120 protein-coding genes, 1 other RNA gene and 2 other annotated features (1 of these 123 running past the window's edge) are annotated in these 115,343 nt (G+C 36.0%); of the genes, 110 read left to right on the top strand and 11 right to left on the bottom strand.

Going from position 1 to position 115,343, the window contains the following annotated elements; translation table 11 throughout:
* From recJ to F8153_RS11770, 13 genes are all read left to right on the top strand, one after another.
* On the top strand, positions 1-2 hold a 2-nt sliver of the coding sequence (recJ, locus tag F8153_RS11830) for a single-stranded-DNA-specific exonuclease RecJ (RefSeq protein WP_151866566.1). 2,518 nt of this gene lie to the left of the window's left edge; a 2-nt sliver of its 2,520-nt coding sequence is all that appears in the window; its start codon lies beyond the left edge, outside the window; the stop codon is cut by the window's left edge — 2 of its three bases fall inside, at positions 1-2.
* Between the two features lie 2 nt (positions 3-4).
* Positions 5-526: an adenine phosphoribosyltransferase gene (locus tag F8153_RS11825; RefSeq protein WP_151866565.1), complete on the top strand. Its 522-nt coding sequence runs from the start codon at positions 5-7 to the stop codon at positions 524-526.
* Between the two features lie 150 nt (positions 527-676).
* Positions 677-2,842: a RelA/SpoT family protein gene (locus F8153_RS11820; RefSeq protein ID WP_207707731.1), complete on the top strand. Its 2,166-nt coding sequence runs from the start codon at positions 677-679 to the stop codon at positions 2,840-2,842.
* Positions 2,843-2,853: 11 nt separating this feature from the next.
* Positions 2,854-3,303 carry a D-aminoacyl-tRNA deacylase gene (gene dtd, locus F8153_RS11815; RefSeq protein WP_151866563.1) on the top strand — a complete coding sequence of 150 codons (450 nt, stop codon included), beginning with the start codon at positions 2,854-2,856 and terminating at the stop codon, positions 3,301-3,303.
* An 11-nt stretch (positions 3,304-3,314) separates the two neighbouring features.
* On the top strand, positions 3,315-3,935 hold the full coding sequence (locus tag F8153_RS11810; RefSeq protein WP_151866562.1) for an MBL fold metallo-hydrolase: 621 nt from the start codon (positions 3,315-3,317) through the stop codon (positions 3,933-3,935).
* 60 nt (positions 3,936-3,995) lie between these two features.
* Positions 3,996-4,178: a hypothetical protein gene (locus F8153_RS11805; protein WP_151866561.1), complete on the top strand. Its 183-nt coding sequence runs from the start codon at positions 3,996-3,998 to the stop codon at positions 4,176-4,178.
* Between the two features lie 13 nt (positions 4,179-4,191).
* On the top strand, positions 4,192-5,664 hold the full coding sequence (hemZ, locus tag F8153_RS11800) for a coproporphyrinogen dehydrogenase HemZ (RefSeq protein ID WP_151866560.1): 1,473 nt from the start codon (positions 4,192-4,194) through the stop codon (positions 5,662-5,664).
* Positions 5,665-5,761: 97 nt separating this feature from the next.
* Positions 5,762-5,967: a binding site (T-box leader), on the top strand.
* Positions 5,968-6,020: 53 nt separating this feature from the next.
* Positions 6,021-7,283 carry a histidine--tRNA ligase gene (gene hisS, locus F8153_RS11795; protein ID WP_151866559.1) on the top strand — a complete coding sequence of 421 codons (1,263 nt, stop codon included), beginning with the start codon at positions 6,021-6,023 and terminating at the stop codon, positions 7,281-7,283.
* A gap of 26 nt (positions 7,284-7,309) precedes the next feature.
* Complete coding sequence (aspS, locus tag F8153_RS11790; protein ID WP_151866558.1) at positions 7,310-9,079, top strand: aspartate--tRNA ligase; 1,770 nt, start codon at positions 7,310-7,312, stop codon at positions 9,077-9,079.
* 210 nt (positions 9,080-9,289) lie between these two features.
* Positions 9,290-9,598 (top strand): DUF2325 domain-containing protein, encoded by a 309-nt coding sequence (locus tag F8153_RS11785; protein WP_151866557.1) that lies wholly within the window; start codon positions 9,290-9,292, stop codon positions 9,596-9,598.
* Positions 9,599-9,636: 38 nt separating this feature from the next.
* Positions 9,637-9,815, top strand: a non-coding RNA gene (ssrS, locus tag F8153_RS11780) — 6S RNA.
* 244 nt (positions 9,816-10,059) lie between these two features.
* Positions 10,060-10,815 carry a tRNA threonylcarbamoyladenosine dehydratase gene (locus F8153_RS11775; protein ID WP_151866556.1) on the top strand — a complete coding sequence of 252 codons (756 nt, stop codon included), beginning with the start codon at positions 10,060-10,062 and terminating at the stop codon, positions 10,813-10,815.
* 35 nt (positions 10,816-10,850) lie between these two features.
* The gene (locus F8153_RS11770) at positions 10,851-11,285 is read left to right on the top strand and encodes a SoxR reducing system RseC family protein (protein ID WP_151866555.1); all 435 of its coding nucleotides are present in this window, start codon (positions 10,851-10,853) and stop codon (positions 11,283-11,285) included.
* A gap of 29 nt (positions 11,286-11,314) precedes the next feature.
* On the opposite strand, the gene F8153_RS11765 is transcribed toward F8153_RS11770, so the two are convergent.
* The 3 genes from F8153_RS11765 to F8153_RS11755 form a co-directional block, all read right to left on the bottom strand.
* Entirely contained in the window at positions 11,315-11,863 is a 549-nt protein-coding gene (locus tag F8153_RS11765; RefSeq protein ID WP_151866554.1) for a biotin transporter BioY, read from the bottom strand.
* Between the two features lie 131 nt (positions 11,864-11,994).
* A complete protein-coding gene (locus F8153_RS11760) occupies positions 11,995-12,438 on the bottom strand; it encodes a threonine/serine exporter family protein (protein WP_151866553.1) in 444 nt (147 codons plus the stop codon).
* Entirely contained in the window at positions 12,438-13,223 is a 786-nt protein-coding gene (locus F8153_RS11755; RefSeq protein WP_151866552.1) for a threonine/serine exporter family protein, read from the bottom strand. Before F8153_RS11755 ends, F8153_RS11760 begins: the two co-directional genes overlap by 1 nt.
* Before the next feature lie 189 nt (positions 13,224-13,412).
* On the opposite strand from F8153_RS11755, the gene F8153_RS11750 reads away from it, so the two are divergent.
* The 11 genes from F8153_RS11750 (at position 13,413) to F8153_RS11700 (ending at position 26,587) form a co-directional block, all read left to right on the top strand.
* Entirely contained in the window at positions 13,413-14,645 is a 1,233-nt protein-coding gene (locus F8153_RS11750; protein ID WP_151866551.1) for a serine hydroxymethyltransferase, read from the top strand.
* Between the two features lie 264 nt (positions 14,646-14,909).
* On the top strand, positions 14,910-16,316 hold the full coding sequence (locus F8153_RS11745; protein ID WP_151866550.1) for a sigma-54 interaction domain-containing protein: 1,407 nt from the start codon (positions 14,910-14,912) through the stop codon (positions 16,314-16,316).
* 326 nt (positions 16,317-16,642) lie between these two features.
* Positions 16,643-17,689, top strand: a complete 1,047-nt coding sequence (ord, locus tag F8153_RS11740; protein ID WP_151866549.1) for a 2,4-diaminopentanoate dehydrogenase — start codon at positions 16,643-16,645, stop codon at positions 17,687-17,689.
* 8 nt (positions 17,690-17,697) lie between these two features.
* Positions 17,698-18,006 (top strand): 2-amino-4-oxopentanoate thiolase subunit OrtA, encoded by a 309-nt coding sequence (ortA, locus tag F8153_RS11735; RefSeq protein WP_151866548.1) that lies wholly within the window; start codon positions 17,698-17,700, stop codon positions 18,004-18,006.
* A complete protein-coding gene (gene ortB, locus F8153_RS11730) occupies positions 17,999-19,405 on the top strand; it encodes a 2-amino-4-oxopentanoate thiolase subunit OrtB (protein WP_151866547.1) in 1,407 nt (468 codons plus the stop codon). The genes ortA and ortB overlap by 8 nt, the downstream gene beginning before the upstream one ends.
* A gap of 26 nt (positions 19,406-19,431) precedes the next feature.
* Complete coding sequence (locus F8153_RS11725) at positions 19,432-19,809, top strand: ornithine aminomutase subunit alpha (protein ID WP_151866546.1); 378 nt, start codon at positions 19,432-19,434, stop codon at positions 19,807-19,809.
* Positions 19,809-22,025: a D-ornithine 4,5-aminomutase subunit OraE gene (gene oraE / locus F8153_RS11720; RefSeq protein ID WP_151866545.1), complete on the top strand. Its 2,217-nt coding sequence runs from the start codon at positions 19,809-19,811 to the stop codon at positions 22,023-22,025. Before F8153_RS11725 ends, oraE begins: the two co-directional genes overlap by 1 nt.
* Complete coding sequence (locus F8153_RS11715) at positions 22,015-23,376, top strand: GlmL-related ornithine degradation protein (protein ID WP_151866544.1); 1,362 nt, start codon at positions 22,015-22,017, stop codon at positions 23,374-23,376. The genes oraE and F8153_RS11715 overlap by 11 nt, the downstream gene beginning before the upstream one ends.
* A gap of 5 nt (positions 23,377-23,381) precedes the next feature.
* Positions 23,382-24,452: an ornithine racemase Orr gene (gene orr, locus F8153_RS11710; protein WP_151866543.1), complete on the top strand. Its 1,071-nt coding sequence runs from the start codon at positions 23,382-23,384 to the stop codon at positions 24,450-24,452.
* A 237-nt stretch (positions 24,453-24,689) separates the two neighbouring features.
* Positions 24,690-25,406 (top strand): HAD family hydrolase, encoded by a 717-nt coding sequence (locus F8153_RS11705; protein ID WP_151866542.1) that lies wholly within the window; start codon positions 24,690-24,692, stop codon positions 25,404-25,406.
* A gap of 119 nt (positions 25,407-25,525) precedes the next feature.
* Entirely contained in the window at positions 25,526-26,587 is a 1,062-nt protein-coding gene (locus tag F8153_RS11700) for a hypothetical protein (protein WP_151866541.1), read from the top strand.
* A 96-nt stretch (positions 26,588-26,683) separates the two neighbouring features.
* On the opposite strand, the gene F8153_RS11695 is transcribed toward F8153_RS11700, so the two are convergent.
* Complete coding sequence (locus F8153_RS11695) at positions 26,684-27,184, bottom strand: hypothetical protein (protein ID WP_151866540.1); 501 nt, start codon at positions 27,182-27,184, stop codon at positions 26,684-26,686.
* Positions 27,159-28,208: a hypothetical protein gene (locus tag F8153_RS11690; protein ID WP_151866539.1), complete on the bottom strand. Its 1,050-nt coding sequence runs from the start codon at positions 28,206-28,208 to the stop codon at positions 27,159-27,161. The genes F8153_RS11695 and F8153_RS11690 overlap by 26 nt, the downstream gene beginning before the upstream one ends.
* Before the next feature lie 150 nt (positions 28,209-28,358).
* Between F8153_RS11690 and F8153_RS11685 the strand changes: the two genes are divergently transcribed.
* The 8 genes from F8153_RS11685 (at position 28,359) to F8153_RS11650 (ending at position 34,550) form a co-directional block, all read left to right on the top strand.
* The gene (locus tag F8153_RS11685) at positions 28,359-29,273 is read left to right on the top strand and encodes a hypothetical protein (RefSeq protein ID WP_192929786.1); all 915 of its coding nucleotides are present in this window, start codon (positions 28,359-28,361) and stop codon (positions 29,271-29,273) included.
* Positions 29,274-29,424: 151 nt separating this feature from the next.
* On the top strand, positions 29,425-30,459 hold the full coding sequence (gene ltaE, locus F8153_RS11680) for a low-specificity L-threonine aldolase (protein WP_151866538.1): 1,035 nt from the start codon (positions 29,425-29,427) through the stop codon (positions 30,457-30,459).
* A 381-nt stretch (positions 30,460-30,840) separates the two neighbouring features.
* The gene (locus F8153_RS11675) at positions 30,841-31,116 is read left to right on the top strand and encodes a hypothetical protein (protein WP_151866537.1); all 276 of its coding nucleotides are present in this window, start codon (positions 30,841-30,843) and stop codon (positions 31,114-31,116) included.
* A gap of 34 nt (positions 31,117-31,150) precedes the next feature.
* The gene (locus F8153_RS11670; RefSeq protein WP_151866536.1) at positions 31,151-31,450 is read left to right on the top strand and encodes a hypothetical protein; all 300 of its coding nucleotides are present in this window, start codon (positions 31,151-31,153) and stop codon (positions 31,448-31,450) included.
* Between the two features lie 54 nt (positions 31,451-31,504).
* Entirely contained in the window at positions 31,505-31,846 is a 342-nt protein-coding gene (locus tag F8153_RS11665; protein WP_151866535.1) for a hypothetical protein, read from the top strand.
* Between the two features lie 169 nt (positions 31,847-32,015).
* Entirely contained in the window at positions 32,016-32,693 is a 678-nt protein-coding gene (locus F8153_RS11660) for a hypothetical protein (RefSeq protein WP_151866534.1), read from the top strand.
* A 123-nt stretch (positions 32,694-32,816) separates the two neighbouring features.
* Positions 32,817-34,130, top strand: coding sequence for a replication-associated recombination protein A (locus tag F8153_RS11655; protein ID WP_151866533.1), 1,314 nt, complete (start codon positions 32,817-32,819; stop codon positions 34,128-34,130).
* Positions 34,131-34,259: 129 nt separating this feature from the next.
* Entirely contained in the window at positions 34,260-34,550 is a 291-nt protein-coding gene (locus F8153_RS11650) for a DUF3343 domain-containing protein (protein ID WP_151866532.1), read from the top strand.
* On the opposite strand, the gene F8153_RS11645 is transcribed toward F8153_RS11650, so the two are convergent.
* Entirely contained in the window at positions 34,551-36,107 is a 1,557-nt protein-coding gene (locus F8153_RS11645; RefSeq protein ID WP_151866531.1) for a hypothetical protein, read from the bottom strand.
* A gap of 234 nt (positions 36,108-36,341) precedes the next feature.
* Here F8153_RS11645 and F8153_RS11640 point away from each other — a divergent pair, with 234 nt between their 5' ends.
* Positions 36,342-36,923 (top strand): hypothetical protein, encoded by a 582-nt coding sequence (locus F8153_RS11640; RefSeq protein ID WP_151866530.1) that lies wholly within the window; start codon positions 36,342-36,344, stop codon positions 36,921-36,923.
* A gap of 77 nt (positions 36,924-37,000) precedes the next feature.
* Here F8153_RS11640 and F8153_RS11635 read toward each other — a convergent pair whose 3' ends face one another.
* Positions 37,001-37,837, bottom strand: coding sequence for a CAP domain-containing protein (locus F8153_RS11635; protein ID WP_243136965.1), 837 nt, complete (start codon positions 37,835-37,837; stop codon positions 37,001-37,003).
* A 225-nt stretch (positions 37,838-38,062) separates the two neighbouring features.
* Here F8153_RS11635 and rfbD point away from each other — a divergent pair, with 225 nt between their 5' ends.
* From rfbD to F8153_RS11560, 15 genes are all read left to right on the top strand, one after another.
* Positions 38,063-38,908 carry a dTDP-4-dehydrorhamnose reductase gene (gene rfbD, locus F8153_RS11630; protein WP_151866529.1) on the top strand — a complete coding sequence of 282 codons (846 nt, stop codon included), beginning with the start codon at positions 38,063-38,065 and terminating at the stop codon, positions 38,906-38,908.
* A gap of 160 nt (positions 38,909-39,068) precedes the next feature.
* Positions 39,069-39,887 (top strand): CAP domain-containing protein, encoded by an 819-nt coding sequence (locus F8153_RS16155; RefSeq protein ID WP_192929785.1) that lies wholly within the window; start codon positions 39,069-39,071, stop codon positions 39,885-39,887.
* A 165-nt stretch (positions 39,888-40,052) separates the two neighbouring features.
* On the top strand, positions 40,053-41,384 hold the full coding sequence (locus tag F8153_RS11615; RefSeq protein WP_151866526.1) for a hypothetical protein: 1,332 nt from the start codon (positions 40,053-40,055) through the stop codon (positions 41,382-41,384).
* Positions 41,385-41,611: 227 nt separating this feature from the next.
* Complete coding sequence (locus tag F8153_RS11610; RefSeq protein WP_151866525.1) at positions 41,612-42,061, top strand: RrF2 family transcriptional regulator; 450 nt, start codon at positions 41,612-41,614, stop codon at positions 42,059-42,061.
* A 44-nt stretch (positions 42,062-42,105) separates the two neighbouring features.
* Positions 42,106-43,284, top strand: coding sequence for a cysteine desulfurase NifS (gene nifS / locus F8153_RS11605; RefSeq protein ID WP_151866524.1), 1,179 nt, complete (start codon positions 42,106-42,108; stop codon positions 43,282-43,284).
* A 1-nt stretch (position 43,285) separates the two neighbouring features.
* On the top strand, positions 43,286-43,726 hold the full coding sequence (nifU, locus tag F8153_RS11600) for a Fe-S cluster assembly scaffold protein NifU (protein ID WP_151866523.1): 441 nt from the start codon (positions 43,286-43,288) through the stop codon (positions 43,724-43,726).
* 89 nt (positions 43,727-43,815) lie between these two features.
* Positions 43,816-44,358, top strand: a complete 543-nt coding sequence (locus F8153_RS11595) for a PRC-barrel domain-containing protein (protein WP_151866522.1) — start codon at positions 43,816-43,818, stop codon at positions 44,356-44,358.
* Positions 44,359-44,399: 41 nt separating this feature from the next.
* Positions 44,400-44,561: a hypothetical protein gene (locus F8153_RS16150; RefSeq protein ID WP_192929784.1), complete on the top strand. Its 162-nt coding sequence runs from the start codon at positions 44,400-44,402 to the stop codon at positions 44,559-44,561.
* 131 nt (positions 44,562-44,692) lie between these two features.
* Positions 44,693-45,943, top strand: coding sequence for an AI-2E family transporter (locus F8153_RS11590; protein WP_243136964.1), 1,251 nt, complete (start codon positions 44,693-44,695; stop codon positions 45,941-45,943).
* A 397-nt stretch (positions 45,944-46,340) separates the two neighbouring features.
* Positions 46,341-46,549 (top strand) — a binding site (T-box leader).
* Between the two features lie 51 nt (positions 46,550-46,600).
* Positions 46,601-49,240 carry an alanine--tRNA ligase gene (alaS, locus tag F8153_RS11585; RefSeq protein ID WP_151866520.1) on the top strand — a complete coding sequence of 880 codons (2,640 nt, stop codon included), beginning with the start codon at positions 46,601-46,603 and terminating at the stop codon, positions 49,238-49,240.
* A gap of 111 nt (positions 49,241-49,351) precedes the next feature.
* On the top strand, positions 49,352-49,606 hold the full coding sequence (locus F8153_RS11580; RefSeq protein ID WP_151866519.1) for an IreB family regulatory phosphoprotein: 255 nt from the start codon (positions 49,352-49,354) through the stop codon (positions 49,604-49,606).
* Between the two features lie 11 nt (positions 49,607-49,617).
* Positions 49,618-51,831 (top strand): hypothetical protein, encoded by a 2,214-nt coding sequence (locus F8153_RS11575; protein ID WP_151866518.1) that lies wholly within the window; start codon positions 49,618-49,620, stop codon positions 51,829-51,831.
* A 46-nt stretch (positions 51,832-51,877) separates the two neighbouring features.
* Positions 51,878-52,765, top strand: coding sequence for an aldo/keto reductase (locus F8153_RS11570; RefSeq protein ID WP_243136963.1), 888 nt, complete (start codon positions 51,878-51,880; stop codon positions 52,763-52,765).
* A 28-nt stretch (positions 52,766-52,793) separates the two neighbouring features.
* Positions 52,794-53,210 (top strand): Holliday junction resolvase RuvX, encoded by a 417-nt coding sequence (gene ruvX / locus F8153_RS11565; RefSeq protein WP_151866516.1) that lies wholly within the window; start codon positions 52,794-52,796, stop codon positions 53,208-53,210.
* Positions 53,211-53,292: 82 nt separating this feature from the next.
* On the top strand, positions 53,293-53,553 hold the full coding sequence (locus tag F8153_RS11560; protein ID WP_151866515.1) for a DUF1292 domain-containing protein: 261 nt from the start codon (positions 53,293-53,295) through the stop codon (positions 53,551-53,553).
* Positions 53,554-53,682: 129 nt separating this feature from the next.
* Here F8153_RS11560 and F8153_RS11555 read toward each other — a convergent pair whose 3' ends face one another.
* Positions 53,683-54,135 (bottom strand): hypothetical protein, encoded by a 453-nt coding sequence (locus tag F8153_RS11555; RefSeq protein WP_151866514.1) that lies wholly within the window; start codon positions 54,133-54,135, stop codon positions 53,683-53,685.
* 61 nt (positions 54,136-54,196) lie between these two features.
* Between F8153_RS11555 and sfsA the strand changes: the two genes are divergently transcribed.
* The 12 genes from sfsA to F8153_RS11495 all read left to right on the top strand — a co-directional run bounded on the left by sfsA (position 54,197) and on the right by F8153_RS11495 (position 66,057).
* On the top strand, positions 54,197-54,898 hold the full coding sequence (gene sfsA, locus F8153_RS11550) for a DNA/RNA nuclease SfsA (protein WP_151866513.1): 702 nt from the start codon (positions 54,197-54,199) through the stop codon (positions 54,896-54,898).
* Positions 54,899-55,058: 160 nt separating this feature from the next.
* Positions 55,059-55,496, top strand: coding sequence for a Fur family transcriptional regulator (locus tag F8153_RS11545; protein WP_151866512.1), 438 nt, complete (start codon positions 55,059-55,061; stop codon positions 55,494-55,496).
* Positions 55,497-55,772: 276 nt separating this feature from the next.
* On the top strand, positions 55,773-57,440 hold the full coding sequence (locus F8153_RS11540) for a ribonuclease J (protein ID WP_408608759.1): 1,668 nt from the start codon (positions 55,773-55,775) through the stop codon (positions 57,438-57,440).
* Positions 57,441-57,616: 176 nt separating this feature from the next.
* On the top strand, positions 57,617-57,919 hold the full coding sequence (locus F8153_RS11535; protein ID WP_151866510.1) for a LysO family transporter: 303 nt from the start codon (positions 57,617-57,619) through the stop codon (positions 57,917-57,919).
* Positions 57,909-58,511, top strand: coding sequence for a lysine exporter LysO family protein (locus F8153_RS11530; RefSeq protein ID WP_151866509.1), 603 nt, complete (start codon positions 57,909-57,911; stop codon positions 58,509-58,511). The genes F8153_RS11535 and F8153_RS11530 overlap by 11 nt, the downstream gene beginning before the upstream one ends.
* Before the next feature lie 157 nt (positions 58,512-58,668).
* Complete coding sequence (locus F8153_RS11525; RefSeq protein WP_151866508.1) at positions 58,669-59,013, top strand: YlbF family regulator; 345 nt, start codon at positions 58,669-58,671, stop codon at positions 59,011-59,013.
* 153 nt (positions 59,014-59,166) lie between these two features.
* Positions 59,167-59,829, top strand: coding sequence for an O-methyltransferase (locus tag F8153_RS11520; protein WP_151866507.1), 663 nt, complete (start codon positions 59,167-59,169; stop codon positions 59,827-59,829).
* Positions 59,830-59,885: 56 nt separating this feature from the next.
* Complete coding sequence (locus F8153_RS11515; RefSeq protein ID WP_151866506.1) at positions 59,886-61,115, top strand: peptidase U32 family protein; 1,230 nt, start codon at positions 59,886-59,888, stop codon at positions 61,113-61,115.
* Positions 61,116-61,142: 27 nt separating this feature from the next.
* Positions 61,143-61,778 carry a uridine kinase gene (udk, locus tag F8153_RS11510; RefSeq protein WP_192929783.1) on the top strand — a complete coding sequence of 212 codons (636 nt, stop codon included), beginning with the start codon at positions 61,143-61,145 and terminating at the stop codon, positions 61,776-61,778.
* A gap of 54 nt (positions 61,779-61,832) precedes the next feature.
* The gene (locus F8153_RS11505; protein ID WP_151866504.1) at positions 61,833-63,494 is read left to right on the top strand and encodes a peptidoglycan D,D-transpeptidase FtsI family protein; all 1,662 of its coding nucleotides are present in this window, start codon (positions 61,833-61,835) and stop codon (positions 63,492-63,494) included.
* Positions 63,495-63,773: 279 nt separating this feature from the next.
* The gene (locus F8153_RS11500) at positions 63,774-65,027 is read left to right on the top strand and encodes an MFS transporter (protein WP_151866503.1); all 1,254 of its coding nucleotides are present in this window, start codon (positions 63,774-63,776) and stop codon (positions 65,025-65,027) included.
* A gap of 10 nt (positions 65,028-65,037) precedes the next feature.
* On the top strand, positions 65,038-66,057 hold the full coding sequence (locus F8153_RS11495) for an ArsR/SmtB family transcription factor (protein WP_151866502.1): 1,020 nt from the start codon (positions 65,038-65,040) through the stop codon (positions 66,055-66,057).
* A 407-nt stretch (positions 66,058-66,464) separates the two neighbouring features.
* Here the strand turns inward: F8153_RS11495 and sigK are convergent, their stop codons facing one another.
* Entirely contained in the window at positions 66,465-67,178 is a 714-nt protein-coding gene (gene sigK, locus F8153_RS11490; RefSeq protein WP_151866501.1) for an RNA polymerase sporulation sigma factor SigK, read from the bottom strand.
* A 594-nt stretch (positions 67,179-67,772) separates the two neighbouring features.
* Between sigK and F8153_RS11485 the strand changes: the two genes are divergently transcribed.
* From F8153_RS11485 to F8153_RS11450, 8 genes are all read left to right on the top strand, one after another.
* Entirely contained in the window at positions 67,773-68,699 is a 927-nt protein-coding gene (locus F8153_RS11485; protein ID WP_151866500.1) for an ABC transporter permease, read from the top strand.
* A 3-nt stretch (positions 68,700-68,702) separates the two neighbouring features.
* Positions 68,703-69,908 carry an ABC transporter permease gene (locus F8153_RS11480; RefSeq protein ID WP_151866499.1) on the top strand — a complete coding sequence of 402 codons (1,206 nt, stop codon included), beginning with the start codon at positions 68,703-68,705 and terminating at the stop codon, positions 69,906-69,908.
* A gap of 8 nt (positions 69,909-69,916) precedes the next feature.
* Positions 69,917-70,945 carry an ABC transporter ATP-binding protein gene (locus F8153_RS11475; RefSeq protein WP_151866498.1) on the top strand — a complete coding sequence of 343 codons (1,029 nt, stop codon included), beginning with the start codon at positions 69,917-69,919 and terminating at the stop codon, positions 70,943-70,945.
* Positions 70,896-71,924, top strand: a complete 1,029-nt coding sequence (locus F8153_RS11470; protein ID WP_151866596.1) for an ABC transporter ATP-binding protein — start codon at positions 70,896-70,898, stop codon at positions 71,922-71,924. Before F8153_RS11475 ends, F8153_RS11470 begins: the two co-directional genes overlap by 50 nt.
* 94 nt (positions 71,925-72,018) lie before the next feature.
* Positions 72,019-73,710 (top strand): peptide ABC transporter substrate-binding protein, encoded by a 1,692-nt coding sequence (locus F8153_RS11465; RefSeq protein ID WP_151866497.1) that lies wholly within the window; start codon positions 72,019-72,021, stop codon positions 73,708-73,710.
* A 220-nt stretch (positions 73,711-73,930) separates the two neighbouring features.
* Complete coding sequence (locus F8153_RS11460; RefSeq protein WP_151866496.1) at positions 73,931-74,911, top strand: ribose-phosphate diphosphokinase; 981 nt, start codon at positions 73,931-73,933, stop codon at positions 74,909-74,911.
* Positions 74,912-75,053: 142 nt separating this feature from the next.
* Positions 75,054-75,581 carry a GNAT family N-acetyltransferase gene (locus F8153_RS11455; RefSeq protein WP_151866495.1) on the top strand — a complete coding sequence of 176 codons (528 nt, stop codon included), beginning with the start codon at positions 75,054-75,056 and terminating at the stop codon, positions 75,579-75,581.
* 19 nt (positions 75,582-75,600) lie between these two features.
* Complete coding sequence (locus F8153_RS11450; protein ID WP_151866494.1) at positions 75,601-75,948, top strand: hypothetical protein; 348 nt, start codon at positions 75,601-75,603, stop codon at positions 75,946-75,948.
* Positions 75,949-76,075: 127 nt separating this feature from the next.
* Here the strand turns inward: F8153_RS11450 and F8153_RS11445 are convergent, their stop codons facing one another.
* Positions 76,076-76,813: a DUF881 domain-containing protein gene (locus F8153_RS11445; RefSeq protein ID WP_151866493.1), complete on the bottom strand. Its 738-nt coding sequence runs from the start codon at positions 76,811-76,813 to the stop codon at positions 76,076-76,078.
* Between the two features lie 255 nt (positions 76,814-77,068).
* Here F8153_RS11445 and dcd point away from each other — a divergent pair, with 255 nt between their 5' ends.
* From dcd to F8153_RS16590, 7 genes are all read left to right on the top strand, one after another.
* Positions 77,069-77,590 carry a dCTP deaminase gene (gene dcd, locus F8153_RS11440; RefSeq protein WP_151866492.1) on the top strand — a complete coding sequence of 174 codons (522 nt, stop codon included), beginning with the start codon at positions 77,069-77,071 and terminating at the stop codon, positions 77,588-77,590.
* Positions 77,591-77,759: 169 nt separating this feature from the next.
* Positions 77,760-78,188, top strand: a complete 429-nt coding sequence (locus F8153_RS11435) for a hypothetical protein (RefSeq protein ID WP_151866491.1) — start codon at positions 77,760-77,762, stop codon at positions 78,186-78,188.
* Positions 78,189-78,242: 54 nt separating this feature from the next.
* On the top strand, positions 78,243-78,749 hold the full coding sequence (locus F8153_RS11430) for a YqeG family HAD IIIA-type phosphatase (RefSeq protein WP_151866490.1): 507 nt from the start codon (positions 78,243-78,245) through the stop codon (positions 78,747-78,749).
* A 284-nt stretch (positions 78,750-79,033) separates the two neighbouring features.
* On the top strand, positions 79,034-80,713 hold the full coding sequence (locus F8153_RS11425) for a GspE/PulE family protein (protein WP_207707729.1): 1,680 nt from the start codon (positions 79,034-79,036) through the stop codon (positions 80,711-80,713).
* 10 nt (positions 80,714-80,723) lie between these two features.
* A complete protein-coding gene (locus F8153_RS11420) occupies positions 80,724-81,779 on the top strand; it encodes a type IV pilus twitching motility protein PilT (RefSeq protein ID WP_151866489.1) in 1,056 nt (351 codons plus the stop codon).
* Positions 81,780-81,793: 14 nt separating this feature from the next.
* Positions 81,794-83,005, top strand: a complete 1,212-nt coding sequence (locus tag F8153_RS11415; protein ID WP_151866488.1) for a type II secretion system F family protein — start codon at positions 81,794-81,796, stop codon at positions 83,003-83,005.
* Positions 83,006-83,190: 185 nt separating this feature from the next.
* The gene (locus F8153_RS16590; protein ID WP_151866487.1) at positions 83,191-83,553 is read left to right on the top strand and encodes a type II secretion system protein; all 363 of its coding nucleotides are present in this window, start codon (positions 83,191-83,193) and stop codon (positions 83,551-83,553) included.
* Between the two features lie 201 nt (positions 83,554-83,754).
* Here F8153_RS16590 and F8153_RS11405 read toward each other — a convergent pair whose 3' ends face one another.
* On the bottom strand, positions 83,755-84,060 hold the full coding sequence (locus F8153_RS11405) for a DUF5658 family protein (RefSeq protein WP_151866486.1): 306 nt from the start codon (positions 84,058-84,060) through the stop codon (positions 83,755-83,757).
* A 128-nt stretch (positions 84,061-84,188) separates the two neighbouring features.
* Here F8153_RS11405 and F8153_RS11400 point away from each other — a divergent pair, with 128 nt between their 5' ends.
* From F8153_RS11400 to recN, 35 genes are all read left to right on the top strand, one after another.
* Positions 84,189-84,941: a prepilin peptidase gene (locus tag F8153_RS11400; RefSeq protein WP_151866485.1), complete on the top strand. Its 753-nt coding sequence runs from the start codon at positions 84,189-84,191 to the stop codon at positions 84,939-84,941.
* A gap of 37 nt (positions 84,942-84,978) precedes the next feature.
* Positions 84,979-85,422: a hypothetical protein gene (locus F8153_RS11395; protein ID WP_151866484.1), complete on the top strand. Its 444-nt coding sequence runs from the start codon at positions 84,979-84,981 to the stop codon at positions 85,420-85,422.
* Positions 85,423-85,457: 35 nt separating this feature from the next.
* Positions 85,458-87,047 carry a VWA domain-containing protein gene (locus F8153_RS16325; protein WP_207707730.1) on the top strand — a complete coding sequence of 530 codons (1,590 nt, stop codon included), beginning with the start codon at positions 85,458-85,460 and terminating at the stop codon, positions 87,045-87,047.
* A 26-nt stretch (positions 87,048-87,073) separates the two neighbouring features.
* The gene (locus F8153_RS11385) at positions 87,074-88,870 is read left to right on the top strand and encodes a hypothetical protein (RefSeq protein WP_151866483.1); all 1,797 of its coding nucleotides are present in this window, start codon (positions 87,074-87,076) and stop codon (positions 88,868-88,870) included.
* Positions 88,871-88,920: 50 nt separating this feature from the next.
* On the top strand, positions 88,921-89,997 hold the full coding sequence (gene pilM / locus F8153_RS11380) for a pilus assembly protein PilM (protein ID WP_151866482.1): 1,077 nt from the start codon (positions 88,921-88,923) through the stop codon (positions 89,995-89,997).
* Between the two features lie 11 nt (positions 89,998-90,008).
* Positions 90,009-90,569, top strand: coding sequence for a PilN domain-containing protein (locus tag F8153_RS11375; RefSeq protein ID WP_151866481.1), 561 nt, complete (start codon positions 90,009-90,011; stop codon positions 90,567-90,569).
* Positions 90,559-91,899 carry a LysM peptidoglycan-binding domain-containing protein gene (locus F8153_RS11370; RefSeq protein WP_151866480.1) on the top strand — a complete coding sequence of 447 codons (1,341 nt, stop codon included), beginning with the start codon at positions 90,559-90,561 and terminating at the stop codon, positions 91,897-91,899. Before F8153_RS11375 ends, F8153_RS11370 begins: the two co-directional genes overlap by 11 nt.
* 14 nt (positions 91,900-91,913) lie before the next feature.
* Positions 91,914-93,398, top strand: a complete 1,485-nt coding sequence (locus F8153_RS11365) for an S-layer homology domain-containing protein (protein ID WP_151866479.1) — start codon at positions 91,914-91,916, stop codon at positions 93,396-93,398.
* A gap of 50 nt (positions 93,399-93,448) precedes the next feature.
* A complete protein-coding gene (locus F8153_RS11360; RefSeq protein ID WP_151866478.1) occupies positions 93,449-94,483 on the top strand; it encodes a hypothetical protein in 1,035 nt (344 codons plus the stop codon).
* A 228-nt stretch (positions 94,484-94,711) separates the two neighbouring features.
* Entirely contained in the window at positions 94,712-95,062 is a 351-nt protein-coding gene (locus tag F8153_RS11355) for a cytochrome b5 domain-containing protein (protein ID WP_151866477.1), read from the top strand.
* Positions 95,056-95,388 carry a late competence development ComFB family protein gene (locus tag F8153_RS11350; protein WP_243136962.1) on the top strand — a complete coding sequence of 111 codons (333 nt, stop codon included), beginning with the start codon at positions 95,056-95,058 and terminating at the stop codon, positions 95,386-95,388. Before F8153_RS11355 ends, F8153_RS11350 begins: the two co-directional genes overlap by 7 nt.
* A gap of 107 nt (positions 95,389-95,495) precedes the next feature.
* Positions 95,496-95,969 (top strand): type II 3-dehydroquinate dehydratase, encoded by a 474-nt coding sequence (gene aroQ, locus F8153_RS11345; protein WP_151866475.1) that lies wholly within the window; start codon positions 95,496-95,498, stop codon positions 95,967-95,969.
* Positions 95,944-97,005: a M24 family metallopeptidase gene (locus F8153_RS11340; protein WP_151866474.1), complete on the top strand. Its 1,062-nt coding sequence runs from the start codon at positions 95,944-95,946 to the stop codon at positions 97,003-97,005. The genes aroQ and F8153_RS11340 overlap by 26 nt, the downstream gene beginning before the upstream one ends.
* Positions 97,006-97,145: 140 nt before the next feature.
* Positions 97,146-97,703, top strand: a complete 558-nt coding sequence (gene efp / locus F8153_RS11335; RefSeq protein ID WP_151866473.1) for an elongation factor P — start codon at positions 97,146-97,148, stop codon at positions 97,701-97,703.
* A gap of 88 nt (positions 97,704-97,791) precedes the next feature.
* Entirely contained in the window at positions 97,792-98,250 is a 459-nt protein-coding gene (locus F8153_RS11330; RefSeq protein ID WP_151866472.1) for a CD1247 N-terminal domain-containing protein, read from the top strand.
* Between the two features lie 202 nt (positions 98,251-98,452).
* Positions 98,453-99,484 carry a stage III sporulation protein AA gene (gene spoIIIAA / locus F8153_RS11325; protein WP_243136961.1) on the top strand — a complete coding sequence of 344 codons (1,032 nt, stop codon included), beginning with the start codon at positions 98,453-98,455 and terminating at the stop codon, positions 99,482-99,484.
* 1 nt (position 99,485) lies between these two features.
* On the top strand, positions 99,486-100,007 hold the full coding sequence (locus F8153_RS11320; RefSeq protein WP_151866471.1) for a sporulation protein: 522 nt from the start codon (positions 99,486-99,488) through the stop codon (positions 100,005-100,007).
* 13 nt (positions 100,008-100,020) lie between these two features.
* Positions 100,021-100,224, top strand: coding sequence for a stage III sporulation protein AC (gene spoIIIAC, locus F8153_RS11315; RefSeq protein WP_330577780.1), 204 nt, complete (start codon positions 100,021-100,023; stop codon positions 100,222-100,224).
* Between the two features lie 14 nt (positions 100,225-100,238).
* Positions 100,239-100,625 carry a stage III sporulation protein AD gene (gene spoIIIAD, locus F8153_RS11310; protein WP_151866470.1) on the top strand — a complete coding sequence of 129 codons (387 nt, stop codon included), beginning with the start codon at positions 100,239-100,241 and terminating at the stop codon, positions 100,623-100,625.
* Positions 100,626-100,637: 12 nt separating this feature from the next.
* Positions 100,638-101,810 carry a stage III sporulation protein AE gene (spoIIIAE, locus tag F8153_RS11305; protein ID WP_151866469.1) on the top strand — a complete coding sequence of 391 codons (1,173 nt, stop codon included), beginning with the start codon at positions 100,638-100,640 and terminating at the stop codon, positions 101,808-101,810.
* Positions 101,811-101,818: 8 nt separating this feature from the next.
* Positions 101,819-102,442, top strand: coding sequence for a stage III sporulation protein AF (gene spoIIIAF / locus F8153_RS11300; RefSeq protein WP_151866468.1), 624 nt, complete (start codon positions 101,819-101,821; stop codon positions 102,440-102,442).
* Positions 102,443-102,453: 11 nt separating this feature from the next.
* Complete coding sequence (spoIIIAG, locus tag F8153_RS11295; RefSeq protein WP_151866467.1) at positions 102,454-103,035, top strand: stage III sporulation protein AG; 582 nt, start codon at positions 102,454-102,456, stop codon at positions 103,033-103,035.
* A gap of 12 nt (positions 103,036-103,047) precedes the next feature.
* Positions 103,048-103,734, top strand: coding sequence for a SpoIIIAH-like family protein (locus tag F8153_RS11290; RefSeq protein WP_151866466.1), 687 nt, complete (start codon positions 103,048-103,050; stop codon positions 103,732-103,734).
* 68 nt (positions 103,735-103,802) lie between these two features.
* Complete coding sequence (locus tag F8153_RS11285; RefSeq protein WP_151866465.1) at positions 103,803-104,192, top strand: Asp23/Gls24 family envelope stress response protein; 390 nt, start codon at positions 103,803-103,805, stop codon at positions 104,190-104,192.
* 133 nt (positions 104,193-104,325) lie between these two features.
* Positions 104,326-104,742: a transcription antitermination factor NusB gene (gene nusB / locus F8153_RS11280; RefSeq protein ID WP_151866464.1), complete on the top strand. Its 417-nt coding sequence runs from the start codon at positions 104,326-104,328 to the stop codon at positions 104,740-104,742.
* Complete coding sequence (locus F8153_RS11275; RefSeq protein WP_151866463.1) at positions 104,735-105,700, top strand: tRNA (adenosine(37)-N6)-threonylcarbamoyltransferase complex transferase subunit TsaD; 966 nt, start codon at positions 104,735-104,737, stop codon at positions 105,698-105,700. Before nusB ends, F8153_RS11275 begins: the two co-directional genes overlap by 8 nt.
* Before the next feature lie 42 nt (positions 105,701-105,742).
* The gene (gene xseA / locus F8153_RS11270) at positions 105,743-106,960 is read left to right on the top strand and encodes an exodeoxyribonuclease VII large subunit (protein ID WP_151866462.1); all 1,218 of its coding nucleotides are present in this window, start codon (positions 105,743-105,745) and stop codon (positions 106,958-106,960) included.
* A 166-nt stretch (positions 106,961-107,126) separates the two neighbouring features.
* The gene (gene xseB / locus F8153_RS11265) at positions 107,127-107,354 is read left to right on the top strand and encodes an exodeoxyribonuclease VII small subunit (protein ID WP_151866461.1); all 228 of its coding nucleotides are present in this window, start codon (positions 107,127-107,129) and stop codon (positions 107,352-107,354) included.
* A 2-nt stretch (positions 107,355-107,356) separates the two neighbouring features.
* Complete coding sequence (locus tag F8153_RS11260) at positions 107,357-108,244, top strand: polyprenyl synthetase family protein (protein WP_151866460.1); 888 nt, start codon at positions 107,357-107,359, stop codon at positions 108,242-108,244.
* 14 nt (positions 108,245-108,258) lie between these two features.
* Positions 108,259-108,708, top strand: a complete 450-nt coding sequence (locus F8153_RS11255; RefSeq protein WP_151866459.1) for a divergent PAP2 family protein — start codon at positions 108,259-108,261, stop codon at positions 108,706-108,708.
* 714 nt (positions 108,709-109,422) lie between these two features.
* On the top strand, positions 109,423-110,058 hold the full coding sequence (locus F8153_RS11250; protein ID WP_243136960.1) for a CNNM metal transporter family protein: 636 nt from the start codon (positions 109,423-109,425) through the stop codon (positions 110,056-110,058).
* A gap of 17 nt (positions 110,059-110,075) precedes the next feature.
* A complete protein-coding gene (gene dxs / locus F8153_RS11245; RefSeq protein ID WP_151866458.1) occupies positions 110,076-111,977 on the top strand; it encodes a 1-deoxy-D-xylulose-5-phosphate synthase in 1,902 nt (633 codons plus the stop codon).
* A 13-nt stretch (positions 111,978-111,990) separates the two neighbouring features.
* Positions 111,991-112,794, top strand: coding sequence for a TlyA family RNA methyltransferase (locus F8153_RS11240; RefSeq protein ID WP_151866457.1), 804 nt, complete (start codon positions 111,991-111,993; stop codon positions 112,792-112,794).
* A 265-nt stretch (positions 112,795-113,059) separates the two neighbouring features.
* On the top strand, positions 113,060-113,509 hold the full coding sequence (locus F8153_RS11235; protein ID WP_151866456.1) for an arginine repressor: 450 nt from the start codon (positions 113,060-113,062) through the stop codon (positions 113,507-113,509).
* 12 nt (positions 113,510-113,521) lie between these two features.
* The gene (gene recN / locus F8153_RS11230) at positions 113,522-115,225 is read left to right on the top strand and encodes a DNA repair protein RecN (protein WP_151866455.1); all 1,704 of its coding nucleotides are present in this window, start codon (positions 113,522-113,524) and stop codon (positions 115,223-115,225) included.
* Positions 115,226-115,343 lie beyond the last annotated feature (118 nt).

Below are 115,343 nucleotides of genomic sequence, written 5' to 3'. Positions count from 1 at the left end.
AAGTATGGATTTAAAAAGTTTGATAAGAGAGATTCAAGATTTTCCAAAGGAAGGGATAAGCTTTAAGGATATTACCACTGTCCTTAACAATAAGGATGCCTTCAAATATGTAATAGACCAATTATCTGAGCAATTAAAGGACCTAAATGTCGATGTTATTGTTGGACCAGAGGCAAGGGGATTTTTAATGGGGGCTCCTGTTGCTTATAAACTGAACAAGGCCTTTGTTCCAGTTAGAAAGCCTGGAAAGCTACCTGCAGAAACTGCAAGATATGAGTACAAGCTAGAGTATGGAACTGATGCATTAGAAATACATAAGGATGCTATAAAGCCTGGTGATCGGGTTGCAATTTTAGATGATTTACTGGCTACAGGCGGTACTGTTTTAGCTGCTGCAAAGCTTATAGAAGAATTAGGTGGTCAGGTGATCTCTTTAAACTTCTTAATTGAATTAAGCTTCCTAAAGGGCCGTGAAACCTTAAAGGACTACCATGTTGAGACATTAGTACAATATGATGAAGAATAGTAGAAAATTGAAAATTGAGAGTTGAACAAGGAGAATAAGGGTAATAAGTAATAAGTGAGTATTAAGAATACATTCAACATTTAACATTTACATTTAAATTTCATTACCTTAACAGAGAGGGTGATTGCTGTGCTGGAAAAATTAATAGCTATGATAGAAGAATATAACCCTCAATGTGATGTGGAGTTAGTGATTCGGGCATACAATTTTGCTGAAAATGCTCATGAAGGTCAATATCGAAAATCAGGCGAAAGATACTTTATACACCCAGTTGAAGTGGCAAAAATTCTGATTGAGCTAAAAATGGACAGCAGCACTATTGCTGCTGCCCTTTTACATGATGTACTTGAGGACACAGACAGAAGCTATGGACTGATAAAGTCTGAATTTGGAGAAGAAATTGCTCAACTGGTGGAGGGAGTAACGAAGCTTACCAGATTGTCCTTTGAATCTAAGGAGGAACGCCAAGCTGAAAACCTTAGAAAAATGTTTATAGCAATGGCTAAGGATATTAGAGTAATTCTTATTAAGCTTGCGGATCGGCTTCATAATATGAGAACCCTAAGGTTTCAGACGGATGAAAAGAAGAAGGAAAAGGCTTCTGAGACCCTTGAAATTTATGCACCTATTGCCCATCGTCTAGGGATATCTAGAATTAAATGGGAGCTAGAGGATATATGCTTAAGATATCTTGACCCAGAAGGCTACTATGATTTAGTAGAAAAGGTAGCTATTAAACGTCAGGATCGAGAAAAATATATTAATGATGTTATAAACACCCTTAATGAGAAGTTAGAGGAGTTCGCCATTGATGGAGATATTTCAGGTAGGCCTAAGCATTTCTATAGTATCTATAGAAAAATGACTTATCAGGGAAAATCCTTTGATGAAATTTTTGATTTCCTTGCTGTAAGGGTTATTGTTGACAATATCAAGGATTGTTATGGGGTTTTGGGAATTGTACATACCCTATGGAAGCCCATACCTGGCAGATTTAAGGATTATATCGCTATGCCCAAGCCCAATCTATATCAATCATTACATACTACAGTTATTGGACCAAAGGGAGAACCTGTAGAAATTCAAATTAGAACCTATGAAATGCATCAAATTGCTGAATATGGTATTGCTGCCCACTGGAAATATAAAGAGGGGAGAAATAACCAGGATCATGACGGCCTTAGCCACAAGCTTAGTTGGTTAGGTCAAATGATGGAATTGGAGAAGGAAATGAAGGACCCTAGAGAATTCATGGAGTCCTTAAAAATAGATTTATTTACCAATGAGGTATTTGTTTTTACCCCAAAGGGGGAAGTAATCAATTTACCTGCTGGATCCACACCAATTGATTTCGCCTATAGGATACACTCTGATATTGGAAATAAGTGTGTAGGTGCTAAGGCTGATGGCAGAATTGTACCCTTAGATTTCAAACTCAAGAATGGCAACATTGTTGAAATTCTAACCTCTTCCAATAGTAATGGCCCCAGTAGGGATTGGCTTAAAATTGTAAAAAGCTCTCAGGCGAAAAATAAAATTAAGCAGTGGTTTAAGCGGGAGAGAAGAGAAGAGAATATTGAAAAAGGTATGGAGATTTTAGAAAGGGAGGTACGCAGACAGGGTTTTAATCAGCAAGAAGCCCTTCAATCAAAGCTCTTAATCCAAATTGCCAAACGCTTAGGCTTAAATACAGAAGAGGACTTATATGCAGCAATAGGCTACGGCGGGATAGCCTTAAGTCAAATTATCCCTAAAATTCGGGATGTTATAAAAAAGGAACAAATCAAAAAGGAACCTGTTAAGGATGTTATTGAAACAGAAAGACAGTATCAGCAAACTGCAGAAAGCAAGAAGAAGGCCTCGAGACAAAGTCAGGGTATAACAGTAAAGGGGATTGACAATATCATGGTGCGATTCTCTAAGTGTTGCAATCCTGTACCAGGAGATGACATTGTTGGCTATATAACCAGAGGAAGAGGTGTCTCTGTCCATCGAAGGGATTGTCTAAATCTTATTGATAACATCGAATCGGCTGATCGTCTAATTGAGGTGGAATGGGATACCACTAAGCCCATTGCCTTTAATGCTGAAATCCAGGTAAAGGCCAACGATAGAAAGGGTTTACTATCTGAATTTACTAGAATATTGGCAGATAACAAGTCGACGGTTTGTGCATTAAATGCAAGAACCAATAAAGAAAGAATGGCGGTAATAAACTTAACGGTAGAGGTTGATGACATTGATCAGCTGGACAAGCTCATGCAGAAATTTAAAAATGTTCAAGGTGTAATTGATGTTCATCGTGTAACCACATAGAGGAGGTTATTATGAGGGCAGTTGTTCAGAGAATAAAGGATGGAAGGGTTGTAGTAGAGGGTTCTACTACAGGAGAAATAAAAAATGGCCTTTTAATCTATTTAGGTGTAGCAGATAGAGATACCCTAGAGGATGTAAAATATATGGCTGATAAACTGACAAATCTGAGGATTTTTGAGGATGAAAATGAGAAAATGAATTTATCCCTAATAGATATTCAAGGTGAAATGCTGGTGGTTTCTCAGTTTACCCTATTGGGGGATTGTAGAAAGGGTAGAAGACCCAATTTTACAGAGGCTGCAAAGCCTGATATTGCTGATAACCTTTATATGGAGTTTATTAAATTGGTAAAGAGTATGGGAATACAGGTAGAAACCGGTGTTTTCCAAGCCCATATGATGGTTCATTCGATTAATGATGGACCTGTTACCATTATGGTAGATAGTAGAAAAACCTTTTAGGGAGGTGCAGAATGTTTTTAGAAAAATTATCGGTAGGTATATATGGAGTGAACTGTTATATCATCGCTGATGATGCTACTGGAAAGGCTACAGTCATCGATCCAGGTGGAGATTCAGATAAAATCCTGAAGGTATTAGAGGAAAATGAACTGGATCTCAGTTTCATAATTCTTACCCATGGACATGGAGATCATATTGGAGGTGTAAAGGGCCTGATGGATGAAACCAATGTCCCCCTTTATATTCACCGGGATGATTTATATATTATTCAAGATAAAGATAAGAACTATTCTTCTAGGATGGGAACTAACCCTGTAGAATTGGATGCTGAAAACTTCCTGATCGATGGTGATTTAATAAAATTAGGAAATTTGGACTTAAAAATTTTCCATACTCCTGGTCACACCCCGGGGGGGGTATGTATTTTAGTAGATCATTATCTATTCACTGGGGATACCCTCTTCGCAAACTCCATCGGACGTTCAGACTTAGAGGGAGGCAATCATAATCAACTAATCCAGTCCATAAAAGATAAACTGATGGTGCTAGATGATGAAATTACAGTACTTCCTGGACATGGGCCGGCTTCCCGAATTGGAATTGAAAAATTGACGAATCCATTCATTGGTTAAAAGAATACTCCTGGAAAAAGGGGGAAAAATAAGGTAAACCATTTTCCAGGAGGTTTTTTTATGAGAAGAAAATTAAGTGATATCCTTCAAGAAAAAAGAGGGAAGGAATTATTAGAACTAAACCTTCATGATTTTATAGAGATGAAGGAGGCAGGGTTAAGTGATGGAGAAATCGCTTCAGAGCTAGGGATTAGCAGAAGCTTAGTTCTTCACTTAGGAAATGAAATTACCAAAGATTATTGATGGGAGCTTTAGGATGATTAACGTTGTTTGTATAGGTCATGATTATAGCTATGAGCTTATAGAGCTGCTAAAGCTGTCTTATAGGCCAGATGAAATAATTCTTTTAGATTCATATGAAGGCTTAGTCAGGGGTGAGACTTTTCTTAAGACTATCATTAAAAGAGAAAAGGAGAAAATCTCTGTTAGTGCCACCCTTATGGCAGAGGGCTATAATCAAGCACTGAAGGAGAGCTTCTTTATTACAGAAGAAGATCCTCATACCATGAAAAAAGAATGCAAGCTATTATTAAAGAGATTGACTTATAAGCTATTCAGTAGCTTTACCAATAAGACTTTACCCTGGGGAATTCTTACTGGTATAAGACCCACTAAGATTGTCCATGACTTAATGGAAAAGGGCAATGATGAAAAGGCTATTACGGAAAAACTGTTGGGCCAGTATTTCCTTGAGATGGATAAGGCTAACCTCCTATTAGATGTGGCTAAAAGGGAGCATCCTATTATCTATCCAATCAGAGAGGATCTTATAAGCCTCTATATTAGCATTCCTTTTTGCCCCTCAAGATGTACCTATTGCTCCTTTCCATCAAACATCTTAGAGAAGTCTAAAGATCTACAGCAGCCCTATTTGGATGCTTTAATTTATGAGTTAGAACAGGTAGCAGCTATGGTAAATAACCATGGTAAAAGACTGCAAACCATTTACGTGGGAGGAGGTACTCCTTCAACTCTAACAGTAGTAAAAATTCAACAGCTTCTAAAGGCTATACAGAACTCCTTTAATCTATCTGAACTAAAGGAATTTACCTTTGAGGCTGGTAGGCCCGACACCATTAATGAAGAAAAGCTTATAGCCTTAAGGGATATGGGAATAACAAGAATTAGTATTAATCCCCAAACCATGAATGATGGCACCCTGCAGGCAGTGGGACGGAATCATACAGTTAAGGAGCTGGAGGAGGCTTATCATCTAGCAAAAAGGGTGGGCTTTGACAACATCAATATGGATTTAATCATTGGGCTTCCAGGAGAGAATCCAACAATGATTGAAAAAACCATGGAGAGGATTCAGAAACTAAATCCCGTAAGCTTAACTGTACATACCCTTGCCCTTAAAAGGGCTTCTAAGCTGAAGGAAGAAATCAATTCCCATGAAGTTAGTGAAGGGGAAGGCCAAAGGATGTTGGAAATTACCAAAAGCTACGCTGCTATGATGGAGTTAAAGCCCTATTACATGTATAGGCAAAAACACATGCTGGGGCATCTAGAGAACATAGGCTATTGTAAAGATGGTTATGAGGGTATTTACAATATACAGATCATGGAGGAGAAGCAAACCATTATAGCCCTAGGAGCAGGAGCTGTATCCAAAATGGTGTATCCTTCAGAGAATCGTTTAGAAAGAGTCCCAAATGTAAAAAATCTACAGGATTACATAGAAAGAGTAGGAGAAATGGTTGAGAGAAAGAAAGTTTATTTTCCATAGGTTTTAGCATGATATATTTGGTTATAATTTAAATAGATTCATTTTTAATATATAGTTGACACAACAATGGAAAAGAATTATAATATTACCAATTCAATAAAAAGCGTCGAAGAGGAGTAGTAAAGATATTACCCTTTAAGCGAGTCGAGGATGGTGGAAGCTCGACAGGCTAGAGTACCTTGAAGACACCTTGGAGCTTATCCTTTGAAAACAGTAGAGGGATACGTGAGGCTGCGTTAAGGCTTAAGTGGGAGCATATCCAATCAGGGTGGTACCGCGGGAAATTCAACTCTCGTCCCTTCTAGGGACGGGGGTTTTTTGTATTTAAAAATAAAATGAGGAATGGAGGCAGAGCTATGAAAATAAGAACATCAACTGCAAAGGGAACCTTTGACATTATCCCAGTAGATATGGAACTAAGGGAATGGATGAAAAATACCGTTATTAAGGTATACAAGCAAAGTGGTTTTCAACAGATCGAAACACCTTCCATTGAGAACTTAGAGTTATTAACCAAGAGCGAAGGTGGAGAAAACCTGAATCTCTTATTTAAAATTTTAAAGCGTGGAGAAAAATTAAATCTTCAGCAAGAGAATATAACAGAGGATGATTTGTGTGATTTAGGATTACGCTACGATTTGACCCTACCCTTAAGTAGATTTTATACCAATAACAGAGAGGCTTTACCCAACCCCTTTAAATCAATTCAAATTGGATGGGTATGGAGGGCAGAAAAGCCTCAAAAGGGAAGGTTTAGACAGTTTACTCAATGTGATATAGATATCATGGGAGAAGCCTCTGATATAGCGGAAATAGATCTAATAACAACCACGGCTAAAGCTTTACAAGCTTTATCCTTTAGAAGCTTTACCGTTAAAATCAATGATAGACGTCTTTTAAAGTTTTTGATTACCGCTATTGGCTTCGATGAAAATCAGGTGGAAACCATTTGTATAACCCTTGATAAGATGGATAAAATCGGTCAAAATGGGGTTGAAAAGGAGCTTATTGAAAAAGATTATGATGAGGCTAAATCTAAAGAGCTTCTCAAGGCATTAACTGAGCTAAAGACCTTAAATAAGGATTCCTTTATAAAGTACAATATAGATGAAGAGGTGTTAACATCCCTAAAAAGGGTTATGGATGTTGTAACCAGACAATCTAATGGAGAGTACAACATTGAGTTTGATGTAACCCTAATAAGGGGTATGGGCTATTACACAGGCCAGATTTTCGAAATTGTAAGCAATGAATTCGGTAGCTCCATAGCTGGTGGTGGACGCTACGATAAGATGATTGGCCGATTCCAAAAGGAGGATGTTCCAGCGGTGGGCTTTTCTATAGGCTTTGAAAGAATCTTTTCTATTTTAATGGAAAAGGGCTTTACCATCCCAGACCCTACCACAAAGGTAGCCCTACTTTTTAATTCTGATGAGGATATTAATCCAGTTTTTGATTGGGCTGATAGCCTAAGGAAAGAAGATAAAATTGTAAGTATCTATCCAAAGGCAAAAAAGTTTGGTAAGCAAATTAACAATCTTCAGAAGCAAGGCTTTAATTATTATGGCATTATGGATGGAGGGGAAGTCAGAGATTTGGTTTCCTTATTAGAAGAGTAATCAGTTTAGACGAAGGAGGTTTAACAATGAAAACAAAGCTAAAAAGAAGTCATATGTGTGGTGTTTTAAATAGCAGCAATATCGGTGAAGAGGTAACCCTTATGGGATGGGTACAAAAAAGAAGAGACCTTGGTGGTTTGATTTTTGCTGATATGAGGGATAGAACAGGGTTCGTACAGATTATATTTGATAAGGAGGTTTCGATGGAAGCCTTTAATCAGGCCAATGACATTGGAGCAGAATATGTAATTGCAGTTAAGGGGAAGGTTCATAAAAGACAATCGGTGAATCCCAATATACCAACTGGAGAAATTGAAGTTTTCGCAGAGATTTTAGATGTGTTAAATACATCTGACACACCTCCCATATATATTAAGGACGACGATGATGTTTCCGAGAATCTACGATTAAAATATCGATATCTTGACTTAAGAAAGTCCACAATGCAGAAGAACCTTATATTAAGACATAAAACAGCAGGTATCGTAAGAAACTTCCTATCAGAGGAGGGTTTCATAGAAGTAGAAACCCCGGTTTTAACAAAAACCACACCAGAGGGAGCAAGAGACTACTTAGTACCCAGCAGGGTTAACCCAGGAAAGTTCTACGCCTTACCCCAGTCACCTCAGTTATTTAAGCAGCTTTTGATGGTTTCAGGAATGGATCGATATTTTCAAATCGTAAAATGCTTCAGAGATGAAGATTTAAGGGCCGATAGACAACCAGAGTTCACTCAAATAGACTGCGAGATGTCCTTTGTGGATGCTGAAGATGTAATTGATATAAATCAACGTCTGGTTCATAAAGTATTTAAAGAGGTTATTAATGTTGAAATTCCCCTACCAATTCCCCGAACAACCTATAAGGAAGCTATGGAACGCTATGGCATTGATAAGCCAGATATACGCTTTGGCTTTGAGTTATTTGATGTTTCTGATTTAGTAAGTTCCTCATCCTTCAAGGTCTTCTCTGGTGCTGTGGAAGCTGGAGGCTCTGTACGGGGCATTAATGTTAAGGGATATGGGGATCAATTCAGCAGAAAAGATATTACAGCCCTAGAGGACTATACTAAAACCTATGGGGCCAAGGGTCTAGCTTGGATTAAGGTTACAGCGGAAGGGGTTATTTCCCCAATAGCAAAGTTTTTCTCTGAGGAGGAAATGCAGGGAATCTTAAAACGAGGCGATGCCGCAGAGGGTGACCTTCTGTTATTTGTAGCCGATAAAAACTCAGTGGTATATGACTCCCTTGGTCATCTGAGGGGAGAGGTAGCAAAGAGACTAAACCTAGTGAATAAGGATGAGTATAAAGCCTTATGGGTAACAGATTTTCCGTTATTTGAGTATGATGAGGAAGATGATAGATATGTAGCAAAGCATCATCCCTTCACCTCACCAATGGATGAAGATTTAGAACTTCTTGAGACAGAGCCAGAAAAGGTTCGGGCAAAGGCCTATGACCTTGTGATTAATGGCTATGAGGTGGGTGGAGGCAGTATTAGAATCTACTCCTCCGATGTGCAACAGAGGATGTTTAAAGCTTTAGGCTTTAGCGAAGAGGAAGCATGGGATAAATTTGGTTTCCTATTAGAAGCCTTTAAATATGGTACACCTCCCCATGGTGGAATTGCCTTTGGCTTAGATAGACTTATGATGCTTTTAACAAAAGAGGAGAATATTCGGCAGGTTATAGCCTTCCCCAAAACTCAAAATGCCAGCTGCCCTATGACAAATGCTCCATCAGTAGCAGATGAAAAGCAGCTAAAGGAATTAAGTATAGAAGTTAGTAAGAGTTAAAGATAGAATATTAAAAATTGATATATAAAAGGGATTTGCTGATGTATCTGCCTCTGAATAGGGGCAGTTTTTTTATTTAATAGGAGCGTTGGAACATAATAGATTTTTTATTTTATTGGACATTATTGACAAGAATATACGATTGATGTATAATAATGATAATCAATATCAATTACATACAAAGGAATTAGATAATAGGAGGTTAATAGGATGAAGGCATTATTAGTTGGAGCAGATAGATTAGGGAATATACCAACCACATTAGAAAACCATGGAATTAAAGAATACATACATTGGACAGGACGAAAAAAGGGTATGCGGAAACTAGACATGCCTGAGGATTTAGATTTAGTGATTGTTTTTTATGATTTTATTGAGCATAATATTACTGATATAATCAAAAGCAAGGCAAAGCAAAATCAAATACCCTGTATTTTCTCAAAAAGGGCCTGTAGTGATTTAACAATGAGGCTAAATAACTGTAAGGATTGTAACTTATGCAAATTTCCCAATAATTAAATTTGAAAAATAGGATATAATATGCTATTATAATAGTAACAATCCTGCTGTGTACGTAGACTCGATCACGTTTTGAGCCAACATCACTTATACGGGAATCTGGGTTTATTGATGGAAGAAAAGCCTCCTACAGAGAGGACTTCGGAACTCAGTAACAGGATACCCACCTGCTGAGGCAGGTTTCAAAACAATCGATAAACGGCATGGCGGGTCACTGAAATAAAAACCTCCCCTAGTTGGGAGGTTTTTATTATGGAAATTGGAAAAATTCCATATTTCAGGAAGGTTTTGATAAACTCTCTACAATGATTGAAATTTGTTATGCAAATTTCGCCATTAATTCAACATTCAACATTCAACATTCAACATTCAACATCTTGACATTCATGGCGGGTAAAGAGTTGACATAGGGGAATAATTAAGTTAGTATTATTTTTAGTGTAATGAAGAGGAGGATGCCTATGGCTCTACATGCTTTTTCAAGGAGTGAAATCCTCATTGGAACAGAGGGTTTAAATAAATTAAAGGATAGTAAAATTGCAATTTTTGGTATTGGTGGTGTGGGTACCTTTGTAGCCGAAGCCTTAGCCAGAACTGCTGTTGGGAAATTTATTCTAGTGGATGATGATGATATATGTCTTACCAATATTAACCGTCAGATACATGCAGCTAGAAGTACCATTGGTAAAGCTAAAGTGGAGGTAATGAAGGATAGAATTTTGGATATTAATCCGAAGGCAGAGGTTATAACCTATAAGGAGCTTTATAACAGTGAAAGTGCCGAAAGGTTATTAAGCAATGATTATGACTATGTTGTGGATGCAATAGATATGGTAACTGCTAAGCTAGACCTTGCTGAAAGGTGTAGTAAGAGGGGGATACCAATTATCAGTAGTATGGGGGCAGGAAACAAATTAGATCCTACCCGTTTTGAAGTAACAGACATTTACAAAACCTCTATATGCCCTCTAGCCAAGGTTATGAGGAAGGAACTTAGGAAAAGAGGGGTGGATAGGTTAAAGGTTGTATATTCACAGGAGGAACCTTTAACACCCTTGAAGATCGATAGCGATTGTAAAACAGATTGTATATGCCCTAACAAAGATCGAACCTGTACAGTAAGACATCAAATTCCAGGTAGTGTTGCCTTTGTACCATCTGCAGTAGGATTAATTATCGCTTCTGTTGTGGTTCGAGATTTATTGGGTATTAAATAGATAAAAAGGATTCATTTTTTAAAGGAGGGATATGGATGAAGCAATGTGGTGTTGTAACAGAGGTAAAGGGCCAGCATGCAAAGGTTGTTATGCAAAGACACTCCAGCTGTGGCAGCTGTAATGCCTGCAAGATGGGAGAAGAGGAAAATAAATTTGCAATAGAAGCTATAAATGGAATTAATGCTAAGATTGGAGATCGGGTATCTGTAGATATGGAAAGTCAGGATGTTTTATCAGCAGCCTTTATTGTTTATGTAATACCCCTTATTGCCCTATTGGTAGGAATTTTTGCCGGTAATAGGATTTTAGTATCAATGAACATAGGACCTCAAAAGGACATTTATGTAGCCATAATAGGCTTTGCAGTTATGGCGCTAACCTTCTTAGCAATCCGTACAAAAGAAGGTGCCTTTAAGGAAAGCAAAAAATTTCTTCCTGTGATAACAGAGATTGTAGAAACAAATGAATAGATGAAAAAACGTGCCGAAGGGCACGTTTTTTAATTGGTTAATATTTTTTTTAGCTGTTTATTCAGGGTAACCGCCAAGGTTGAAGCAATTGCCACCTTTACTATGTCACCAATAAGAAAATATAAGGCACCTGCTACAAAGGCACTCTTTAAATCCATGCCAGTTGAATAGCTTAACCAAGATACTCCCAAAACATAAACAACGATAATTCCACCAATGATATTAGCAGCTGTAATTCTAACCAGCTGATTTTTACTCCCCTTTAATAATCCGATTACCATTACTCCTATTAAAAAACCAATTAAGTATCCACCTGTAGGCCCCATTAAAACACTGATTCCCGATGCACCGCCAGCAAAAACGGGGATTCCTATAAAACCAATAATTAAAAATATTAGTACACTTAAAACAGCCTGACGTGTTTTTAAAAGGGAACCCGCCAGCATTATTCCAAGGGTTTGGCCAGTGATAGGAACTGTGGAAAAGGGTATTGGTAGGTAAACATAGCTTAGTATACAAATTAGTGCTGCAAAAACTGCTGAGTAGGTAATATCTCTAAGACTTAGGTTTTTAAACATTTGATGTCCTCCTTGAAATTTATCTCAATTGTATTATAAACATCAAGGTTATAAATGTCAACCAAAAAATATATAAAGGTTTACGCAATGTCCCTATATATATGAATCTTTAAAGTACCATTCCTTCTTTTTTAAATCCTCTTGGCCATGATCCTCTTTCTAAAGGAGTTAATGGATAATACCACCGTTAAGGCTCCGGATATGGCTATGGTAATCATTAGGGCTTCGCTGCCGAAACTTGAAGCCTTTAATAAATCCCCTTCAAGAATAGAGATCATTGTATAATAGAGCTTAAACCCAGGAACTAAGGGGATAATGCCGGGAATAATAAAAACAGTAATAGGCTTTTTATCAGTTATTGCATATACCTCTCCAATTAAGCCAATTAATAAGGAGGCTAAAAAGGTAGATACTACGACAGAGCCAGTCTTGGTATCACTTGCTATGAATAAAAGCCAACCAAAGGCTCCAGCCAAGGCTGATTTTAAAAGGGCTGATTTTGGGGTATTAAACAGAAAAGCAAAACCTATTGTAGCTATAAAAGCAAAGATAAAGTGCTTTAAGTATAATAACATTACAATCCTACCCCCTTTATAAACATCCATGCCCTTAGAATAAAACCTACTCCAAAGGCGATAGATACAGCAATTAATAGAGCTTCTGCCCCTCTGGCCAAACCTGAAACAAGATCCCCGGCTATAGAATCTCTAACGGCATTGGTCATTGCAACTCCAGGTACCATAACCATGATGGCTCCTGTAACAACCTTATCCACCTCTGTAAAGGGTAGTACAAGGCTTAGCAATATGGCTATCAGGGCCGACATGGCACCTCCAGCTATATTTGTTATAAACAGGTTAAACTCCATCTTTATTAGGAAGTGTACCGAAAGAGTGACAACAATACTGGTAACAAGGGCGGCAATAAACTCCATAGAATTTGCTCCAAAGAGGAGGGCAAAGAAACCACTTGCAACACCACCAAAAAGAGCCTGTAATTCCAGTGGGTAATGGGGTAAAAGGTCAATTTTTTTAAGCTGTGACATAGCTTCATCTATGGAAATTTCAGCTTCAACGAATCTTCTAGAAAAATCATTTACTTCACTTACCTTATTTAAATCAATGGCCCTTGACTTTATTCTTTTAACATAGGTTATAATGTTTTCGTTATTTTCAACCCCAGGATTTATGGAAGCAAATATTCCTGTTGGAGTTACAAAAACCTCTACCTCACTAACATTCCTTGATCTACAAAGCCTAAATATAGTATCTTCAACTCGATAGGTTTCAGCTCCATTCTTAAGCATGATTTCCCCAGCAAAGATAGCCATATTGAGAAGCTTTTTTTCATTAACCTCCATCTAACCGTCACCTCCAAAATAAATCCATTATAACAGATATTTTAACAATTTGTAAGATTTTTATAGAAATTTGGGTAATAACTATAATATGCTATGAATTATGATATACTTAAATTATGTTTAATGTTGTAAATTATATGTAGAATGACTATAATATTCTTGTGTGTAATTTAATAGGAGGGATAACCTATGAACTTTGATCCATTAAAAACAACAGATCCAGAAATTTTCGAAGTAATTCAAAAGGAAACCGCTAGACAAAGAAAAAACATTGAGCTGATTGCCTCAGAAAACTTTGTTTCTGTATCGGTTATGGAAGCAATGGGGAGTCAATTAACAAATAAATATGCTGAGGGCTACCCAGATAAGCGCTATTATGGTGGTTGTGAAGAGGTTGATGTAGCTGAGAATCTGGCAAGAGAGAGAATGAAGAAATTGTTCAACTGTGAACATGCCAATGTACAACCCCATTCAGGCTCAAATGCCAATTTAGGTGTGTATTTTACTGTTCTAGAGCCTGGTGATACAGTGTTGGGGATGAATCTTTCCCACGGAGGACATTTAACCCATGGAAGTCCTGTGAATATATCTGGTACATACTATAATTTTGTGGCCTATGGAGTTGACGAAAAAACCCAGCTATTAGATTATGAAGAGGTAAGGAAAATTGCTAAGGAAGCAAAGCCAAAGCTGATTGTTGCTGGTGCCAGTGCCTATCCTAGAACCATTGACTTTAAAAAGTTTAGAGAAATAGCAGACGAGGTAGGAGCATACTTAATGGTGGATATGGCCCACATAGCTGGTTTGGTTGCAGCAGGACTTCACCCTAATCCATGTGATTATGCAGATTTCGTAACCACCACTACCCATAAAACCCTAAGGGGGCCTAGGGGTGGAGCAATTCTTTGTAAAGAGAAGTATGCAAAGAAAATTGATAAGGCTATATTCCCAGGCATTCAGGGTGGACCCCTAATGCATGTTATAGCAGCAAAGGCGGTTTCATTTTTAGAGGCTTTAAAGCCTGAGTTTAAAGAGTATCAGCATCAGGTAATTAAAAATGCAAAACGTCTTGGAGATGAACTTACAAAGAGGGGCTTTAATATCGTGTCTGGAGGAACAGATACCCATTTACTATTAATTGATTTAAGAAATAAAGATATTACTGGTAAGGATGCAGAGCATCTTCTTGATGAGATTGGTATTACAGTTAACAAAAATACCATCCCCTTCGATCCTCAAAGTCCATTTGTTACAAGTGGAATCCGAATTGGTACACCCGCTGTAACCACTAGAGGAATGAAGGAAGAGGATATGGCTACTATAGCTGAGATTATTGCAATGATCATTGATAACCCTGAAAAGAAGACAGAAGCTGAAAAGTTGGTAGAGGGTTTATGTAGTCAGTTTAAGCTATATGAGTAAAGTCAGTGAAAAATTAAAAATGAAAAATTAAAAATGAAAAATGAAAAGTTAAAAGTATTGAAGCAAACTAAGGAGTGGGTTACCCACTTCTTTTTTGTCTATAATTAAAAGACTTTAAATGATATAATAAAAATGTTCATAAAGAGTTAATCATTTGGAGCTAGATGAATATTACACTAGATATAGAAGATATTTTCGAGATTTTTTAGACTTTTCACTTTTCACTTTACACTTTTAACTAAAGTTTTCTGGGGGGTTTTACATTTGATCTCAAAAAAAATCTTAATGGTTATACTGCAAAAAATTTTGCAGACCATAGACGAGGGAGTTCATGTAGTTGATAATGAGGGTAGAACCATCCTTTACAATGAAGCTATGGCAGAGCTTGAAGGGATGACTATAGAGGATGTAATGGATAAGAGCCTACTGGAGGTATTTACAAGTCTTAATGAGGAAACCAGTACCCTTTTAAATGTGCTGAAAACTCAAAGACCAATTTATAATCAAAGCCAGAGCTACTTAAACAACAGAGGGAGAAATATAACAACCATAAATACTACCATACCTCTATACTATATGGACGAGGTAATTGGAGCATTGGAAATTGCTAAGAATATTACCAAAATCCAAAGCTTATCGGAGGAAATATTACGTCTCCAACAACAGCTTATTCCAGAGGCTGATATTAAAAAGAAGGAAATCAAAAGATACACCTTTGAAGATTTAAAGGGTAGAAGTCCATCCTTTTTAGAAGCCCTGAAGATGGCAAGAAAGGCTGCATCCTCCTCATCAAGTGTTTTAATCTATGGTGAAACCGGTACAGGAAAAGAGCTCTTTGCCCAAAGTATTCATTATCATAGCAATAGAAGGGATAAGGCCTTTTTAGCTCAAAACTGTGCAGCCCTACCTGAAAGCCTATTAGAGGGAATTCTTTTTGGAACGACAAAGGGAAGCTTTACTGGAGCTATAGATAGACCAGGGATCTTTGAACAAGCCAATGGCGGAACAATATTATTAGATGAAATTAATTCAATGGGAATTCAGCTTCAGGCTAAGCTATTGAGGGTTTTGCAGGAGGGATATGTCAGAAGAATCGGTGGATTAAAGGATATCCCTATAGATGTTCGAATTATTGCAACAACCAATGAAGATCCTCATATTGCCATTGAAGAAGGATTATTAAGGAAGGATTTGTTTTATCGCTTAAATGTTATCAACATCGTCATACCACCCCTGCGGGACCGGCAGGAGGACATATTATTCTTAACGGAGTACTTCATCAATAAATTTAATAAATCCTTAAGGAAAGATGTTTGGCTTCTATCAGAAAGTATGCAAATGGTTTTTAAAGAGTATTGGTGGCCAGGAAATGTAAGGGAACTGAAAAACATCATTGAGGGAGCCATCAATATGATTCAAGATGAGCATATATTAAAAGAAGAACACTTCTCAGAAAGTTTTCTAGAGTTTATTATGGATGAAAGAAATAAGCATCATCAGTACATCACCCATATTAAGCTAGAGGGATGCTTAAAAACCACTCTGGAGAACATCGAAAAGCAAATGATTGAGGATAGCCTTAAAAGGTATAATGGGAACATTAGTAAGGCAGCAGAGGCCTTAGGATTAAAAAGACAAACCCTACAGCATAAGCTTAAAAAATTAAGTTAGTTATAATTGAAAACGCAAATATATTTGCATAAAAGCGCAAATATAATTGCGTTTTTATCATGATTTTTTCAATTTTAATATCGTGTATAAAACCTATCATGAATTTGGAAAAATAAACCGAATAGTTATCCGATTCTTTAGAATAGTAGGAAATAGGATAGCCCTCTTTTGTCAACAAAGATGTGCTTTTAGTTCTGCAAAACTAATAGAGAGTTGCATCTTTATACAATTCTAAATATTTTAAACAATAACAATAAAATTGGCAAGAGACTTGCAATAATATTAGTTTAAGCTTTTTAAAAATCTATAAAGATGGAGGTTTTACAATGGAAAATGTTAAGGTAGTTATATGGGGCTTTGGCGCCATGGGTAGCGGAATGGCTAAAATGCTTCTTAAGAAAAAGGGTGTTGAAATTGTAGGTGTTTGCGACAGGAATGAAGCTAGAATAGGAAAGAGTATGTATGAAGTATTAGGAATGGATCGAGAAAATAGACCTGAGGTTATTATAAACCCCAATATTGATGAGGTATTAACTGAGGGTTCCTGTGATGTATGCTTATGTGCAACTGATTCCTTTACGAAGGCTGCTTTCCCAAGATTAAAGCAAGCCCTAGAGAAGAAGGTAAATGTTATCTCTACAGCAGAAGAAATGGCTTATCCAAAGGCTCAAAATCCTGAATTAGCAGCAGAGCTAGATAGAATTGCTAAGGAAAATGGAGTATCTATTTTAGGAACAGGGATTAATCCAGGATTAATGATGGATTTATTGGTTGTTTGTTTAACAGGCTGTATGGTGGATGTTGAGCATATTGAAGCAAAAAGAGTGAATAGCCTTTCACCCTTTGGACCAGCAGTTATGGAGGAGCAAGGTGTTGGTATAACAGTAGAAGAGTTTGATAAGGGAGTTAGTGAGGGTACCTTAGCAGGACATGTAGGCTTCCATGAATCCGTAGGAATGATCGCCGATGCGATTGGTTGGAAGGTTGACAAGTTTGAGCAACAAATGAAGCCAATTGTTACAACGATAGATAGAAAATCACCCTATGGCTTTGCAGCAGCTGGAAATGTAGCAGGTGTGAATATGACTGGCCAAGGCTGGGTAGATGGTGAGGTTAAAATCGATATGATTCATCCACAGCAAATTGAGCCAGAGATGGAAGGAACAGAAACCGGTGACTACATCGTTATTCAGGGTACACCACCAATTAATATGGCAAACAGACCTGAAGTAGAGGGTGGTCTAGGTACAATTGCTATGTGTGTAAATATGATTCCTCATGTGATTAATGCAAACCCAGGCTTAAAGACTATGTTAGATTTACCAGTTCCAAGAGCCATTATGGGAGATATGAGAGAATTAATACAAAGGTAGGGATTATAATGATGGTAAAGAAGGGTACATGGGTTAGAATTCATGATATAGTTCTAACCTCCGCAGAAAGGTCGCCTAATATTCCAGAGGATACAAAGGAAGTTCCTTTAGAAATGTGGACGAAGGGATTTCTACAAGGAGATGCAGTGGTAGGGGATGTGGTGAAGGTAAGGACCATAACCGGTAGAGATGTAAAGGGCAAGCTTGTAGAAGCCAACCCCCATTATGATCACGATTATGGAAGATTTGTACCTGAAATATTGGAAATAGGCCTTCAGCTAAAGGAACTACTTTGGGGTGGTGACGATCATGAATAGGGATATGAGCTTTCAGGCAGTAATGTCTAGAAAAAGTGAAATTATGAAGAAGGCTGTAGGAATCGATTATAGTGTATTTGAGTATGGCAAAATAGCCTTCGATTACGAGAGAATGATGAGGGAAACTGGCTATACTTTGCAAGAAATGCAAACTATTCAAGGTGAGGCTGGGGTTGGAAATACCCCGTTACTAGAGCTTAAGAATCTTACAGCTCTAGCCAGAAAGCTGGCTCCTGAGAAAAAGGGTGCTAGGATTTTTATGAAGGATGAAGCATCTAATCCATCAGGAAGCTTTAAGGCAAGGAGAGCTGCTAATGCAGTATACCATGCAAAAAAGCTTGGTAATAAAGGTGTTATTGCAGCCACCAGTGGGAACTATGGAGCAGCAGTTGCCAGTCAGGCAGCCATCCACGGATTAAAGTGTATCATTGTCCAGGAATGCTACGACAGCACTGGTAAGGGTCAACCAGAAATCATAGAAAAGGCAAGAAAGTGTGAAGCCTATGGAGCAGAGGTGATCCAACTAACAGTAGGCCCAGAACTTTTCTATACCTTTCTAAAGCTATTAGAGGAAACTGGCTACTTTAATGCATCTCTATATACTCCCTTTGGTATAGCTGGGGTTGAAACCCTTGGATACGAATTGGCTATGCAGTTTAGGGAAAGGGAAGGCAAAGACCCTGATGTTGTGGTTTGCACCAATGCCGGTGGAGGGAATCTTACTGGTACTGCTAGAGGCTTAATCAAGGCAGGTGCCAATGACACCATCATAGTTGGAGCAAGTGTAAATTTAAAGGGTTTACATATGGCAAGCGATAAGGACTTCAATAAAAAATCCTTTACTACAGGCCATACAGGCTTTGGGATACCCTTCTCAACCTGGCCAGACCGTTCTGATGTACCAAGATCCGCAGCTAGGCCCTTAAGATATATGGATCGCTATGTATTGGTAAATCAAGGAGAAGTCTTCTACATGACGGAGGCCTTGGCGCAACTGGAAGGATTAGAACGAGGCCCTGCAGGGAATACGTCCTTGGCTGCAGCCTTTAGCATTGCCCAGGAAATGGAAAAGGATCAAATTATTGTAGTTCAGGAAACTGAATACACTGGGGCTGGAAAGCATATACAGCCACAATTGTCCTTTGCAAGGGAAAATGGAATTGAGATTCAGTTTGGTAATCCTCAAGAAGAAATTCAAGGGAAGAATATCATATTGCCAAAGGATCCTTCATTCATTAAAGCCATAGATTTAGAAATGGATAAAATAAGGAGATCCTATATTAAGAATTCTATAGAAACCAATGGTATTCAGAACATAAAGGATGAGGATATACAATTCATGGCGGTTGAAACCAAAACCACTGTGGAATTTGTTAAAAAGGTGATGGAAGAATTATAATAAGTTAATATATAGGGAGGAAGAGAATGAAAGGCTACATTAAAAGAGAAGATGATTTTAATCAAAGAAGACAGCATCTAGCAAACCTAACTGATGAGGAGTTAAAGCAAAGATTTTGGCAGCTGGCAGAAAAGGCAGTTGATCCATTGCTAGAGCTTGCAAGAACCCATACTACTCCAGCTGTAGAGCGTTCCATTCTTTTAAGAATGGGCTTCTCAAGCTTAGAAGCTAAGCCTCTGGTTCAAACTGCAATAGATAGAGGCTTAATAGGAAAGGGTGTTGGCCACCTTGTATATAGAATCTCTAAAGAGCTTAATATCCCATTGAGACAAGCCGGATTAGAAATGATTGATGGCAAGCATTGGGATACAATTGAAGGGATCTTTAAGGGAGGTAAAAAGTAATGAAAAAAGTTGATATTAATCAAAAGATGGATATCAATGATATATTGAGTGACCTTGAAAACTATAGACCTAAAAGAAGGGGTTGGACCTGGAGAAAGCCTGTAGAAAATTTAAAAATAGGGCCTCATCAATATTCAGATTGTTCAGAGCCTCTAAAAAACTCCATAGGTATTCCTGCAGCTGTTCAATACTTTGATAATTTAGACCCTCAACCAGTACAAACCATTACAACTGAGATTGCCTCAGGAAGGTTTGAGGATGACATCAGAAGGATGAGAATGGCTGCTTGGCATGGTTCTGATCATATTATGGTTATTAGAACTGCTGGACAATCCCACTATGACGGACTAATAGAAGGGTCACCTCAGGGTATAGGTGGTATTCCTGTAACCAGAAAACAGGTTAGAGCCCAAAGAAAAGCACTAGACTTTATTGAAGAAGAAGTAGGCAGACCAATTAACTACCATTCCTATGTATCCGGGGTTGCTGGTCCAGACATTGCCGTGATGTTTGCCGAGGAAGGGGTTAATGGTGCCCACCAAGATCCACAGTATAACGTTTTATACAGAAATATCAATATGATTCGATCCTTTGTAGATGCTGCGGAATCTAAAAAGGTAATGGCATGGGCAGATATTGCGCAAATAGATGGTGCCCATAACGCCAATGCTACTGCTAGAGATGCATGGAAGGTTATGCCAGAGTTAATTGTTCAACATGGTATTAATGCCATCTTCTCCCATAAGGTTGGCATGAAGAAAGAAAATATTTGTCTTTCTACAGTACCTCCATCAGCTGCACCGGTGCCAGCTACAAAGTATGACCTACCCTACGCGGTTGCTCTTAGAGGCTTTTTCGATGAGTATAGAATGAGGGCTCAACAAAATACTAAATACATCACCTCTTCTTCAAGGGAGGCTACAGTAACCCATGTATTAAACATGATGATCTCTAAGCTTACCAGCGCAGATATTCAATCAACCATTACTCCTGATGAGGGAAGAAATGTTCCTTGGCATATGTATAACATCGAAGCTTGTGATACTGCTAAGCAAACCTTAGTTGGTCTTGATGGACTATTGGATATGGTTGAGCTTAAGAGGGATGGTTTTTTACCACAACAGGTTAGAGAGCTTCAAGAAAGGGCAGTGCTCTACTTAGAAGAGCTTCTTGAGGTAGGGGGATATTTCCAAGCGGTTGAGATGGGCTTCTTTGTAGATTCAGGAATGTATCCAGAAAGAAACGGTGATGGTATTGGTAGAAAGATGGATAGTGGAATAGGTGCTGGCACTGTATTTGAAAGAGATGAAGATTATATGGCTCCTGTAACCGCCCACTTCGGATACAACAATGTTGCTCAGTATGATTCAGCTGCGGTCGATAATCCTTCCAGACTTATTGATGGCTGTACCTTTGAAAAGCCAGAAAAAATCATATTTATTGATGAATTAGATGAAAATGACAATGTGAATAATCGCTTAGAGGAAAAGGAAAAATATCGAAATACCAACCTAATTAAGCCAGAGGTAGAATGGCTTGCTGATGGAACGGTTCAGGTTGAGTTATTCCTTCCAACAACTAAAAGAACTGCTGAGTTTGCAGCAATTCAATTTGCAAAGAAAATGAACCTGAAGGATCCAGAGGTTATCCACTTAGAGGTTCTTCACCCATCAGAGGGAACCAGAGTACAGGTAAAGGGTAAGGTGGAGTTTGACCTTGATATCACCACCTTGGATATTCCAGAGGAACCAGAAGTACTAAGTGATGAAGAACTTTGGGAAGAGATGGAAAAAATACCAATGAAGGTTGTAGCAGCCACAGTAGGTCAAGATGAGCATTCCGTAGGTCTTAGAGAAGTAATTGATATTAAACATGGTGGGATTGAAAAATGGGGTATAGAGGTTGAGTACTTGGGAACCTCCTGCCCAATTGAAAAGCTGGTAGACGCAGCTATCGAGGTGAATGCTGATGGTATTTTAGCCTCTACAATCATTAGTCATGACGATATTCACTACAAAAACATGAAAAGAATCCATGAGTACTGTGTTGAAAAGGGTATCAGAGATAAAATGATCATAGCTTGTGGAGGTACTCAGGTTACTCCCGAAATAGCTGTTCAGCAGGGAGTAGATGCCGGTTTTGGAAGAGGTACGAAAGGAGTTCACGTTGCCACATTCTTTGTAAATAAAAGAAAGGAAATGAACAATGAAAATTAATGTACTGGTTGCAGAAATAGGCAGTACAACAACAGTAGTGAATGGATTTCAAGATATACACAGCTCCTGCCCTAAATTTTTAGGGCAGGGGCAAGCACCAACATCAGTAGCTGCTGGTGATGTTAATATCGGATTAAAGGCAGCCATTGATGATTTAGCAAAAAATCTAGGTGTTGAGGAACTTCAATATGATGAGATGCTGGCCACCAGCAGTGCAGCCGGCGGTTTAAAGATGACGGTCCATGGTTTGGTTTATGATATGACAGTAAGGGCAGCCAAGGAAGCGGCTTTAGGAGCTGGGGCAATCATTCATCAAGTAACAGCTGGTAGATTAAAGAGAACAGATTTAAAAAGAATACAAGAAATAAAGCCCAACATCATTTTAATTGCTGGTGGAGTAGACTATGGTGAAAGGGACACAGCAATCTATAATGCTGAGAAGATTGCTGAGCTTAATTTAAGGATCCCTGTGATTTATGCCGGCAATGTAGAGAATCAAGAGGAAATTAAAGAAATATTCCAAGACACAGAGGTAAAGCTCTATCTTGTTGAAAATGTATATCCTAAAATTGATCAATTAAATATTGAACCAACAAGAAGGGTTATACAGGATGTTTTTGAGGAGCATATTATCCATGCTCCAGGTATGACAAAAGTAAGAAATTTGGTGAATGGACCCATTATACCCACCCCAGGAGCAGTTATGGAGGCATCTAAGCTATTAAAGGAGAAGTTAGGAGATTTAATAACCTTTGATGTTGGTGGTGCAACAACTGACTTACATTCAGTGACGGAGGGTAGTGAAGAAATTAGCCGTATCCTCATCAGTCCAGAACCAATTGCCAAAAGAACCGTAGAGGGAGACCTTGGGGTCTATGTCAATATGCTAAATATCGTTGAAAGAATTGGAAAAGAAAAGCTCAAAGAAGAGCTATCAACAGATATTGAAGAGCTTATAGAAAACCATGAGCCCATACCTAAGACCCCTGTTCAAAAGAAATTTGTTGAGGTTTTAACTAGGGAAGCTGTGTTATCTGCCCTGGATCGACATGTTGGTAAAATAAGACATTTATACGGTCCTGGAGGAAAGACTACCATCGCTGAAGGTAAGGACCTTTCCAGCGTCAAATATATCGTTGGAACAGGAGGGGCATTAACGAGATTACCGAGGGGTGTGGAAATTTTGAAGGAAGCCACCTTAAAGAATCTTCAAAACAAATTAAATCCAACAGAGGATGCGGTGGTTTTAGTTGATCATGATTATATTATGGCATCTTTAGGAGTTCTATCCAAAAGATATCCTGAAGCAGCCTTGCTTCTTATGATGGAAAGCCTAAGGCTAAAGGAGTGAATCATATGAATCCTAGAATAGATATATATCTAGATAAGCTCAGGAGCAATACAAAGGTTCTAGTTGAAAAGTGCAATAAATACGACATAAGTGTTACTGCTGTCACCAAGGGTTTTTGCGGTTATCCAGAAATTGCCCATGAATTGGTGGAGGCTGGAGTTAAATATCTTGCAGATTCCCGTATCGAAAACCTTGAAAAGCTTCAGCATTTTCCTGTTGAAAAAATCCTTCTAAGATTACCCATGATCAGCATGGCAAAAGAGGTAATAAAGTATGCGGATATTAGCTTAAACTCTGAAATAGCAACCCTAAGGGCCTTAGACAGTGCAGCTGCCGAAGCAAATAAGCTTCACAAGGTTATCTTAATGAGGGATTTAGGAGATCTAAGGGAAGGGTTTTTTGATGAAAAAGACCTCATTGAGACTGTAAAAGAGGTAATTAACCTTCGAAACATTGAAATAGTTGGAATAGGAACAAATCTAACCTGTTATGGCGGAGTTATACCAACGGAAAAAAATCTTCAAATTCTTTTGGATACAGCCAAAATGGTGGAAAAATTAACTGGTAAACCTATAGAAATCATCAGTGGTGGAAACTCTAGTAGTATTTATCTTATTGAAGAAGGTAGAATCCCACCAGGAATCAACAATCTTAGACTTGGTGAATCCATCCTTTTAGGTGGAGAAACAACTTATGGTGGAAAAATAAAAGACTGCTTTATTGATACCTTCCAGTTGGTGGCGGAAATCATTGAAATTAAAGAAAAACCTTCAATACCCATTGGTGAAATAGGCCTAGATGCCTTCGGGAATGTTCCCTCCTTTGAGGATAAAGGGATGATGAAAAGGGCAATACTGGCAGTTGGTAAACAGGATTTAGCCACCCATCCAATCACCCCCACAGATGATAAGGTAGAGATTTTAGGCGGTAGTAGTGATCATCTGATAATGGATATTACCCATAGTGATGTTGATTATAAGGTGGGAGATGAAATGAAATTCCTACTTGGATATGGATCCATGCTAGCATTAATGACCAGTAGCTATGTAACAAAGAATTTTATTAAAGGAAATTAAGAATTAAGAATTAAGATTAAAAACAAAGACTTAGGAACTAAGAGGAATTACTAATCATTGAAGTATAGAATAGAAATTTGCAATCAAATTTCTACATCAATTCTACATTCTACATTCTAAATTCTACATTCTTAACGATCAAAAAAGACCCTATAAAAAGACTTGGTAGAATTAGTAACTATATAGGCAACTCCTGTGTTATTATATAATAGTATTAAATAGCAAAGGAGTGAAGAGATGATAAAGACCGTTTTGTTTGATTTAGATGGTACCCTATTGCCCTTAGATATGAATGAGTTTATAAAAAGATATTTTGGTGGATTGACAGTAAAGTTTAAGGATATGATAAAGGGTGAGGAGCTTTCTTCAATTGTATGGGCATCTACCAAATACATGGTAGAAAATAAAGAGGCTTCTAAAACCAATGAAGAGGCCTTCTTCGAAGACTTTTATAAGAGAGTTCATCATAAGCCAGAGGTTATGAATCCATTATTTGAGGAGTACTATATAAAGGATTTTTGTAAAGTTCAAGATGCAACTAGACAAGAGGAATTAATGGTAAAAGCAGTAAGACAATTAAAGGATAAGGGCTATAAGGTTGTAGTAGCTACAAATCCTATATTCCCTGAGATTGCAATCCATCAAAGAATTAAATGGGCTGGCTTTGAAATAGAAGATTTTGATTTTATAACCACCTTTGAAAAGATGCATTTCTGTAAACCTAATGTAGAGTTTTACCAAGAGGTTTTAGAAAATATCGGTGGTAAGCCTGAGGACTGTCTGATGGTTGGCAATGATGTGGAGGAGGATATGGTAGCAAAACAGCTTGGGTTAACAACCTTTTTAATAGAGGACTGTATCATCCATAGAGGAACATCCCTTGAGGGAATTGATTATAAGGGAGACTATAAGAAATTCTACGAATTTGTTGTGGGTTTACCAAGCTTGAAGTAAATAAAGCAAGCTAACAGCTCAGATTGACTCTCAAATAACACACCTAACATATATTATAAAAGAGAAATGTTGTATAAACCCCCATATTTGAAAATAAAATTCTATATGGGGGTGATTTTATGATAATTTCTATAGAGGTCTCTGACCATGAATTAAAAGAATTAGAAAAAAGAGCTAGAAACAAAGAAGTTACCTTGGATGAATATCTTCATATTAAGATATTTGAAGAGGATATGGCAAGGGAGGATATAAAAAGCTGGGTGATTAAGGAACTTAATGAAATAGTGAAAAAATTGAAAACAGACGAAATTCTTGAGGATAGAGAAGCCAGAAGAAAAAAACGTCTAATTATTTACTCCTATAGTAAATATACTTCTCCCTTATCCTCTAGGACTAAAGAGGCAATCATTAAATATCAAGAAAAAGGTTTTTTTCATGAAGACTTATTCTTTCTAATAGCTGATAAAAGAGAGATTGTGGGGTTCATTGGTATCAATAAGCAAGAGGAGGAATTGCCCTTTGGTAGATACCTTTATATTTATGCTTTAAAGCTCTTAAAAGACTATCATAACAGAGAAAATTTAGAGTATATCGGTGGTTTTATAGAAGCTGTAGCCAAGCAAGAAGAATATTATAGTATTGACATAACTCCTCAAAACTCTGATTTCAGTATGGAGGACCTTAGAAGTATGGGCTTTAGCAAACATACAACCTCTTGTTTTATAGAATTAAAGGAGAATCCCTTTCTAAAAAACTCGCAAAATATGGAGGATCTATTCCTGGAAAAGATTGTTATAGATGAGGAAAACTTATTAAAGCTTGGGAAAATCCCTATAGGAAGAAATCTTCCCTTTAAGCTGATGTTAAATGCTTGGTTTACATCAAAGGATTCTCAAGTATATAAAGCCAACATAACAATAAATGGAGAGATCATTGACGTACTATTCATTAAGGAGGAGAATAAAGAAGGAGCTATTAAATTGCTAGTATTGCTTGACCCTATTTATGCTTTCGATGATTTGATGGTTAAAGAGGTAATTCAGCAAATTCTAAATAAGCTAGTATCCCATAAAAAGAAAGTTCTTATAAAACTTCCCATCCCTTTGGAAACTCTTAAGTACTTTAAAGAGCAGGTTGCTGAGTTTGAGGTGGTCTATTGGTTTAGAAAACTGGTAACATAAATATTGAATGTTGAATGTTAAATCTTGAGTTCATGATGTTTCGATATATCGAAGGGGACTAATTTTAAAAAAAAGGGTGAAGCTTTGCTTCGCCCTTTAATTAATGATTAACAAAACAATTAAGATTAAATATAATGTTTGAACATGGCCGTGATACTGTTGAACTTCTTCAACTAGTCTTTTATTTTCTTCAGAAAGATGCTCTTTCTCTTGGGTTAATTGATCAATTTCTGATTTGATCTTATCTAAATAGGCAATATCACTTTGGAAGGCCTCATATTTTTGAAGTTGACTCTCTAAATTGTAAATCTGATTATTAGAGGATAAAAGTTCATGCTCCTTTGTCATTAATTGCTTATCAGTATGATTTAGCCTTTCTCTAAGTTCTTCTAGCTCACTCTTTAGATAATTAATCTCCATCTCCTTCTCCATATCTCTTACGCTGATTTGACTATTATCCACTTCGTCTTTTGCCTCAACCCCTTCCATCAGACCTTCGAGGGTCTCTTCTACACCTTCCTCCTGACGATGGAAATCCAGATCTTCTACCTCTTCAATCTTTGGAACAAAATTATGATTGTGTAGATACTTCATCATTATTATCACCTCCGAGACCTAAAAATTGAATTTGAGGATAGGTGCTTCCGTAGAGGACATCCCCAATAAACCCATTGGTAGGATTTAAAACTCTATATTTGTATCTTTTAAAGGGTTTCCCTTTACTTTCTGAAATCATAAAGGGGTTTGACCAGCTTTCTCCTAAATCCCTAGATGTGGAGGCTGCAAGGTTATTATATTGATACCAGATTACCTTCAAGGTATCATTATACAGCAATAAATAGGGGAAGGAGGCATTAAGTGGCTCTGATAATAGGGTAACCTTTGCCTTCGTATCCATCTCTGATCTTAAATCTTTTAGGCTGTATTTACAATGGGATATTTGCAAACGATCTTCTGTAAAATTACTCCATACCAATTGTAGATGATCCTCTCCATCAATTAGACCATCTAGATAAAGCTTTCTTATACCGGTGTTGGTCAGTTGAAGCATGAAAGTCATTTGATTATCTTCCAAAGAATAGGATTTGCAAAAAATCTCTTCAGAATCATTAACAAAATCTAGGTATAGTACATACACTATATTATTGTAATGGAAGATTTTAAAGGGATTAATGTATTTATTAAAGGTGGATTCCGTTACGATTTCTGCTTTTGTGACTTCCTCTTTAAGAACTAAATGAACCAACTGGCATTTCCTGTCACTTAACTGTTGATAAAAATAGATATCTATTAAAGAATCCCTTAGGTGAATTTTCGGATAGAAGAGGTTTATCCCTTTGACATTTTTTTGTAATACTACAGTTTTCTTAATTTGATTATTACTAATGTTATAATATTTTACTGAATGATCACTGCCGATTGTCACAACGTGTATATCATCATTAACGTCAATTTCTATATCGATGGCCATAACAGAAGAGGTGTTGAGGGTCTCTTGAGAGAGCCATTTCCTTTTTAATGAGTAAATGTAATTTAATCTTTGCTTATCATCGATAAAAAAATTGTAAATTTCCTCCTTAGTTGTTGTAACTAGATTTTCAATTCTCCCTATTAAAGGCAAGCTATCACATCCTATACATTTTTAGTAAAATATATGCATTTATCAAATAAAAATTACAGATAAGTAGCACCTATACAAAAGTATTTTCATATTTTACAGTAAGCGAGTAATTTATTTTTATTTTCATATTATGATAAAGGAGATGATACAATGTCAAAAAACCAACTTACCATTGAACAAATGTCAATTCAAGATACATGCTGTATTGCCCAAACCGGTTGCACCTTTGATGGTTGCTTAGATAAAGTTGTGGGAGAATGTATTTTTGTTGACAAGGTTTATGATTCAGTGACATTTAATTTACAGGGGCTTCAACCAGCGTCAAGGGTACCCTTTGGCTGCTTACCAGTGGCTAAATGTGGGCCCAAATCTAGGATTGTTAGAGTATTGGATATTAGAAGTAAAAAGTTCTTTAATCCCAATAACATTAATGATCCCAAAAACCTTACGATAACACCAAAGACTACATTATCAGGTGCTCAATTTGTAACAGATGAAAAGGGCTGCCCAGTGGTGGTTCCAGGGCCAGCAGGGCTATTGCAATACTTAATCTACACTGATACCAGTGAGTGCGATGAAATCGGTAGAGGAACTCCTATATTTGGTTCACAGGAAATCACCGTAAGAGGCGCTGTGCTTGTGGAAATCGATGTAGAATACCTAGACGCCAATGGAAACCCTCAGATAGCTACTTTAAGGGGTAAGGTTCCTATAAACCAGGTACTAACAAATTTCTTTGAGTTGTGTATGCCATCGGTATTTGATTCTTCATTCCTACCACAGTTTACAGAATTCTGTAATGCTTTGTTTATTACCCGCTTAGCTACACAAAGCATACAAAGAGACATACAATTTAACCCCGTAACAGGAGAAATATTTTTCAATCTAATTACAGCTCTATGCATTACTTGCGAGAAGAAAATTAAGGTTCCTGTTCAATTATGTGTATTAAGTACTGGTTTCTGTGAGCAAGAGCCTAGACAAAGACCTATATGTGGAGATGAGTTCCCACCATTATTCCCACCTCAGGTTAATGAACCATTTGTTTATATGAATCAAGAATAAATTTTAAGAATAGGCTGATGTGTATACATCAGCTATTTTTTTTTGAAAAAATATGCCTTACAATACAGATAAGAAAATCCTAAAAGGAAGTTGGAATCACCGAAAAAATCATCTATAATAAAACATATACTATGAGATGGAGGATGAAAGAATGAAGATCTTAGATTTTAGAAGCGATACCGTAACATTGCCTACTAAAGAAATGCTGGAAGCAATGACTCATGCAAAGCTAGGGGATGATGTATACGGAGATGATGAAACCATCAATAGATTAGAACTCCTAGCTGCAGAAAAGATCGGTAAGGAGGCAGCTTTATTTGTACCATCTGGGACTATGGGGAATTTAATTGCAGTTATGGCCCATACAACCCCGGGTCAGGAGATTATTCTTGAGGAAAGCTGTCATATCTATTTATATGAGGTAGCTGGTATAGCAAGATTAGCCGGAGTTCAGGCAAGGACCATCCCAGGAATTAATGGACTACCTCCATTGGAAGCCATTAAAAATGCCGTTAGACAGGAGAATATTCACTTTCCAGAAACGGGACTAATATCTTTAGAAAGTACCCATAATATGTCTGGGGGGATGACATTACCCCTGAAAGAAATGGCGTCTATATATCACTTCGCTAAGGAGAAGGGGATTCCAGTTCATTTAGATGGTGCAAGGTTGTTTAATGCAGCCAAGCATCTTCAGGTGGAAGCAAAGGAAATCACTCGCTATACTGATTCTGTCATGTTTTGTCTTTCTAAAGGCTTAAGTGCTCCTGTAGGAAGCATATTAGCAGGTACACAGGATTTTATCGTGAAGGCTAGAAAGCTAAGAAAAATGCTTGGTGGAGGTATGCGACAAGCTGGTGTAATTGCTGCAGCAGGCATTGTTGCCCTTGAGGGAATGGTAGATAGGCTTGCTGAGGACCACGTAAATGCCCTTCTTTTGGCTAAGGAATTGAACTCCATCAAGGGGGTATCAGTTGACTTAGAAAAGGTTCACTCCAATATTATCAATGTAGATTTTTATGAAACGGGTTTTAAAGCTCCTGGCTTAGCATCTAAAATGAAGGATAAGGGGCTGTTGGTCAATCCAAGAAATGATAGAGTTATCCGATTTGTAACCCATCGTGGAGTAGGGAAGGAAGAAGTGGCGTCAGCAGTAGAAGTGGTTAAGGAAATTTTAAAGGGATAGAATATAAGAACCCATTTTGGGTTCTTTATTCAGACTGTTGAAAAGCTATCATATTCTTTGTTGCTTCAAAAACCCAGCACTCTTGCGTATTTCAGTATACGCTGCAACCGCTGGGTTTCCTTGCGTCTCGACTCTAACAGTTTTTGAACAGTCTGGATAAAATATTTACTTAATCAAAGATAACCCATACTCTAAAAGATTGATCTGTATTTTAGGATATCCTTTCTAGCGTATAATTAAGATAAAAGTGATAGATAAAATTTAAGAATACCCTTGAAAATATTCACCCATATTGAAGGAAGGCATAATATGTACTATGTTAAAAACTAAAAATGGAAGAACTGCTAAAAAGTTCATCCATGTCATTATGGAGGTGGAGGATTGAAGGTAAAGGAAAGAATGTATATTGATGCAAGGCAGGAAAAGTTTAGCATAGGTGATGCAAAGAAGGTAACATATTCAATAAAAGGAGTTAATGACGACATCATTAAAGAAAAAATTACCACTGCAGTAGGACTACATGCAATCAAAATAGAGGTTATTCCCTCAACTGAAAAGGTTAATATAACATATTTTAAAAATGTCATTACTCCAACCTTTATTGACTACCTCTTTCAACTAAAGGGTATTGAGTTTACGAGGGAGAATGAACAATGATTTAAGGAAAATTAATCAATAAGGAGGATCAAAATTGTCAATTTATAAAAGAATTACAATGGAATTGGACAATTACACAAACTGGATGAGATTATCGGTAAAGGGGATGGATACTAAGGAGGACTATGATATCATAGCCCAAGAACTGTTAAAAGTTGAAGGGATCAAAGAGATTGCCCCCTATACTAACAAAATATTAAAGCTTAGATACATCAGTCATACCTTTAAAAGAGAAAAATTGTTGTATACTCTACGTAGATTAGGCTATGGTCTAAACCATCAGGAAAATTTACATGTCATTAAATCTTCTAATGAAAACAAAAAGGGTGGCTGATGCACCAATAACAAACATTAGGCAGGCTGCCTTAAAGTATAGGAGGAGATGAAGATGAGTTTATATAGAAGCAAATTATCGGAGTTAAGCTCTAAGCTAGAGGAGAGAATGATGCAATTTCAAGTACCACCAAAGTATAGTGAAATCATAAAAAGGGAAGAGCAGTATTATAAAAACCATTCTACTGTCTCCTTTAATATGATTATAACCAATTTACACACTCAGCAGGACCATGATACTATTGCTCAGCATCTCAGCAATATGAATGGAATTGTCGGGGTTAGTAATTTTCATCCCCAAAAGCTAACTGTTGCATATAATAAATATCAAATTGGTTTAGAGTCCATTGTTTATCATATTTCAAAGCTAGGATACAGATATGTAAATCGATTCTGAAAAAAGTGTTAAGGGCTAGTTGGCCTTAGAAAAAAGAAAATTAAATAATAGCAATTTAAAGTGTTTAACCTGTAACAAATATTCCAACAAATTAATAGAATAAAATAGAAGATACATTAGAAGAATTTTGAGATTTAAAAGTAAAAAAATAAAAGGAGGAAAAAAAGAAATGGCTGAAGTCGACAGAAAACAAATACCAAATCAGATTCAACCAGGTCAATGTCCCATTATAGATGGCGTGCCTGTGTGCCCACCCCCTGATAGAATTGAGTGTATAGTAGTAGATAAGGTATACGATAGCTGTTTCCAAATCGATGATAGAACTAGAAACGTAATAACCGACTCTGACGAATTTGGAACTGGCTTAGAGCAGGGGGATCCTATCATCTGTTCATTAGCAGATGATGCAGAAATTACTTGTACAGAAATAAGCCGTACACCTGTAGGTGATGGATTTTTTACAATCGTTTTATCAGTAAGTGTTCCAGTTACTTTAAGAAACCCAGAAGCAGCTAATAGAGAAGAGGACGAAATTGAAAGAATATTTACATTTAGTAAAACTGTAACCCTATGTGCACCTGCAGGAGTGAATGTTGATTGCAGTGAAAGTACATTATTATCCTGCAACTGCGTAGTAACCGATGTAGACGAGGAAGATGAAGATGAGTTAGATGAGGGAGATAGAGTGCTTGACTACACAATCTCCTGTGATATACAAGTTTGCTTAGTTGTAAAAACCATACTTAGAGTACAATTATTAGTACCTAGCTATGGCTTCTGTGTACCAGCTCCTTGTGTTACACTTCCAGGAGTTTGCCCTCCATTACCACCAGAGCAGTGCTTCTAGAAGAATCAATTTTTAGAGTCATCTAAGATGGCTCTTTTTTCTTTTTATTGAGGTTGGAAATAGGGAAATAATATTTTATAATAGAAGAATAAAGAAGCTATTAATTAGAAATAAGGTGAATATATGGATTTATTTGATATTGTAAAGGATAAACAACTGGATAACCAGAGCCCCTTGGCTGATAAAATGAGACCTAAAAAATTAAGTGATATTCTTGGACAAGATCATATTTTAGGGAAGGGAAAGTTTTTAAACAGATGTGTAGCAGCTAAGAGATTACCCTCAATTATCCTATATGGACCACCAGGGACAGGAAAAACCACTGTTGCCAAAGCCATCTCCCAGGAAATTGAAGGAGAGTTTTTTCAGTTAAATGCTGTTACTTCAGGAGTGAAGGAAATAAGGGATATCGTTGAAAAGGCAGAGGGGCTTTTGGGAATGTATCAGAAAAAGAGTATTCTCTTTATAGATGAGATTCATAGATTTTCTAAAAATCAACAGGACGCCTTGTTACCTCATGTGGAAAAGGGACTCATAACTCTGATTGGAGCTACCACAGAGAACCCCTACTTCCAAGTTAATGGTGCACTGCTATCAAGGACAACTGTTCTAAAGCTTGAATTATTACAGGAAGCTGATATTATTACTTTAATGAATAGGGCCTTAAAAGATCCGCAACATGGATTAGGAAGCTATGATGTTGAAATAACCGATGAAGCCATTGCGCATATAGCTGCTTATTCAGGAGGAGATGCTAGAAGGGCTTTAAATGCCCTAGAGATTGCTACTTTAAGTACTCCCTATAATCAAGAAATGAAAATCATCATTGATTTGTCCATTGCTGAGGAATCCATTCAAAAAAAGGGGGTTCAATATGATAAAAATGGGGATCAGCACTATGATGTGATTTCTGCCTTTATAAAGAGCATTCGGGGCAGCGATCCTGATGCAGCATTACATTATCTAGCAAAAATGATCTATAGTGGTGAGGATCCTGAGTTTATTGCCAGAAGACTAATCATTTCGGCTTCAGAGGATATTGGAAATGCAGACCCCCTTGCTTTACAGGTGGCTCTTTCTGCCCATAATGCCTTTATAATAATTGGGATGCGAGAAGGAAGAATCCCATTGGCTCAAGCAACAACCTATCTAGCCTCGGCGCCAAAGAGCAATTCCTCCTATAAAGGCCTTGATGAAGCTATAGAGGATGTTGGTAGAATAAATACCACTGTACCAAAGCATCTGAGAGATGCCAGCTATAGAGGGGGAAAGGAGATGGGCAATGGTATAGATTACTTGTATCCCCACAATTATGATCATAATTATGTTGAACAGCAATATTTACCCCAAGAAATAATCAATCATAAATACTACTTGCCCACTGAGAATGGATATGAAAAAAAGATTAAAAAATATTTAGAAGAGATTCACAAATAAATCAAAAGCCCTAGTAGAGTATAATCTATAAGGGCTTTTTGTTTAGAGGTGTAGGTAGTTCTCCAAGGAACTCTTTATCTTATACATCATATAGTACTAGTAAGGAAGATCAAAAGGAGGAGGTAAAGAATGAGGGATATACCAAATAAAAACTATTACATTGCGGTATTCGAATCAAGAAATCATGCATTACATCTATATCAGCACCTAAACAATAAAAAACTCTATCATTATGATTTAGTGCCAACACCTTGTGTAATTAAGGCGGGTTGTAGCTATTCAATTAAATTTTTAAATTTTGACGATTATTATACCTTGGAAAGGGAAGCCACGCTTATCCATAAAAAAATTGCCTCTTTATACCAGATTGAAAGCATCAACGGTAGGAGACAAATTAGTAAAATTCAAATAAATGAATAATTATTTAAATATATTTTTAAATTTATTGACGATTCCATAATGATCACCATAGACATCTATAAGTGTTTCTTCCAGCTCCAATGTGTTTTTCTTAACACCAATTAATTTTTCCTCAATAAGAAATAACTTTTTCTGATAATCCTCTAATTCACAATGGAGATGAAGCTGTTCATCCTCTAAACTCTGAATTCTTGTTATTAAGTTGGATATTTTATCCATAAACTCATCAAAGGTAGCTTTAGAGTCAATTATGTCAAAGGATTCATGACTTTTTGCCTCTGATAGCTGCCTTGATTTTTCAAATTTTTCTACTTCATCTGCGATTTTATCTATATAATGCTGCACCTCTTCAATAAGCTTATATAAATTATCATCCATTTCTACTTTAAGATTTGACTCTGCTTTGCTATCCTGGGGGATCTCCATGGGTGTAGCCAGAACCTCTATATCTGTAATTCTTTCTCCTAATCTCTCTTCGATATGATCTCCAGAATGGATAGCATCTTCATCCAACTCCTTATTTTCTTTATCAAGGTTGATCCCAATAATCCTAACCTGTTGATCAATTTCACCATAAAGCTTTGATATATTATAGTTAACCTTATCTTCATTTGTGATATACTTCATTAGTAATGGATTCTGTATTACATATCCCTTCTCTTTAGAAGGTGAACTCCAGCTTAATCCATAATCGTCAGAGACAATTTCACTAATAACCGATCCTTGCTTACATAGGGTTACCATTTTATCACCTATTTGAATAATAATTGGGGATACACAATTGTTTTTTTTCTCGGATATGGTCTTGATCTCAGACCAGCTATTTCTTCTTTTGGATACTTCACTTTTTCTTCTATGTTTGATGGTAAAGTCATTTCCTTCTATTGTTGACCAAACCATGTGTAGATGTCCCATGGTATCAATATGAATATGGGGATGACAATTATCCTCTGTGAGGTTAGACACAAGTTCGCAGCTACTCCATCTATTGCTGTCTGCATTATAGAACTTATAAAACAATTGGTTATTTTCCATGTGAAAAGCCTTATATAATAAATGTAGATTATGAGCATCATCAATAGAAACCTGAAAGGGACTATGTAAATCTAAGGATAGATAACTTGTAATGGTAGATTTATTTATTGACTCATCATTCCAATAGATATGCTCAATGGTAGTTACTCTAGTATTGACTAGGTTAGATTTATTGAAGAGTATATGGGTATATTTATTTGAAGCAATTAAAAGCAAATTTCCAAACCTATTGGATTTTATATCCAGCCTTGAGATGGTCTTTTTAATCCACTTTTTATCCTTGTACAAATAGTAATCCATCAATCCATTTGTTGTGATACAGGTTAAAAGCATATGATCCCTACTATTTAGAGAAACAGAAAAATCTAATATTAAATCTCGACCAACCCTTTCATTTCCAATCAAAAGATTATTTTCATCGAAGATGTTGTAACAGATCCCACCATCACCGGATAGATAAAAATGGTAGCTTAATTGATCTTTAGTTTTGATAATAGTATGCTGAGAAGCTGGAAATAGCATCTTTTTCCCATCCTTTATTCAAAATTATAGCTATTTATCAGACTATACTTCATATTATGAATAAGCTATAGATTTTATTAATAAATTTAAAAGAAATCTATTGAGGCTAGATTTATCAAGGAACTTGAAATTAATATAGAAAATGAAAGAAAAACATTAACACATTGTGCATTAGAACATATATTAATAATATGTAGCAATAAGCAAGGATTTGTATAGAGAGGAGAATAGTAGATGGTAACAGATTATGATCCTTCTAAATTTCAAGCTACCTATAATAAAAGTGAAACATTCCTTCCTGATTTAAAGGCTGAATGTATCATTGGACATAAGGTTTTTGCCCATTATCAGCAGAATAGACTAGAGGAAACAATTATTGAGCTTCCAGATGAAGGCACCTTTGAATTTTCCAATATTAAATTTAGTAATGGAAATATAAAGCCTGCCTCATTAATTATTTCAAATTTAAGCAATAGGCCAAATTTCAAAAGGGTACAGCTTAGTATAACCATTTCCTATAAGCTGGAGGTAAAACAGAAGGAAAATGGTGAAGCAATTTTGATCAATGGAAAATTACCCATTCTACATAAAGATATGGTCATGTTTATCCCAGAAGCCAATGACGAATTTACATATGATATTGCTGTAGACACCACTTCTCGTCTAATGGCTGAACCGATAATAGAAGATACTCAATTAAAATTTCTATCAGCTATATTAATAATCTTTAAGGTTGTTGGAAGGATACAACTTTTAATACCAGTCTTTGATTTTTGTCCAGAGCCTTTAGAGTGCGAAGAGTTTATACCAAGTTAATCAGAGGGGAGATTAATGAATAACAAAAGGATATAAAGCATAAAAACTGCCAATGGCAGTTTTTATACTATAATACTTTATTTACTTATGAACATTTGAGTGTAGTATCCATTATGAATCCCTATTCCTATATGAGTAAATCCTGGATTAAGGATGTTCTTTCTATGCCCTTCAGAATTCATTAATCCGATATGGGCAGATTCAACACTGCTATGCATAGCAAGGTTCTCGCCTGCACTTTTATAATTGATACCAAAGGCACGCATCATATCAAATGGTGACCCATAGGTTGGCGATTTATGTGAGAAATATTTGTTATCGTGCATGTCTTTAGATTTCACCCTAGCAACAGAGGCTAAGTCAACATCAATTTGTAATGGTGCTACTCCTGCTTTCGTTCTTTCAGCATTGACCATCTCAACCATTCTAATTTCATCCGCTGTTAATGCATGCTTGCCATTTTCCGTAACAGGCTTTGGAGCAGGTGCTGGTGCAGGCTCAGGCTTTGGAGCCGGTGCTGGAGCCGGTGCTGGTGCAGGCTCAGGCTTTGGAGCCGGTGCTGGAGCAGGTGCTGGCTCAGGCTTTGGTGCCGGTGCTGGAGCAGGCTCAGGCTTTGGAGCTGGGGCTGGAGCTGCTTCAGGTGTAGCCACAGGAGCTTTGGTAGCTGGATTAGTAGCTACTGGTTTCCTTGTGAAGTATCTTTTTACGAAAGTAAAATTAGAACCATTTTGAGTGAAGTTCACAAATCTAACATTTAATCCTTGAGTTAGATTACTCATAACATTTGTATTAAAAGGGATTACTCTCGTTTGATAGTTTACAGTATAAGCACTAGCTGTTGGTGTAGCTGAGAAAAATAACAAAGCCACCAATGCTGGAACTACTATTTTCTTATTCACCTTATTTAATGTCATATATATCTCCTCCATTTCTTTAGGCTTGATTATTATGTTACAGGATTGTAACATTGATATCAATCCACAATAAATGGTATATAAAAAAAATAAAGGTAGGGCTGGAATTTTAGTGGAGAATAATTGTTAAAAAGCATAATCAAATTTATAAAATAATATATTCTACTTATATAAACAAAAAAGAGATGATTTACTCATATAGAATAAAGGGGAAGGGGTTATGCTATGAGTATATGTGTTTTAGGTGGTACAGGATTGTTAGGTCACGAGATGAAGAAGTTGTTATATGATAAAAAAGCTTATTTTTTAGGACGAAAAGATGTAGATATCACAGAAATAGATAAATTATATCAGATACTCTCTGATATGAAACCGAAGATCATTATTCATGCTGCTGCCTATACAGATATTGATCACTGTGAAAGTAGAAAAGAGCATGCCATAAGGGTTAATGCTACAGGAACAGCCAATGTTGCTAAGCTGGCAGCTGACCTTAATGCAAAGCTTCTCTATGTAAGCTCAGACCATGTTTTTGATGGTCTGAAAGGTAGCCCCTATAATATTGAAGACAAACCGAATCCTATTAATGTCTATGGGTTGTCCAAATACTTAGGAGAACAGGAAGTTGAAAAATTAATGGATAAATATTTCATCGTTAGAACTGCAGGCTTATATGGTGATTATGGTAAAAGTCTGGTGAAGGCATTATTAAACCTAACAAAGTCCAATAGTCTTATTAACGCTATAGAGGATCAAAGGGCCTCAACTACTTATGGGTTCCATTTAGCTGAGGCCATTCTTAAGCTTATGGATGGAGAAAGCTATGGTAAGTATCACTTCGTTAACGAAGGTAGCTGCAGTTGGTTTGAATTTGCTCAGGAAATATGTAGGCTGAAGGGAATAAATGCTAAGGTTTACCCCATAAAATCTAGTCAGTTAATAGGGAAGGCAAAAAAACCTAAAAATTCCATCTTATGTAATAGCAGCTCTATTAAATTAAAGCATTGGAAGGATGCCCTTGATGAATATCTCTATTCAATAGAATATAGGTATCATGAGGTTACAATATAAGCAAAAGAAAATTGTTAATTATAAACAAATATATGTAAACCATAGAAATAGCTGAAGTCATGAAAAAACCAAATATATCCTTTGGACATTACTTTTTATGTAAAGTATAATGATTATAAATTTTCACACTATACAATAAAAAGTAAGGAGAGGAAAAGCTATGAAAAAGATTCTCAAAAATGCTTGCATATTTGGTGTTGCTTCAATATTTCTTCTACAAAGTACAACAGTTGCTTATGGGTCGTGGGGCTTAGCAAGATTAAAACAACAACAGCCACCACAAAATACTAACCAACAAACCACTAACCAACAAACCACTTCATATCCTCAGTCCTCCAACATAATTGTGCCATCTTCCAATACCAATAATTCTACTGCAAATTATATACTTAGTTTAAGAAATCAGCGAAGATATCCTAGTGTAACCAATAGCTCCAACACTACATCTACAGCTAATAGCAATACCAATACCACTACTAATACCACTACTAATACCAATACCACTACTAATACCACTACTAATACCAATACCAATACCAATACTGATGCTAATAACAATACTACTGCTCCGACTAAATCTACAGAAAACACCAATACACAACATACAAGTCAAGAAGAGGAAATGTTATTACTTATTAATAATGAAAGACAAGCAAAGGGACTTAAACCCCTTCAATGGCATTCAAATCTTGCAGGAGTGGCTGATCTAAAGACCAAGGATATGATAGCCAATAATTACTTCAGTCATACATCCCCTACCTATGGAGGTTTTTATTCTATGGTTAGGAATCAAGGAATATCTTATTCTCAGATAGGCGAGAATCTGGCTAAGGCAAGGGATGTAAAAAAAGCTCATGCTCTATTAATGGCAAGTGAAGGTCATCGAAACAACATCCTTAGTTCAAACTTTACCCATATTGGAATTGGCATTTCCCATGATGGTTATGGAGTAGTTGTAACTCAATTATTTATTAAATAGAATTCGTTAAAGGTGGATGAACATCTACTGTTAAATATTTTTATCGGAGCCCTTTATAAAAGGGTTCTTTTTTTATAGGTTTTTTTCCAAAGAAACACACACTTTTTATTAAAAGGCATAGTATAGTATTATACAATTTTTATTAATAAGGTGGGATAGAGCGTCATGGGTCGATTAATATGGAATAACAAAACAATTTTAGAGTTCGAAAAGAATAAATTAGAAACCATGATTTCATATTGTAGATTGTTGGGAACTAGTAGCGTAATTGATAATGAAAATATTATAATATATCCAGCTTTATATGATCGAATCATCATCTTAAAGGATTTGTCTCAGGATCATTTTACAGCTAGTCTAATGGATATGATGGAAGGGGACCTCTTAAAGGAGGGAGCTGTTGTAATTACAGGTGAAGGCTGTATTTCAAATTCATCCCTTCAATATATTGATCCTCAGTTACTAGTAGCCTTTAATCTTGTGGAAGATGAATCCTGTTTAAAAATCTATTTTCCCTCAGAAGAGGCAAAGGAACATTTGGTGGTTACAAAACATTTATTAAGAAGGCTGTCGGCTTTGAAGCTACCATATAAAATTGCTAGTAAATGGAGTAAAATAACCAATAGTAGATATTGGACATATCTTTACGGTAAAAAAATTCCTTCTATTATAATAGAAATACCCACTTCTATCATTACGGATGAACTTAAAGAACTTCTAAAAAACAGTTTTGTAAAGGCTATTATCGATGCTATGGGCAAAAAAAACAATAAAGAAGAAGAGGAAAAAGCGATAGAGTTATTACATAACCTACCTAGTAGGATAAAAGGAATGCTTTTGATGGAAGAAGAGGAATTAGAGGATATTTATATTAAGCTAGAAGATTGCAAGAAGGAGTTAAATGACTTAAAAAAAATTCAATCTGCTGAATCGATTATAAAGAAGGAAAAAATAGATGTAACATCAATAAGTCAAGAGTTTGAAGAAGATATTGAAAAAGATATTGAAGAAGATATTGAAGAAGTGGATGTATCTTTAGTTGAAACGATAGATGAAAGTGAATCATTAGAAGAAGAAAACACAGTAGATAAAGACATAGATGATACTCCTTCCACTATAGAAAAAGGTATTAAAAAAGATCAGGCAAGTAAAAAAAGAAAGAGAAGAAGAAAAATGAAGGCTATGTATCTACCAGCAAGTACAAGTAAATCCGAAAGAAATTCATATAATTATCATGTTCCTTATCCATTGAAGATACCAGGTGATATGCCGGTTTATCAATTTAAAAGACCAACACCTCAAAATGGGAGACCTCAGTTACCTCCCAATTTAAATCCTACTCAATCACCAAGGCCTACAAAGCCAAGGGAATCTACAAAGAAGCATGAGGCCTCTACAGAGAAAATCGTTAAGGATATTAAAGAGCTAAATTCAGTCTTATCACAAATCAAAACCTACACTGGGAAGGATCGAGTAAAGGATAATAAAGATCAATAGATCAGAGAATGTATAGAGACGGAAATGTTGGGATGAAAAGCCCAACATTTTTTTATGTGAATACAACATAGTTTATAAGTTTTTCTTGAGGGTATTTAATCATAGAAAGTTGGTTTGAAAAGTTGATAAAATTTAACATTTGTGAATCTTGACAAGAGCACTAGGGTATAATATACTAAGGATGAATTCCAATCATTTTACTTGGAATTAAAGGAGTGAATAAGAGAATGAAGCTTTCAACAAAAGGGAGATATGGGCTTAAAGCTATGTATGATTTAGCTATACATTTTGGAGATGGTCCAATAGCATTAAAAAACATAGCTGAGAGGCAACGTATATCTGATCATTATCTTGAGCAGCTTGTTGCAACCTTAAGAAAGGCTGGTTTAGTAAAAAGTGTTAGGGGAGCTCAGGGAGGCTATATGTTAGCCAATGAACCCAAGGATATAACCGTAGGGGATATTATAAGAACCCTAGAAGGCCCATTAGGTCCCTCCGAATGCGTTCTTGAAGATGATCCGACTATGTGCCATAATGCTGATTGCTGTGTTACAAGGATAGTATGGGAAAAAATTAGAATTAGTATCAGCGATGTAATAGATTCTATAACCCTACAGGACATGGTTGATGATTATTATAAAATTAAGAACAAGGGAAATTATATGTATTATATCTAGTTACTGTAATACGTCAAAACACAAGATTCTGAGGAGAGGATTAGATGAAAAAAAGAGTTTATTTAGATTATTCAGCAACAACTCCAATGAAACAAGAAGTACTTAATGCTATGCTTCCACATTTTAATGTCCAATTTGGAAATCCATCCAGTATTCATTGCTTTGGTAGAGAAAATAAGGCTGTAATAGACCAAGCAAGACAAATTATCGCCAAAACCATCAATGCTTCGGCAGATGAAGTGTTTTTCACTGGTGGAGGCTCAGAATCAGATAATTGGGCCATCAAAGGGGTTGTCAGCGCTCTGAAGGGTAAGGGTAAGCATATCATAACCTCAAAGATCGAACATCATGCAGTGTTACATACCTGCGAATTTCTAGAAAAAGAAGGCTTCGAGGTAACCTTTGTAGATGTAGATGAGTTTGGTATAGTGGATTTAAACCAATTGCAAAGGTCCATTCGTCCAGATACCATATTAATCACCATTATGTATGCTAATAATGAAATTGGTACAATTCAACCCATTAAGGAAATAGGTGAACTGGCTAAGAAGCATAATATAACCTTTCATGTTGATGCAGTTCAGGCCTATGGTAATGTAAGAATAGATGTACAGGAGCTAAAAATTGACTTATTATCTTTATCTGCTCACAAGGTTTATGGACCAAAGGGTATAGGTCTTTTATATATTAAAAAGGGAACAAAAATTATACAGTTGATTCATGGTGGTGCCCAAGAGAAAAGACGAAGGGCAGGAACAGAGAATGTTCCAGCTATTGTGGGCTTTGGTAAAGCAGCAGAACTAGCTTATCAAGACCTAGAAGGTCATGTAAAGCATTTGACATTTTTAAGGGATAAGCTAATCAATGGTCTATTGGAGAAAATTCCATATAGCCGATTAAATGGTCATCCTACTAAAAGATTACCAGGCAATGCAAATATCTCTATTGAATATATAGAAGGTGAAGCCTTACTCCTTAGCTTAGATATGGTGGGTATTGCTTGTTCCAGTGGATCAGCTTGCACATCGGGCTCCCTAGATCCTTCTCATGTCTTAATGGCCATTGGTTTATCCCATGAGGTAGCCCATGGTTCTTTAAGATTTACAATCGGAGATTTTACGTCAGAAGAGGATGTTGATTATGTTTTAAAGGAGCTGCCAATAATTGTTGAAAGACTAAGGCAAATGTCTCCACTTTATGAGAAGGTAAAAGGAGGAAATTAAAATGTATAGTGAAAAGGTAATGGAGCATTTTATGAATCCAAGGAATGTTGGAGAGATTGAAAATGCCGATGGTGTTGGTCAGGTTGGCAACCCAAAATGTGGCGATATTATGAAGATGTACCTAAAGATAGAGGATGGAATAATCGTAGATGTTAAGTTTAAAACCTTTGGTTGTGGTTCAGCTATTGCCACCTCCAGCATGGCTACAGAAATGATTATGGGTAAAACGATAGATGAAGCTCTAAGCTTAACCAACAGAGCAGTAGCTGATGCTCTGGATGGATTACCTCCTGTAAAGATGCATTGCTCAGTTTTAGCAGAACAAGCTGTAAAATCAGCCATTTATGATTATGCACAAAAAAATAATTTGCAATTTGATGGATTAGAGGGTTTTGATCCCAATGAAGACCATGATCATCATCATGAGGAGCATGAAGATTAAAAAAAGAATTATGTAACTTAAAATGCAGGGATTACCTGCATTTTTTTATTTCATAGGCAAAAAATAATAAGAAAAGAAGAGGGGTTAATATGATTAAAGAATCTGACTTAAAGAACAAACCTCTTTACATTGGAAATTCATTAACAGATTATATAGTTGAGGATATTATTTATTCTACTGAAGACTTTAAACTTCTTGGGATGAAAATAAATTCAATTAAACATAAGTCTCAAAAACCTTTGGTAATTCCCTTTAAGAAAATTAAGAGCTTAACTATGGATGGAATAGCCATTGATTCCTATAAGGATATAATATTCTATGATCAAATACCCGAAATAGAGAAGTCAATAAAAAATCATACTCAAATAGTTGGAATTGACGTATATTCAAATAATCAACATCTTGTGGGAACTATTGTTGACTCAGTAATTGATAATAAAAATGGTAGAATTAAAGGATTTCTAATGAGTGAAGGGGTTTTAACTGATCTAATGGATGGTTACTGCCTAATACCTTCTAATTCAATATTTGAAATTATCGATGGTCCTTTAACGTTAAATCAAAGTTTAGAAAATATCATTACTGATAGACAAGGTGGTTTGAAAAAATTGCTTGGAATAGATTTGTACTAATTGCAAAAAATAATTACGAATATCTAAAGGAGCTGATAAAAATGAACAGATCAATGATGATGGGCTTGTTAACTGGAAGCATCCTGGGTGCTACTATGGGTATGTATGCAGTTAGGAACATGAGTTCAAGAGAAAGAAAGAAGGCAATGAAGCAAACCAGAAAGCTTTTATCTAGAGCTACAAATGTTATGGGTATGTTTTAATAGAGCAGCTTACAGCTGCTTTTTTATTGTTTTCTTCTATCTAAAATAAATTTATATATAGAAAAAAATTTATTTTATAATACTAGACAAATAGATTGGATAAATATATATTTAGAATGAGGGGTGATTATGTGGCGAACACTACTACCAATACTGCCATCGATGCTATATCAAGAAGCGTAAAAAATTTAGCAGAACAGGGTTATTTAACAGGCTTTATTGTTTTCTTTATTTATTTATTTTTACTACTGCTATTAGGCTTTACCATATACTACTTAATACATATAGGCAATAGGTTTGTAGATAATAATAAAAGAATTACCATTAATAGAAGTAAAGTGTTTAATTATGTTCTTTTGCTTATAGGTATTTTTCTATTGTTAATAATGGTTCAGTTTAGACAGCTACTGATCAGCTTACTTTCACCCTTTATTGTTGCATTAGTTTTAGCCTATACCTTAAATCCATTGGTGAGAATGCTACATAAAAAGGGTATCGGTAGGCTTTGGGGAGTATTAATTATTTATTTAGCCTTTAGTGTGCTAATCTTTATCTTCTCAATCACCATTGTCCCTAAAATTACCGAAGAGGTTAAAAAACTCATTGAGTTAATGCCAAGGTATAGTAACGATGCCTATAATTACTTATATCAGCTCTTTGTAAAATATAATCAAAACATTGAGAATTTGCCAAAAGAATTCAGTGGTGTTAAGGATTTGCTAAACATTAATATTACCAAGGTACAACAGGTAGTAGTAAGTGTTCTAACCTCAGTGACCAACACCATATTATCGATGTTTTCAAAGATTGTAAGCTTAATTCTGATTCCTATTCTAGGCTTTTACTTCCTTAAAGATGCTGAGGAGTTTAAGAAATCCGCTACTCTACTAATTCCCGGTAGATATAGAAGGGGAGTATTGGAGGTTTTTAAGGATATAGATGTTGTTTTGGGAGGATTTATCAGAGGGCAAATTACAGTAGCAGCTATTGTCGGAGTAGCCAGTGCCATTGCCCTGTCAATATTAGGTATTGAGTTTGCAGTTCTTGTAGGAATTATAGCTGGAGTAGCCAATATCATTCCTTATTTTGGACCCGTTATTGGCTTAATACCAGGAGTTCTATTTGCTCTAATGGACGGCCCCATCAAGGCGGTTTGGGTGGTTGTCATTTTTGTCATTATTCAGCAGGTTGAAAGTGGGATAATATCTCCTAAAATAGTAGGAAAAAGTGTTGGGATTCATCCTATCTGGGTGATGCTATCACTATTGATAGGGGGTCAGCTTTTTGGCTTAGTTGGACTCTTGTTGGCAGTTCCCTCTGCAGGAGTAATAAAAGTCTTAGGGAAGCATTTCATTAAGCATATAACTAAGGTAAGAGTGTAGTAAAAAGGCAATTAAGCATGAAGAATGAAGAATGTAGAATTAAGAGTCACAAAAATTGAAAAATGAAAAATGAAAATTGAAAATTAAAGATAAAAATGAAAAATGAAAATAAAAAGTGAAAAGTGAATGGCTTGAAAATAAAAAGATATAAAAACTATGAAATTGGCAGCAAGTTTATACAATAATTCAACATTCGACATTTAACATTCAACATTAAGGTAGCTAGTTAATTTGACACGAAATTATGAAATAAGTTGATGAGATTTCATGTCAAATTCCTAGCTAAGTGACTAACACCAATCGGAGATTGGGTTATCTACTTATACTCATTGCTTTTTATTATTTTACCCGTTGACAAATTTTGATGGTTTATATATAATTCAAATAATATAATATTGTAAAGACTAAGATGAGAAGTAGTAATATGATGGATTTCTTTCAGAGAGGAGGCGGTAGCTGTGAAGCCTCTAGAAAAATCATATGAAGCAGTCTCTGAGTTGTAATCTTGAATACAGTAGAGATTACCGGTAAATACCGTTATGTTTGTAACCAAAAGCGACCTTTATGGTAATTAGGGTGGTACCGCGGGTATAACTCGTCCCTATATTATTTTAAGGTGGTTTTTTTATTTTTATATAAAAGCGAGGAGGATAAAACATGGAAAAGCTAGGTTTAAATAAAATAAGAAAACAATTTCTTGAGTTCTTCAAATCAAAGGAACATTTGGTAGTACCAAGCTATCCTTTAGTACCCCAAAATGACAAAAGTCTGCTACTAATTAATGCTGGTATGGCTCCATTAAAGCCCTATTTTGCTAGTACAGAGGAACCCCCTAATAAAAGGATGGCAACTTGTCAAAAATGCATTAGAACAGGAGACATTGAGAATGTAGGAAAAACCGATAGACACGGTACTTTTTTTGAAATGCTTGGAAATTTCTCATTTGGAGATTACTTTAAAAAGGAATCTATACAATGGGGCTGGGAATTTGTAACGGAATACTTAAAACTCCCTGTAGATAGGCTCTGGGCAAGTATCTATCTAGAGGATGACGAAGCCTTTGATATATGGAATAAGGTTGTTGGTTTACCAGCCGATAGAATTGTTCGACTAGGTAAAGAGGATAACTTTTGGGAAATAGGAACAGGTCCTTGTGGTCCATGTTCAGAAATCTATTATGATCGTGGAGAAAAATTTGGTTGTTCATCAGAAAATTGTAAACCTGGCTGCGACTGCGATCGATATATAGAGTTTTGGAATCTTGTATTTACACAATTTGATAAGGACGAAAAGGGGAACTATAACCCCCTACCTAAGCCAAATATAGATACAGGGATGGGTATAGAACGAGTGGCCTGTATTATGCAGGAGGTTCAATCGATATTTGATATCGACACAATGGTGGAAATCTTAATTAATGTTTGTAGACTGACAGGAGCAAAATATTTAGCTGATAAGAAAACCGATATTTCCATTAGAATCATAACAGATCATATAAGGTCTATTACCTTTATGATCAGTGACGGAATTATTCCTAGCAACGAGGGTAGAGGTTACGTTTTAAGAAGAATACTTAGAAGAGCAGCCCGCCATGGAAAGCTTTTAGGAAAAAATACTCCTTTCCTATACGAGTTAATGGATTCAGTAGCTGCATCCTATGGTGATACCTATCAGGAACTTCGGGATAAAAAGGAATATATTGTGAAGGTTATAAAGGTAGAAGAGGAGAGGTTCCAGGAAACCATCAATCAGGGTTTAGAAATTTTAAATCAACATATCAATGACCTTGAAGATGATGGCGAAAAAACCCTCAAGGGTGAGCATGCCTTTAAATTATATGATACCTTTGGTTTCCCCTTAGAGTTAACCAAAGAAATCCTTGAAGAAAAAGGGATGGATGTGGATGAGCATGCCTTTGAAGAAGAAATGAATCATCAAAGGGAAAGGGCAAGAAGTGCAAGGGCAGAGGGTGAAATTGAAGGTTGGAAGGAAGACATATTTGCTTCTCTAGGTAAAGATAAGAAAACTACCTTTGAAGGCTATGGTAAGCTTAGTCTAAAGGCTGAAATCTTAGCTGTTGCTCAAGGTAATGAAATAGTTAATGAAGCCTTTGCTGGTGATGAGGTGATGATTATTACCAATACTACACCCTGCTACCCAGAGGGCGGTGGACAAATAGGAGATAAAGGACTTATTTATAACGATGGTTTTAAGGGGAATATCATTGATACCAAGAAAGGTGCCAACAATAGAATCCTCCATGTGGTGAAGATCACAGAAGGGAAAATTGCTAATGGAGAAACTGTAACAATTAAAGTCACCAATAATTTAAGGGCAGCAACAGCAAAAAATCATACTGCTACCCATCTACTCCATAAAGCATTAAAGGAAGTAGTAGGAGACCATGTTCAGCAGGCAGGCTCTTTGGTAAACCCTGAAAGGTTACGCTTTGACTTTACTCATTTTGAAGGTCTGAGTCAAGATCAGATTAATAGAATTGAAGACATTATTAATGATAAGGTGATGGAGGCCTTACCGGTGGAAGTATTTGAGTCCACCCTAAAAGAAGCCAAGGATATGGGAGCAGAAGCCCTTTTCGGAGAAAAATACGGTGAAACCGTTAGAGTTGTTAAGGCTGGAGACTATAGCACTGAATTATGCGGAGGTACTCATATCGATAATACCAGTGAAGTAGGAATGCTTTTAATTCTTAGTGAAGGGGGCATTGCAGCAGGGGTGAGAAGAATTGAAGCCATTACTGGCAAAGAGGCTTATAACTATATTAAACAACAGCAGGATACCCTTGTGAAGGTCTCAGAGACCATCAAAACTCAACCATCCATGTTGTTGAACCGAGTTGAGGCTATTATGTCGGAGTTAAAAGATAAGGATCGTGAAATTTCTAAATTAAAGAGTCAATTAGCTAAAGGCGCAACCGATAATATATTGGATAACAGCATTATCATAAAGGATGTAAAAACAATCCTTTATCATATTGGTGAAGCTGAAATGAATGATTTAAGAACAATGGCCGACACGATAAAAGAGAAAATGGATAGTGGAGTCATTCTTTTAGCATCTGAAAAGGAAGGAAAGGCCAATTTTGTAGCCATGGTTACAAAGGATTTAGTTTCTAGGGGTCTTCATGCTGGAAATATCGTTAAAGAGGCTGCTAAAATCACCGGTGGAGGTGGTGGCGGCAGACCTGATATGGCTCAGGCTGGCGGAAAAAATCCTGAAAAAATTCATGAGGCTCTAACCCTTGTAAAGGACTTTATTGAGGGACAGATAAAATAATGAACAGGTATGGCATTTAATTGCCATACCTATTTATTTAATTTGAGGTTATAGGGTATAATATGGTAAAATAAAGATATCCAAATCTCATGATGAAGGGAGAGAGAAATAATGACTGATAAAATGAACATGACGATGAAGTTCAACCTAGATCAAGAAAAGGAGAAAAAAGCTCGTGAAATTATCACAAGTGTCTACAAAGCCCTAGAAGAAAAAGGCTATAATCCTATAAATCAATTTATTGGATACATATTATCTGGAGATCCTACATATATTACAAATCATAATGAAGCCAGAAGTATTATCAGAAAAATTGAAAGGGACGAGCTTTTAGAAGAGCTTTTAAGGTCCTATCTGGAGAAATAGGAGAGATTTTTTTGAAGGTTAGTAAAATAGCTATACTTATTTTGACAATGGTTTTGTTCACAACTTGTATTAGCTATGGAAATGAAGTAAAAGAGAATAATAAGGAGAAAATCATCATGGTTGTTATAAATCGTGTTGATTTTCTAGACTTGTATGCCATGGATCAAAGTAGACTATTGATTGACCATGGCTATATTGGTTTAATGAATACTAAAGTATCCGGAGGAAATAGCCAGTATAAAGCCTATGCCACCATCGGTTGGGGAACCCGTTCAGAGGCAACAAGGACCTCGAGTATTTTTAGTGATGTTGATGACGAGGTTGTAAAAATCTTTGAAAGAAGAACAGGAACTACCATTGATAACAAAGGAGTTATCAACCTTAATATTAATCAATTGATTCAACAAAATCAAAAGGGTGATTTTAATTCCTTGCCAGGGATATTAGGTGATTATTTATTAAATGAAGGCCTTGAAGTGGCTGTGATGGGCAATAGCGATACTACTGAGAATTTACATAGAGAGGTTGGTCTCATAGCCATGAATTCAAAGGGATATATTCCTCATGGTGACATAGGACGCAAAAACCTTCTTGAAGACCCTACAAGGCCCTTCGGTTTAAAAACAGACTATAATCATCTTTACAGCTCCTTCTTAGGGTTATACCCCCATATAAATCTCCTTGTTATAGAAACCGGAGACATGAATCGATTAGAAGCCTATAGAGAAAACTTAAGTCAACAGCAATATAATCAGCATAAAGAAATGATTTTGAGGGACATAGATCTATTCCTAGAGAAATTAATGGCTATAGTAGATTTTTCTAATACTAGCTTAATGTTGGTAACACCTTATCCCTCTGATGATGCAGGTGAATATGGTGAAAGGCTGACTCCTCTTGTACTCTATGATGGAGATAAAGGCGGCGGTTTCATAACTTCAGATACAACTAGAAGGAAGGGAATTATCGGTAATATTGATGTTGCCCCTTATATTCTAAAGGAGTTTGGATTAGAAGCAGAAAATATGACGGGTAAGTTCATTGAAAAGATTCCTGATGAGGACAATATTGAATATATCTTAAGCTTGAATAATCGGGTGGTTAATACTTCAAAAATGAGGTATAGAGTATTATATAGCTTTGCTCTATACGAAATGCTTGCATCTGTGATTGCCTTGTTGGCAATTATTTTTAAAGGGAAAATAAGGGATCCCTTTAAGGAGCTTATAAATCTCCTGCTTTTAGCCACAATCATACCCCCTTTTGTTTTTTTAATACTACCTGTTTTCGGGTATCAAACAATCATAAATACTTATTTGTTATTAATAGCCTTATCGACAATTATGGTAATAATCATCTATAGACTATCTAGATATAAACCTTTATTAAGCATTGCTATTGCAACTTCTATTACGATGATTGGACTTTCCATTGATATCATCACTGGACAAAATTTCATAAAGCAATCTATAATGGGCTATGATCCTATTATTGGAGCAAGATATTATGGTATTGGTAATGAGTATGCTGGAATTCTCCTTGGCTGTAGTTTAATTGCCATATCTATTTTAATGGAAATAAATAAAAAATTTAAGTTTATCATTCCTGTAATAGTATTCATCTTGATTTTATTAATGGGAGTACCAACCCTTGGAGCAAATGTTGGAGCTACAATTACTGCCATATTTGCCTATGGGTTTATTTTAATCAAGCTTTATGGTGGAACTATTCAACCTAAAACCTGGATCTATATTCTTCTATTAGCTGTAGGTGCAATCACTACATTAGCCCTAATCGATTTATTAATAGTTGAAAAAAGTAGCCATTTAGCAGGGGCTATAAAAGATATCATAGAGGGTGGTCCATCTGAAATTGTGAGGATCATTACTAGAAAGGTTTCTATGAATATTCGGGTAATGGGTGTCACCATATGGAGTAGGGTATTACTAATAGCCATTGGTGTTTTAACTGTGATCTTTTATAAGCCTGTAGGGCTATTTAGAAGGATTGCTGATGCCTTCCCTAGTATGGTAGTTGGATGGAGTGGTATTCTAGTGGCCTGCGTTGTTGGATTTTTAGTGAATGATTCAGGTGTTGTAACTGCAGCAATGGCGGCCATATACCTAACAACCTCCATATTATACCTAGTATTGAATGCATCTTTATTTATAGGATCCACTAATAATCTTTTTAAAGAAGGCTGTGATTTAACTGGAAAAGAATAAACTTGGAAACACGGAAATCTATGTCTCTAAACTATGCTATGGAAGTTTGACCCTGGGTCCCCTACAGGGCTGTTTATCCCCTAAAGATGGTGGAGATTTGTTAAAGCATGGATACGATAAAGGGATTAATTTTGTTGATACAGCAGAGCTTTATGGCACCTATCCCCACATTGCAGCCTCCTTGAAGGGTATAAAAAGGGAGGATATTGTCATAGCTACAAAATCCTATGCATATTCTGCAACTACAGCGGAGAAGAGTCTTAAGAAAGCCTTCGACGAAATGAAGGTCGACTATATCGATATATTTCTCCTTCACGAGCAGGAAAGCCAATATACCTTAAGGGGACACCAAGAAGCTATGGAATATTTTATAAAGATGAAGGAGAAGGGTTATATTAAGGCCCTTGGAATTTCTACCCACCATATTGCCGCTATTAGAGACACCCTAACCATGAAAGAAATAGAGGTATTACATCCCATTGTAAATATTGCAGGCTTAGGAATACAGGACGGCAATATTGATGAAATGCTCCTACAGCTAGAAAAAGCTTATAAAGCTGGTAAAGGCATATACGGTATGAAGCCCTTAGGTGGAGGTAACTTGCTAAGAAGCTTCAAGGAATGCTTAGAGTTTGTGTTGGATATTCCCTTACTTCATTCTATAGCAATAGGCATGAAGACTGCTAAGGAAATAGATATCAATAGTTCAATCTTAGAAAAAGGTATAGATGATTTTACATTAGATGAAGAAATGCTGGCTGACAAAGCTTTAAACATAGCCCATTGGTGTGAAAAATGCGGAAACTGTGTATTTGCTTGCAGTCATGAGGCTTTGAGCATTCAGAATGATCAACTGAAGGTGGATTATAGCAAATGTGTCCTTTGCGGCTATTGCTCTAAGTATTGCCCTCATTTTTGTATAAAGGTAGTGTAAAGTAAAAATGAAAGGAGTTGGTTTAAATATGGGACGAACCCTGGGTTTAGACGTCGGAGATAAAACCATTGGTGTTGCTGCAAGTGATTTATTAGGCTGGACTGCTCAAGGAATAGAAACCATTTTAAGAACCAGCATTAAAAAAGACTTACAAAGGTTGGAAGAACTAATTAAGGAATATGAAATTGAGAAAATTGTTGTAGGCCTACCTAAAAATATGAATGGAACAATAGGACCTCAAGGAGAAAAGGTAATAGAGTTTTCGGAAAGATTAAAAAAAAGATTTATGAAGGAAATCATCCTATGGGATGAAAGGCTAACTACTGTTGCAGCAGAAAAACAATTAATCCAAGCGGATGTAAGTAGAAAAAAACGTAAAGAAGTAATTGACAAAATGGCTGCTGTCTATATATTGCAGGGATATCTTGACGCTAAATCTAAATGATTACATTGACAGAGTGTTTTTTTATCGAAATATAGTATATAATACAAATATGGTCAAAACCACAATGAAAGGAGATAATTAAATGGAAGAAAGAGATAATATAATAACATTGGTTGATGAAGAAGGAAATGAAGAGGATTTTGAGATAATCATGACTCTTGAAGTAGAGGATAATGAATATGCAATATTGATGCCTTTAGAGGGTGACGAAGAAGATGATGCATATATCTTTAAGATTGTTAGTGAAAATAATGATGAATACACTCTTGTAGCTATAGAAGATGATGAAGAATATGAAAATGTAGTGGCAGCGTATGAAGCTATAGTTGATGAAGAAAACTAGAGGTTTTTAATAGGTTGTGTTTTTTAAAAGACCAATGTCATAAATAAACCTAGCACTAAAGCTTATCTTTTACAATAAGCAGGGTGCTAGGTTTTTTATAAATAAGCCCTTTGAAAGATGGAGGTTATTTTACCAAGTCCATCTCTTTCTTTTATTAATGGTTAAGCTTGAAACAACAGCTGCTATGAAAATCATTGTAAATACGATGCTAAAGATATAGGTTGCAATTTGCGTATCTAAATCTTGAAGACCAATGGCTGTTTTAAACACAATAGGAGGTAAAACGATAAATCTATCAATTCCTATAAAATAGATCATAATAGCAGATAATAAGATGGGTGTGAGGATTGTCCCAGCTGTAGAGAATAAAAAATTTAAGTATCTAGCTTTGTAGCTATAGCCCTTTATAAAACCAATAAGGGCTCCAACTAAAGATAGAGCTGGTAAAATCCAATTGCTGTTTAAAAATTTCTCAACTTCGGGATAAATATCAATTGATATGATAGATAAAGTAATACCTAGCACAATTCCAAAAAACAAACCATGAATGGTGTTTAAGAAGAGTTCTTTGTTGGTTTTCAAAAATGCTCCCCCCTGTTTCTATTATTATATAAGCTTAGTATAACATAAGTAGGTGAAAAATATGAAATTATTTATAGATGGAGAAATGCATGAAGCAACATTTATTAAGCGTCATAACAGATTTATTGCGGAAATATTATTAGATGGAGAACGACATTTGACCCATGTCCCAAACACTGGAAGGATGAGGGAGCTATTATTAGAAGGGGCTAGGGTTATCGTCAGAAAGGTAGATAATCCCTTGAGAAAAACCCAATATGATCTGTTGATGGTCTATACCCAAAGGGGGATTTTAGTGGCTATAGATTCTAAGCTTCCAAATAGGATCTTAAATAAGGCCTTTCAAGAAGGTTCTATACCAGAATTTCGTCAGTACAACTATGTAAAGGCTGAGGTGACCTTTGGTAAGAGTAAATTTGACTTTTCATTGTCTAACAATAACTCTAATGCCCTTGTTGAAGCCAAGTGTGTTACCCTCGTTAAGGAAAATAAAATGGCCTCCTTTCCAGATGCACCAACGGAAAGGGGAACAAGACATCTATTAGAATTGATAGAAGCAAAAAGTCAAGGAATCGAAGCAGCTGTTTTTTTTATCATTCAAAGGGAAGATTCCATTGCCTTTACCCCCAATCAAGAAATGGATAAGGCCTTTTATGGAGCAATGCTAAAGGCAATAGATGAGGGGGTAGAATTTTATGCCTATAATTCAATTGTAAAAAATAATACTGTTAAATTAAAGGATCGATTAGAGATACGAGTATAATAGATGGATTTTAAAAACCATAGAGAGGGTGGAATTTAATTTTACAATTGAGGTTTCATTCAAAGGTGGAAAAATTCTGAAGGAAATCATTGACAAAACTTGAAATGATGATATACTATTACATGAAAAGTGTTATTATTTGAGAAGTGAGGGTTAAGTTATGGATAATCTAATGGATGTTCTAAAAGAAAGATTAAAGGAAAAGGGATTTAAGCTAACCCCTCAAAGGAGAGCAATTTTAAATATCGTATTTGAAAATCAAGGTAAACATCTAAACACAGAAGAAATATATGGTTTGGTGAAGGATGAATGTCCCGAAATTGGTTTGGCTACCGTTTACAGAACCCTACAACTATTGGAGGATATGGAATTAGTTTCTCGACTAAACCTAGATGATGGGTGTAGTAGATATGAATTTAATAGTCACGAGGATGACCATCAGCATCATCATTTAATTTGTGAGGTCTGTGGAGATGTAATTGAAGTAGAAATAGATTTGTTAGAGCAATTGGAAAGTGAGATTGAGAAACTCTATAAGTTTAAAATTAAAGATCATAAAGTGAAATTTAATGGCGTATGTAGTGATTGTAGAAAATAACAGTCTTGCGAGATTCATGCAAGACTTTTTTTATGGTAATCTAGGTCTTTTGCGAGTAAATGCTTAAAAAACTTTCAAAGGGTTAAAATATATAATAAATAGATAAGATTTCAGCTTTTACAGTTGATTCTAATAATATTTATTTAATAATTATTTAGTTTAAATTCAATAATAATTGTGGTAAAATAGGAAAAGGTATCTAAATTCGTACGGGTAAATCATGTAAATGATTTTTTAATAAAAAAGCGGGCGGAATAATTTAAAAAGGAGTGTTATATATTGGGGAGAAAACCGACTAAACTTAAAATCATTCCCCTGGGTGGCTTAAATGAAATTGGTAAAAATATGACTGCCATAGAATATAAAGATGAAATTGTAGTTATAGACAGTGGATTAAGCTTTCCAGAGGACGAAATGCTGGGTATTGACATCGTTATACCTGATATTTCTTATTTAATAAAAAACAAAGAGAAGATCAAGGGGTTTGTAATCACCCATGGTCATGAGGATCATATTGGGGCTTTACCTTATGTTCTAAAAAAGATTAATGTACCCGTTTATGGTACCAGATTAACCTTAGGCCTAGTAGAATTAAAATTAAAGGAGCATAAGATTGCCAATGTCCATCTTCAAAGGGTGAATCATGGTGAGAGTATAAAGTTAGGCATCTTTAGCATCGAATTTATTAGATCCTGTCATAGTATCCCAGATGCCTGTGCAATTGCCATTCATACACCTATGGGAATTGTGTTCCATACAGGGGATTTTAAGATTGACTATACGCCTATAGATGATCAATTCATTGATCTTCATAAAATTGCAGAGCTAGGACAAAAAGGAGTCTTAGTTATGCTTGCAGACAGTACTAATGCAGAGCGAAGGGGCTCTACAATGTCAGAAAAAAATGTAGGAGCCACCTTTGAAAATATTTTTAGAAATACAGACAAGCGTATAATAGTTGCCACCTTCTCATCCAACGTTCATAGGGTACAGCAAATTATGGAAGCCGCCCAAAAGTATAACCGAAAGGTTGTTGTATCCGGAAGAAGTATGGTGAATGTAGTAGGAGTAGCTGTTGATCTTGGAATACTGACGATACCTGACAATCTCATTATTGATATCGATGAGATGGATCAATATAATGACGGTCAAATAGTGATCATTACAACAGGAAGCCAAGGTGAGCCAATGGCTGCCCTTTCAAGAATGGCCAGCTCAGATCATAAGAAGCTTGAAATTCGACAAGGTGATTTGGTGGTGTTTTCATCCTCGCCAATACCAGGTAATGAAAAGGGAATTAGTAGAGTAATTAATCAGCTTTTTGAAAAGGGAGCAGATGTAATATATGAAAGCTTGGCAGAGGTTCATGTTTCTGGTCATGCCTGCCAAGAAGAACTAAAGCTTATGCACCGATTGGTTAAGCCTAAATTTTTTATACCAGTACATGGTGAATACAGGCATCTAAGAAAGCATGCCAATCTAGCTGAAGACTTGGGAATGAATAGGGAAGATATCTTTATTGTTAACAATGGAACCATTGTGGAATTTACCAAGGACAATGCTAAAGTTGGTGGGACAGTTCCTGCTGGTAGAGTGCTGGTTGATGGCTTAGGCGTTGGTGATGTAGGAAACATCGTTTTAAGGGATCGAAAGCATCTAGCTGAGGATGGCTTAATGGTGGTGGTAGTAACCATTTCTAAGGAAACAGGCAAAATTGCTGCTGGGCCAGACATCATCTCTAGAGGCTTTGTATATGTTAGAGAATCTGAGGTATTAATGGTGGAGGCAAAAGAGGTAGTGAAAAATGCGCTATTAATATGTGAAAGCCAAAATGCTCGTGAATGGTCAACCTTAAAAAGCTCCATCAGAGATGGTTTAAAGGATTTCTTATACGAAAAAACCAAAAGAAGACCTATGATATTACCCGTTATCATGGAAGTCTAAAAAGCATATATCTATTATAGAAGTCACCAATTAGGTGACTTCTTAATATTTTCAGCACTTACCCACTACAAGAGGCCTTAATCAAATGACTTTCTCAAATGTTTAAGGGTAAAATCCTTTTGTTAAACTCAATTAGATAGTATAATGATGATATTGACATGAATGGGAGGTACCTTATGAACATATTATTATATCTATTAATTCTTATTTTAGGAGCCATCATAGGCTTAAAGGGTAAGCTTAAAGGCAATATAAAAAATAGAATCGCTACAGTTCAAAACCTTGCACTATTATTTTTGCTATTTATCATGGGGGTTAAAATAGGCCTCGAAAAAGAAATCCTCTTATCCCTAAATACCATTGGTTTTCAAGGACTTATATTGGCATTATTTTCAATAATCTTTAGTGTTCTTGGAGTTAAATTGGTTTCTGCCACTATCCTAAAAAAAAATAAGGAGGTTGAAGTCAATGACCTTTAAAATTCTAGCGGCTGTTATCCTTGGAATTATAACTGGTTATTTTTATTTTCCTTCCTTTATGGTACAGCATATCGGTTTATTAATTGATGTAGGTCTTTGTTTGTTACTGTTATTTGTAGGGATAGACATAGGAATGCAGGGTAATATCTTAACAAAGATTAAGAAAATGGGCTTTAAAGTACTATTAGTACCCCTAATGGTTGCTATAGGAAGTATCGCTGGTGCAATAACTGCCGGGATCTTCATCAACCTTCCCTTTAACGAAGCAGGGGCTATTGGTGCAGGCTTTGGTTGGTACTCTTTATCTGCAATTGAGCTTTCAAAGCACAGTGCTCAATTGGGTACTTTAGCCTTTATAACAAATGTTATAAGAGAGATTATAGCCTTAATAACCATCCCCCTTATCGCAAAATATGTCGGTAACTACGAAGCCATAGCACCTGCTGGCGCAACGGCTATGGATACAACCCTACCCATTATCTCTAAGTCAACTGATGGTAGTATAGCAATGGTTTCTTTTATAACGGGTGTTGTGTTATCCTCCATGGTACCGATCCTGGTACCCTTAATTATGTCATTAGGTGGAATTTAATGAAAAAATCATCATATAAATGATAAGGAATAATAAAGTAAGGGCAGATATTGGATGGTTGCAAGGAACTATTAAAGGGTTTATAATGAATATACACGATTATTAAAGATGTCGGTTTGTAATACTTGATTTTGAAGAAATTAAGGGGGCATTACCTATGAATGTATATGATTGTGCGCATCAGTTGGCAAAGGCATTAAAGGGCAGTGATGAGTATAAAGCCTATAAAGAGCTGGAAAAAAACCTTAACGGAAATCCACAGGTAAAGGATATTATGGAGGACTTTAGACGACGTCAATTTGAGATACAGAGTGCCCAAATGATGGGTCAAGAGGTTGAGGAAGAGAAAATTCAAAAGCTTCAGGAGCTTCACAATCTACTGATAAAGGATGATATCATTAGCAGATTTATGCAGGCTGAATTTAGATTAACACAAATGATGGCTGATATTTATAAAATCTTAGGGGAAGCAATGGATATTAACATAGGTCTGGATCAATAACATTAAACACACTGAGATGGTGTGTTTTTTCTTGTTTTTTTGCCACAGTAATAATATAATAATACATGAAAATAAAGGGAAAACTCTTAATAAATACGTGGAGCCTTCAGCTAACCACGTTTTATTTAATCCTTTTAGGGAGTTGTTGTTTAAATGAGTAATATTACCAATGAATTTGTTGAAAACTACATTAGAGACATACTGCCTCCTTCCCAGGATTTATTTCATAAGATGGAGGTTTACGCTGTTGAAAATAATGTACCAATAGTTCATAAGGAGGTTGCAGCCCTTCTTAGGGTATTAACAATGGCTGTTGATGCCAAAAGAATTCTAGAGGTGGGAACTGCAATTGCCTATTCTACCCTGATTTTTTGTGATGCAATGGGTGAAAATGGACATATAACAACCATTGAAAGAAATGAAGAGATGATCATTGAAGCGAAGAAAAATATTTCCATAGCAAATAAAGAGAGTATGATCAGACTTCTACCAGGAGAAGCAGATGAGGTCTTAAGATTTTTAGATGCTCAATACGATATGATTTTTTTAGATGGCGCAAAGGGTCAGTATAATGAATTTTTAAATGAATGCATAAATCTTTTGAAACCCGGTGGACTTCTTGTGTCTGATAATATACTATATAAAGGTATGATTGCCCACGATGATTATGCTGTTAGACGCAAAAGAACAATCGTCAACAGGATGAGAAATTATTTGGATACCATTTGCAGTCATCCAATGCTGGAAACCAGTATAGTTCCCATCGGTGATGGATTGGCAATAAGCTATAAGAAGTCAAGAATTAATGAAGAGTGAAAAGAATTGATATTAATAATATATTCCTACAGCCTTGTGAAAGGAATGGTTAAAATATGAAAAAAATAGAGCTGCTGGCCCCAGCAGGTGACTTAGAGAGATTAAAGGTTGCAGTTATTTACGGTGCAGATGCAGTTTATGTGGGAGGCCAGATTTTTGGATTAAGGTCTGCTGCAAAGAACTTTTCCATAGAGGATCTTAAAGAAGCTGTGGAATTTGCCCATAGTAGAGGTGTTAAGGTTTATGTTACTGCCAATATCATCCCCCATAATGAGGATTTAACGGATTTGCCAGATTACTTAGTAGAGCTAGGTAAGGTAGGGATAGACGCTTTAATAATATCAGACCCTGGAACCTTCTCAATTGTTCAAGAGGTTTTACCTGATATGGAAATCCATATAAGTACTCAAGCAAATAATACCAACTATAGAACCATCAATTTCTGGTACAAGCAAGGAGCAAAGAGGGTTGTTTTGGCTAGAGAGCTATCCTTAAATGAAATTAAAGAAATTAGTGAGAAGATTCCAGAAGACCTAGAACTAGAGGGCTTTATTCATGGAGCCATGTGTATGTCCTATTCTGGAAGATGTCTTCTAAGCAATTATATGGCCAATCGGGACGCCAATAGAGGAGAATGTGCCCAACCATGTCGCTGGAAGTATCACATAGTAGAAGAAAAGCGTCCTGGTGAGTTTATGCCAGTATACGAAGATGAGACCGGCACCTATATAATGAATTCCAAGGATCTATGTATGATTCAGCATATTCCAGAGGTTATAGAGGCTGGAATCAATAGCTTAAAGATTGAAGGTAGGATGAAAACCACTTATTATGTAGCTACAACTGTTAGAGCCTATCGAATGGCTATAGATGAGTATTTAAAGGATCCTAAAAACTGGAGGAGTAACCCCCAATGGTTAGAGGAACTAAATAAAGCCAGCCATAGGGATTTTACAACAGGCTTCTATTTTCAAAGGCCAGATGAAAAGGAGCATATTTATTCTGATCAATCCTATGTAAGAACCTACGATTTTATAGGTTTAGTAAAGGAATATGATGAAAAAGAAAAGGTGGCATTAATTGAACAAAGAAATCGATTCTTTAAAGGAGATCATATAGAGGTTGTTGGACCTCGGGAGGAGATTTATGAAAGGGTAATAGAAGAAATGTGGGATATTGATGGGAATCAAATTGATGTAGCCCCTCACCCTCAGCAATTGGTGAAAATCAAAATCGATTATCCCCTTAAGCCCTTTGATTTGCTGCGGAAGATACGAGAGGAATAAAACATAGGATGAAAGGTTGGGATCAAATTGAATAGACCAATTCTTATTGGTATAACTGGGGGTACTGGCTCAGGAAAAAGTACTGTGGCTAGGGCTATTTTCCAAAGCCTATCAGAGAAGAACATTTTGGTAATTGAACAGGATTCATACTATAAAGATCAGAGTCATCTATCCTTTGAAGAAAGGGTAAAAACAAATTATGATCATCCATTGGCCTTTGATACACCACTGATGATAACTCACTTAAGGGAGCTTTTACAAAATAAACCCGTTAATAAGCCCATTTATGACTTCGAGCTCCATACAAGAAAAAGAGAGACCCAACATATTGAGCCTAGGGATATCATTATACTTGAGGGAATCATGATACTAGATGACCCTGTTTTAAGGGATATGATGGATATTAAGATTTTTGTAGACACAGATGCCGATGTAAGAATTGTTAGAAGGATCGTTCGGGATATAAAAGCCAGAGGCAGATCATTGGAATCTGTTATTAGCCAATATTTAAGCACCGTTAGACCTGCCCATCTTCAATTTGTGGAACCAACCAAGAGATATGCAGATATCATCATTCCTGAGGGAGGCAATAATCAAGTTGCAATCGATATAATGGTTACAAAAATAAAATCTGTTATCCGAGACCAATTAATAAAAGCATAAGTTTAAATCCCCTGTTTATAGTCGATACTCTCTATAAAAGGCAGGGGGTTTTTTATGGATCAAACACAAATAAATCAAACAAGAAAAAAGCTACTGCTTATTGGTATCATTTCGACTGTCTGCTTGCTTTATCTGCTAGGAAGATTATATTACATACAGATCATTAAAAATGATTTATATTTATCAGAGGTGAATTATCAAAGGAACATAGATATCCCAGTAAATAGCGGCAGGGGCAATATAGTTGATAGAAACTTTATATCCTTTACCGATAGACAAGAAAAAACTGTACTTTTGATTTCTAATAAAGTATTCGAGAAAAACGAAAGGAATCTTGCAATTATTGAAGAAATAACCGGGATTACAATTAATGAATTAGAAGAAGCCCTTGATACACCCCAACAAATTGTAGAATTGGAATTGCTGCCGGATATTGAAATTAGTAATGGTGATTTATTGATTCCAAAGGGAGTTTACTTCTTTGAGAAAAAGCTTCGTTATCAGGACAACCAAAGACTAGCCCATATAATTGGATATATCAATAGCATAGATCATAATGGAATGTCGGGTTTAGAAAAATCCTTTAATGAAGTATTGTTTAACTCTAACAAACAAAAGGTTACAGCGGTACTAGATGGTAAAAAAAGAATATTGCCAGGAGCCGGTTTTAGTACAGTTGCAGAAGAGGGGAAGCATTTACAATTAACCATAGACTATCACCTTCAAACCTTAGGGGAGGAAGCTTTAAAAAATCAAAATAAAAATGGAGCAGTGGTTATTAGTAATATAAAAACAGGAGAGTTGTTATCTATAGCCAGTAGTCCTACCTATAACCCCAATAGGATTCAAAATCATATGAATAGCTATGGTGATGAACTATATAATAAAGCTCTGCAAATGTCCTTCCCTCCTGGTTCAATTTTTAAACTAATAGTTACTGCAGCAGCATTAGAAGAAGAACAGGTTACTTTAGATGAGGTATTTCATTGCAATGGACAACAGGAAATAGGGAATGTTGTGATAAAGTGTAGTGCCCATAACAATATAGAGGAAGGGTTAGATATAACCTTTCAGCAGGCCGTAGCAGAATCCTGTAATTCTACCCTAATACAAGTAGGCCAAAGGGTAGGGGCAAAAAAGATTATCCTAATGGCAAAGGTCTTTGGTTTAGGTGAGAGGGTGGATATAGGAGTTTTAGAAGAGGAAAAGGGACATCTACCCTCAGGAGACCATATTTTAGGTCCTGCCATCGGAAATATTTCAATCGGCCAAGGAGATATTGAGGTTACTCCCCTGCAAATCAATCAATTAACCCAAATAATTGCCAATGACGGTATTAAGAAGGATTTATACTTAATAGATAAGGTTATTGATGATGATTATGATGTAATTGAAGAATTTGATAAACCCCAAGAAGAAAGGGTGATTAGCCAGGAGATTGCTGAAGCCCTTCAAGACCTAATGAAAAGAGTTATGACCAGTGGGACAGGAAAAACCATTGGGGAATTGGGGAATGTAACTGCTGGTAAAACCGGAACTGCCCAATCGGCCCATAAAGGAGAAGAAATATTTCATGGATGGTTTACAGGGTATTATCCCAATGACGAACCCAAGTATGGGGTAACGGTTTTTATACAGCAGGGGGGGTCAGGAGGCAGAAATGCAGTTCCTGTATTCAAGGAAATTTTAGAAAAAATGATGGAGCTGGGTTACTAATTATAAAAGGCTGGTAATTAATATTTTAAATACTAGTCTTTTTTTGTGGAAACAAAAGGTTCTCGTAACCCATCAACAATCTATGATAGGTGATTATCAAAAAACTCTAAATTTTAAACTGAGAAATTCTCCCTAAGAACTTTCATTAATATTAGTTAGATTAAAAAAGACAAAAAAATAGTTAGATAACCATTGAACTTAATAAAAAACTGTTGTATAATACAATTAACGAATAAGTTAGAGACATATCTAACTAAAATAGTTTGAGGAGGTAATACAATGAATATAAAGGAAAGAAGAAATTTAATATTGACCCTAGCAGGTAAGGGGGTTTCTCAGGCGGGCAGTTATCTTTATAGCTTTGCCATTAGCTTTTATATACTTAGCATTACAGGATCGGCCCAAAGCTTTGCCTTAAGCCTTACCTTATCAATTTTACCCAGAATATTAATAAGCCCCTTCGCTGGCAATCTTGTAGATAGACTAAATAGAAAGGCCCTAGTAGTTATTGCAGATTTAGTCAGTGGTATCTTAATGGTTACTCTATTTATCTTAACCATCAACAGGGATCTGTCCTTAACCATGATTTACTTTGGATCAGTAATTCTATCTGTAATGTTTGTATTTCTTAATACATCCTTTGCAGCATCCTATGCAGCTATTGTCTCTAAGGAAAATATCATAAAAATCAATTCCTATCAGCAAACAATTGAAGCCTTTATACAATTTATGTCTCCAATAATAGGGGGAATCATCTACGCCATAATTGACATACGAATGTTTCTTTTAATAAATGGGATATCCTTTTTAATCTCCTCCTTTTCAGAGATATTCATTGATTTTAATCTCTTCTCTGAGTTGAAGGATGTAAAAAAAGAAAAGAAGGAATTTTTTAAGGATATGCAGGAAGGCTTCGCTTATCTAAAAAAGCAAAAGTTGTTTGTTGCCATTATGACCTATGCCTTTTTCATTAACTTTTTCTTGGCAGCCTTCTCAGTTATTATGCCCTTTAACTTATTAACAAAGTTGAAGTTATCCTCCAATAGCTACGGTTTTATAAATGCAGCCTTCCCTATAGGGATGATGATTATGTCCATGTATGTAGGTAAAAAACAATTAAAATTTTCGAGAAGTCTTTTTAGAAATACTATGGCTTTATTAGGCTTTGTTAAGCTTATATTTGCAATTCCAGTCCTTCCTGGTGTAAACTTAGGATATATGGTTATCCCATATTATGCAGTTGCTATGGCAATGCTAGCAGGAGTAGCAATTACAGTACAAATTCCTTTAGCGGTTTTATCACAAACAACAATAGATGAAGCCTATAGAGGTAGAGTAATGGGTACAATATCTCTGATAAGTATGGGAATTATACCTCTAGCCTATATCATTACTGGAATGATCATTGACTATATACCAACCTACATCATTTTTAGTGTTGTTGGAGCCATGCTAATAGCAATATCCTATGGAATTCATAGGAATGAAGTTATTGCACAATATGACCAACAATCTAATTTAGTAACCCCATAGGAGTGATTGAATGTTTTTATTAAAAAGAAACCCACTAATTAATTTTGCCTTAGCTGTTAAAAGACTATCCAATCTAAAGGAATATGAGAAGGATATTAAAAAAGAAAAATTTGAGATGGATCAAGAGGTTAAAAAAATAATAGAAGAGATCAATAATCAGCTTTCAGAGGTAGTAAGTAATGATTTAGAATACCTTGCTAAAAAATTTCATATTTATCAATTCATCATGTCCTATGCCTTTGATCATAACGAAATATCTGTTAGTAGATTTATTCTAATAATCCAAGGATTTTCTATGGAGGAGTTTAAGGAATTTTATCGTCAGGAAATGTTTAATGTTAAAGCAGATACAACCATTGAGGAAATAAAGGAAAAAATCTCGCAGCATCAGGATAATAACTCCATTTCTTTTCTTCCAACCTACAAGGATTTTTTAACCTTTGAAAAGGAAATCCACTTAATCGTCCCTAGGATTATTCAATGCCTAGAGGCAATTAGTGCCATCTATGAAGACCTTAATACAGAAATTAAGCTTTTAGAAGAAAAGTATGAGGAAGTATTTAAAGAGTATCTTAGTAATCAGGATTCCTTTGCCCAACAGCTTTATGTGATTGGAAAGGACACCTACGACTATACTAAGAAGGATGTAAATGTCTATATCAATATTTTTCTGGAAAACTTCGTTAGTTTTAGTATAGATTCCGATAAAAAGTACTTACACATGATTATAGGCATTGGCCTTCGGAGCAGGCTTATTGAGGATTCTCAATATCATCTAGAGTTTTTCAAGTGTCTAGCCGATCAAACCAAGCTGAATATCATTGAAATGATAGCCAGTGAAAGGGTTTGTGCAAGGGACATTGCTAAAAGGCTTAAGCTTACAAAAGCAACCATAAGTTATCATATCGGTAAATTGATGATGGTGGGTATCTTAAAGATTGATTTGCAGGAGGGAAAAAAGGCCTACTATCAGGTGCAGCAGGATATCATTCAAAAAGCCTTTGATGGCTATATGGAGAAATTGAAATAAAAACATAAAAAAAGCATCCCAGGATGCTTTTTCAGACAGTTGAAAAACTATCATATTCTTTGTTGCTGCAGAAACCTTGCACTTTCATTAACCCCTGAGAGACAGACCCTACCATATTACAGCCTTGCGTATTGTTGTATACGCTGCAACCGCTGGGTTTCCTTGCGAATAGAAGTCTTAACTATTCGTGGGGGTTGTTAAGGGGGTGCCCCCCTTATGATAATATAGGAGGGTACAGAGAAGCGTCCTAGGGAACGCATGGGTTCCCTGGAAGAATAAAAGTATTCTCCGGAAATTATATAGCTAATACTTTTATTCCGCCTCGACTCTAACAGCTTTTGAACAGTCTGGATGTGGTCGATTTTTTCAACAACCTCAAAAAGCATCCCAGGATGCTTTTTTTATTATTACTGTTCATTTCCATTACACTGTAGAGCCTTAAGGAGTTTCTTAACGGCTCTTTTTTCTATTCTAGATACATAGGATCTAGAGATTCCCAAAAGCTTTGCGATCTCCCTTTGGGTCATACAACCTCCACTACTAATTCCATATCGAAGCTCCAGCACAATTCTCTCCCGGGTTTTTAACACCGCGGTCATTTTTTTATAGAGCTTTTTAATCTGCATCTTTTTTTCTACCTCTTCCAACACCTTATCGGGTTCTGTACCAAGTAAATCTAATAGAGAAATTTCATTTCCCTCTTTATCAATACCAATTGGCTCCTGCAGTGACACCTCAGTTTTAAGCTTTTTGTTTGAGCGTATGGTCATCAATATTTCATTCTCAATACACCTTGCTGCATAGGTTGCTAACCTGGTTCCCTTATTACGATCGAAGGTGGTTATGCCCTTAATTAAACCAATAGTTCCAATGGATATAAGGTCGTCAGGATCGCAACCTATATTTCCATATTTCTTCACTATATGAGCAACCAATCGGAGGTTCCTTTCTACAAGCACATTTCTTGATTCCTCGTCCCCGCTTTCATACCTTTCAAGATACATGGCCTCCTCCTCAGGGCTTAAAGGTTGGGGAAAGGATGTGCTGCTGGAGATGTATGAAACTGTCAACATAAAGGGTTTGACTATAAATGGGATTACTCCCGTTAATACAGCCCACATTATTATTCATCTCCTTTCTAAAACCGAATAGTATGTCACTATAAATAATATGTTGAAAATAACGGTATTGTGCATGTACGTTAGAAATTCAACTTGTTCAGCCTTGTACTTTATTTATAGATTTAAGCATGTCGATAGATGGCAAATGATCAAGTGTCATTATTTGTGAAGGGATTTAAAAAGATAGGAGAAGGGGGAATATTCACTTATAGTTTGGTGATTTAGTGTATTAAATTAATAAAACCCGATATTTTAATCTTTATAGAGGATAGTATTACAAAAATTTAATAAATTTTATTGAGGAATGGCAATGGTCATACCAATGCTTCCCTTCTTTTAATCGCAAGGCATTAGAGTTAATGGAAATAAAAACCAAATTCCTATAATTTTTTTTAAATGAATAAATATTTTTAATATTAGAGGATTTTAGAATTATTCATAGACATGTTCCCATAAAATACTATAGGTGCTAATAAAGGGGAATTTATAGATAAAAAACCATATAAAGATTTAATAAACTAAAATAAATATATTTATACAATACAACTATATTTATGTATTAAACCAAATATTAACCTGGAAAGGAGAGACAAAATGGCAACATATTTTTTAAAACGGATTGTTTCAATGGTTGTAACAATCATATTAATTACCATTATTGCTTTTTCAATGATGCATACAATACCTGGAGGGCCCTTTACTAGAGAAAGGCCCGTTCCTCCTGAAATTTTGAGGGCATTAGAAGCTAAATACAATCTAGATGATCCATTACCAATTCAATATTTAAATTACATGAAGGGCTTAGTCACTTTTGATTTAGGTCCCTCTTACTCAAAGGTTGGTACCACTGTAAATGAATTAATCACATCAGGATTTCCATCGTCAGCTAAAATTGGTCTATTGGCAACACTGTTGATTGTGGGGTTAGGGGTACCGATAGGGGTTATTTCTGCATTGAAGCAAAATAGCAAGCTAGACTATTTTGTAATGATTATAGCAACTTTAGGGATCACTGTTCCTAACTTTGTTATAGGCACTGCAATTATTTATTTTTTCTCAGGGAAGCTGGGATGGTTACCTGGTTTTGGTTTAAATTCACCCTTGGCCTATATCGGACCTGTAATTGCTCTATCGGGTTATTCTCTTTCTTTTATTTCGAGACTAACTCGTTCAAGTATGCTGGAGGTTTTGAGACAGGACTATATTCGAACAGCCCGAGCAAATGGAATAAAGGAATTTTCTGTTATCGCCAGGCACGCAGTTAAAAATGGATTAATTCCAGTAGTAACCTACATAGGACCAATGATCGCAACGATCTTAACCGGCTCCTTTGTTGTGGAAAGGGTATTTGCTGTACCCGGCCTGGGACGCCATTTTGTTGAAAGTATTACAAATCGTGATTATACAACCATCATGGGGGTTACAGTATTTTATGCTGCCTTTTATATGATCATGGTACTATTGGTGGATATCGCATACGTGATTATTGACCCACGTATCAAGTTTGGGGAGGATAAATAGCTTATGTTGAAATCAAAAAATGAAGATAAATTTGTATTTACAGAAATTAACATAGTAGATTCTGAAACCACAAGACTAAGCTTAACCTATTGGCAGGATGCATGGAGAAGACTTAAGAAAAATAAATTATCTATGTTCGGAATTTTTATGATTTTCTTAATTATTTGCTTTGGGGTTATAGGACCATTTTTTACTTCCTATTCATACTCTGATCAAATTAACAAATATAAAAATTTACCACCATTTCTACAGCTCTATAAGCTTGACGATACCTACCTTTATCTATCTAAGGATTATAATATGTTTCAGGTTGCTGAAGACGGCCAATTAATCGATCGTTTAGAATTAGATAAAAAAAGAAGAGACGTTATCAATAAGATTTATTATTATAAGCTAGGTGAAGAGGACATTAAATTAGACTTTTCTTATAATACATTGCCTACTAAACAAGGTTATGATTATGATTTTACCATTGAGTATAAAGGCAAAACAGTAACCTCTGCTGAGGCATGGGATAAGAAGCTGAATAAAGAATTTCCCTTTGGTACGGATGAATTGGGTAGAGACCTTTTAACAAGGGTCATGTACGGTGCTAGAATTTCCCTTTTAATAGCCTTAATCGCAACAATCGTTGTACTATGTATAGGAGTAATATATGGAAGTATATCGGGCTACACCGGCGGTAGGGCTGATGAAATTATGATGAGACTAGTGGATATTATCAATTCGGTACCATTAGTGTTGTATGTAATCCTCCTAATGGTTTGGTTTAGAGATGGGGGCTTAAACAACATTATATTAGCACTAGGTTCTGTCTACTGGGTACAAATGGCGCGATTGGTTCGAGGCCAAATGCTAGCCTTAAAGGAACAGGAATATATTTTAGCAGCCAGAGTGATGGGGGTATCAAAGCTGAGAATTATTTTTAAGCATTTAATACCAAATGCAATGGGGCCCATTATTGTGTCAACAGCAATGATGATTCCCGCAGCCATCTTTACTGAAGCCTTTTTAGGATTTATAGGCTTAGGTGTTTCAGCTCCTCAAGCTTCATGGGGAACTTTAGCCAACAGTGCTTTACCAGGATTAACTTCATATCCTTATCAATTGTTTTTCCCTGCACTGGCTATCGCTATAACCATGCTGGCATTGAACTTTATTGGTGATGGGTTAAGGGATGCTTTAGATCCAAGATTAAGGAAAGGATAAGAGACAACATGGAAAATATTAAAAATAATATTTTAGAAATTAATAATTTGAAAACCTCCTTTTACACCCATGTGGGAGAAGTGCAAGCAGTAAGGGGAGTATCCTTTAAAATGGAGAAGGGTGAAATTCTAGGCATCGTTGGCGAGTCTGGAAGCGGAAAAAGCGTGACTGCTTTATCGGTTATGAAGCTTATTGATCATCCAGGAAAAATTAAAGATGGAGAAATCATTTTTAATAATCAAGATATCACAAATTACTCCCATAAGAAGATGTCTAATATGAGGGGAAATGAAATTGCTATGATCTTTCAAGATCCTATGACATCGCTAAACCCAGTTATTAGTGTGAAAAATCAAATGATAGAGGTAATCAGACGTCACCAGATGCTGAGTAAAAGAGAAGCCACAGAAACCGCCATAAAAATGCTTAACATGGTTGGAATCCCTGAGGCTGAAAAAAGGATCAATTCCTATCCCCATGAATTTTCAGGGGGGATGAGACAAAGGGTTATGATAGCCACTGCTTTATCCTGTAACCCTAAGCTTCTGATTGCTGATGAACCAACAACAGCTTTAGATGTAACGATTCAAGCGCAGATATTAGATATTATGAAGAATATTACCAATGAGTTGAATACATCAATTATTCTTATAACCCATGATTTAGGAGTAATCGCAGGTTTATGTACCAATATTATTGTAATGTATGGAGGTAAAATCATGGAGAAGGGATCAGTGGAGGATATATTCTATAACCCACAGCATCCATATACAAAGGGACTTCTAAAATCCGTTCCCAGAATGGACAGTGAAGAGAAGGGGAGATTGGTTCCTATTCAGGGGTCACCACCAGATCTCTTAAACCCTCCAGCTGGATGTCCTTTTTCAACTAGATGTCCCCATGTAATGAAGATCTGTTTAGATGAAGCAGTTCCCAATTTCAAAGTAGATAAATTCCATACCTCAGCTTGCTGGTTATTGCATGACGATGCCCCAACAGTTGAAGGCTACCAAAAAGGATGTGTTGAAATTGACTGATAATAAACCGTTATTACAAATAAAAGGATTAAAGAAATATTTCGATGTTAGTAAAAGCTTATTTAAGAGAAAGCGGTTATATTTAACAGCTGTTGATGACATATCCTTTGAGATAAAAAGAGGAGAAACCTTTGGATTAGTTGGAGAATCAGGGTGTGGAAAATCTACCTTAGGCCGAACGGTGATAAGACTATACAACCCTACTGGTGGAAATATTATCTTCGATGGGGATGACATTAGCAAAATTTCCCAAAGAGAAATGCTGAAATACAGAAAGAGAATTCAAATGATTTTTCAAGATCCCTATGCTTCTTTAAATACCAGAATGACTATTTCAGAGATAATTGGTGAGGGGATTGATACTCATAAGCTATTCAAAAGCAAAGAAAGACTAGATAGAATTAAGAGCTTATTAGAAACGGTAGGCCTCAAGCAGGAGCATGCAAGTAGATATCCCCATGAGTTCTCCGGAGGCCAAAGGCAAAGGATTGGTATTGCCAGGGCCTTGGCGGTAGAGCCAGAGTTGGTTATATGTGATGAGCCTATTTCCGCATTAGACGTTTCAATACAAGCACAGGTTGTAAATATGCTGGAGGATTTGCAGGATCATATGGGATTAACTTACCTCTTCATTGCCCACGATTTATCGATGGTTAAGCATATATCCGATAGAATAGGGGTTATGTACTTAGGAAAGCTTATGGAGGTTTGTGAAAGTAAAGAGCTTTATAAAAAGCCCTTGCACCCGTACACCCAAGCCTTATTATCTTCAATCCCGATACCTGATCCAAAACTCAATAGAGAAAATAAACGGATTATTCTACAAGGAGACGTTAAGAGCCCAATAGATCCACCAGAGGGCTGTAGATTCAACTCAAGATGCCGTTTCTGTATGGATGTATGTAAAGAGGTAACTCCTCAGTTAATCGAGGTGGAACCAGAGCATTATGTAGCTTGTCATTTAGTTAATAAGCCTTGAATATAATAATAATATTAGCTTTAGATTTAAACCGTTTTTTGCCGACATCGTCGGTCAAAATAGAAACATCTTTAAAAATAAAGGAGGAGAAAGAATGAAAAAAAGATTGTTAGCATTGATTTTGGTTCTGATCTTAGCATCTTCTATGGCTTTAATTGGCTGTAGTAAAACGGAAGATCCAACAGATGCACCACCAGCAGAAACACCTTCTGAAACTGAAGAAGAATCACCTGCTGAAGAAGAAGATAAAGATGATGGGTTATCTATTATGTACTGGAATATCGGTGCAGATCCTTTGACAATAGACCCAGTTCTTAATGGAGCCAGCGATGGTGGAGATGTTATTAATCAAACCTTTGAAGGACTTGTAAGGGAAAAAAGTGGTACTGTTTATCCTGGTATTGCTGAATCCTGGGAAGTTTCACCTGACGGTTTGACTGTAACCTTCTATTTAAGAGAATCAAAATGGTCTGATGGTTCACCTTTAACCGCCCATGATTTTGTATACTCTTGGAAGCGTGGTATGGACCCTGCTACAGCATCTGAGTATGCTTGGATATGGGAGTATACAAATGTAGTTGGATCAGCTGAAGCCGTAAACGGTGGCTCCCTTGATGATGTTGGAGTTAAAGCTTTAGATGATCATACCCTAGAGGTTAAGTTAAATACTCCTACCGATTATATTGTAAGTTTACTATCCTTCTATCACTTCCTACCTACTAAGCAATCTTCAGTAGAAGCCGGACCTGATGGAGCATGGGCTAAAGATCCTAAACTAGCAATTAGTAATGGACCATTTAAATTAACTTCCTACAAAATTGGTGAAGGATTATCTCTAGTTAAAAATGAGCATTATTGGAATGCTGATAATGTTAAGTTAGATGGTATTGAAGGTAAGTTTATTGATGAAACAGCAACTGGTTATCAAGCTTATCAAAGTGGAGAATTACACTTTATACCTCCTATATCAATTCCAGCAGCTGAAGTGCCTAGATTGATAGCAGAAGATCCAAACTTCTATGTATTCCCATTATTGGGTACCTATTACTATAACTTTAATTTAGATCTTGATATGTGGCAGGATGTTAGAGTAAGAAGAGCTTTAACCCTGGCTATCGATAGAGAACTAATCACAGAGACTTTGGCAGCTGGTCAGGTTCCAGCAGCAGGGTTTGTGCCTCCTGGATTCTTAGATGCTGATGGTAAGGACTTTTTTGAAACCTCAGGAAACTATGGAATTCCTACTGATAACAGTGGAGTTGAAGAAGCTAAGAAGCTATTGGCTGAAGCTGGATATCCTGATGGAAAGGGCTTCCCAGAGTTTACAATTATGTATAATACTAATGAAAACCATAAGCTAGTTGCTGAAATGATTCAAGAAATGTTCAAGACCAACCTTGGTTTAAATACTAAGCTTGAGAACCAAGAATGGGCAGTATTCCAAGATACAAGAAAAGCTGGAGATTATGAATTATCCCGTGGTGGATGGTTAACAGACTTTATGGATCCTATGGGACTATTAAGTATTTTCACAACTGAAAATGCCTATAATGATCCTAATTATAGTAATCCTAAGTACGATGAATTATTATCTAAGTCAGCATTAACAAGAGGCAAAGAACACTTTGACCTTCTTTATGAAGCCCAAGATATTCTTATGACAGAGCTTCCAATCATCCCTGTATATCACTACTCAGATATGATGATGGCTTCTCCTAAGCTTGTAGGCTGGGATCGAAGTGTATTGGGTACTGTAGACTTTAGTGGAGCAGAGCTATTAGACTAATTAAAAGGAGATAATAAAAAAAACACGAGGCCAGTGGTTAACCACTGGCCTCAGACTGTTGAAAAACTTCTTATAGAGCAATTTTCTTTTTGTGGCATATTAAGCTAATTACAGAGCTTTGCAAGGAAACAATATTCATGTATCGTTAATTTATTGTTTCATATTGGATATTATAGTATAATTCAACTACTATATAAAAATCGGAAGGAAGTTGTAACTAATGCAGAATGGAGAAATTAAAATATTTGCAGGGAGTAGCGGTAGACTTTTTGCAGAAAGAATGTGTAATTATATGGGTACCCAGCTAGGCATATCTCAAGTAATTACCTTTTCGGAAGGAAACACCTATGTTAAGGCCGGCGAAACTGTTAGAGATAAGGATGTTTATTTAGTACAGCCAATAGGCCTTAAACCCAATGATGAGTTTGTTGAAATACTATTTTGGATGGATGCCTTCAAAAGAGCAAGTGCAAACTCCGTTACAGCCATCATTCCATATTTCAGCTATGCTAAAGCTGATAAAAAGGATGAACCTAGGGTCTCAATTAGGGCAAGGGTTTGTGCTGAAAGTATAGAACTTGCAGGGGCTGACAGGGTTGTTACTATGGATTTACATAGTCCACAGGTACAAGGCTTTTTTAAGAAGCCGGTAGACCATCTATTTGCACTACCACTAATATGTGAGTATATTAAAAGTCTACAATTGGAGGATATAATTGTTGTATCTCCAGATGCAGGCTTCGCTAAACAAGCAAGAAAATATGCAGATTATTTAAAAACCTCTGTAGCCATTGGGGATAAAACCCGCAAAGAACATAATGAAAAGGCTGAAATCCTTGAAATTATTGGTGATGTAGCAGGCAAAAACACCATCATCGTGGATGATTTTAGTTTATCAGGAGGCACCTTAGTAGATTTGGCAAGGGCTTTAAAAGATAAGGGGGCTAAAAAAATCATTGCCTGCTTATCCCACAACCTTCTAAGTAAGGAGGGAATCGAAAAGATTGAGAATAGCCCAATAGAAGAATTAGTAGCAACAGACTCAGTTTATAACCCATTAATATCTACAAGCAATAAAATTAAAACTCTTTCAGTTGCACCTTTGTTTGCTGAAGCAATCATGAGAATTCATAGAAGAGAATCTGTAAGCCCATTATTTAACGTCTTACCCGATTCTGTTATAAAGGAGATTAAAGAGTAAGGTCCTTCAAAATAATAAAGTTATCTAGGATTTCAAAGAAAACAAGAAGGTATTATTGATAATGGGGGCTGACCATATTATGGTGCAAGAAGGAAGGTTTTGGGATTTCTTTAACAAGAAATAGATTAAAAAGGGGGATAATATGCAAATTCAAACCAATAGATTAATTATTAGAGATTTTGAAGTAGAGGATTGGCTTTGTGTACATAGATACGCCGTAAAGCCTGAAGTTATAAAATATATGGACTGGGGGCCAAATACCGAGGAAGAAACGAAGAATTATATAAAAATGGCAAGAGATATGGAAAAACAAGAAAATAGAAGAGACTTTGAATTTGCCATTATACTAAAGAAAAATCATACATTAATAGGTGGTTGTGGTATTCACCAAAGGGACACGAATTGTGAAATTGGTTACTGTCTGGACTCTGAGTATTGGAGGCAGGGTTACGCATCAGAGGCAGCTACAGCCCTTTTGGAATTAGGATTTAAATATCTAAAGGCCCACAGAATTTATGCATTTTGCAGACCTGAAAACACAGGTTCTGAAGCTGTTATGAAGAAGCTTGGAATGAAAAAGGAAGGGATTCTTAGGGAGAATATTTTTGTTAGGGGTAGCTTTAAGGATTCACTAGTGTATTCCATTTTAAGCCATGAATATGCACGATAATTATAAGGGAGGGCTAGAGATGGATGCATATAGTATTAGAATTGAGGGTGAGAGGGTTGGTGAGATTATTGATATGGTAGAGGGAGATTTTAAATTTCAGCCCTCAGCTAATGTTTACGTTTATTATAGCGAAAAGTACTATTTACGAAACGACTCCAACCTACTATCCAGCTTTATTATAAAGCTTCAAGGTGATAATATTTGTATAATTGATATCATTGCTGGTGGCGGTGGAACTGGATTATTTGGCTTTACATTGGGTGCTGAAACCTCTAGGGTTAATGAGGTGATTCGTTATTTTGAAGCCATATGTAAAGAAAAGGGATGGAGTATAGAAGCTGACCTAAAGAACCTTCGGGAGGAATGATGTTTATGCTTATTCCGATAGTGGGAATGATGAAATATTAGCCTAAAAAAAAACTCTTTCAGATTTTATAATTGAGGATAGCTCAATTTAAATAGGAAAGAATCTTTTTAATTTTTTAAGAATGATATTATTCTATTGGTTTTGCATACTGAAAGCCTTGAACTCTGCTATACCTTGGTACAACAATATTGTTATGTCGTTTAACATTAACCTGTAAATTTGTATAGAGCTTTATTTCTTCTTGAATTAAACCAAAGGGGATATTCATTGTAGCTTCCAACTCATCAGGATCGCCAATGGCAGCTATATTAATAGGTGGGGTTACAGGCACTCCATTAATTATTAAATTATCTACATTAGGTCGAATTTCTGTTGTAGCCAAATACCTTTGATCATTTATAGTTATTGCTTCAGCACCAGCAATATTTAAATCATTAATAATGCCTAGAAGGTATTTGTAGTAAACGACAATTGAGTCATCATAATAAAAGGAATCTTCAGCATCATCAGTTTCTACAGAAGGTTCTGAAATTGTAACCACTATGCCAGGTCCTTCAAGGGTTCTGGTGCCAGCAAAAATTTGATACTTAGACAATTCATTTTGTAAATTCTGTATAATATAGCTTTCTGCCATCTCGGATTCTTCAAGCTTTTTTATCTCACCCTCCAATTTTGAAATCTCTTCTTGTATAGCAGTTTTTTCTTCAGAGATTTCATTTAATTCCTTTAGTAGCTGTCTAGCTTTAGATACTGATAAAAGGTCTTCTCCTATTACCTTTCTAACATTTTGAAATTGTGCAGCTATAATAAAACCAAGCAAAAGTAACAGGAAACCTAAAATGATATTTTGTTTTATTTTCTTCATAGGTGATGCCTCCGAAAAAATATATAGGTTAATTAAAGTTTTCTTAGTATGTTTATAAATTTTCTACTACAAGTATGATTATAACATATTTAATAAATTATAAAAACTAGGAATAATGATGGATATAATAGGTTTTACAATTATTTAGGGACATTAAAATACTTATAAGCCAAAGTTGATTAAAAATATTATAAAGGATTTTATATTACTTTGTAGAATTATTAAATAAATTTATATAAGATGGGAGATTTGGCTATGATTCTTTCTGGTAAGGAAATTAAAAAAAGATTAGGTAAAGAAATATTTATAGAGCCCTATAGTGATGATCAATTGAATCCCAATAGCTATAATCTTAGGCTACATAATGAATTACTTGTCTACCAAGAGACAACTTTAGATATGAAAAAAGAAAACAAAGCTGAAAAGCTTATTATCCCAGCGGAAGGGTTATTGCTGGAGGCTGGAAAGCTCTATTTAGGGAGAACCCTTGAACATACTAGAACAGAAGGCTGTGTTCCAATGCTGGAGGGAAGATCTTCAATTGGCAGATTAGGACTATTTGTTCACGTTACTGCTGGATTCGGAGATGTAGGCTTTAACGGTTATTGGACCTTAGAAATATTCTGTGTTCATCCTATTAAGGTTTATCCAGGTGTGGAAATCTGTCAAATATTCTATCACACCATTGAAGGAGAATATGATAGGTATAAAAGTAACAAATATCAAAATAATATCGGTATACAGCCAAGCCTATTGTACAAGGATTTTGCAAAATAATCATAAAAAATAAACCTGAGCACCTATTGTTCAGGTTTTCCTAATAGAATAGAATGAAGATATAAGTAAAAGAAAAAGTCATATAAGGTTTTATTAGTCAATAGCCTGCAATACCTTCAAACATATGATAATTTTACGAACTATGCTATAATATGTGAGGATGGTTTAAATGAAAAAGGAATCTGGTCAAATAAAAATTAAGGTGTGTAGGAAGTGTAGAGCTCCGTTACATGAAAATTCCCTACATAATTATTGTGAAGCATGTTTTAGAAAGGTCGAAGAAACCTTTGATAAAATTAGAGATTATCTCAAAGAATATCCCGCATCAACCTCCTTTGAAATACAGCAAAGGCTTGGTATATCAATGCATATTATTAACAACTATATAAAGGATGGAAGGTTGATAGAGATACCCAATGAATTCTTAAATTTAGAATGCGCAAAATGTGGCTGTTTACTTCTTTCTGCCCATCATAAATTCTGTCCTCCTTGTGAAATAGAGATGATTAGGAGTTTAGACAAGGCTAAGGAAGATTTAGCTTCAAATAAAATCGACATAAAGGAAACTGGGAAGATGAGGTTTAGAACCTATAGATAAATCACATGATTAAATTTGGGTATAATATAGATATAGTAAAAAGAGGTGATATAAATGAAGCTATTAACTCCTGATTTATTTGTTGATTCAATATTTCAACTAAACCTTGATACGCTAAAGGAGAGAGGAATTAAGGGATTAATTATTGATATTGACAATACCCTTGTTGCCTGGGATATTAAGTTTGCCAGTGAAGATACAAAAAAGTGGCTATTAAAGCTTAAGGAGCAGGGCTTTGATGTTTGTTTGGTTTCTAATAATACAGAGGATAGGGTAGTAACCTTCAATGAAGAACTTAAGCTACCAGCCATCCATAGGGCTACTAAGCCTCGAAGGGGAGCTTTTAAAAAGGCCATGGGGCTAATGAAGTCTAATCTAAAGAATACCGCAGTCATTGGTGATCAAATTTTTACCGATGTCCTCGGTGGAAACAGAATGGGACTATTTACAATATTGGTGATTCCAATTGAGAGTAAAGAATTTTGGTGGACAACCCTTGTAAGAAAAGTGGAAAGACATGTCCTTAAGCGGGTGATTCCTAGCCATAGGGGAGATATCTAGTTGATAATTTCATTAGCAAACTAGCAAGTATACAAAAAACTTACAATTTAAAGGCTTTGACTATAATTGGTCAGGGCCTTTATTATTCGAGTTAATTAGAGGTTTAAACTGTTTTTTCTATATAATTTTCAACATATGTAAAATAAAATGAAGGAATTTGGCAAATTAAAGAGAATATTTTATATTAGTAAAAATAGGACTATATGCCTATAAATACTATAAATGAAGCCTAATGAGTTTATACGAATCTAGTAGTACCAATAAATTAAAACGGGGGATTTTTTATGGCAATAATTAGAAAAAGGTTAGGGGATATTTTGGTAGAATCCGGAATTATTACCCATGAAAGCCTGAAGAGAGCGTTAGAACTACAAAAATCTACCGGTAAGAAGCTGGGTGAAGTTTTAATTGAAAAGGGATTTATTGAAGAAAAAGCTATGATTGAGGTTTTAGAATTTCAATTAGGAATTCCTCATGTCGACCTAGAAAAGTACTATATAGACACAGAGGTTATTAAGTTGGTTGGAGAAAAGTTGGCAAGAAGACACCTGTTAATGCCCATAAAGATTTCAAGGGGTAAGCTGGTGGTAGCTATGTCAGATCCCCTTAATATTTTTGCCATAGATGATATCAAAATAGCCACAAAAATGGAGGTGGAGCCTGTAATAGCCTCCTCTACATCAATTGTGGCTGCCATTGAAAAATATTATGAAAAGCAAAGTGCAGAGAAGGCTATAGAAGAGTTTAAAGAGCAATATAACTTAGAGGATATCGAGAACATTGATGAAGAGGTATTAAGTGCTATAAAAAATGCTCCTGTTGTAAAACTGGTTAATTCTATCATCAAGCAAGGGATAAAATATAATGCCAGTGATATACATATAGAGCCCTTTGAAAGATTCATAAGGGTACGTTTTAGAATTGATGGTGATCTACAGGAGATTATGACACCCTCCATGTCTACTCATTCTGCCATAGTAACAAGAATAAAGATTATGGGAAAAATGGATATAGCTGAAAAACGAATTCCACAAGACGGTAGGGTAGAGATGTCGGTTGATGGAGTAGAGGTAGATTTAAGGATATCCATTCTACCAACTGTATTCGGTGAAAAAATTGTTATTAGACTTTTAAATAGGGGAAACTTTTTAGTGACAAAAACCCAATTGGGCTTTACAGATAATAATTTGGCTATATTTGATGGAATTATTAAAAATCCCAATGGAATCGTGCTAGTAACTGGACCAACTGGCAGTGGTAAAAGTACAACCCTATATACAGTATTAAGGGAGTTAAATAAAATTGAAAAAAACATCATAACCGTTGAAGATCCTGTGGAATACCAATTGGAGGGTATTTCACAGGTACAAGTAAATAACAAGGCAGGACTAACCTTTGCAAATGGATTAAAATCGATACTTAGACAAGACCCTGATATTATTATGATTGGTGAAATTAGGGATTCAGAAACCGCACAGATTGCTGTTAGGGCAGCAATAACCGGACATTTAGTACTAAGTACTATGCATACAAATGATACAGCATCAACGGTTGCTAGATTAATGGATATGGGTGTGGACTCATATCTCGTTTCTTCTTCGATGGTGGGGGTTGTTGCACAACGTTTGGTTAAAAGACTCTGTGAAGACTGTAAATCTCAGTATACCACTACAGAAAAGGAAATGAAGATCCTAAACCTAGAAAGAGGAACCAAGCTTTATACTGGTAAAGGCTGTAACACCTGCAACAATACTGGATACAAAGGTAGAATTGCTGTACATGAGGTAATGGCTATTTCAAAGGGGATAAGGGCTTTGATTGATAGAGGCGCTTCAATTGATGAGATTAGAGATGAAGCAGAAAAAAATGGAATGACAACATTAAAGGACAGCTGTAGAGAATTGGTTTTAAAGGGCGTTACCTCAATTGAGGAATTATTGAAGGTAGCCTACAGCTTAGATTAGGAGGACACAGATGGATATTACAGTTTTAATATCAAGGATTGTTGAAAGTAATGCCTCGGATTTACACATCACAGTTGGATATCCTCCAACAATGCGATTAAATGGTAAATTGATCACCATGACGGAGGGATTTTTAACACCAGAGGATACCAAATCCTTAGTTAAAGAAGTCATTAATGACCACCAATTTGAAGAGCTAGATGAAAGAGGAGAACTTGATTGTTCCTACAGCAGCCCTGGCTTGGGAAGATTTAGAGTCAATATTTTTAAGCAAAGGGGAAGCTACGGTTTGGCTTTAAGACAGGTACCATTAAATACTCCCTCTATGGAGACCTTGGGGATTCCTCCTGTGGTAAAGGAGCTGGCCAACAAACCAAGGGGCCTTATATTGGTAACTGGTCCCACCGGTAGCGGTAAATCCACTACTCTGGCTTCTATGATCGATTTAATCAATAGAGAAAAAAGCTATCATATACTAACTCTCGAAGATCCAATTGAATATATACATAAGCATAACAAAAGTATCGTAAATCAGAGGGAGATTGGTAATGATTCCAATAGCTTTTCCAATGCCTTAAGATCAGCTCTCAGACAAGATCCCGATGTGATTCTCGTGGGAGAAATGAGGGATTTAGAGACGATTTCCATTGCTATAACGGCGGCAGAAACCGGACATCTTGTTCTATCCACCCTTCACACCCTAGGAGCAGCTAAAACGATAGATCGAATAATTGATGTATTTCCACCCCATCAACAGCAGCAGATTAGAGTTCAGTTGGCTTCTGTTATTCAGGGAGTCATCTCTCAGCAACTCTTACCTCAAAAGGATGGAAGGGGCAGAGTAGCAGCCTTCGAAGTGATGGTTGCCAATCCTGCTGTAAAGAATTTAATTAGAGAGGGTAAAACCCATCAAATACAAAATAGCATTCAAACAGGATCAAAATATGGGATGCAATTGATGGACAGCTGCTTAATTAATCTTTTTAAAAAGGACCTTATTGACCAAGAAACCCTCCTTAGTCAGGGAGTAGATGTTGAATTTATTAATAGAATGATTTTACTTTAAAATGAGGTGTTTATATGCCAACCTTTAGTTATAAAGCAACTACAAGTGAAGGAAAAACCGTAGAAGGCACTTTTGTTGCCAATAGTAAGGGTGAAGTAGTTACCCTAATAAGGGAAAGTAACCAATATCCCATAAATATTATTGAGGCAACAGAAGGTAAAAACCTCAATATGAACAGCTTTACCATTGGTGGTAGGATCAAGGTTAAGGATATATCCATATTTTGTAGACAGTTCTACACCATGCTGAATGCAGGTGTTAGTATAATAGCCTCTTTAGATATATTAAAAAAGCAAACGGAGAATAAAAGGCTAAGGGAGGCTGTTGCCAACATTTATGAAGATCTTCAAAAAGGTAGAACCCTTTCTGAAGCCATGAAGACAAAAAATAATATTTTCCCAGATTTGTTTATTAACATGGTGGAAGCAGGTGAAGCCAGTGGTAACTTGGATACCATAATGAATAGAATGGCAGAACACTATGAAAAGGAGAACAAAATCAACAACAAGGTAAAAACAGCTATGATGTATCCCTTAGTTCTTAGTATATTAGCCCTAACAGTGGTGGTATTTCTACTAGCCTTTGTAATGCCCACCTTTGTAAGTATGTTTGAAGGAAGCGGGGTGCCTTTACCCTTACCGACAAAAATACTTCTGAATATAAGTAACACCTTAACCACTTATTGGTATTTCTTTGTTGCTGCTACTGTATTAATGGTTTTTTCCTTTAAGGTCTTTATCAGTACCGAGGATGGTAAGTATTCCTTTGATAGCTTCAAGCTAAAAATACCAGTGGTAAGTAACACCATAAAGAAGGTAGCAACCTCAAGATTTTCAAGGACCTTATCCATCCTTTTAGCTAGTGGAATCTCTCTTTTAGAGGCTTTGGATATCGTTGCTAGGGTTGTTGGAAATAAGGTGCTAGAGAAGGTTATTCATGGAACAATGGAGGATGTGAGAAAGGGGGCACCCCTTTCTAAGCCCATAAGAAACAGTGGCTTTTTTCCTCCAATGTTGGACTCGATGCTTCAAATCGGCGAGGAATCAGGAGCCTTGGATGATATATTAGAGAAAACTGCAAACTTTTATGATGATGAGGTTGAAACTGCCATTCAAAAGATGACGGGATTATTAGAGCCCTTGATGATCGTTTTTATGGCCTTGATAATTGGAGCCATAGTAATTGCAATGCTTCTGCCAATGTTTGATATGATAAGTACAATATAATTCAATGTAATGTTGAATGATGAATGTTGAATTAAAGTAGCTTCGATAAATCGAAGCAGATATTTTAATATTGTTCAAACATTAATTCTTAATTCCAAAATCTTAATTCTTAATTTAATCATCTTTGCCCTGATAAATAAAACAGGGAAAAAATAAATATATACATAAAAAAAGGAGGAGAAATAATGATTCAATTAATCAACAGAAAAATTAGAAACAAAAAAGGCTTCACCCTAATAGAACTTATTGTAGTAATAGCTATTTTAGGTATTTTGGCGGCCATAGCAGTGCCTAGATTAGGTGCTTTTAGAGGTCAGGCAGAAGAAATAGCTGAAGTTGCCAATGCTAGAACAATTCTAAATGCAGTAAATATGTATAAAGCACAGTTTGGAGAAAATTCCACACCTGCAATGACAGATTTAACTTCATACCTAGATGGTTTAAATGGAACTTATGTAATAAACTATAATGGAGTTGATGTAGAAAGCATAGATACACCAGGTGGACGATGGGCACCAGGGACAAACACTTTGACAGCAATTCCCTAGAAGTTTGGGACAAAGGGATGTTTAGTGTCCCAGCTTAGCTCTTTAGGTTTACATATTACCTTTTAACAAAATAGGAGGGGCTTGCCCCTCCAACCTTCATTCAACATTCAACATTTAACATTCAACATTAGCTGTTCATTCAACATTTAACATTCAACATTAGCTGTTCATTCAACATTCTTAATTCTTAATTCTTCAATCTTAATTTAGCGCAGCTACCATCCACCTTGCATGCAAAAACATTACATACACCTTAACTACTACAACGAGACTTAAGGCCGTAGGTAGCCACTTAATTCTGTTTCTTACCTTATAAATAAAGTATAATAGACCACCAACAAATAGAAGTACAGCCATCATTGTTAATAACAAGGATTTATTTATAAAGAAGGCTAATATAGGATTGGCCTCACTAACTAGCTTCAGCTTTATACCAATGGATGTACAGAGGACATCCATAATGGTCAATAGGTAAATTAAAAGGTATATTAGCTTGTTTTTTTTCATATCATACACCCCCTAAAACAGCTTATTTTACAGATGGGTATTGTATGATAGTATTAAAATTTTTTTCAAAAACTATTCAAAGCTATGGATTTAGTAATGGATTTTTTTACAGAAGAAGGAGGACAATCATGAATTATTTGCTCATCTTTACAATTGGGTTAGTTATCGGTTCCTTCTTAAATGTTTGTATTTACCGTATTCCAGAGGAAAAATCAATTGTATTTCCCCCCTCCCATTGTACCCAATGTAAAACTTCATTAAAGGCTATAGATTTAATTCCCATTATCAGCTTTATAATCTATAGAGGCAGATGTAGGTATTGTGGTGAAAAAATCTCCCTTCAATATCCAATTGTTGAGTCTATGAATGGTCTTATGTATGTGCTGCTCTTTATGAAATTTGGTTTTTCTATTGAGTTTCTACAATATGCCCTTCTTATAAGTGGATTGATTGTTATTTTTATGATTGACTATTACCATCAAATAATCCCCGATGGTTTAAATATATTCATTTTTGTTTTAGCAATGATCTTTATTGGATCAAAAAATCTTGCCACTCATTCTTTTCCCTTAAGTAATTTCCTGGGTTTGTTAGTTGCTGGAGGCTTCTTTCTCCTTATTGCTGTCTTAACCAATGGGGCAATGGGAGGGGGAGATATTAAGCTAATGGCAGCCTTAGGATTTTGGTTTGGCTTAATGGAGGTTATCCTAATTATATTTTTATCCTTTATAATCGGTGGAATCCTATCTAGTATGTTAGTTCTATTGAGGATGAAGGGAAGAAAGGATTACATTCCCTTTGGGCCCTTTATTGTTATAGCTACTACCATTGTCACTTTTTTCGGTAAGGAGCTTCTACAATGGTATTTAAGTATAATTTAGCCATAATTGAGCTTCAAGGCTTTTAGGAGAGATTAGGATGTTGAAAATTTACAAAGTGATAAAGAGTAAAAATGGGGCCTCTTTGCCGTTGGTTTTAATTGTTTTTATGGTTATTACAATATTAATTGCCTCGGTGATTTATATTAACAACACCAACATCAAACAAGTAAAGCTTCAGGAGGATTCCATGCGGGCCTATTATCTAGCAACTTCTGGGGCAGAACTAGCTTATGGGGCTCTGATGATGGATAATGCCCACTTGTTGGACGACTTTATAAATGATCCTACCCATCAGATGGAGGAACTGAATAAACCCTTTGGCAATGGAACCATAGATGTATCGGTTTCTTCCTTTACAAAGGATGGAGAGCAATGGATTAGGATATTATCTATAGGAAGATTAGGGGTTTCTGGGGTAACCCATAGCACCAAAATGGAGTTTAACATCAATAACCCTACTGCCATTTATAGATCAAAATAACAAGGCTATAGCATCAATAGGAGAGAGTGATGTAAATGAATCGAATTTTGAATAAAAAGGGTTTTACTCTTTTGGAGGTAATTCTAAGCTTAGCCTTACTGGGAATGGTTATTTTAATAGCTGTTTCTATGTTGAACTTCTCAACTAGAGCCCATAAAACAACTATTGATGAATACAGATTACAATCTGAAATGAGGGTGGCTACTGAAAAAATCAATGAATTTATTAGATACTCCACCGCTGTATTTACTGTTCCTATGGAAAGCTTTAAAGAGGATAAATTAGCTGAGAATTGGAACTATTTTGGGGTTAGTGAGGATAAAACAGAAATCATTCATTATTTATATAATGAGGCCACCGGGAACCATGATAAGAAAATTATAGTAACATCGGAGGCGTTTCTTAACTATAATCTTTCCTTCCATAAAAAGGATCTATCCTTCGATAGTAAACTATTAAGCTTTGCCTTAGAAGGCTTTATAGTGGGAGCTGAAAATAAGAGAATTGTTATTGAATCTGAGGTTGAAGCCCTAAATGCATTGCAGGTGGTAGATCGAGGGACAGATGGAATCTATGCTACAGCGCTGGCCTATCGTACCGATGAAAGACCTAAGCCTGAGAACGCAAGGGCTGCTGTATCAATGGTACTAGACATTTCAGGGAGTATGGCATTGAGTATGAATGGTTCTAGCGCTAATTATCCCAATAGGCGTGTCGATATTATGAAAAATGAAGCCATCGATTTGATAGAGGGCTTTTCAGAGATGGAAACGGTGGATGTCAGCTTAATACCCTTTTCAACTTCGGCTAACAATCCCTCTGACTTTTATGATGCTTCAGTAAATGAGGATTTTTTACTGGATGAAATCAATGATTTGACGGCATTTGGAGGAACCAATATTGGAGACGGAATGAGAAGGGGATTTCATCAGCTAAAAAACTACAATAATGATCATACGGATTTTGATATTATGAATTATGTGATTTTATTGGTGGATGGTGACCCAACCTTTTCTAGCGTTAAGCCCCAAACCGATGCCGTAAGAAACAGACAATGGCCTGGCTATAGCAACTATTGGCTAACCAGAACAAATGAATTTACCGATATCAGTGATTACAAACTTGATGATGGAAATGTTGATGACAATGTTTTTCTACAGGCAACCAATAGAAGAACTGCTTGGATTAGAACTGGCTTTTGGCCAGGGCAGGGCTATTATCAGGATCAAATATATCTAAGAAGTACTGATGATTTTTCCTCAAGTCATACAATGTATAGCTCTCCAGGGTGGGTGGAGCAGTCTAATAATTCAAGCGTACCTCTACAGTTTTACGGTAATGAAATCATTGGTACTGGATTTTCAACAGCATCTAATATAGCTGATTCTATGAATTATGTTGAATACATTGGTGAAAACCTAATTGATAATGGCGAAATCAATATAAAAACCTTTGTAATTGGTTTCACTGCAGTACCAGAGGAAGTTGCTAGGGCTACGGAGATTGCAAATATTTGCAATGGCACTTATTACTCAGCCCAAAACCAAGAGGACCTTGCAGAAATTTTCGAGGAAGTTAGAGTCATTATTTTAAGTGATTTATGGCATATTTATGGACCGCAATAAACTAACTAGGGAGGAAAATAGATTTTATGTTGAATAAAAAAGGCATCTCTTTAATTGAAATCATCATATCTATTGCTCTTCTAGGAATTATCTCCATAGGATTTTTGACTTTATTTTCTTCTAGTATAAAAATGATGAATGATACCAAAAAAGCAACCATAAACCTATTTAATGGGCAGGAAGAAATAGAAAAAAATGTTTTAGAAATCAGAAGGGAAATTGTTCATAACCTAAGGGCAAGTGATCCTACTCCAATAGAATTCTTTGGAAAGAATGTTGAAGGAAACCTACTGGAAATACCCTTTCCCGATAATCCTAGCCTTGAGGTTTTTGTGTTTCTTTCAGAAGTTTATTCAAAAAAAGCTGCAGCAAATCCACCTGTAGCTGAAAATGTTAAAATAACCGTAAGTAATGATCCTAATGATCTAAATGCAGACCAATCCTCAATATTAACTGGATCCTACGATACAGTAGAGGGGAGCTCTGCTGTTTATACCCACCTTTACAGATGGTATGTTACAAAGCCAGAGGCAGGGGGCAATGATTTTCCAAGGGACTATCAATTAATAACTGGAGAAGCCTCCTTCAGCTTAAGCAATTTATCGGCCTTCCCCAATCGTTATATTGTATTTACAGTAACCCCAGTTGATGTACATGGATTAAGGGGGGCGGAAGTTGCCAGCCAAGCAGTATTCGTTTCTGGACCGGATTGGAAAATGGGCAACTTTCCATGGGTTGATTTAAATGATAATGGAATTTATGAAGAAGGGGTAGATTATAAATTTGATAAAGAGGTTTTGTTCACAGCCTTTGACACTGAAACCCCTTTTTATGATGAAGATTTAAACGAGGTTAGCCTCTTGGGTGGATCCCTATATGTACCCACCAACATTGGAGATATCGTGATTGATAATACCAAACAATTAGATTGGATAGTATGTAATAACATCCATCTAGCAACGATTATAGAGGTTCAAAACAAAACAGATGTTCATTTGAAAACAAGAAATGGAAACATAACCCTCTATCAATACCAAAATCCTTCAGGACATACCACAGGTCCTAAAATATCAACAGAGGGTAATATTAACCTTATTACAGAAGGAAGGGGCAATATAAATCTGCAAAATAAAGCCTTAATAGAATCAATGAGGGATGTTCAATTATCTGCTAATGGACTAATGAATCTATTGGGGTCAACTATTCTGACCGGGGGAAATGTGATTATTGATACCAGTGGAGCTCCAAATATTCATAACAGTAGGGATATAGTAATTGATCATTCAATTATTCAACCAGAAGCTTCATCATCCATAGGTGTAATTGAGATAAAATCCCGCCATAATATAGAGATTCTTTCCTCTGAAATCATATCGATAGGTGACAAAAACATTTATATAATGGCTGAGGATGATATCCATATGACCAATTCAAATATTGGCGAATTTGATGCTGATAATTTCCTTTTCACCGGGGACGTAGAAATATTAAGTAATGGCAATATCGCTGGAGAAGGTCTTCATATACGAAATAGCAGTGATTCAAGAATTCTTATTAACGCCAGTAAGGAGGCTGCTATAGACAATTCCACGTTGATATCTCATGATGGTGAAATTTTAATATACTTTAATAGAAGGCTATCAGCTTTAGCTTCAGAATTAAGAATGAGGGAAGATGCTTATATCAATGTGTATACTTCATCCAACAGAGTGAACGGTATCTACAGTGCTGGAGCAATCTTTGAAAGTAAGGATCATATCCTTAAGGTTTCAGGTACATATCTAATGATGGATGCAGGACCCATTCAAGGTGAAATACAATAGCATAGGTAGTGAATAATTTAGGAGTTAAAAATTTACAAGGGGTGATATGCTTGAAAAATCAATTATTAAATATGTTTTATGGTCCGTTTTTATCATTGGATATTGGAAGCCATAGTATCAAAATAGTTGAAGGAAATTGGACAAGAAGTGCTATTAATATAGAAAGGCTGATCTCTATCCCTACACCCTTAGAGACAGTTTCTGATGGGAAAATAACCGATATTAACAAATTGAGGGAAGCAGTAAGTACGACAATTGAGATAGAAAAGATTAAAGCTAAACGACTGATTTTTACAATAGGAAGCACTTCTGTTATTACTAGAGAAATTATATTACCTACTACAAAACCAGAAGAAATAAAATCTATTTTGGAGTATGAGCTACAACAGTATTTACCAGTGAACCTAGATGATTACATTCTTCAGAAAAAAATCCTTGAAGAATTTATGGAATCTGGTATTAAGAAATCCAATCTTCAGGTGGCAGCATTACCAAAGGAGATGGTTTCAGAGTATTATCAGTTAGCCCAGCTATTAAAGCTTAAGGCGGTGGTTTTGGATCTTAATTTCAATAGCATCTATAAGCTTATAATAGAAAAGGCCTTTCTCAACAAAGGGGAAGATGTGTCTAATAAAACCATAGCTGTGGTAGACATAGGCTATAAAAGTATGAATGTAATTATTATTGAGAAGAAAGTATTAAAATTTAATAGATTAATACAGTCTGGAGGCAATGAAATTGATGTTAATCTTGCCAATGCTTTAAATCTAACATTAAGAGAGGCTTCGGAAAAGAAGAAAGAAATAAAGAATATTCAAGGTAGCACCCTTAGTGAATTAGAGGAAATTGTAAATAGCAATATAAAGGCTACTATAGACAATTGGGTCTATGATATCGAGAGGCTCTTTAAGTATTATACCAGTAGAGAGGTTAACAATAAGCTAGATGCAATCTATCTATATGGTGGTGGATCAAGAGTAAAGGGTATTGAGGGATATTTTAAGGAGGCCTTTCAAATCCCCACTTATAAATTAACGGATATAGCTGGAATTAATAAAAACAAAAACCTGTTAACTAAGGATTTGGATACCTATTATAATGCTATAGGCGCAATGATTGGTAGATAGGGGGGATATCTGTGAAGGATTATAATTTTTTTCAAACCTATGCTGAAAAAGGGGAAAAACAAGATTTAAGAAGATTAATTTATATAGCTATAAGTACTGTGGCCATAGCCCTATTGGTAATGTATCCTTTGTTTAATCATCTAAACTATTTAAGCTTAGAAAAAGATATTCACGCAATGGAGGAAGTTTTAGACTCCAGTTATACAAAAAGTACAATTGATAGAATAGATGGGAAGAAGGAAGAATTAGAAACCCTTAGGAAATATATATCTGAAGTAAAGAATGCTGAAGCTAAAATAGATACAGCAGTAAATATTCATAATGATTTGATTACCACCCTTACCCAAAGCTTACCTGAGGGAGTATATTTTCAATCTTTAAATATTAGCGATGGTACTATTGAAATATCAGGCATTGCAAATTCTAAGAATCATATAGCTCAGTTAGAATTTAACCTGAAGGCAAATCAAGGATTATATGATGTTTTTATACCAACCATTTATTCGGAAAATGGAATCTATAAATTTTCTATAACCTCTAAGTTTAAGGATGTGAATCTTGATGAAGATTAGTAAGAGAGAAAGAAACCTTTTAATTATACTCTTAACCTTGGTATTTCTTTGGGGATACAATGAGCTAGTTTTAGGAAATCAAAATAGAGCTATTGAATCTTTGAAGGCTCAGAAGCTGGAAAAGGACATGGATTATGATACGATTAATCGCTATATTGCATTGGAAAAGGAACTTGACGCTAGCTTAAAGGAGTTGGAAAATGATGCTGATGAAGTTAAGAAAAACTACTTTGGAGCCATCATTCAAGAGGATATCATTACAATAATCTATGATTTTTTGAATGCATCTAATTTAACCTCCAATAGTTTAACCTTTCTACCCATGAAAAATGAAGACTACAACCATACAAAACTATACTCTATGAGTGTTACTTTAGCCTACCAAGGTAGCTATTCATCTTTATTGGATTTTATGGAGTTAATAAATGGCTATGAGAAAAAAATCATTGTTGATAGCTTAGGAATTGCCGCCTCTGAAGAGGGTTTGTTAAATGGGAACTTGTTGCTAACCTTTCACGGTTTTGAAGAATCCCAACAATTAAATACCCAATGGATGGTAACGGAAGGAAGTTATCATAACCCATTTGTACATAACGGAGATTTTAATGATGAAGCTTCATCTAACATAAACTTTGAAGATATTATCATAGAATTTGAAACAAGTAGAGTTCTACTTGAGGATTATATGGAACTTAACTATAGTTTGAACTCCTCCCATAGTAATATAAAGGCTAATGGATCGCTAAATTCAAACTCTAAGGTTAAGGATTACTCCTTAAAACTAGAATACAATTTTCCCAAAAGAGACGAAACCTCTCATGTTTTTATATCTTTAGGAGGTTCTCCCTTAGTCATAAAGGATCCTCCTATGGCCATTAATCTTTGGGTTTATTCCTATAACCCTGCTGATTTAATACTAAGGGGTCGCTTGAAGACGACTGACAGCCAAGTTTATACCCTTGACTTTACAAATAATATAAACTGGGTTGGTTGGAATCAGGTGTCTGCCCTAATACCGCAAGATAAAACACTCTATCCCATTGAACTGGATGGAATTATGATTGAGTCTACCAGTGGTAATGAAGAAGGTGGGGTTCTATTATTAGATGGGTTAGAAGCAATTTACAATCCAGAGCCTGTTGTTGACCCCATTATTATGGAAGAAGATGAATTTATTCATTATGAGGTTCAACCTAATGATACCCTTATAGAAATTAGCATGAGATTTTATAATAGCAATAGCTATGTATATGAAATTATGAGGATTAACGGATTAGAAAAGGAAAGTGATCTAACGGCAGGCAAAATATTGATTATTCCAAAACCATAAAGGGGTGATGATAGTTGAAAAAATCTATTGGAAGAATTGTTTTGATATTGCTGCTCTTAACTATTGTATTTACTAGCTTCTCCTATGGTAGCATTGACTCCGACCATGGTAAAGAAGATGGGGAGACGGTGGGGAAATTTATTGGAGAATTATTTGGAAAAAATGATTACAATGATGGTAAAGATAACGATTGGCAGGAAGCCATACCTTCTCAAAAGGAAATCATTAAATTATTCAATTTATCTAGAGAAACCTACACCTATCGCAATGCCTTTATTACCTACTTTAGAAAATACTTTGAAGAGGGCTATAAAGAAGCCTTTCGAGAATCAAATGTCACACTGGCAACAGAAGAAGCTGATAATACTGGTCTAATTGACGGATTGGCTATTGGTGAAATTATGGGTCAGCTAAAGGGTACTGAGGACTTTGAAAAGGGTCTAAACAGCAGCTGGAGAAGGGTTTTGCCCTCCGATGAAGAGATTATTGAAACCTATAACCTATATAGAGAGGTCCCTTCCTATAAAGGCGGTTTTCTGGAGGGCTTTAAAAAGGCCTTCGAAACCCATTATATTATGGGCTTTAGAAATGCCAATTTAAATGAAATCCTAAAAAATATAAATGTAGTAGATGAGATTGAATATACCAATATTACCACCTTTGGTGGATCCATATCCTCTGATGATAAGGTTATGACCATCACCTTTGACAAGGGTGGGCTATACAAGGATAATTATATAGCTATTGAAACTAGTGAACTAAAGGTATTAGATCCCATCTTTCAGCTAACCCCTACTACAGAGCTTTATGAGGTGAAGCTACAGGAAGCAACAATTTTTCCTCAGAAGCCCTTTAGACTATCCTTTAAATATTTCGGACCTGAAAGTGGTGGGATATATGCCTTAAAGGATGGAGATTGGATTTATCTCAGTAGTAAAATTGAAGGGGAGGATATCTACACAATGATTGAGGAACCCCTTTACAAAGGTGGAAAATATGCTGTATTTATCAGTGGAAGCTATAAAGAATTAGAAGACATAGAGGATCACTGGGCTAATGTTGAACTAGATTATTTTAATCGAAACAACTTATTAAGGGCTGAAGAAGGAAAATATTATAAACCCGATAATCCCATGACAAGAGGTGAATTTATATTATTATTGGATAAATACTATAAATGGCCTACTATCAACAATGTAAATCTATCTAAATATAAGGATAGTGTTATCTTAGAGGATTACGAAAATTCCTTTGGTAAAGGAGTAGCATTAGGTTATATAAGCGGATATTCTGATGATACTTTAAGGCCCCATATGCCAATATCCTATCAAGAGGTTGAGTGGATTATGCAAAAGATTTTAAACAATAAGGGCTTTAAATGGGAGACAGTGGCAGAAAAACTCGAGGAGGAAAAGGGTTTTAGCTCCCTTGGCTTACTAAATAATAGGTTATTTGTAACAAAGGCAGAAATTATTTACCTTTTATATAGTCTGAAATAATCCGATGATTTTTTACATAAAGTTTCCTACCTTAAAAGGAGGTTTATAAATTGAAAAAGCTGCTTTTAAAAATCACTACGATAGGTATAATCCTTATAAGCTTAAGCTTTTCATTGGTCTTTGCGGGTTTTCAGAATGAGGAAAGTAGCGTGAAGGTTATGATAAATTATGGTGAGGAGATTACCAGCAGTAATAAGGTGATTCTAAACCTATTGCCCGTAAATATACAAAAAGAGAATATTGCTTCAGTAGAGTTTTCTTTAGATAACCATAACTGGAGGGGATATAATCCACATGCAAAAACCTGGGAAAGCAATTATAAGGGTGCTTATCAAGAGTACTATACAGCCTTTGATATAGGTGAAACCGAAGGCTTGGTAAGGATTTATGTTAGAATAAAGGATATAGGTGGCAAGGTTAGCTACGGATGGGGAGAAATAAATTATACCTCTAATAACGGATTACCCACAATAAATCATATTCTAGCCAACGAGATGGCTTTTTCTGATAAAGCTATAAAACAGTCTGGAGAGAGCTTTAATCCCTTTATTATCTCATCTAATGATACGGTTTTAATCCTAAAAACCAGTAATACTGAGGAGATATCCTATTCTATTGATGGTAGAGAATGGTCTGAATGGCATACTGTTTCTAGTAATATCATTGATTTAAAGCTTTCCTTTGATGGGGGTGAAGGAAAGAAACTTGTATATATTAGAAGTAGAAATCAGCATGGGATAGAGGGTAGTATCTATCAGGTATACTATCTGATAGATAAAACTAAGCCACAAATAGAAGTTAGCAGCCATTATCATTCCTTAATACATGTAAATGGAAGGCTAGAATTTGATCTTAGCTTGTTGGATCTACAATCAGAATATATTGATTATATGATCGAAGTTCATTTAGGTTATCAAGCTATTTCAGAAGCTGGCAGAGTGAAAATGTATATAGAGGGAAGGGCTACCACCACATCAATATCTGTAAGTAATCTTCCAGACTCAGATATAGAGCTTAAAATAACTGCAATAGATGAAGCTGGGAATAAGGAATTCAAAACCTTAAAGGTTCCTTATATTGACTAAAAAAGTACTAAAGCTCCAAAATATTATTAACCAACTCCTATATAACAGAGCCATTTTGGCTCTCTTTTTTTGTTGAAAAAAGGGTCCTATGTCCAATTTTATTTGCTCATCCTACAATAAAGTAGTGTTGGGTTTGACTTTAAGGAAGCTAGTCTTTATAATTAAAGTATATATTTCCATTTCTCAGTTGGATTATAAAATACAATCATTATAATTGGAGGGTAAAGTATGAAAAAAATCAACATTATTATTATTGTAGCATTGATAGGAATCCTCTCTTTTACAATATTTTCACCACTATTTAATAAGGATGATTCATCCTCAACGGATTCTAGTGAAAAACTTTTCGACAAAGCAGAACTGAGTAAATATGATGGGAAAGAAGGTAGACCTGCATATATAGCAGTAGATGGCATTGTTTATGATGTAACCAACGCAGATTCTTGGGCTGAGGGAAAGCATAACGACTTTGAGGCTGGTAAAGACCTTACTTACGAAATAAATACCAATTCACCCCATGGTATATCTAAACTAGAGGGATTGCCTGTAGTGGGAAAATATTTATTGGATGAATGCTGAGATTAAAGCTTTTGGGGCAGGTGCTGCCCCATTATTTAATGAACTTAGAGGAGGTATTAGTAATGAGGGTAAAGAACTATATGGAGGATGTAATTGATAGGATGTTTCCAGAAGTTATAAAAAGATATCCTGAGGTTTGCAAATGCCAAAGATGTGCAAGTGATATTAAGGCAATTGCCCTTAATCATCTTCCACCTAAGTATGTTGCTACTGAAGCAGGTGAGGTTTATACTAAGGTTAATGAGCTATCCTCTCAATTTGAAGCTGATGCTATTACTGCCTTGGTGATTGCAATAAAGAAGGTTATTGAAAGACCAAGACATTAAGGAATAGTGACAAAAATACTATGTTATTAAAATGAATGTAAGCTATTCAAATAATTTAAAATATGGTATTATAGAATAGGAATTTACATAGGAAGGGTTTAACAACTGTGGAAAAATTATTGGTGATACATGGCCCCAACCTCAATTTGTTGGGAAGTAGGGAGCCTGAGGTATATGGAAATAACACTCTACAGGAAATTAATAAGCTATTAATGGAAATTGCTTATAAAAACAATGTAGAATTGGAGATAATACAAAGTAACAGTGAGGGTGAAATAATAGATAAGCTGCATCTCAATGCTGATATTAATGGAATTATCATCAATCCAGCAGCTTACACCCATTATAGCTTGGCAATTTATGATGCAATTAAGGGTATTAAATCACCTGTTATTGAAGTGCATATTTCCAACATATATAGCCGTGAGGATTTTAGAAAAAAATCTGTAACAGCAGGTGCCTGCATTGGTGTAATAAGTGGTTTTGGATATTACAGTTATGTAATGGCCCTGTATGCCTTCTTGAATGAGGGGTTGCAGAATAAGGGGGATATGAATGTCAAAAAGAATCGATCAATTTAGGTCAATCTTAAAAGAAAAAGAAATCGATGGGATTTTATTACAAAAACCAGAGAATAGGTTTTATGCTTCTGGCTTCACAGGCACCACAGGATATGTTCTTATTACCAATAAAGAAGCCATTTTTATTACTGACTTTAGATATACCCAACAAGCAATGACCCAATGTATAGGTTATACAGTTGTTGAAAATAGTAAAACAAAACCTTTATCATCCATAATTAAAGAATATGATGTTGCTAGTATAGGCTTCGAAGATGACTTTGCAACCTATTGTCAATATATGGAATTAAAGGAGAAGCTTGAAAATGTAGAATTTATCCCGTTAAAGGGTGCAATTACAAAGCTTAGAGCTATTAAATCCTCCGATGAGCTTCAAATGATAGAGAAGGCTGCAGCCATAGGAGACCTAGCATTTCAGCATATTCAAGCCTACATAAAGGCTGGTGTTCGAGAGCTAGATATAGCCTTGGAGCTAGAGCACTTTATGAAAAAGCAAGGTGCTTCGAAGTTAAGCTTCGACTCCATTGTTGCATCTGGTAATCGTTCTTCCTTACCCCACGGAGTTGCTTCAGAGAAGCTTATTGAAGAGGGAGACTTTGTTACCCTGGATTTTGGGTGTGTTTATAAGGGCTACTGCTCTGATATGACTAGAACAGTTGTTGTAGGTAAAACCAGCGAAAAGCAAAAAGAAATCTATAATATTGTTTTAGAAGCTCAAAAAATGGCATTAGAGGCTGTTAAACCTGGAATAACTGGTAAGGATTTAGATGATATCGCAAGAAACTACATCACCGAGAAGGGATATGGTCAGTACTTTGGCCATGGTTTAGGCCATGGTGTAGGACTTGAGATCCATGAGCTACCCCATGTTAACTCCATTGGAGAAGCAGCAATGGAGGCAGGTATGGTTATTACAGATGAGCCAGGTATCTATATTCCTGATTTTGGTGGAGTTAGGATTGAAGATCTTGTAGCTGTAACAGAGACTGGTTATAAGGTCTTATCAAAATCTACTAAAGAACTGATAGAGCTTTAATTAGTGAAAAGTGAAAAATGTAAAGTGAGAAATGAAGCAAGTATAAACTAATAAGCAGTTTTTCCTTTAACTTTTAACTTTTAACTTTTAACTTTTAACTTTTAATTTTAATCTTACATTATTAAACGCGGAGGGATAAAATGATTTCAGCAAGTGAATTTAGAAAAGGTGTTACCTTTGAGATGAATGGGGAACCATATGTAATACTAGATTTTCAACATGTTAAACCTGGTAAAGGTGCTGCCTTCGTAAGAACTAAGTACAAGAATTTAAAATCTGGTGCCATTAGAGAAGAAGCCTTCAACCCAAGTGACAAGTTTCCAAGGGCCCATATTGAAACTAAGGAAATGCAATACCTATATAATGATGGAGAGTTTTATTATTTTATGGATAATGAAACCTTTGAACAATTTCCATTGCGTTATGAAGAGGTTGAAGATGCAATCAAATTTCTTAAGGAAAATGATAGCGCAACCATTAAGTTTTATCAAGGGAAAGCATTCCAAGTTGACGCACCAAACTTTGTGGAATTAACTGTTGTTGAAACAGAGCCAGGTATTAAAGGTGATACTGCTTCTAACGTGACAAAATCAGCTACCCTAGAGACTGGAGCGGTAGTGCAGGTACCACTTTTTATTAATGAAGGTGATGTTATTAGAGTGGACACAAGGATTGGAGAGTATATGTCAAGGGCATAAAATCATGTTTTCAATGTAATACTATATAAGCATAATGAAAGAATATCTTTCTTATGTTATTTTCTAAAGAGAAGAGGAGGTAAATACTATGGATCATTTATTTGAAAAAGTAGCCTACTTAAAGGGATTGGCAGATGGTTTAAATATCAAGGAGAGTTCAAAGGAAGGAAAGCTTCTAATGAGTTTTATTGATACCCTTGAAGATTTTGCTGATGCAATTGTGGAGTTAAGTGATGAGCAAAATGACCTAAGTGAGTATGTAGAAGCTTTAGACGAAGATTTAATGGATGTTGAGGATGAAATCTTTGAAGAAGATGAAGATGAGGACTACGATGACGAGGATATTGACTTCGCTGAAGTAGAGTGTCCATACTGCAGTGAAGAGATCTATGTTGATGAAGACTTGCTGGATGGTGAAGATGAGTTGGAAGTTGAATGTCCAAAATGTCATCGAACAATAACAGTAATGGAAGAAGAACATTATCACGATGGCTGTTGTGGACATCATCATGATGAATATGATGATGAAATAGATCAAGAAGACTAAAGAAATTAATAAAATACTAGATCTCAAAAAACCAATGATTAAGTTCATTGGTTTTTTTATGTTTAAAACATTAATCATTCTGTATTATTGTATCCATCAGGATTATAGGTGTTTTATTATTTTTTTCATCTTCCTTATGGTTTCTAGAATATTAAAGGACCTTCTCTAATATCTATATATATAAGGAAGGGGACATGTTGTTATGATGAATAATCAACCTCAGATAAGAAGAGAAAGAATGAATGAAAAGACTGGAACTGAAATATATGAAGCTTACCTATGCCCTATCATACGAGCAGCAATAAAAGCTCTACCCATAGATTTTAAGAGGGATTTAGAGGAAATCAGGCTTAGAATCAACAGGCCTCTAATGGTATATGGAGGTAATAAGGATTATTTCCTTGCATCCGATGGTAGATTATTAAGGAACTCCCAAGGGGCAATTATGGTAACAAGGAAGGATATTGATTTATCCATACAATTCATTTCCAATTACTCTTTCTATTCAGTAGAGGAAGAAATAAAGCGTGGATATATTACTATAGCCGGTGGTCATCGAATTGGTTTATCAGGAAAGGTACTATATGATGGTAAATCCATAAGAACTATGAAGGATTTTAATGGCCTCAATTTTAGAATTGCTAGAGAGAAGAAGGGGGCAGCAAAGGCTGTAATGCCTTATCTATATCATAAAGGGAAATTTCTCAATACCTTAATTGTTTCTCCACCCCAATGTGGTAAAACAACCCTCCTTAGAGATATTATTCTCAACGTTAGCAATGGTAATGCCAGTAATGGAATATTGGGTCTTAAAGTTGGAGTAGTTGATGAGAGATCAGAGCTTGCAGCCAGTTGCAATGGCATTCCGCAGCTGGATTTAGGGATCAGAACGGATATATTAGATAGTTGTCCAAAGGCAGAAGGGATGATGATTTTAATTCGGGCAATGTCCCCTAATGTAATTGCCACCGATGAGATAGGCAGAGAAGAGGACAGCTACGCCATTTCTGAAGCATTGTTAGCAGGCATTAAATTAATAACCACTGTTCATGGAACTTCTTTGGAGGATATCTATGGCAAAAAAGTTATAGGAGACTTAGTGAAAAATAAGGTTTTCGAAAGAATGATTATTTTGTCTAATAAAAATGACATAGGAACCATTGAGTCAATCATCGATGTTAATACAAAAGTCAATCTAATAGGTACTCCCATTAGGAATAAGGTGGTGAATTAGTATGTGGTTAAAGCTAGTGGTTTCAGCTGTGATCGTGGTTTCTTCCTTTCAGTTGGGTTCAATTTACGCTGGAACCTTCACAGAAAGGAAAAAACTTTTGGGAGAATTGATTGTTGCACTACAGATGTTTGAAACTGAAATCAGCTATAATGCAACACCCTTACCCTTATTGTTAGAAAAGATCGGCAACAGAAGCAATTCGGATGTTTCAAAGCTACTACTAAGAACTGCCTATTCGTTGCAGGAAAATGGAAGTAATAGCTTTATGGAGGCATGGAATCTAGCGATTTCTTCCGAGGGTGAAACCTCGGGATTATATAAAGAGGATTTAGAATTGTTAAGGCTTTTAGGCAGTAATTTAGGAAATTCAGATGGGGTGAATCAGGTAAAATATTTAAGAATTTTAATGGAGGAAGTGAAAAGGAATTATAACAAGGCTATTGAAGAAGAGAATAAAAATTTAAAGCTTTATAGACATTTAGGATTGTTGACAGGTGTTACTATTGTAATAATTCTATTCTAAGGGAGGGAGTACAATGACCATTAATGTTGATATAATCTTTAAAATTGCAGCCATTGGTATAATTGTTTCTGTTTTAAATATGGTTTTAAATAAGGCAGGAAGAGAGGAACAGGCAATGATGACCACCCTTGTGGGAATTGTAGTAGTACTGATGATGGTGATTAATTTAGTCAGCAATCTCTTTGATACAGTAAAAACAATGTTTCAGTTGTATTAAGGATGTGAAAAGTTATGAATATTTTTCAAATTGTAGCAATTGGAGTTATGGCAGCTATTTTGGCCATATTACTTAAAAACCATAAGCCCGAGTTCGGTATTTATATTAGCATAGTTGCAGGCTTAATTATATTTTTGCTGGTCCTGTCACAACTACAATCGGTGATCGAAATCCTAAATCAGCTGGCTGGCAGAATCGATATAGAGGATGTCTACTTATCAATCGTATTGAAAATCGTTGCAATAGCCTATATAGCCGAGTTCGGTGCACAAGTATGTAGAGATGCAGGGGAAGGGGTGATTGCCTCAAAAATTGAGTTTGCAGGTAAGGTCTTAATTATGGTTATGGCAGTACCAATCTTAGTTTCATTAATGGATTTAATTATAAATATGGTACCTTAGGATGTGAAAAACATGAGAAAAATTATCATATTCACTTTGCTTTTCTGTCTCTTAAGCCTATCTAGTGTTTTTGCAGATGATGGAGGAGTATCTATAGACAGCATCATAAATGATCAGCTAGAGGGTATGAACACCGATGAGCTACAGGAAATCATCGATGTGTTAAATAAAGACTTAGGGGATTATTTACCCAAAATTAATTTTAGAGAGCTTATTGTCAAGGTAGTTAAAGGGGAAGGAGCCTTCTCCTTTAAGGATATCATCAGCGGAGGTACCCGATATTTGTTTAAAGAGGTGGTGGCCAACTGGATTCTATTGGTACAAATAATCGTTATGTCAACAATCTATGCTCTATTAAGCAATTTACAGAGTAGCTTCGATCATGATGTGGTTGGAAGACTGGCCTATACCGTTTGTTACATGGTAATTATCAGCATTACGATAAAAAGCTTCTTAATAGCCATTAATCTAGGAAAAGAAACCATTGATATGATGGTGACCTTTATGCAAGCCTTAATTCCAATACTCTTGGCTATTTTACTGGCAATGGGGGGGATAACCACCTCTGCCTTCTTCCATCCAATATTGCTGGGGGCCATAGGCTTTGTAGCCACAATGGTAAAAACCGTTGTATTACCCCTTATATTTTTCTCAGCAGTATTGGCAATAGTCAATAATTTATCTTCTAAAATTCAGGTTTCGAAGCTGGCTGGATTGCTAAAACAAACTGCTGCAGTAATATTAGGCTTCATCCTAACTGCCTTTGTAGGAATTATATCTATACAAGGCATCGCTTCTGCAACAGTGGATGGGGTTACCATTAGAACCGCTAAATTTGCAGTAGATAAATTCATTCCTATTGTAGGTGGGTTTTTATCCGACGCCATGGATACTGTGGTTGGTTGTTCTTTAGTAATTAAGAATGCAGTTGGAGCCATTGGCTTATTCAGTATCTTTATCATATGTTTGATTCCAATGCTTAAAATATTAGCCCTAATTGTAATTTATAAGCTATGTGCTGCAATTATAGAGCCTATAGCCCATGGACAGTTGGTGGACTGTCTCAATCAAATGAGCAGTTCATTAATATTATTATTTGCTACGGTGTCAACCATAGCCGTAATGTTCTTCATAACCATAACAATCGTTGTGGGTGCGGGTAATTTAACTCTAATGATGAGGTAGGTGGTAGTATGGACTTTATTCGTCAATGGATTGTAACAATCCTTTCTGTAATTATCTTTATAACCTTTGTTGAAATTTTACTGCCCAATTCAAACAATCGAAAGTACATTAATGTGGTTGTAGGTCTATTAATTATGTTGGTTATCTTAAAGCCCGTTATGGGTGTCATCAATCAGCAAATACCCTTTGGTGAAGAAATCCTTCAGAATACCAATCAGATGGAAATGATGACTGTTAAAAATCATTATAATCATGTAGATTTAGCCAATAAAGAGAATATTATTAATCTTTATAAGCAGCAACTGAAGGAGCAAATGTTGGATCGTATTGAAAACAAGATGGGCTACCCCGTTGATGATTTAAGAATTAACATCGTTGAAGAGGAGGGAGAGACCTTCGGAATGATTAATAGTGTGGAAGTGTATCTTCTGGAGGAAAAGGAAGCAGAAAATCCAAAAGGAGTTTCCGACATATCGGTAAATGTTGTGATAGATGGAAAAAAAAATAATAAACCAGACGATGATAGCATATTGTTAAATAATGAAGGAGATGAAATTAAAAAGGATTTAAGTGACTTTTATAGCATTTCCCAAGACAGCATTATTGTAACTTTACTGAAGAATAAAAAATAGGGGGTACTAAAATGGAAAAACTTTTTGAGGAATTGAAAAAACTTCTACAAAAGAAATATGTAGCCAACCTGTTGGTTGTAATTACTGCTGGTATTCTGCTACTTATTTTTTTCAGCGATTTTGGTGCAAGCAGTAGAACTCAAAATAACTCCAATAGGCAGTACAACGATGAGATTTTGGTAAATAGTGAAGGTCAAAAAACAGATGAAGAAATTGTTGAAGGTCGATTAAAGAGGATATTACAAGAAATTAAAGGAGCTGGAGAAGTAGAAGTGATGATTACCTTTGAAATAGGCTCTGAAATGGTGGCAGCAATGAACACGGTAACCTCTACGGATAAAACCGAAGAGAAGGATGCCAATGGAGGTACTAGGGTGGTTACCTCAGAAAGTACCACAGGAAACATTGCAACAATCAATGATAGCAGTGGGAACAAACCATTGGTGATTAAGGAGATAATGCCACAGATAAAGGGTGTAATTGTAGTAGCTGAAGGTGCTGATGATATTCAGGTAAAATCAATGCTTTATGAAGCTGTTAAAACAGTTTTGCAGGTACCTGGCCATAAAGTACAGATATATACTAAGAATTAAGGAGGGAATTATATGAAAATCAGTGGCATGTACAAAAAGAACTTTATAATTTTTTCATTAGTGTTAATGTTAGGTTTAATAGGTTATATCAACTACAGCTTAAATAAACAGTCCCTACTTGAAACCTCCAGTGACCTGGAAGAATATGAGCTTATGATGTTGGAGGAGGAGGCTCCGGTAGACATAGTAGTCAATGAAGAGGAAGAGGGCTTAGCTGAGGTTGCAAACCCAGAGGATGATTATGATACCATTATTGTTGATAGTTTAGAAGGTGACATCATCAATGATGTTGCCAATGAAACCAGTTCAGAAATAACAGACATTTTAACCAATAAAGAAATGATGAGTAGTAGTTCTTATTTTATAGAGGGTAGACTTGAGCGAGATAAAAGAAGAAGTGAGATGATGAGTTATTTAAATGATATCATCGATAATCAATATACTTCTGAGGATCTTAGGAATCAAGCTCAAGGGATGAAGCTTGTAGTATTAAGCAACACGGAAATGGAAATGCTTATAGAAAATATGATTATTGCTAAGGGCTTTAATGATGTAATTGTATATCTAGGTGACGATTCCATTAATGTGATCGTACAAAGTGAAGGTTTAAATGAAATAGATGTTGCTAAAATTGTTGATATTATCACAAGGGAAACGGATATTCCAATGGACAACATAACCATCATGGAGAAAAAATAAGACTGTTTGTCAATATTGCTGGAATTTGGTATAATAATTCTAGATATTGACAAGCAGGAGGTGAAGATATGGATGCCATACAAAAGCTAGAAAACGGTGATATTAAAATTTCCGAAGATGTAATCGCTACAATCGCTGGAGTTTCAGCAACCGATGTAAAGGGTGTTGCTGGCATGAGTGGAGGATTAGTAGGAGGCATAGCAGAAATCTTAGGTAAAAAAAGCCTATCTAAGGGCGTTAAAATAGATATTAACGATAAAGGTGCCTTTATTGATTTATACCTTATTGTTGAATATGGTGTTAGAATCCCAGATATCGCATGGGAAATCCAAGATAAAGTAAAAACCATTATTCAAACGATGACCAATTTAAATGTAATTGAAGTGAATATACATATTCAAGGGGTAGCTTTTCCAAATATAAAAGAGGATGACCCCCAGCAGAAACAATCAAAATAATTGAATTGAGACCCTCTTAGGTTAGAGGGTTTTCTTACAGTTTACAGTAATTTTAAATCTTCCTTAAAAGTAGATTAAAATTGCTATTATTTTCTAACAATATAGTTAATTGAGATACAAAGGAGGAAGTAAAGTGAGTAGGAAGATTGCAAGGGAGCTTTGTATGAAGACCCTTTTTCAAATGAGTATTCTAAAGGATTATAGCACCGAAGTAATGAATCGTTATTTAGAAGAAGAACTAACCTTTGATGGACAACAGGATTATATTAATAGGGCCCTAGAAGCTACCATCAATAACATGAAGACCATTGATGAAATAATCGAGGAATTTTCAAAGGGCTGGAATATTAATAGAATCGCTAAGGTAGATTTGGCAATATTAAGACTAGCCTTCGGCGAAATTCTTTATCTTGAGGATATTCCCTATGCTGTATCCATAAATGAAGCAATCGAGATGGCAAAAAAATACAGCTCAGATGAATCGGATAATTTTATCAATGGAATCTTAGGGAAGTTTGTTGAGGCCAGGGGATTAAAGAAGGATGAATAAAGAGGGTTATGTTTTAGGGATTGATACCAGTAATTATACAACCTCTATTGCAGTACTAGACCTTGAAGGGAAGCTTGTTGCAGATTCACGAATACTCTTATCTGTTAGGGTAGGAGATGTTGGCTTAAGACAATCGGAGGCATTATTTCAGCATATTAAGAATCTCCCCAACATTATGGAAGAGCTTAAAAGCAAAATTCCTGGTAAAATTGTTGCAATTGCTTCTGCAACTGCTCCAAGACCAGTGGAAGGATCCTATATGCCGGTATTTATGGCTGCCAAATCCTATGGACAAGCCTGTTCAGCCCTACTTGGGGTACCCTTTTTTGAATTTAGCCATCAGGAAGGCCACATAGAAGCCGGTCTATGGTCATTGAAAACAGCAATTAATGAGGAATTTATAGCCCTACATATTTCGGGAGGAACAACGGAGCTCTTAAGGGTTTTACCCAATGGAGTTGGTTATGAAATTGATATAATCGGTGGAACCACCGATTTGAGTGCAGGGCAATTTATAGATCGAATAGGCGTCAAGTTGGGCTTACCCTTTCCCTCTGGTCCAGCCCTAGAGAACTTAGCAAAGGAATGGAAGGGAGAGGCAATAAAGCTCCCTGCTTCTGTTAAAGGTAGTGAAATTAGTTTTTCTGGTCCTGAAACCCATTTGCAAAGAAGCTTAGATGCGTTTTCCTCAAAGGAAGAACTGGCCTATTCATTGTTTGAGTCTATAGGGAAATCCTTAGCAACATTGTTAACAAATACATGGATGCAAAATTCCTACAGAGATTTGCTGATTGTTGGAGGTGTTGCAGCAAATAACCAAATAAGGGCTATACTGACGGAATCCTTAAGACCTAAAGGGATTTATACCCACTTATCAATTCCTCGCTATTCATCAGATAATGCTGTGGGCATAGCAGCCTTCGCCTTAAAGAAAGTAATAGATGGTAAAATCTTTTAACAAGAATAAGGTTTTTTAATATGAGCATAGGGTGGTTTCAAAATGCAATTAAGAATATTGAGTGTTTCAGAATTAAATCAATATATAAAAAGAGTTTTAACAAATGATCCTATTCTATTTAATCTTAAGGTTCAAGGAGAAATCTCCAATTTTAAACATCATAACAGTGGACATATGTACTTTACCTTAAAGGATGAAGGCAATAGAATTAGCTGTGTAATGTTTAAGAGTAATGCTAAAAAACTGAAGTTTAAGGTTAAAGAGGGTATGAAGGTAACTCTGGCAGGTTATATCTCGATATTTGAAAGGGATGGTCAATATCAGCTATATGCCAATAGTATGGAGCCCATGGGGGTAGGAGCCTTATATCTAGCCTTTCAACAGCTAAAGGAAAAGCTAGAAAAGGAAGGTCTATTTGATAAAACCGTAAAAAAGAAGCTTCCATATCTACCCAAGAAGATTGGGGTAATTACCTCTCCAACCGGTGCAGCCATCAGGGATATTTTAAGTATTATCACCAGAAGATTTCCCAATATCCATATAGTTGTTTATCCTGTGTTGGTACAGGGGGAGGGAGCTGCTAAAGATATTGCTTCTGCAATAAATAAAGCAAATCTTGATACTGAGCTGGAGGTTTTAATAGTAGGTAGGGGTGGAGGCTCTATTGAGGAGTTGTGGGCCTTTAACGAGGAAATCGTGGCAAGGTCAATCTATCGTAGTAGAATTCCCGTTATTTCAGCAGTGGGACATGAAACAGATTTTACGATTGCCGACTTTGTAGCAGACTTAAGAGCTCCTACACCTTCTGCAGCAGCCGAGCTTGCCGTTCCTGAATACAGAGAGCTTATCCTACAGTTAGAGATTAGAAAAAGGCGACTTGAATTAATCATCAAAAACCGATTAAATACCCTAAAGGATCGATTAAAGGCTGTTGAAACTAGTTATCCCTTTAAATATCCAATGGATAAAATAAATACCTTGCGACAAAATCTGGATACAAATTATCAATATCTTTGTAAAGCAATGGCTGAATACCCTAAAGAGTTAAGAAAGGACTTACTATTTACTGGAGAACGATTAAATACCTTAAGTCCATTGTCAGTCCTTTCAAGGGGTTTCGCAGTGGCAATGAAAACCGATGGTAGGATCCTTAGAAGTGTGAAGGATATACAGGAGGACGAAGATATCAATCTTAGACTTAGGGATGGAGAGGTCACCTGTTTAGTGAAGGAAATAAAGGTAGGAAAAATTGAAAGTTGAAAAATGAAAATGGAAGCTGATGTAAAAAAAACAAACAAAGCTTAAAGTTTAAGTAAATGATCTTTGTATCTAAATACCTTATAAAATGTATGGATATATAAATAAAAAGTAATTGCTGATATTGAGTATCTAATTAGATAGCAGTACAAGGGAGAGGATGGGTTTAATGAAGAAGGAAAATTTTGAAGAGGCCTTTAAAAAACTAGAAGAAATCATAGATCAACTTGAAAATAAAGAACTAAGCCTAGATGAGTCTTTAAAGCTTTTTCAGGAGGGAACAAAACTATATCAACAATGTCATTCTAAATTAGATGAAGCGGAAAAGAGAATATCTAAAATATTAGATGATAACGGAAGCATTAAAATGGTTCCCTTTGAAACAGAGGAGGAGTAGCTATGGAATTTAAAACTCAGTTAATGAACTATGTGGAATTGGTAAATAAAAAGCTAAATGAATACTTTCCTATGATAGATACTACCAATAAAAATCTCTTTGATGCTATGGCCTATAGTATAAATGCTGGGGGAAAAAGACTTAGACCTGTACTAATGCTTGCTGCCTATAATCTTTTTAGAGAGGATACTGAAACTCCATTACCCTATTGCTGTGGTATAGAAATGATCCATACATACTCCTTAATACATGATGATTTACCAGCAATGGATAATGATGATTATAGAAGGGGGAAGCCAACGAATCACAAGGTATTTGGTGAAGGGTTGGCAATTTTAGCAGGGGATGGATTGCTAAATTATGCCTTTGAAATCATGCTTAAGGATGCTTTAACCCATAAGGATACTAGACCCTTTACTCAGGCAATATACGAAATCTCAACCGCTGCTGGTGTGAATGGAATGATTGGCGGGCAGGTTGTTGATATAGAAAGCGAAAATACATTGATTGATGGCAGTACCTTAGATTATATACATCTTAATAAAACTGCAGCCATGATTACAGCATCCCTAAAGGCTGGGGCTATTATGGCTGAGGCAAAGGAAACCGATATAAAAAATATGGAGGTCATTGGCAGAAGCCTTGGGCTTGCCTTTCAAATAAAGGATGATATTTTAGATATTATCGGAGATAAGGGAAAGTTAGGGAAAGATATTGGTAGTGACATGGACAATAACAAATCCACATACCCCTCCTTGTATGGTTTAGAGTATTCTCAAAGTCGAGTAAGGGAATTGACAGAGGAAATAGAAATAATTTTAAATAGCTATGGAAATAAAAGCGGATTCCTTCGAGATTTGGGTATATATTTAATGGAAAGAGAGTGTTAAAAGGAGGAAACACCATGTACTTTTTAGAATCCATAGGAAATAACAAAATTTTATGGGCTTCAGTGTTGGCATGGTTTATTGCCCAGTCTTTAAAGGTTATACATTCCTACGTAGTTGATAGACGATTTAACATTTGGCGCTTTGTAGGTTCAGGAGGTATGCCCAGCTCCCATTCAGCCTTTGTTATGGGACTATCTACATCAATCGGTTTAACCCACGGTTGGGATTCCAGTATATTTGCTTTGGCCTTTTCCATGTCTCTTATTGTCATGTATGATGCAGCAGGGGTAAGAAGGGCTGTAGGTAAGCAGGCAATTATCCTAAATAGAATTCTTGCTGATTTCCATACTAAGAAGGAGAAAAAGCTAACTGAAAAGAGATTGAAGGAGTTAGTGGGCCATACACCGGTTGAGGTGTTGGCTGGTGCCTTCCTAGGTATTATTATTGCCAATCTAGTGATTTGATACTAATATTTAACTTATGTTATAATCATTTTAGAAACTTTGTAGTGGTACAGTATTCTAGTCAATTAATCCATCTTGGAAGACGGGGCTAAAAATCCGTTGAAGGGCGTATCGATGAAGTTCTTTGTTTCGGCTGCTGACGCCCAGTTGGGGGTCGATTCAGGGAGTAAGGAGATGGGGGCGATCTGCAATGGCATGCGGGCGATGACCCTCACTTCGTGGAGACCAGCTTTAGTAATTTAAAGTAGGGGGAACCTGCAGACATGTATGAGGTACAGTCTGTAGTGTAGCCTGCCTTGAGTGGGGTGGGTGGATAAGGAGATCAGGTCTTGGACAAAAGGGCCCTTTGGAAAAGATCATTGCTCCTTGAAACCTAGTCTGCAAAAGAGGCTAAGAGCTGGATTAATTGTTGAGGAAAACTCCTAGACTGTTCTATTTGAAGTGCATTAGGGATTACAGTGCGGACTAAGTGGTAATCCAGTCCTGAAATTGGTGACAATTCAGAGTTCGATTTAAAGGGAAACCGCTGTTATGGCGACAGACAGTATTGAATTGGGAAATCCAACTGGACCTAAGCCGTAAAATTTACTTAATGTATTGCCACTACCTTAATTTGCTGATAGTATAGGGCTATCAGCTTTTTATTTTTCTTGAAAAAAGATATAATATTTAATAATATTACTATAGATTATTAAAAATTTTGGGGGGATTGTATTGTCGTCGGACAATAGTGACTTTAAGAAAATTAAAAAGGCAAACAAAGGGAATAATGAAATGAATGGATTATGGAAAAAATATAATTTAAGATGGGTAATAGTTATCTCAATATGGACCTTCATACTTACGATAATTTTTAGCTTTTTATCAGAAATCTTTTTATCAAGCACAGCGATAATTATAGCCTTCCTTTTGCTGCTAATCATAATTTTTATTGGAGTTATAAGTGATATGCTGGGTATTGCAGTAGCTGCTGCAGATGCCAAGCCCTTTCATGCAATGGCGGCAGATAAGGTTGAAGGTTCTAAAATTGCCATCAAGTTAGTTCGAAATGCCAGTGTAGTTAGTAGCTTCTGTAATGATGTAATAGGAGATATATGTGGAATCATCAGTGGTGTAGTAGGAACCAGTATCATATTACAGCTTCCTGATGGCCTGTTAATTTCAAAGTCTATGATTACTGTAGTACTGGCGGGATTTGTTGCTTCCTTAACGGTTGGTGGAAAGGCTGTTGGTAAAAATATTGCAATTAGACAATCGCAGAAAATTGTTTTTAAAGCGGCACGTTTTTTAAACTTTCTTCATATTAATATAGGGGTTGACATAATCCCTGATGTGAATGGCAAAAAATAGAAAGAGAGCTGAAGGGGATGTACTCATATTTATCAGGTATTAGTATGCCTGAAGATCTGAAAAAATTAACGGAAAAAGAAGTGGAAGTTCTAATTAAGGAAATTCGTAATTTTTTGATAGAATCTGTATCTAAAACAGGTGGGCACCTTGCTTCAAATCTTGGAGTTGTTGAGCTTACCTTAGCATTGCATACGGTTTTTGATACTTCTAAAGATCGAATCCTTTGGGATGTAGGACATCAATCCTATGTTCATAAAATTCTTACCGGGAGAAAAGATGAATTTCATACATTAAGACAGTACAAGGGGATTAGTGGATTTCCTAAAATTTCAGAAAGTATCCACGATCATTTTAATACCGGTCATAGTAGTACATCCATTTCTGCAGCCTTGGGTATGGCCTTTGCTAGAGATTTACAACAACAGGATCATTCCATTATAGCTGTTATAGGGGATGGTGCCTTAACGGGTGGTATGGCCTTTGAGGCATTAAATCATGCTGGTCAAAGCAAAAAAAATCTTATGGTCATTTTAAATGATAATGAGATGTCCATTTCACCCAATGTTGGTGGTTTATCTGATTACTTAACGAGAATAAGAACTGCTCCCATCTATTATAGAGTTAAGGGTGATATTGAACAGTTAATCGGTAAAATTCCTGCAATAGGTAAAAGTGTTGTAAAAACAGTAGAAAAGGCTAAGGATAGTATTAAATACTTCTTTGTTCCAGGCATTTTATTCGAAGAGCTTGGCTTTACCTATATAGGACCAGTTGATGGACATAATTACGAGAGCCTATGTAAGGTTCTAAATAAATATAAAAACTTAAATGGACCAGTTTTAGTACATGTGATTACAAAAAAGGGGAAGGGATATAAGCCAGCAGAAACCTCGCCCCATGACTTCCATGGTGTCAGTCCCTTCAAAATTGATTCTGGGGAACCCTTAAAGGCAAAAAAGAAAACCACCTTTTCGGATATTGCTGGATCCACTCTGGTTAAGGCTGCAGAGGCAGATGATTCTATTGTGGCTATTACAGCCGCCATGCCTTCCGGGACAGGCCTAACTGAGTTTTCGCAAAAGTTTCCAGAGCGCTTCATAGATGTTGGAATAGCGGAACAACATGCGGTAACCTTAGCAGCAGGCTTGGCAGCTGCAGGCTGTAGACCTGTTTTTCCAGTTTATTCAACCTTTTTACAAAGAGGCTATGATCAGGTTCTTCATGATGTCTGTCTTCAGAATCTCCCTGTAACCTTATTACTAGATCGAGCTGGATTGGTAGGAAATGATGGAGAAACCCATCATGGAGTATTTGATATATCTTTCTTATCCTGCATTCCAAATTTAGTCATGATGGCACCCAAAGATGGAGATGAGCTTCAGGAAATGATCCAATACTCGCTAAAGCTGAAATCACCAGTAGCCATAAGATATCCTAGAGGCAATGCTGGAATAACAGAAGATTCCAACAATATTTCTATCCATAAGGGCAAAGGGGAAATACTATTTGAAGCTGGAAAAGATGCTTTGATTATAGCTCTGGGTACTATGTGTGAAGAAGCCTTAAAGGCAGCCCATACATTGGCGCAAAAGGGCATTAAGGTCACCATCATTAATCCCAGATTTATTAAACCCTTAGATGAAGGATTGATATTAGAGTATGCCAATAAGTGCAATAGTATTTATACTATTGAAGATCATGTAAAGCACGGAGGATTTGGTAGTCAAGTTCTCAGCCTTCTTAATGATCATTCAATTAATAAGGAAGTTAGAATATTTGCCATTCCAGATGAGTTTGTTGAACATGGAGACGTCCATATACTCCATGATTATTACCACTTATGCGGAGATAAACTAGCCCAGGAGATCCAGCAGGATTTTTTAGGTAATGTTTATTCGCCATTTGTGTTAACACGATAGCTAGGAGTATGATATGGAAAAATTAAGATTAGATCAATTATTATTTCAAAAAGGTTTTTTTGATAGTAGAGAAAAAGCAAGAAGGGCTGTAATGGCTGGTGTAGTTTATGTTGATAATCAAAAGGTAGACAAGGCTGGTACAAAGATCAGTGAAACAGCCGATATAATGGTAAAGGAAAACCCCCTTTCCTATGTAAGTAGAGGTGGCTTAAAGCTTGAGAAAGCTATTAAAGAGTTTTCCTTAGATTTAACGGGTTTCACATGTTTAGATATAGGGGCTTCCACCGGTGGCTTTACCGATTGTATGCTTCAGAAGGGTGCAGAAAAGGTTTTTTCCATTGATGTTGGATATGGGCAATTGGATTGGAAGCTCAGGCAAGATCCAAGGGTCATTTGTATGGAAAGAACAAATATTAGACATGTCAAAGCTGAAGATATTGGAGTATTAGCGGATTTTGCTTCCATTGATGTTTCCTTTATCTCATTAAAGCTGGTGCTGCCTGTTGTTAAGGAACTGTTGAAGGAATCGGGTCATGTGGTTGCTTTAATAAAACCTCAATTCGAAGCAGGTAGAGATCGTGTAGGGAAAAAAGGTGTTGTAAGGGATATTAATGTACATATAGATGTGGTTGTTAATATTATTCAATTTGCAGAAAATCACGGATTTGAGGTAGAAGGCCTTTCCTTTTCACCTATTAAAGGTCCAGAAGGAAATATTGAATATTTATTACATCTTTGCAATAACAATATTAAGGATAATCAATATAATGAAGAGGACATTATTCAGATTATAAAGGAATCTCATCATTCTCTCTAATACAAACTAGCATTTATTGCTAGTTTTGTTGTATAGCAATAAAAAACCTTTCCTCCTTGGAATTCCACATTTTTTTTAATGTTTCAAATTATAATGCAAATGATTGCAGTCCAAATAAAAAAAATTAATCATATGATAAATATAATAAGTTTTATTGGTAAATTTGAAGGAAATTGAAAATAAATGAAGAATAATAAAAATACATGGTTATGCATAAGACAAACGGGGTATGGTTATATATTAATTATTTTAAGGGAGGATTACCATGAAATACACAAGACATGCAAAAATACTAGAGATTATCGAGAATAAGGAGATAGAAACTCAAGAGGAGCTATCAGAAGAACTAAAAAGAATAGGGTTAAATGTAACACAAGCTACAGTTTCCAGGGATATTAAGGAGCTACGACTTATAAAGGTTTTGTCTAAAACTGGTAAATATAAATATGCTACATTAAAGAGTCAGGATTCTATATTGTCCGATAGACTCATCAGATTGTTTAAGGATTCCATTTTATCAATAGATCATGCTGGAAATTTTCTAGTACTTAAAACAATCCCTGCTGCTGCTCAGGCTGCTGCATCAGCCATCGATGCTACAGGCTTTGAGGGAATAGTGGGTACTGTTGCTGGAGATGATACAATCTTTGTTTTAATAAGAGATGCAAATATGATGGATGAGATGAAGGAGAAATTTAGAAAACTTATGAAATAGAGGAGGCCTTTTATGCTTTTAGAGCTGGAGGTAAAAAACTTTGCGTTAATTAATCAATTAAATCTTCAGTTTGAAAAAGGACTTAATGTTTTAACGGGGGAAACAGGAGCTGGTAAGTCAATAATCATTGATGCTGTCAATATGGTAATTGGTGAAAGGGCTGATCGCCAAGTTGTGAGAAATGGCACCAACAAATGTACAATTCAGGCTATTTTCGATGGTACAGACAGAGGGGATATCAGGGGACTTTTTACTGAGAGTGGCATTGACTGGGATGAAGAAGAACTGATCATCATCACAAGAGAAATCTATGCCAATGGTAGAAGTATTTCACGGATTAATGGAGTTTTAGTGACCCAGGGGTTGTTAAAGTCTATTACAGAAAAATTGATTGATATCCATGGACAACACCAGCATCAATCTTTGTTGAATCCTCTTTTTCATATTGAATTACTGGATGCCTTTGGGGGTGATGAGGTAGCTAAATATCGTCAACTAATTGACCATAATTACAAGCTACTTTTGAAGGCAGAGGGTAGGCTGAAAAACTTATGTGGAAATGAAATGGAACGGGAAAGAAAAATAGACCTACTACGTTTTCAATTAGAGGAAATTGAAGCCGCAGCTTTAAAGATTGATGAAGAGGAAGAATTAACCCATCAAAGAAATTTATTGGCCAATGGCGAGAAAATTTACAAGACGGTTTCACAAGCCTATGAAGGGTTGTATGAAGGTAGTAATTACCCCTCTATACTAGACAATCTCGGGAATATTGTAAATCAGTTTCAAGGTATAGCCTCCTTTCATCAAAAATTATCAGGATTTCATGGTTCCTTAGAGGAGCTTCAATATAGGCTTGAGGATTTATCTCGAGAAATTAGAGATTTTAAAGACAATATAGATTTTGAACCCTACTTACTCAATGAGGTAGAGAAAAGACTAGACTTAATTAATAGCTTAAAAAGAAAATATGGTGCTTCCATAAAGGAAATATTGGATTATAAAAGGCAAATAGAGAGAGAGCTTGACTTTTATACCAATAGTGAAGAAGAAATTAAGATTCTACAGGTGGAAATTGAAAAGATTAAAAAGGATCTTACGGAGGACTCTTTAAAGTTAAGCAAACTAAGGAAAGATATTGCAGCATTGTTAGAAGGGGAGCTTCAAAAAATTATGGCTGATTTAAATATGCCAAGGGCTCAATTAAAGGTGGAGATTCAAAATCTAGTAAATGAAGAAAAGGATTTAAAATTTTCCTCAAAGGGTATTGATCATATCGAATTCATGATTTCAACAAACTTAGGCGAAGATCTTAAACCCTTAGCGAAAATAGCTTCTGGTGGAGAAATGTCAAGAATCATGCTGGCTATAAAAGCAATCTTAGCAGATGTTGATGAAATAAGCACTTTAATATTTGATGAAATTGACACCGGTATAAGCGGTAATACCGCTAAAATTGTTGGAGACAAGCTTTATAATATAGCTAGAGGCCATCAGGTAATTTGCATAACCCATCTTCCTCAAATTGCAGCCCAGGCTGATATTCACTTCTTAATAGAAAAGGTTGAGGTGGAGGAAAGTACTGTAACTCATGTGAAAAAATTGCATATGGATGCGAGAACAAAGGAAATAGGCAGGCTGCTAGGTGGAACCTTAACGGATATTACAATAAAGCATGCTGAAGAATTGCTAAATCAAAGGAGATCTGAAGTATAAAAGCTTCAGATTTTTTTATTTAATAGGAAAGTCTCTTGTTACCTATATAATGGGGGGATTTTAAGGGGGCACCCCCCTTATAAAAATAAGGAGAGGCGAGTTGTGTCACGAATAAGTG

The sequence above is a fragment of the Alkaliphilus serpentinus genome, from assembly GCF_009017255.1.
Classification (GTDB): Bacteria; Bacillota; Clostridia; order Peptostreptococcales; family Natronincolaceae; genus Alkaliphilus_D; species Alkaliphilus_D serpentinus.
Note: the sequence above shows the minus strand (reverse complement) of the source record. Positions and strands in the feature narration are given on the sequence as shown.

Bases quoted from the DNA above. Each gene is read 5' to 3' on its own strand.
- F8153_RS11825 (WP_151866565.1), top strand. From the start codon at position 5: ATGGATTTAAAAAGTTTGATAAGAGAGATTCAAGATTTTCCAAAGGAA.
- F8153_RS11820 (WP_207707731.1), top strand. From the start codon at position 677: ATGATAGAAGAATATAACCCTCAATGTGATGTGGAGTTAGTGATTCGG.
- dtd (WP_151866563.1), top strand. From the start codon at position 2,854: ATGAGGGCAGTTGTTCAGAGAATAAAGGATGGAAGGGTTGTAGTAGAG.
- F8153_RS11810 (WP_151866562.1), top strand. From the start codon at position 3,315: ATGTTTTTAGAAAAATTATCGGTAGGTATATATGGAGTGAACTGTTAT.
- F8153_RS11805 (WP_151866561.1), top strand. From the start codon at position 3,996: ATGAGAAGAAAATTAAGTGATATCCTTCAAGAAAAAAGAGGGAAGGAA.
- hemZ (WP_151866560.1), top strand. From the start codon at position 4,192: ATGATTAACGTTGTTTGTATAGGTCATGATTATAGCTATGAGCTTATA.
- hisS (WP_151866559.1), top strand. From the start codon at position 6,021: ATGAAAATAAGAACATCAACTGCAAAGGGAACCTTTGACATTATCCCA.
- aspS (WP_151866558.1), top strand. From the start codon at position 7,310: ATGAAAACAAAGCTAAAAAGAAGTCATATGTGTGGTGTTTTAAATAGC.
- F8153_RS11785 (WP_151866557.1), top strand. From the start codon at position 9,290: ATGAAGGCATTATTAGTTGGAGCAGATAGATTAGGGAATATACCAACC.
- F8153_RS11775 (WP_151866556.1), top strand. From the start codon at position 10,060: ATGGCTCTACATGCTTTTTCAAGGAGTGAAATCCTCATTGGAACAGAG.
- F8153_RS11770 (WP_151866555.1), top strand. From the start codon at position 10,851: ATGAAGCAATGTGGTGTTGTAACAGAGGTAAAGGGCCAGCATGCAAAG.
- F8153_RS11765 (WP_151866554.1), bottom strand. From the start codon at position 11,863: ATGTTTAAAAACCTAAGTCTTAGAGATATTACCTACTCAGCAGTTTTT.
- F8153_RS11760 (WP_151866553.1), bottom strand. From the start codon at position 12,438: ATGTTATTATACTTAAAGCACTTTATCTTTGCTTTTATAGCTACAATA.
- F8153_RS11755 (WP_151866552.1), bottom strand. From the start codon at position 13,223: ATGGAGGTTAATGAAAAAAAGCTTCTCAATATGGCTATCTTTGCTGGG.
- F8153_RS11750 (WP_151866551.1), top strand. From the start codon at position 13,413: ATGAACTTTGATCCATTAAAAACAACAGATCCAGAAATTTTCGAAGTA.
- ord (WP_151866549.1), top strand. From the start codon at position 16,643: ATGGAAAATGTTAAGGTAGTTATATGGGGCTTTGGCGCCATGGGTAGC.
- ortA (WP_151866548.1), top strand. From the start codon at position 17,698: ATGATGGTAAAGAAGGGTACATGGGTTAGAATTCATGATATAGTTCTA.
- ortB (WP_151866547.1), top strand. From the start codon at position 17,999: ATGAATAGGGATATGAGCTTTCAGGCAGTAATGTCTAGAAAAAGTGAA.
- F8153_RS11725 (WP_151866546.1), top strand. From the start codon at position 19,432: ATGAAAGGCTACATTAAAAGAGAAGATGATTTTAATCAAAGAAGACAG.
- oraE (WP_151866545.1), top strand. From the start codon at position 19,809: ATGAAAAAAGTTGATATTAATCAAAAGATGGATATCAATGATATATTG.
- F8153_RS11715 (WP_151866544.1), top strand. From the start codon at position 22,015: ATGAAAATTAATGTACTGGTTGCAGAAATAGGCAGTACAACAACAGTA.
- orr (WP_151866543.1), top strand. From the start codon at position 23,382: ATGAATCCTAGAATAGATATATATCTAGATAAGCTCAGGAGCAATACA.
- F8153_RS11705 (WP_151866542.1), top strand. From the start codon at position 24,690: ATGATAAAGACCGTTTTGTTTGATTTAGATGGTACCCTATTGCCCTTA.
- F8153_RS11700 (WP_151866541.1), top strand. From the start codon at position 25,526: ATGATAATTTCTATAGAGGTCTCTGACCATGAATTAAAAGAATTAGAA.
- F8153_RS11695 (WP_151866540.1), bottom strand. From the start codon at position 27,184: ATGATGAAGTATCTACACAATCATAATTTTGTTCCAAAGATTGAAGAG.
- F8153_RS11685 (WP_192929786.1), top strand. From the start codon at position 28,359: ATGTCAAAAAACCAACTTACCATTGAACAAATGTCAATTCAAGATACA.
- ltaE (WP_151866538.1), top strand. From the start codon at position 29,425: ATGAAGATCTTAGATTTTAGAAGCGATACCGTAACATTGCCTACTAAA.
- F8153_RS11665 (WP_151866535.1), top strand. From the start codon at position 31,505: ATGAGTTTATATAGAAGCAAATTATCGGAGTTAAGCTCTAAGCTAGAG.
- F8153_RS11660 (WP_151866534.1), top strand. From the start codon at position 32,016: ATGGCTGAAGTCGACAGAAAACAAATACCAAATCAGATTCAACCAGGT.
- F8153_RS11655 (WP_151866533.1), top strand. From the start codon at position 32,817: ATGGATTTATTTGATATTGTAAAGGATAAACAACTGGATAACCAGAGC.
- F8153_RS11650 (WP_151866532.1), top strand. From the start codon at position 34,260: ATGAGGGATATACCAAATAAAAACTATTACATTGCGGTATTCGAATCA.
- F8153_RS11645 (WP_151866531.1), bottom strand. From the start codon at position 36,107: ATGCTATTTCCAGCTTCTCAGCATACTATTATCAAAACTAAAGATCAA.
- F8153_RS11640 (WP_151866530.1), top strand. From the start codon at position 36,342: ATGGTAACAGATTATGATCCTTCTAAATTTCAAGCTACCTATAATAAA.
- F8153_RS11635 (WP_243136965.1), bottom strand. From the start codon at position 37,837: ATGACATTAAATAAGGTGAATAAGAAAATAGTAGTTCCAGCATTGGTG.
- rfbD (WP_151866529.1), top strand. From the start codon at position 38,063: ATGAGTATATGTGTTTTAGGTGGTACAGGATTGTTAGGTCACGAGATG.
- F8153_RS16155 (WP_192929785.1), top strand. From the start codon at position 39,069: ATGAAAAAGATTCTCAAAAATGCTTGCATATTTGGTGTTGCTTCAATA.
- F8153_RS11615 (WP_151866526.1), top strand. From the start codon at position 40,053: ATGGGTCGATTAATATGGAATAACAAAACAATTTTAGAGTTCGAAAAG.
- F8153_RS11610 (WP_151866525.1), top strand. From the start codon at position 41,612: ATGAAGCTTTCAACAAAAGGGAGATATGGGCTTAAAGCTATGTATGAT.
- nifS (WP_151866524.1), top strand. From the start codon at position 42,106: ATGAAAAAAAGAGTTTATTTAGATTATTCAGCAACAACTCCAATGAAA.
- nifU (WP_151866523.1), top strand. From the start codon at position 43,286: ATGTATAGTGAAAAGGTAATGGAGCATTTTATGAATCCAAGGAATGTT.
- F8153_RS11595 (WP_151866522.1), top strand. From the start codon at position 43,816: ATGATTAAAGAATCTGACTTAAAGAACAAACCTCTTTACATTGGAAAT.
- F8153_RS16150 (WP_192929784.1), top strand. From the start codon at position 44,400: ATGAACAGATCAATGATGATGGGCTTGTTAACTGGAAGCATCCTGGGT.
- alaS (WP_151866520.1), top strand. From the start codon at position 46,601: ATGGAAAAGCTAGGTTTAAATAAAATAAGAAAACAATTTCTTGAGTTC.
- F8153_RS11580 (WP_151866519.1), top strand. From the start codon at position 49,352: ATGACTGATAAAATGAACATGACGATGAAGTTCAACCTAGATCAAGAA.
- ruvX (WP_151866516.1), top strand. From the start codon at position 52,794: ATGGGACGAACCCTGGGTTTAGACGTCGGAGATAAAACCATTGGTGTT.
- F8153_RS11560 (WP_151866515.1), top strand. From the start codon at position 53,293: ATGGAAGAAAGAGATAATATAATAACATTGGTTGATGAAGAAGGAAAT.
- sfsA (WP_151866513.1), top strand. From the start codon at position 54,197: ATGAAATTATTTATAGATGGAGAAATGCATGAAGCAACATTTATTAAG.
- F8153_RS11545 (WP_151866512.1), top strand. From the start codon at position 55,059: ATGGATAATCTAATGGATGTTCTAAAAGAAAGATTAAAGGAAAAGGGA.
- F8153_RS11535 (WP_151866510.1), top strand. From the start codon at position 57,617: ATGAACATATTATTATATCTATTAATTCTTATTTTAGGAGCCATCATA.
- F8153_RS11530 (WP_151866509.1), top strand. From the start codon at position 57,909: ATGACCTTTAAAATTCTAGCGGCTGTTATCCTTGGAATTATAACTGGT.
- F8153_RS11525 (WP_151866508.1), top strand. From the start codon at position 58,669: ATGAATGTATATGATTGTGCGCATCAGTTGGCAAAGGCATTAAAGGGC.
- F8153_RS11520 (WP_151866507.1), top strand. From the start codon at position 59,167: ATGAGTAATATTACCAATGAATTTGTTGAAAACTACATTAGAGACATA.
- F8153_RS11515 (WP_151866506.1), top strand. From the start codon at position 59,886: ATGAAAAAAATAGAGCTGCTGGCCCCAGCAGGTGACTTAGAGAGATTA.
- F8153_RS11505 (WP_151866504.1), top strand. From the start codon at position 61,833: ATGGATCAAACACAAATAAATCAAACAAGAAAAAAGCTACTGCTTATT.
- F8153_RS11500 (WP_151866503.1), top strand. From the start codon at position 63,774: ATGAATATAAAGGAAAGAAGAAATTTAATATTGACCCTAGCAGGTAAG.
- F8153_RS11495 (WP_151866502.1), top strand. From the start codon at position 65,038: ATGTTTTTATTAAAAAGAAACCCACTAATTAATTTTGCCTTAGCTGTT.
- sigK (WP_151866501.1), bottom strand. From the start codon at position 67,178: ATGTGGGCTGTATTAACGGGAGTAATCCCATTTATAGTCAAACCCTTT.
- F8153_RS11485 (WP_151866500.1), top strand. From the start codon at position 67,773: ATGGCAACATATTTTTTAAAACGGATTGTTTCAATGGTTGTAACAATC.
- F8153_RS11480 (WP_151866499.1), top strand. From the start codon at position 68,703: ATGTTGAAATCAAAAAATGAAGATAAATTTGTATTTACAGAAATTAAC.
- F8153_RS11475 (WP_151866498.1), top strand. From the start codon at position 69,917: ATGGAAAATATTAAAAATAATATTTTAGAAATTAATAATTTGAAAACC.
- F8153_RS11470 (WP_151866596.1), top strand. From the start codon at position 70,896: ATGCCCCAACAGTTGAAGGCTACCAAAAAGGATGTGTTGAAATTGACT.
- F8153_RS11465 (WP_151866497.1), top strand. From the start codon at position 72,019: ATGAAAAAAAGATTGTTAGCATTGATTTTGGTTCTGATCTTAGCATCT.
- F8153_RS11460 (WP_151866496.1), top strand. From the start codon at position 73,931: ATGCAGAATGGAGAAATTAAAATATTTGCAGGGAGTAGCGGTAGACTT.
- F8153_RS11455 (WP_151866495.1), top strand. From the start codon at position 75,054: ATGCAAATTCAAACCAATAGATTAATTATTAGAGATTTTGAAGTAGAG.
- F8153_RS11450 (WP_151866494.1), top strand. From the start codon at position 75,601: ATGGATGCATATAGTATTAGAATTGAGGGTGAGAGGGTTGGTGAGATT.
- F8153_RS11445 (WP_151866493.1), bottom strand. From the start codon at position 76,813: ATGAAGAAAATAAAACAAAATATCATTTTAGGTTTCCTGTTACTTTTG.
- dcd (WP_151866492.1), top strand. From the start codon at position 77,069: ATGATTCTTTCTGGTAAGGAAATTAAAAAAAGATTAGGTAAAGAAATA.
- F8153_RS11435 (WP_151866491.1), top strand. From the start codon at position 77,760: ATGAAAAAGGAATCTGGTCAAATAAAAATTAAGGTGTGTAGGAAGTGT.
- F8153_RS11430 (WP_151866490.1), top strand. From the start codon at position 78,243: ATGAAGCTATTAACTCCTGATTTATTTGTTGATTCAATATTTCAACTA.
- F8153_RS11425 (WP_207707729.1), top strand. From the start codon at position 79,034: ATGGCAATAATTAGAAAAAGGTTAGGGGATATTTTGGTAGAATCCGGA.
- F8153_RS11420 (WP_151866489.1), top strand. From the start codon at position 80,724: ATGGATATTACAGTTTTAATATCAAGGATTGTTGAAAGTAATGCCTCG.
- F8153_RS11415 (WP_151866488.1), top strand. From the start codon at position 81,794: ATGCCAACCTTTAGTTATAAAGCAACTACAAGTGAAGGAAAAACCGTA.
- F8153_RS16590 (WP_151866487.1), top strand. From the start codon at position 83,191: ATGATTCAATTAATCAACAGAAAAATTAGAAACAAAAAAGGCTTCACC.
- F8153_RS11405 (WP_151866486.1), bottom strand. From the start codon at position 84,060: ATGAAAAAAAACAAGCTAATATACCTTTTAATTTACCTATTGACCATT.
- F8153_RS11400 (WP_151866485.1), top strand. From the start codon at position 84,189: ATGAATTATTTGCTCATCTTTACAATTGGGTTAGTTATCGGTTCCTTC.
- F8153_RS11395 (WP_151866484.1), top strand. From the start codon at position 84,979: ATGTTGAAAATTTACAAAGTGATAAAGAGTAAAAATGGGGCCTCTTTG.
- F8153_RS16325 (WP_207707730.1), top strand. From the start codon at position 85,458: ATGAATCGAATTTTGAATAAAAAGGGTTTTACTCTTTTGGAGGTAATT.
- F8153_RS11385 (WP_151866483.1), top strand. From the start codon at position 87,074: ATGTTGAATAAAAAAGGCATCTCTTTAATTGAAATCATCATATCTATT.
- F8153_RS11370 (WP_151866480.1), top strand. From the start codon at position 90,559: ATGAAGATTAGTAAGAGAGAAAGAAACCTTTTAATTATACTCTTAACC.
- F8153_RS11355 (WP_151866477.1), top strand. From the start codon at position 94,712: ATGAAAAAAATCAACATTATTATTATTGTAGCATTGATAGGAATCCTC.
- F8153_RS11350 (WP_243136962.1), top strand. From the start codon at position 95,056: ATGCTGAGATTAAAGCTTTTGGGGCAGGTGCTGCCCCATTATTTAATG.
- F8153_RS11340 (WP_151866474.1), top strand. From the start codon at position 95,944: ATGTCAAAAAGAATCGATCAATTTAGGTCAATCTTAAAAGAAAAAGAA.
- efp (WP_151866473.1), top strand. From the start codon at position 97,146: ATGATTTCAGCAAGTGAATTTAGAAAAGGTGTTACCTTTGAGATGAAT.
- F8153_RS11330 (WP_151866472.1), top strand. From the start codon at position 97,792: ATGGATCATTTATTTGAAAAAGTAGCCTACTTAAAGGGATTGGCAGAT.
- spoIIIAA (WP_243136961.1), top strand. From the start codon at position 98,453: ATGATGAATAATCAACCTCAGATAAGAAGAGAAAGAATGAATGAAAAG.
- F8153_RS11320 (WP_151866471.1), top strand. From the start codon at position 99,486: ATGTGGTTAAAGCTAGTGGTTTCAGCTGTGATCGTGGTTTCTTCCTTT.
- spoIIIAC (WP_330577780.1), top strand. From the start codon at position 100,021: ATGACCATTAATGTTGATATAATCTTTAAAATTGCAGCCATTGGTATA.
- spoIIIAD (WP_151866470.1), top strand. From the start codon at position 100,239: ATGAATATTTTTCAAATTGTAGCAATTGGAGTTATGGCAGCTATTTTG.
- spoIIIAE (WP_151866469.1), top strand. From the start codon at position 100,638: ATGAGAAAAATTATCATATTCACTTTGCTTTTCTGTCTCTTAAGCCTA.
- spoIIIAF (WP_151866468.1), top strand. From the start codon at position 101,819: ATGGACTTTATTCGTCAATGGATTGTAACAATCCTTTCTGTAATTATC.
- spoIIIAG (WP_151866467.1), top strand. From the start codon at position 102,454: ATGGAAAAACTTTTTGAGGAATTGAAAAAACTTCTACAAAAGAAATAT.
- F8153_RS11290 (WP_151866466.1), top strand. From the start codon at position 103,048: ATGAAAATCAGTGGCATGTACAAAAAGAACTTTATAATTTTTTCATTA.
- F8153_RS11285 (WP_151866465.1), top strand. From the start codon at position 103,803: ATGGATGCCATACAAAAGCTAGAAAACGGTGATATTAAAATTTCCGAA.
- F8153_RS11275 (WP_151866463.1), top strand. From the start codon at position 104,735: ATGAATAAAGAGGGTTATGTTTTAGGGATTGATACCAGTAATTATACA.
- xseA (WP_151866462.1), top strand. From the start codon at position 105,743: ATGCAATTAAGAATATTGAGTGTTTCAGAATTAAATCAATATATAAAA.
- xseB (WP_151866461.1), top strand. From the start codon at position 107,127: ATGAAGAAGGAAAATTTTGAAGAGGCCTTTAAAAAACTAGAAGAAATC.
- F8153_RS11260 (WP_151866460.1), top strand. From the start codon at position 107,357: ATGGAATTTAAAACTCAGTTAATGAACTATGTGGAATTGGTAAATAAA.
- F8153_RS11255 (WP_151866459.1), top strand. From the start codon at position 108,259: ATGTACTTTTTAGAATCCATAGGAAATAACAAAATTTTATGGGCTTCA.
- dxs (WP_151866458.1), top strand. From the start codon at position 110,076: ATGTACTCATATTTATCAGGTATTAGTATGCCTGAAGATCTGAAAAAA.
- F8153_RS11240 (WP_151866457.1), top strand. From the start codon at position 111,991: ATGGAAAAATTAAGATTAGATCAATTATTATTTCAAAAAGGTTTTTTT.
- F8153_RS11235 (WP_151866456.1), top strand. From the start codon at position 113,060: ATGAAATACACAAGACATGCAAAAATACTAGAGATTATCGAGAATAAG.
- recN (WP_151866455.1), top strand. From the start codon at position 113,522: ATGCTTTTAGAGCTGGAGGTAAAAAACTTTGCGTTAATTAATCAATTA.